Raw genomic sequence first — 114,983 nt, forward strand, 5'->3', positions numbered from 1 at the left:
CGGAAGATTCCGCTGATTTCAGGGCCTGCGGTAGCAACCGAACAGAAATCCGTCCTCTTCCAGCAGGGACACCAGTTCGAACCGGCGCGGCACGGCGACCGAGGGCCCCCCGGCGATGCGCTGCGCGTCCCCCGCGGTGAGCGTCGGCGAGAGGGTCAGACACAGCTCGTCGAGCACCTCGGCGGCGATCAGCTGGCCGAGCAGCCGGGGCCCGCCCTCGGTGAGCAGCCGGTGGTGGCCGAGCCCGGCGAGGGCTCGTACCGCGCGCTCGGGGTCGACGCCCATGCCCTCACCGGCGACGACCACCCGCGCACCGGCCTTCTCGGCGGCGGCGACCCTCTCGGGCGCGGCCGCGGCGCCGGTCAGGACGAGCGTGGGCACCACGGGCGAGGTGAACAGCGGGAGCGAGAAATCCAGCTCCAGGCTCGCCGTGACGACCGCGATCGCCGGTGCGGGGCCCTGCCCGGCCGCCTCGCGCGCCGCGGCGAACTCCGCCCGTGCGCGGGCCGGCCGGTACCCCTCCTGCCGTACCGTTTCCGCACCGACGACCACGACATCCGCCAGCGCCCGCAGCGTGCCGAACACGCGCATGTCGGTGGCGCTGGAGATGGGCTGGGAGTGGCCGTCGTGCTGGGCGGCGCCGTCGAGCGAGGACACCATGTTGGCGCGCAGCCAGGGCCGCTTCGCCGGGTACGCGTAGGCGGCGGCCAGCTCGGCGAGGCTCCACTCGCAGTCGGCGCCCGCGGCGCGCCTTTTGCCCCCACCGGTTTCACCCCCGCCGGAAGCCCGGGCTGGTGTTTCGTCGGTCACAGGGAACAGGCGTCGCATGTCGTGCAGTGTGACACGGCGCTTAGCATGGGTAATCGTGTCGTCCTCCACCACCGCCCCCGGACCCAGCGCGCCGACCGAAGCGGGCCCCCTCTCCCTGTGCGAGCGCGAGCCGCACGTCCCCGCGGACCGGCTGGTCGCCGAGATGGTGCCGCCGCCGCGCTTCGACGCGGTCCGCTTCTCGACGTACATACCGGACCCGAACCAGCCCAGCCAGACCGAGGCCGTCAGGGTCCTGGAGGGCTTCGCGGCCGGGCTGGGCGGGGCGCACGCCTCCGGCGCGGGGCGGCGCGGCTTCCTCGGCTTCGGCCGGGCCAGGGCGCCGAAGGCCCCGGCGGGTCCCCGCGGCGTCTACCTCGACGGCGGCTACGGCGTCGGCAAGACCCATCTGCTCGCCTCCCTGTGGCACGCCACCCCCGCCGAGCCCTCCCGCAAGGCGTTCGGCACCTTCGTGGAGCTGACGAACCTGGTCGGCGCCCTCGGCTTCCAGCAGACCGTGCAGACCCTGTCCGGGCACCGGCTGCTGTGCATCGACGAGTTCGAGCTGGACGATCCGGGCGACACGGTGCTCGTCTCGACACTGCTCGGCAAGCTGGTCGAGGCCGGTGTCGCGCTCGCCGCCACCTCCAACACGCTGCCCGGCAAGCTGGGCGAGGGCCGGTTCGCCGCCGCCGACTTCCTGCGCGAGATCCAGGGCCTGTCCGCCCACTTCCGCGCCCTGCGCATCGACGGCGAGGACTACCGCCACCGGGGCCTGCCCGAGGCACCGGCGCCGTTCACCGACGAGCAGGTGACCAAGGCGGCGTACGCCACCGAGGGCGCCTCCCTGGACGACTTCCCGCATCTGCTGGACCATCTGGCCAAGGTGCACCCGAGCCGGTACGGCGCGCTGACCGACGGCCTGAAGGCGGTCTGCCTCACCGGCGTGCGCCCGGTGCCGGACCAGTCGACGGCGCTGCGCCTGGTGGTGCTCGCGGACCGGCTCTACGACCGCGAGGTCCCGGTCCTGGCGTCCGGGCTGCCGTTCGACAAGCTGTTCAGCGAGGAGATGCTGAACGGCGGGTACCGCAAGAAGTACTTCCGGGCGATATCCCGCCTCACGGCGCTCGCCCGCGACGCCAAGGGGCTCGTCCCGATCGGGTGAAATGCGGTCCACGGGCGGCTTTGCCGCGCTAATGTCTTTCTTGACCTGTCGTTGACCAATGGTTGGCTCGCACGAGAGGCATGGACCCCTATGCAGCCCCTCATCGACAATGCCCGTCACTTCGGGCACCGCCCTGAGGAGTTCGCCCGGCTCGCCGAGGGCCAGTCTCCGCAGGTCCTGTTCATCACCTGCTCCGACTCCCGCGTCGTCCCGGCCCTGATCACCGGCGCCCGACCCGGCCAGCTGTTCGAGCTGCGTACGGCGGGCAACATCGTCCCGCCGTACGCCTCCTCCCACCCCACCGGCGAGGCGGCCACCATCGAGTACGCGGTGGAGGTGCTCGGCGTCCGCGACGTCGTGGTCTGCGGCCACTCGCACTGCGGCGCGGTGGGCGCGCTGGTGCGGGGCGACGACCTCACCGCCGTACCGGCCGTGCGCGACTGGCTGGCGCATGCCGCGCCGCGCCCGTCCGGCACCCCCGAGGACCCGGAGGTCGCCGAGGCCGTGCAGTGCCATGTGCTGACGCAGTTGCTGCGGCTGCGCTCGTACCCGTGCGTGGAGCGGGGACTCACCGAGGGCCGGCTGGGGCTGCACGGCTGGTACTACGAGGTGCATACCGGCGCGGTGCGGGCCCACCGGGCGGAGACCGACACCTTCGAATCTCTCTGATTCCCCGGCGATCCCCCTGGCGATCCCCCTGGTTCAAAAAAGGCATATCGTTACATCGACAGCCGAATCTGACCTCTGTGTGAGGAGGTCGTCATGGTCCAGGAGCTGGTGGGGGCGATCGTCGCACTGCTCTGCGTCGCGCTGGTGTACACGGGGATGTCGGCCCGTGTGATCAAGCAGTACGAGCGCGGGGTGCTGTTCCGGCTCGGCCGGGTGGGCGGGGAGGCGCGGCCGCCGGGGTTCACGCTGATCATTCCCTTCGTGGACCGGCTGGCGAAGGTCAACATGCAGATCGTCACGCTGCCGATCCCCGCCCAGGAGGGCATCACCCGCGACAACGTGACCGTGCGGGTGGACGCGGTCGTCTACTTCCGGGTGGTCGACGCGACCAGCGCGCTGATCAAGGTCGAGGACTACAAGTTCGCCGTCTCGCAGATGGCGCAGACCTCGCTGCGGTCCATCATCGGCAAGAGCGACCTGGACGATCTGCTCTCCAACCGCGAGAAGCTCAACCAGGGCCTGGAGCTGATGATCGACAGCCCGGCCGTGGGCTGGGGCATCCAGGTGGACCGGGTCGAGATCAAGGACGTCTCGCTGCCCGACACGATGAAGCGGTCCATGGCCCGCCAGGCCGAGGCGGACCGGGAGCGCCGGGCCCGGATCATCAACGCCGACGCCGAACTCCAGGCGTCCAAGAAGCTCGCCGAGGCCGCCCAGCAGATGTCCGGCACCCCGGCCGCGCTCCAACTGCGGCTGCTGCAGACGGTGATGGCGGTGTCCGCCGAGAAGAACTCCACGCTGGTCCTGCCGATCCCGGTGGAGCTGCTGCACTTCCTGGAGCGGGGCAACCGGGGGGACACACCGGCCGCCGAGGCGCGCGCCGCCGACGCACCGGCCGCCGTCGGGTCGTCGCATCCGGACCCGGATCAGGGTGCCAAGGAGGTCACCCCCGAGGAAACCGCCGCGCCTCGGATCGCACCCCAGGAGACCGGCGCGGCCGCGATCACCCCTCAGGAAACCGCCGCCCCTGAGACCACCCCTCCGGAAAGCGCCTCCCCTCGGGAGACCATCCCGAACGGCGACCGGGCGCAAGTGCCGGATCTCAACGGCGCCCCGGGACCCGATCCCGAGATCGCCCGCCGCAGTCTCGCGCCGAACCCCGGCGGAGGCCCTCGCCCCGACTAGCCTGCCGGTATGCGCAAGAGCCCGGCGATCACGGCGGTCGTCCTTGCCGCCGTCACGGCCGTCGCGGGCTGCGGAGCCGGTACCGCCTCCCCGAGGGACGCGACGGCCACGTCCCCCGCCCGCCCCCTCACCGTGACGAGCACGGCGTACCGCGACGGCGGTACCGTCCCCCGCCGCTTCACCTGCGACGGCGCGGACGTCTCGCCCCCGCTCGCCCTCTCCGGGGTGCCCGCGGGCACGGGCTCCCTCGCCGTGACGGTGCGGGACCTCGACGCGCCGGGCGGTACGCTCATCCACTGGCTGGTCTGGGACATCGCCGCGGGCACCCGCCGGCTGTCCGCCGGGGCGCACCCGCCCGGCGCCGTCGAGGGCCGCAACAGCTTCGGCGAGACCGGCTACAGCGGCCCGTGCCCGCCGCACGGCGACCACCCGCACCGCTACGTCCTCACGGTCTACGCCACCGACCGCCGCCCGCCCCTCTCCCCCGCGGCCTCCCCCGGCGACCTCCGGCGCGCCCTGTCCGGTCACACCCTCGCCACCGGCACCCTGACCGGCCGCTACGGCCGCTGAGCGGGCCGCGTGCTGGCGTGCCGGGCGCCGGCCGACGCACCATCGAAGGGCGCCGAGCCGAAGGACGCCGAGCGAAGGGACGCCCGTGGCGAAACGAGATCTGCGGCACCTGCTGCGCCTGCCACCGGGCGAGCCCGTCGACCTGGCCGCCCACGATCCGGCGGCCACCCCCGGCGCCCCCGGCGGCAAACACGCCTCGCTCGCCGACGCCGAGCGCATGGGCAAGGAGCTGGCGGAACTCCAGGAGCGGCTGTGGGCGGCGGGCACCGCGGGCGACCGGCGCCGGGTGCTGCTGGTGCTCCAGGGAATGGACACCAGCGGCAAGGGCGGCACGGTCAAGCATGTGATCGGCCACCTCAACCCCTCGGGCTGCCGGATCCACGCCTTCAAGGCACCCACCGCCGAGGAGCTGCGGCACGACTTCCTGTGGCGGGTGCGCAAAGAGCTGCCGCGGCCCGGCGAGATCGGCATCTTCGACCGCTCGCACTACGAGGACGTCCTGGTCCCCCGCGTACGGCACCTCGTCCCGCCCGCCGTGACCGGCAGCCGCTACGGCCAGATCAACGACTTCGAGCGCACCCTCGCCGAGGACGGCGTGACCTTGATCAAGTGCTTCCTCCACCTGTCCTACGAGGAGCAACGGCGCCGGCTGCTGCGCCGCCTCGACCGGCCGGACAAGCGCTGGAAGTTCGCCCCCTCCGACATCGGCGAACGCGCCCTGTGGCCCGCCTACCAGGAGGCGTACGAGCTGGCCCTCGCCCACTGCGCCACCCCGCCCTGGTACGTGATCCCCGCCGACCGCAAGTGGTACCGGAACTGGGCCGTCGGCCGGCTGCTCCTCGAACACCTGCGGGAGCTGGACCCGAAGTACCCGCAGCCCCGCCTCGATCCGGCCGAGTGGCGTAAGCGGCTGCTGACGGAGACGTGAGCCGCCCCCGGCCGGGGGTACCCGGCGGGCATGCGCACCGTCACCGAGTCGTACTGGCTGGGCACCGCCCCCGGCCCCGCCCACCCCGCCCTCGCCGGGGACACCGAGGCCGACGCGGCCGTGATCGGCGCCGGGATGGCCGGCCTGAGCACCGCGTACGAGCTGGCCAGGGCGGGTCTGCGGGTCGTCGTCCTGGAGGCCGGACGGGTGGCGGGCGGGGTCACCGGCCACACCACGGCCAAGCTGACCGCTCAGCACACCCTGATCTACGACCGGCTGCGGCACACCCGCGGGCCCGAGGGGGCCCGGCTGTACGCCCGTTCGCAGTCGGAGGCGATCGAGCACGCGGCCGGCCTGGTGGCCGAGTTGGGCATCGAGTGCGAGTGGGAGACGCGGGACGCGTACACCTTCGTCCGGGACCCGGAGCGGGTGGACGAGGTGCGGGCGGAGGCGCGGGCCGCGCGCGAGGCGGGCCTGGACGCGTCGTTCACCACGGAGACCGGGCTGCCGTTCCCGGTGGCGGGCGCGGTGCGGGTGACCGGGCAGGCGCAGTACCACCCGGTGAAATACCTGCGGGCGCTCACCGAGGACCTGATCGCGCGCGGCGGCCGGGTGTACGAGGGGACACGGGTCGTCGGCCTGGACGAGGGCGGCGCCTCGGGCCCCTGCAAGCTGACCACCGAGACGGGCCACACCGTCACCGCGCGGGACGTCGTCGTCGCCACGCACTACCCGATCTTCGACCGCGCGCTGCTGTTCGCCCGGCTGCACCCGCGCCGCGAACTGGTCGTCGCGGGGCCACTGGGCGACGGCCCCGACCCGGAGGGCATGTACATCACCCCCGAGGAGAACACCCGTTCGGTACGGACCGCGCCGTACGACGGCGGGCGGCTGCTCGTGGTCACCGGGGAGCACTTCACGCCCGGCACCGGCGATCCGGGCGCCGGTTTCGAAGGGCTCGCCGGGTGGGCGGAGCGGCACTTCCCCGGCGTGCGCCTCGACCACGCCTGGGCCACCCAGGACAACGACGCCACCGACACCGTGCCGCTGGTCGGCCCGCTGCACCCGGCCGCCCGGCACACGTACGTGGCCACCGGCTTCGGCGGCTGGGGTCTGAGCGGCGGCATCATGGCCGGGCTGCTGCTGAGCGCACTGATCACCGGCCGGGACTGCCCCTGGCGGGAGCTGTACGACCCCCGGCGCCTGAAGTCGGTGGTGCGCGAGGCGCCCGCGCTGCTCAAGACGCAGGCGGAGGTGGCCCGGCACTTCATCGGCGACCGGCTGAAGCCCGCCGTCGACCTCGACGACCTGGAGCCGGGCGACGGCGCGCTGGTGCGGGCCGGTGAGCAGCGGCTCGCCGTGCACCGCGACGACGCGGGCGCGCTGCACGCCGTCTCGGCCCGCTGCACCCACCTGGGCTGCCTGGTCGCCTTCAACCGCGCCGAACGCGCCTGGGAGTGCCCCTGCCACGGCTCCCGCTTCGACGTCGACGGGCGGGTGCTCCAGGGCCCTGCGGTACGGCCGCTGGAGCAGCGGGACCTCGAGGACGCCCCGAGCGGCACACCGGAGGACGCCGAGCGCGACGTCGAGTGAGCGGCGGCCGCCGGGCGGGGTCGCGCCACCAGGGGCACCTGCGAGGCGACCGCCGCGCGGGTGACCGTACCGCCGTGCCGCGGAACATATCGCCATACAAACGGTCAATCAGTCCTACGTTCGTACGGTGATCCCACTAGCACGCTGTCTTTCCGCCGCCACCGCCGCCTGCGCCCTGGGCGCCGCCCTCGCCGCCTGCGGTACCGCGGGCCCCGCGGCCGGCACCCGCCCGGCCGCGGTGAAGTCCCCCGTCTCCGCCTCCCCGTCCGCCACCCGCCCGCCCGTGCTCACTCCGGGCCCCGGCGGCCTCACCCCGGTGTTCGAACACGGCCCGCGCGACAAGGGCAAGATCGTGGCGTTCACCTTCGACGCCGACATGACCGCCGACGAGGGGCCGCGCGCCGCCGCCGGCGAGCACTTCGACAACCCCGGTCTGATCGGCGCCCTGCACACGCTGAAGGTGCCCGCGACCATCTTCATGACCGGCCGGTGGGCCGAGCAGTACCCGGACGAGGCCCGCAGCCTCGGCGGCGACCCGCAGTTCGAGGTCGCCAACCACTCCTACAGCCATTACGCGTTCACCCCCAGCTGCTACGGCCTGCCGACCATCGACGCGGACCACGCGCGCGCGGACGTCGAGCGGGCGTACACCGCCTTCCGCAAGGCGGGCCTGCGCAACGCGCTGCCGTACTTCCGTTTCCCGGGCGGCTGTTACGACCAGCCGTCGCTGCGCGCGCTCAGCGGGCTCGGGGTGACCGCGATCCAGTGGGACGTGGTGAGCGGGGACGCGTTCGCGACGGACGCCGACGCGGTGGCCAAGCAGGTGCTGGACGGGGTGCGGCCCGGCTCGGTGGTCATCATGCACTGCACCCGCAGCGCCGCCCCGACCACCGAGCGGGTCGTCCGCACCGTCGTACCGGAGCTGCGCAAGCGCGGCTACACCTTCGTGAAGGTCTCCCAGATGATCGCCGCGAGCCAGGGCCACCGCTGACGCTCAGGGCGTCCTGCGGGCGGTGCACGCGCAGGCCACGGCGAAGGCCGCGCCCGCCAGCAGGGCCGCCCCGGCCAGCGGCAGCAGCGGCACCGGCACCCGCCCGGACTGCGAACCGGTGACCAGGCCGCTGACCGCGGCCTGCGCCGGGGAGCCGGCGAGCACCGTCGCCAGCAGCGCGCCCAGCAGCATCGCGGGCACCGCGCGCCCGGCGGAGCGCAGCAGCGGCCAGTGGGTGAGCGCGCCGACGGCCGCGCCGAGCAGGGCGCAGGCGTACACGGCGGCCAGCCCGGCGGCACCGGCGCTCAGCCGGTCCACCCTGATCTGGGCGCCGTTGCTCGCCGGATTGCTGATCACGGTGACGACGAGCGTCGCCGCCGTACCGAGGACGGCCGCCGCGAGCAGCGCCGTCAGCAGGCAGGCGAGGTGCGCCCGCGCGGGTCCGTGCGGCGCGGCCACGACGGCGCGGGCGGCGGCCGGTTCGCCGGTGACGCAGATTCGCACCAGCCAGGCGGACACCGGCAGCAGCCCGGCGGCCGTGTACCCGAGCGAGTCCAGCACCGGCTGGCCGCTTTGCACCCCGACGCCGAGGAACGCGGCGTACAGGATCACCGGAGCCAGCCACCGCTGCGAGCGCAGCAGCAGTTCGACGTGGTAACGCAGGAGGGCGCTCATGCCCGGCTCCCGGAATCGTGGGACGGCTCGGCACCGGGCGGCGACCCGGCGTCGGGGGGTGGCGTGACGCTGACGACGTGCCAGGGCGGGCGGGTCGCGAGCAGGGTGCGCAGCAGGACGTCGGAGTGGGAGGCGGGGACGGTCAGCCGGTGCCGGCCGGGGCCGGTCTCCTCGGCGGTGGCGACGAACCGTGCCGCGTCGGACGGCAGTGGTCCGGCGCCTTGTACGACGATGACGGCGAGCGCCCCGAGGCCCGGACCGCCGCCGCCCGTCCGGGCCCGGACCCCGCCGCCGGCCACGGTGTACGTCGCGTCCGGCGCCCCCGCCAGCCGTCGCGGGTCGTGGTCCACGAAGACGACGGCGCCGCCCGCGGCGGTCCGTTCGGCCACCGCCCGCTCCAGCTCGTCGCGCGCGTCCGCGTCGAGCCCGGTCCACGCCTCGTCCAGGACCAGCAGTTCGGGGTCGGCGAGCAGCGCCTGCGCGACGGCGATCTTCTGGCTGCTCCCCTTGGACAGCCGCGCCATCGGCGTCCCGGCGTACGCGGCCGCGCCGAACCGCTCCAGCCAGGTCCCGGCGGCGCGGGCGGCGGACGCGCGGGACAGTCCCTGGACGGTGCCGAGCCGGGTCAGGTACCCGGCGGCCGTGAACGGCAGCGCGGACGGGAAGCGCTCCGGCACATAGGCCGTGCGGGGGCGGCCGGTGATCCGGCCCTCGGTGGGCGCGTCGAGCCGGGCGAGCAGGCGCAGCAGGGTCGACTTCCCGGTGCCGTTCGCCCCCTCTATCCGGGTCAGGGTGCCGGGGGCGATCGTGAGGTCGACGCCTCGTAACACCCAGGGGCCGCGGACGCCGTAGCGGCGGCCCACGGCGGTCAGTCGCAGGTCACGGTGCATGGGCTCATTCTTCCCTGGGGCGCCCGATCCGGGACGCGCGTTGATCGGCGCCCGCCCGGCTTCGTAGGGTGGCCCCTCGTGAGCGATGTTCCGGTCCCCGCCGAAAACCCCCGTGACGAGGCCCCGCAGTACGTGCTGCCCCTCGTCGTCCGCATCGAGCGCGACGCGCCGCCCGCCCGTACCGACGCCCTGGAGACGTCCGCGCGGGCGGTCCTGACGCTGCTCGGCGACGAACGGGCCCGCGGCGACGGCGAGTGGGCGCAGGCCGTACGGAACTGGGAGGACGCCCGGATCCGCAAGGTGGTCCGGCGGGCCCGCGGCGCCGAGTGGCGGCGCGCCGGAACGCTGCCCGGCATCACGGTGACCGGCAGGTCCGCGGAGGTACGGGTCTTCCCGCCGATCCCGCTGGACGGCTGGCCCAAGGACCTGGCCAAGCTCCAGGTGTCCGGCACCGAACTGGACGACCCCGATCCGCCCTCGGACGCCGATCGCACCGCCCCCGTCCTCTGGCTCAACCCCCACCTCGCGATGTCCGCCGGCAAGACCATGGCCCAGACCGGCCACGGCGCCCAGCTCGCCTGGTGGGCCCTGCCCGACAGCGCCCGCACCGCCTGGCGGGCCGCCGGCTACCCCCTCTCCGTCCGCACGGCCACCCCCGCCGACTGGACCCGCCTCACCCACAGCGACCTGCCACTGGTCCGGGACGCCGGTTTCACGGAGATCGCCCCCGGCCTAACTCTTGCAGTGGAGGGCGGCGAGCACTTCGCACCGCTGGGACATTTGCGACAGCCGTGACCATCCATGCACGGCTGCCGCAGTACCGATGTGGGCGAACGTGCCGAGCGTGCAATGAAGCAGCACAACCGGGAGGAGCTTCTAGAGATCGCAGAACTCGGGAGCCGTGCGGCGGGAGCCCGTCCCCGACAGGGTCTTCCGGATCCCAGCCAGGGACGGGCGCTTGTGGAGCCGATCCCGGCTCTGCTTTGTCCGCGCTACCACCGTGCAGGAGACCCGCACAGCCGGTCGATCACCTCGCAGGTAATCGATGTCGCGGGCCCGCTCCGCCTGGGCCTTCCGGGACATCAGGCGGAGCGGGCGTCCACTCGTCCGCAGCTACCTGATACACCATCAGGAAAAGCGCCACGGTTGGCGCTGAGTCTGAACATGATCAGTCCAATTTTGTCGAGTGCCCCGCGACGAACCGGAATGGATCATGACGCGACGTCGCGCGTTAGGTGAACGCATCGGCGACCTGCGAACTGCGGCCGGCCACAGCCAGGAGTCCTTCGCCGAGGCCACCGGCATCTCCCGGCGCACCCTTCAGCGCATCGAGGCGGGTGAGGGCGACCCTCGCTACAGCGATCTGCTTCGCATCGCCACAGCCCTCGACAAGGACATGGTGACGCTGATGCAGACCAGCACCTCGTAGTCGAGCCTCAGCTCCAGGCGGCGATCGCACGCCCGGCGAGCCAAGGGGCCATAGCGCCGTGGGCACGCTTCTCCCGACGGGGATCGGATTGCACGCTGCCCCTCGTTGCAAATATGGACGGGCCTCACGGTCGATGACCGTAAGGCCCGTACCAGGTACGCCCGTTGCCGCAAGGGGTACCGTTCTGAGTGTCGAGTTCAGAACGGAGTCCAGTATGCCCCCGCACTCTGAAGAACACACGGGCACACGCATCGCGCACGCGCGTAAAGCCCGTCGCCTGACCCAGCGCGAACTGGCTGAGCTTTCCCACGTGTCCTACAGCACGATCACCAAGGTCGAGCAGGGCGTCATGCCGCCCAGCCCCTCGGTGGTCGGCGCGCTGGCACGCGCCCTGTCCGTGCCGGTGTCCGACCTCAACGGGCAACCGTACGTTGACGAACTGCGGCAGGACCAGCTCGATGGCCTCATCAACCCGATCCGTGAGGCACTGAACATCTACGACCTCGGGCCCGATCCGGACGTCCATCCGCGCACGCTGGAAGCTCTGGAGGAGCACGCCGAACAGCTGTGCGCGCAGGTCCGCGCCACGAACATCAAGCAGGTCGCGACGGAACTGCCAGGGCTGATTCACGAGGCAACGACGGCAGCACACATCAGCAGCAGCACGCGCAGCTGGCAGTTGCTGGCCAGCGCCTACCGGACCGCGTACGACGTCACGACCAAGCTCGGCTTCCCCGACCTGTGCACGGTCGCCCTGGACCGCATGGACTGGGCGGCGCAGCGCGCTTCCGACCCCGTACTGGGCGGCATGCGTCAGTACCTGCGCGCCCTGGCTTACCTGCGAGCCAGCGACTACAAGACAGGCAAACGGCTGGTCCGCCTCGGCATGGCCACCTTGGAACAGGCCGAGCCTGGGCGCGTCTTGGATGTCGTCACCGGTCAGCTACACCTGGGCGCCGCCGTACTCGCCGGCCGGGACAAGGACACTGCCACCGCCGAGGGACACCTCGGCGAGGCGGCCCGCATCGCGAAGCGCACCGGGCCGGCGGAGAAGGTTCACTGGCTGTCCTTCGGGCCTACGAACGTAGGCGCACATCGAGTAAGCGTGCTTGCGGAGTTGGACCTGTACCCGGAGGCCGTACGCCAGGCAGAGGACATGGTGATTGCGGATGGTTGGCCGCCGTCCCGGCTCGCCCACCACCACGCGGAGGTCGCACGAGCCCAAATGTGGACGGGCCAGACTGACGCGGCCTTCAAGAGCCTGCTCAAGGCGCGCAAGCTGGCTCCGCAGCAGACCCGCTATCACCCGACGGTCCGCGAGACATACGCCGGGCTGGATGCGGCGAGGCGTCGAATGCCTGACTCATTCAGCAACTATGGCTCCTGGCTTGGCATGTGACGTTCCGTAAACTGTTGGCCCTAACTATCAGTGAGGTCTGATAGTTAGGGCCTTTTCGTGTCGGCATCCTGCTCTTAGGAAAACCCCCGCGACCGCGTCCACGGTCCGGGGGCATGGCCAACGCTCGAACCCGAGAGGGAGCGTCGACATGACAAACGCTACCGCCCAGACCTCCGTGAACGCACGGGGTGGCCGGATGACGATGCGCGTCTACACCGTGGACCGCTCCGGCACGATCACCCAGGACCGCGGCACCGTCACCGTGGCCGTCGATGGCAAGCAGCCGCCGCTGCCCCAGTCCGACTCCTACCCGGCGTGCCAGTGCCCGCTCTGCCGCCTCGGACGGCCGGTGACCCGGTGAGCGCCCCCGTGAAGCAGACCACCGGTACCGAGCCCGTGGACATCGCGACGATGCGGCAGACCGTGTCCGTGACGCTCGGGCCCGACGGGGAGACGGAGGGGGCGCCGCTGGTGCCCGAGGACGTCGACATCCTCATCGGCCGACTGCGCGGCCACCTGGAGATGCTCATCCCCGAGGTGGGGAAGAAGCTCGCCCAGCTGCCGAAGGAGAGCAGCCGCCGGTACTGCGCGAGCGCGTGTGTCGGCGAGGCCCGCGGCAAGCTCGCGGCACGGTCGGCGCCCCGCCCCGACGGCGAGGTGGAGTACGCCCGCCGCCTGGCACGCGTCCTGCGGGCCCTCCTCGACCACTACGAGGGCAACGCCGCGCCGTGAAGGTGACCGTCGGCCTGCTCGTCTACGTGGCCGCGGTGACTGCCCCTGCCCTCGCCCTGGTGCTCACGAGGGCCTCGCACTGACGCACCCCCATGGCGGCCGTCTCGGGTCAGGGCCGCACCCCACCAGCCCCGCCGCCGGAAGGCAGCGGCTCGCCTTCCACCACGAGCGCGGCGGGCCGCCGCCCCGCCCGGAGTCCCAGAAGACCCTGGGCGGGGTGCGCGCCACGAAGGAGAACGGAACGATGGAACCCGCACAGCCACAGCCGCCGGAGCCGGACCTCGACCCGGCCGAGGAGAAAGCCTGGATCAATCGGCTCATCCTGCTTCACGAGAGGCCGTTACCCGGTGAGATGAGCGAACAGCAGCATGCCGGGGAGCAGTGCATGTGGTGTTCGGCCGGCGACCCGACCGAATTGCGGCCTCTGAACGGCATGCTGCCCGTGTGGCAGCCGCGCGCCTGCCCGCCGTGCATCGAGGCGCGGGGCGTGAAGGTGAAGACGTTCGCTGTATGGGCCGAGCACGTCGCGGACTGCACCGCCTGCCAGCTCGGTGGTCACTGCCCCGCTGCGATGCCGCTCGCTGAGGCTCACGCCGCAGCGGTCGACACGGCGACCGGCAGCAAGCTCGTCAACCTCATCTGCTGCAAGGCGCAGGAAGACGTTTCCGCCCCCACTGTCGCCCCTGTGACCTGGATCGGCTCCGACTGGCGTACCACAGCTACGTGCACGTCCCGAAGTGCCGTGCCCGGCGCAGGTCGAAGGGCGTCTTGCGAGTCGTGCCGGCGTACGAGGTGCCCACCGACGGTGCGACGGCGGACGAGGAAGACCACCGCTGATGGCCGGCGAGGGCAACGAGTTACCGGTGCCGATGCCGTTCATGTTCACCTGTGACGGTTGCTGGCAGCTGCTGGTCCTCCTGGCCAGGAAGGTCGCGGCGGACGCCGGCTGCTTCGCCGAGCAGATCAACGTCGCGCGGCACATCGCCACGGAGCACCCGGACGAAGTACCCGAGCCGCACGGCGACGACTGCCCCCTCTGCCCCAAGTACGCCAAGCTGCCCGAGCCCGCGGACAGGTGGGCCGAGCACCGGGCCCGCGACCTGTTCCTCCCCGAAGGCGTCGCGCGGCTGTTGTAAGCGCACTGCGCGCCAGCAGCAGCGATCCGCCTGACGAACGGCCGGACACCACCTGGCCCGGACCACCGGGCAGACACGACTCCCGGCGCGGGGAGCCCACCTTCCCGTTCCCCCGCGGCAAGTACCTTCCCGCGCCGGGCCCCCGCACCAACGCCGCCCTGGGCGATGGTGCGGTAACCAGCACGATCGGGCTCGGCACCCGCCGCGCCATCAACGACAGGAGAAACACGTGACAACAGCGCTTGACCGCGAAGCGTTTCCGCTCACCCCGCCCGGAGGCAGGACCCCCTACAGCAAGGAGGCACCGTCTGGACCCGACACCCGGCCGTGGGCGCTGCGAGGTGCCCGTACCCCGGACTCCACCGCGGCCATCCCCGTCCCGGCGCACGAGTACGACCAGGGACGGCAGGTCAGCATCTCCTACGACGGCGGCCTGCTGACCTGCATGGCCAACACCCACAATCCGACGGTGCCGGACGGGTCGGTCAAGAACCCGCCGCCGCTGGACGAGGGGCCGAAGGACTGATGCCCGCGCCCGTTCTGATCGTCGCAGCTCGCGACGACTGGCCCACGGACCGGGTCGTCATCGAGCTGGAGAGCCGCAGCGTGGAGGTGTTCCGCATGGACACCTCCGACTTCCCGCAGCGACTCGCCCTGGCCGGCCGGATCGACCAGGGTCAGGCGTGGACGGGCGAACTCGCCACCGAGTACCGGACGGTGGAGCTGTCCCAGGTCGGCGCGGTGTACTACCGCGCCCCTGGGGCGTTCCAATTCCCCAGGGGAATGTCCGGCCCGGAAGAGAGATTCGCCGCCGCCCAGGCCCGTGCCGGCCTCGGCGGTGTCCTGTCCGCGCTGGACTGCCGGTGGGTGAACCATCCCACGGCGATGGCGCGCGCCGAATACAAGCCCGTGCAGCTCGCTGCCGCCCACGCGTGCGGGTTGCGGATTCCTGCCACGCTGATCACCAACCGGCCGGCCGACGTGCAGAAGTTCGCCGCCCAGATCGGCGGCCCGGTGGTGTGCAAGCCCGTGTCCTCGCCCGTGCTCATCGAGGAGGGCCGCCTCAAGTCCGTCTACACCCGGCGGCTGACCGAAGCCGACCTGATCGATCTGCGCGGTGTCAGCGTGACCGCGCACCTGTTCCAGGCGTGGGTGGATAAGGCGTATGAGGTGCGGCTGACCGTAGTCGGCAAGCAGCTGTTCGCCGCGGCCATCCACGCGGAAAGCGACGCCGCGCACGAGGACTGGCGCAGCGACTACGGCTCACTCACCTACACCACCAGCGCGGTTCCCGATGCGGTGGCGAAGGGGATGCTCGCCCTGATGGACCGGCTGCAACTGCGTTATGGTGCTGCCGACTTCGTCGTGGGTCCCGATGGGCGGTGGACGTTCCTGGAGGTCAACCCGTGCGGGCAGTGGGACTGGATCCAGGGTGCGACCGGCCTGCCGATCGCCGAGGCGATCGCCGACGAGTTGCAAGGAGTCAGCTGATGGACTGGAAGCCGTATGCGGCCGCTCTCGCGGCCCAGGTCACGTATCCGGGCTCGGACTGGTGGGGGCCGGTCAGCGCTACGCCCCGGCACCTTCTGGTGGAGCGGTGGTTCACGCCCGGCGGGGGCGGCTGGCAGGTGGCCGACGGTCCCGCCGACGAGGAGGCATGGGCCGGTGCTGCCTACTCGGACACCACGCTCGTCACGCAGATCGGGCCTGTGCACGCCGACCACGCCGTTCCCAGGCAGACGGTGATCGGGCTGCCGACCTCGTCATCGACACTGCCGAGCCTGGTCGTGTCGATGCTGGAGCACGGACGTCTTGCGCCGGGCCTGCGCCTGCTGGACGTGGCCACCGGTTCCGGGTACAGCGCCGCTCTGGCCTGCCACCGGCTCGGCGACGAGATGGTGACGACACTGGACGTCGATGCGTATCTGTCCGAGGCTGCGGCCGAACGGCTGGAGCGTATCGGCCACCGCCCGCACGTCGTCACCGCGGATGCCACCGCCGGCCTGCCCGGTGTCTTCGACCGGATCGTGTCCATGGTGTCCGTGCCCCGGATTCCCGCCTCGTGGCTGCGCAGCCTGGCTCCGCAGGGGCGCCTGGTGACGACGATCGCGGGCACCGGGCTGATCGTCACGGCCGACAAGACTCCCGACGGCGGCGCGATCGGACAGGTCGAGTGGGACCGGGCCTCGTTCATGGCCACCCGGACGGGCGCCGACTACCCGCCCCAGCTCGATGAGCTGTTCACCGCCAGCGCGGAAGAGGAAGGAGAGGTGACCCTCTCACCGTTCCCGGTGCTGGACGTGATGCAGGCGTGGGAAGTGTGGTCGATGCTGTCCCTGATGGCGCCGGGAATCGAGCACCGCACCGGCACCGATGACCACGGGGGCCGCCTGACGTGGATGCTCCACCCGGACGGGTCATGGGCCCGCGCCCGCACCGCGCCGGGCGAGAACACCGCAACCGTCCACCAGGGCGGCCCGCGCCGCCTCTACGACCTGCTGGACGAAATCCGCCAGCGGTGGCTGGAGCACGGCGAACTCCCCGTCTACGGGGCGCAGGTCACCATCAGCCCCGACGGCGAGACGACGCTGTCGCGGGGCGGCTGGGCGGCCACGCTGTGACCAGCGCGGGTAGCTGGGCGCGCGGCTGCACGGCACACTGAAGACGGCCGACGAGGGAGGGACTGATGGACGACGAACCCCTGGAGCAATGGGCAGAACGCCGAGAGCGGCGCCGCCCGGCGCGCGGGGAGCGGCGGGCCACTCCCCTCGGCGACCGGCCCGAGCAGGGCACGCATGTAGGCCCGGACACGCCGCGCGTCATCCAGGAGTGGAACGGATGGCAGTGGACACCCGCCGGTGTCACCGAGGGCCAGACCGCTGCGGCTGCCGAGACCGGGAAGGACGCGAACGCCCGCGCCGAGCGCGTTCCGCTGCCGGTCTTCAGCAAGCTGCCACCCATGCCCGAGCCCTGGCGACCCACACAGCCCTTCTACCGCCCTGGCACGCCAGAACAGTAGATCCGCAAGCCGGCCCTGCTCGCTTGTCACCCCGAGACGAACGAGCGGGGTCCTCCGCGTTGTTCATCCAGACACGCCGAGAAGCCCCCGCCGCGTTCCCGCGGCGGGGGGCTCGGTGCTCAGTACTGGCGGCGTTGAGGGCCGGGCCCGGCCTGGGGCGTGGTGCTGTCGCTGTCGGTCGGCTGGGGTTCCCTCCGGCAGACCAGCGCGTCCGGGTCGGAGGCGGAGGTCTGGAGGCTGTAGCCGTCGGGGCAAGTCTGCCCGTCCTGACCGTCCTTGCCGTCCTGACCAGAAGGTCCAGGCGGCCCGGATGGTCCCGGCGGACCCGATGGCCCGGCCGGACCGCTGGGGCTGGCCGCCCCCGGCGCCCCGGTTGCGGGCATGTACCACCTGCGCGAGCGAGCCGAAGCAGGAGGGGACGACTCGCTCGGCTACCGCGACTGGGGCCTCACGGCGACCTGGAGCACATGGCCGGCGTCGACCTGGACGACCCGGCGCTGTGGGAGTCCACCAACCCCGCCTGGGGGACCCGCGGCGGAAGGTCGGCAGCACGCCACGCACTTTGCATGGCTGCCTATTACACCTCATCGAACACGGACGGTTCCTCCGCCTCGGGCGTCCCGCCGACCGGGCCGGGCCAGGTCCGCTCCCCGAACGGTTCCTGAGGGTTCCAGTTCCTCTGGAAGTTGCGCTCCTGGAGTTCGCGGATCTCGTCGGCACGAGCGGCACGCAAGCCTGACTCGATGACGAAGTGCCGCGCCCAGTCGTAGTCGTCCGCAGTCAGCGCCTGTGCAGACGGAGTGTCGAGGAAGCGCTGTGTACCGTTGGCGTAGCCCGTCACCCGCGGGGCCAGGACCCTGAACCTGGCCAGGCTTGGGTAGTCGATGCCGAGAGCGATGGCCCGCATTGCACGCTGTGTGACGGCGGCGAACTCGCTAAGCTTTTTCAGCCTCTTGTTGGCGCTGGCGTGTCGACCGTCGATGCGCGGCTCGTCCATGATGTACGGCAACTCACCGAACTTGAACGGTGACTCCCCCGTAATGGGGCGGTCACTTCGTGAGTAGTGATCCAAGAGGGCGTCGAAGGCGAGCATGAGCCCGGCCATGGCCATGGGGTAGTCGCCTATGTCGGCGTGTGTCTGAGCCTCGCGGAGTAGTCGGGCCGTCTCGGGCTGGGTCAGAAGATCGACCATGTCGATGGAGTCGAAGTCGACCCCGAAGACCTTCGGCGTGACCGTGGTGAAGAAATCATCCAGGGTCTGGCGGGCCTGCTCGATCTGGTGCTCGGAGGGGAATGTGCCGTTGTGCTTGAGCGCCACGCGAGCGTCGTTGAGGCGCTTCATGGAGTCCCTCTTCGGCAACTCGAACTTCGGCTTGATCAGCGCCCAGTACGCGATGAACTCCGGCGCCTTGTTCACGTCGATGTTCAGGTGTTGGACGACGGTGCCGAGGTAGTTCTCGACGGCGTCGTGGAAGGACGTGATGGCTCGCGACCGCAGCGGAGGGGGCTGGCGGCTCTGCTCGATGCCCTCGCGGTAGAGGAAGCGGACATACGCAAGGCGCTGCACGACGTCCGCGCTCAGAGTGGATGCCATTGAAACTCCCGATGCCTGGGCTGGTGCTGTGATTCTCAGGGCTGGTCAGCAACCGGCGCATCCGGCTTCTGCCGAGCCAAGCCGCGCGCGTCGACCTACATCGCCGGTCCCTGGTTACCCCACCGCCACGGCAGTCGTCGCGGGGCCGGGTTGAGCACGGCTTGCACTGCGCGCCCGAAGTTCTCCGCCGCAGTCTCAACTTCGCGAGTACTGCCCGTCCCCTGGTATCGGAAGACGCTGGCCATGAGTCCGTCAGTGGCTTCCCGTATCCCTGCGTTGGAGTGACGCAGAAGTGGAGCGGCAGCATGGGCGACCGCTGCGAGTTTCGGGACGATGGAGGCCGTAGCGGTCTTCACCTGGGCGCGCTCCTGGGCGAGGATCCAGGCGGCTCCTCCCGCCCCGGCGGCCGCCTTGTGCCAATTCGGTTCCTTGGCGAACGCGGCCACGCCGAGGGCGGCCATAGTCGCCAACATGCCCGCGCGGGCTGTCTCCATGGGGTTGCTCCACAGGGAGCGGTTGGCGTCTACGGCGGCGCGTAGATCCGCTACCGCATGCACCATCGCGTCGAACTGCGCTCCGAGTGCGCCTTGCTCTGCCTTGGCGTCGGCGCGGGCGGTGGTACGGGCAGTCAGCCATGAGCCGAGCGCGACGGCGCCGAGCGTGGCAGCAAGGTTGACGAGACTGTTGACATCAAGGTTCACCGGCCCAGCTTGGCGATGACGCGCCCGAGTAGGCGCGGCTGTTGCCGAGCCGTGACGGCCCAGGCGCTGTGTGGAGACCTTGTGGGCGGGCTGGGGTCCTCCCCCTCCCGAGCGCACGGGTTCACGCAGCCGGTGTACGGCCGCCCGGTACGCCGACCCCGTTCGACCCGGCGCCAGCGGATGCCGGTCAGCGCGGCAGGACGCCGAGGGCCATCAGCAGCGCCATCACGAAGGTGCCGACGATGAGGACGAAGCCGATCTCAGAAGTGTTCATAGGACTCATTTGCCCAAATCGATCAGATTCTTGCACCCTATCCGAAAGCCAATGAACACGAATCGGAAATTCCAGTCCTCTTCGAATTCCGAGCCGCGAAGCGTCGCGTAGCGCCATAACGTCGGCGGCGGCGGGCCCCAACGGCATCGCCCTTCCCTGCAACCCCGGAAGGGAGGTGAGAGCTATGCCGAGGTGGAATGAACCGCCGGACTGGGGCTTCCTGTGCTTCACAGTGGGCCTGCTCCAGCTGTACGTACAGCTGGCCAGCGCAGGTCACGCCTAGTCCGACGGTAGTCGCTGTGGGGCTGCGGGCCGACCCGGTTCGCAGCCCCGTCTCACGTTGTGCCTACCCCACCCTAACGAACCCATAGATGCGCTCGATGTGACACGAGATTAGCGCCAAAGTAGTACGCGCGCACACTACTCGACTTAACTAATTCGTCGTCAATCGAGTGTACGACTGTTCACTTAAATGCCCTCGAATTCCTTCGCTTCGTCAAGCGATCGGCTGACACGGAGCGGTCCACCACTCTGCGGCAATCTGACTCCAGCCGTGATCGGTGCTCGCGTCCTCGTCAGCGGCGGCCTCGATGACGAAGCCGTGGCCTTCGAGGGCGCGCACCGCCGCTTCCCTGGGCAGCACCGGCACGTCACTGCTGATGGCAATCAGGTGGCGACCGGGGTCGTCGGGGTGCGTGGTGGTGAGGACATCGGGATCGCCCCGGATTCGTGCACGGTGGTGGCGGACCATCCGGCGCTGCGGTGACGTGGGGACCACGAACGAGCCGCCGAAGCCGGTCGGCACGCCGCTTTGGATCCCCGCCTTCCGGCGGTTCGTGGCGGCGAATCTCATCTCGGCGAGCGGGTCCGCGATGGCGCCGCTCGCGCTGGCCTACTCGGTCATCGAGGGCGGCGGAGGGGCGGGGTCGCTCGGGCTCGTGCTCGCCGTGAACACGGCGCCCACCATCCTGTTCCTGCTCATGGGCGGCCTGTTCGCCGACCGTCTGTCGCGCAGCCGGATCCTGTTCCTGGGCAATATCGTCGCGGCGGCCGCGCAGGGTGCGCTGGCCGTCACCGTGGCCACGGGACAGGCGACGACGGTGTCCATCGCGGTGTGCGGCTTCGTGTCGGGAACAGCGGCGTCGTTCATCGTCCCGGCGACGCAGGGTGCCGTGGCACAGATCGTGCCCGAGGAGCACGTGCAGCAGGCCAACGTGTTGCTCAGGCTCCCCGGCAACACGGTCAGGGTGCTCGCGCCGGTCGTCGGCGGCTTCATCGTCGCCCTCAGCGGCGCGGCATGGGCCCTGGCCTGGGACTCGTCGACCTTCGCCGCCGCGGCCGTGCTGCTGCTCGGACTGCGCCTGGCGGCCCCGCCCACCACCGCGCGCGGCGTCCTGGCCGACCTGCGGGCGGGGTGGACCGGCTTCTGGTCCCGTACCTGGCTGTGGACGTACACGGCCGCCGGTACGCTCCTCGTCGCCGCGTGGCTGGCGGGCTTCGAACTGCTCGGCCCCCTGGTCGCCGCCCGCCGGTACGCCGGGGCACGCGACTGGGGCCTGGTCCAGGCGGCCCTCTCCTGCGGCCTGCTGGCCGGGACCCTGGTCTGCCTGCGGTGGAAGCCGTATCGGCTGCTCGCGGTCGCGGTCGCCGCGGGCGGCGGGCTCGCGCTCCCGCCGGCGGCCATGGCCTGGAGCATGCCGCTGCCGCTCGTCGTGGGGGCAGCCTTCCTGGCGGGCGTCGCGCTCGATGTCGCGGTCGTCGCCTGGAACACCGCGTTCCAGCAGCATGTGCCGACGGCGGAGCAGGGCCGGATGAGCGCGTTCAACGGCGTCGGGGAACGGCTCGCCATCCCGCTCGGCTATCTCCTCACCGCGCTCGCGACCCGTGTGTGGAGCAGCCAGGGGGTGCTCCTGGCGTGCGCCGCGCTGATCGCCACCGCGACCCTGCTCAACCTCTGCGTCCCGGACCTGTACCGCGTCAACCGGATCGGCCGGGACGTGCGGTCGGCCTGAACCTCAAATGTTGCTCTGAAGGCGGCCCGCGCAGGGTTCGGGGCCGGGTGGCCGGGTCATGTACGACGCGTGCGCCGGGGGGCGGAGAGGGGGACGGTCGTGGGGAGACTGGGGACGGGGATCGGCTGGCGGCCGGAGATCGCGGAGGCCGTGGAGCGGATGACCGGGATCGACTGGGTGGAGGTCGTCGCGGAGAACGTCTGTCCGGGCCATCTCCCCGAGTCGCTGGTGCGGTTGCGGGAGCGCGGGGTGACCGTGGTGCCGCACGGGGTCTCCCTCGGGCTCGGCGGCGCGCAGCGGCCCGACGCCGGCCGGCTCGCGGCGCTCGCCGAGCGTGTGACGGCGCTCGGGTCGCCGCTGGTCACCGAGCACATCGCGTTCGTCCGGGCGGGCGGCGCGCTCACCGCCTCGCCGCATCTGGAGGCCGGCCATCTGCTGCCCGTGCCGCGGACCCGCGACGCGCTCGACGTGCTCTGCGCGAACGTGCGCATCGCCCAGGACGCGCTGCCGGTGCCGCTCGCCGTGGAGAACATCGCCGCGCTGTTCTCCTGGCCCGGAGAGGAGCTGACCGAGGGGCAGTTCCTGTACGAGCTGGTGGAGCGCACCGGCGTGCGGCTGCTCGTCGACGTGGCCAACCTGCACACCAACCACGTCAACCGCGGCGAGGACCCGGCCGAGGCGCTGGCCGGGCTGCCGCTGGAGGCGATCGCGTATGTCCATGTCGCGGGCGGCGTCGAGCGCGACGGCGTATGGCACGACAGCCACGCGCACCCGGTGCCGGACGCGGTGCTCGGCATCCTGGCCGACCTCGCCTCCCGTGCCGCCCCGCCCGGCGTGCTGCTGGAACGCGACGAGGACTTCCCCGAACCAGCCGAGCTGGAGCGGGAGTTGGCGGATATCCGGAAGGTGGTGGAGGGCGGGCGACAGGTTACCGAGGGGGTCGAGCGGTCCGTTCCGGCCGTGCGGACGGACCGCGCGGACGACGCGGACACCGGAGACGACGCGGATGCCCCGGGTGACACGGACGCCGAGGACGCCCGGCAGCGGCTCGGGGTCGCCCAGGCCGCCGTGCTGTCCTCGCTGGTGTCCGGGGCGCCCGTGCCCGAGGGGTTCGACCGGGTACGCCTCGGCGTGCAGGCGCGGGCGCTCGCGGCGAAGCGGGCGGACGTGGTGGCGAAGGTGGCGCCGGAACTGCCGGTGCTGCTGGGGGTGTCGTACCGGGAGGCCTTCCTGGAGTACGCGCGGGAGCGGCCGATGCGCGGGGGGTACCGGTGGGACGCGCTGGACTTCGCCGCGTTCCTGCTGGACGGGAAGCGGCCGGGGCTCCCCCGGCGGGAGCTGCGCCAGTGGTGGCTGGACCGGTCGGGCCCGGCACCGAGGGGACGGGTGGCACGCACGGCGCGGAGGCTGTTGCGGGGGCGGTCCTGAGGCGGCCGGAAGGGGCGCGGGACTGTCTCGGCGCGCGGCCGCGACCAGCCACGACGCTCCCCGGGCCGGGCGGCGGACGCCCAACCGGCGCGCTCTCCTCCGCATGTGAAAATCACCTCGCGCACGCCTCCGTCCCTCACATACAAAGCACCTCATGCTCTGGCTCCTTCTCCTGCTCCCCGCCTGGGCGCTCGCCGGTACGGCCTGTGCCCGCCTCTGCCTCGCGGCGGTGCGCGCCGCGGACTCGGACCCGGATCCCCAAGCGGTGGGCGCGGACCACGAACTGACCCTGTACGAGGCGGCGTTCCTGTCCGGCGGACCCCAGCGGGTCGCCGACGTCACCCTCCTCGCCATGGCCCGCCAGCGCCGCCTGCACCTCGCCCACACCGGCTGGGCCACCGTCGTCGACCCGCAGGGCCGGGACGACATCGAGCGGTCCGTCATAGGCGCGATCGGCCCCGACGGGCAGTCGCGCATCGCGCCGGTGCGCACCCGCACCGCCCGCGCCGACGCCGTACGACGCCTCGCCGACCGCCTCGTGCGCAGTGGTCTCGCCGTGCCCGACACCGGGGGCCTCACCATCGGCGCTGCGGTGCGCCAGGTGCGGGCCGCCGCGCTCGCCGTCGCGGTCCTCGGCGGCGCCGCGCTGCTGCTGCCCATCCAAGCCGGCACCTCGCGCCTGCTGGTCGGCCTGTGGTTCCTGTTGCCCCTCACACTGTCGCTGAGCTGCCTGGTCCTGGCCCGCTTCGAGGTGCACCCGTACTCGCCCTGGGCCTCCCCCGCCGGGCAGCGGCTGCTGGGCGCGCTGCTGCGGCGGCGCGGCGGCGCCGAGCGGCCGTTCCTCGTCCGGGTCGCGCTGCGCGGCATCCGCGCGATCGGCGAACCGGAGCTGCGCGCGGCCTTCACCCACCGCGACGCGCCACACCGGGACTAGCTAGCTAGAGCCTCTCGGGGGCGCACAGGCGCGTTGGCGGCCGACACCGCCCGTGCGGTGCTTGCCTTCCTCCGCGCGGGAACGAAACATCCGTGGTGTTCGCCGCCTCGCCGCGCCCGAAGGGATGCCGGATGAAAGCCTTCGCCCGCTGCTCGGCCGCCGCGTCCTTGCTGCTCACCACCCTGACCGCCGCCCCGGCGAGTGCCGCGCCGGGCCCGGTCGGCGCCGCCGCCGAGCTGCGCGGCACCATCGTCGCCGCCCTCCGCGCCCGCGCCACCGGAATCAACTACGGCGACTGCGACCCCGCCGAGGTGCCGGCCGTCCCGCATCCCCCGGCCGGCCTGCGCTGCGGCACCGTCTCCGTCCCCCTGGACTACGCCCGCCCGGACGGCGAGCAGATCGAACTGACCGTCAGCCGCACCCCGGCCACCGGCAAGGACGGCGGGCGCGCGGTCCCCCGGCAGGGCGCCCTCGTGTACAACCCCGGCGGCCCCGGCGCCTCCGGCATGTACTTCGCGCTGGCCGGCACGCTCCCCGTGTGGAAACGGATCGCGGCCGCGTACGACCTCGTCGGCTACGCCCCGCGCGGGGTGGGCCGCTCCGCGCCGCTGTCCTGCGAGGACCCGAGGCAGTACGGCAAGGCGCCCACCCTGGCGCCGACGCGGCCCTCTGTGTCGTACAAACGCCGGCGCGTGGCGGAGGCGAAGGCGTACGCCCGCGGCTGCGCCCGGCGCTCGGGCTCCGGGCTGCGCTTCTTCAACTCCCTGAACAACGCGCGCGACCTGGACGTCCTGCGGGCCGCGCTGGGCGAGGACCGGCTGACGTTCATGGGCGCGTCGTACGGCACCTACTACGGCTCCCTGTACGCGGCGATGTTCCCCTCCCATGTGCGCCGCATGGTGCTGGACGCCCCGGTGGACCCGGACCCGGCGAAGATCTGGTACCGCGGCAACCTCGACCAGTCGGCCGCGTTCGAGCGGCGCTGGGCGGACGTGCGGGACTGGATCGCCCGGCACGACGACGTCTACCGGCTCGGTGACACGCCGCGGAAGGTGCAGGCGAGCTACGACACCGCCGCCGCGCGGCTCGCCCGGAGACCGGCGGGCGGGAAGGTCGGGCCGGGCCAGTTGCAGAACGCGTTCCTGACGGCCGCGTACTACGACACCTACTGGCCGGGCCGGGCCGCCGCCCTCTCCGCCTATCTGCACGGCGACCCGAAGCCGCTGGTCACACTGGCCTCGCCGGATCCCAAGGCGGCCGCGGCAGCGGAGAACGGCGGCGCCGTGTACACGGCCGTCGAGTGCAACGACGCCCCCTGGCCCGCGAGTTGGGCGGTGTGGGACCGGGACAACACCCGGCTGGCCCGCCGCGCGCCCTTCGAGACCTGGGACAACGCGTGGATGAACCTGCCCTGCGCGTACTGGCCGGAGCCCCGGCAGCAGCCCCTGGACGTGCGCACCGGGCCCGGCGCGCTGCCCCCGGTGCTGCTCCTGGCGGCCGAACGGGACGCGGCCGCGCCGTACTCGGGGGCCCTGGACATGAACCGGCGGCTGGCCGGCTCCCGGCTGGTGACCGAGCGGGGCGCGGGCACCCACGGCATCGGCGGCGGCCCCAACACGTGCGTCGACGGCTATCTGGACGACTACCTGCTGAGGGGCCGCCTCCCGGCGCGGAACGCGTCCTGCGCGCCCCGCGCCGAACCCGTCCCCGGCCGAAAGCGGGCGGCGGGATGAGCGGGCCGGGCCTTACGCCAGCCCGGCCACCAGCTCGGCCACGTCCTTGCGGCGGCCCGTGAAGAACGGGATCTCCTCGCGGACGTGCATCCGCGCCTCGGAGGCGCGCAGGTGGCGCATGAGGTCGACGATGCGGAACAGCTCGTTCGCCTCGAAGGCGAGGATCCACTCGTAGTCGCCCAGCGAGAACGAGGCGACCGTGTTGGCGCGCACGTCCGGGAAGCCGCGGGCCATCTTGCCGTGGTCGGCGAGCATGCGGCGGCGGTCCTCGTCGGGCAGCAGGTACCAGTCGTACGAGCGCACGAAGGGGTAGACGCTCACGTAGTCGCGGGGCGTCTCGTCGGCGAGGAACGCCGGAATGTGCGAGCGGTTGAACTCGGCCGGGCGGTGCAGCGCCATGTTGGACCACACCGGCTCCAGCGCCCGCCCCAGCCTGGTGCGGCGGAAGAGGCTGTACGCCTCCTGGAGCTGGTCGCTGGTCTCCGCGTGCCACCAGATCATCAGGTCGGCGTCGGCCCGCATACCGGACAGGTCGTACGTGCCGCGGATCGTCACGTCCTTGGCGGCGAGCTGGTCGAACAGCTCCTGGACCTCGTCGGCGTAGCCCGCGCGGTCGGCCGGGAGCACGTCCTTCAGCTTGAAGACCGACCACAGGGTGTAGCGGATGACATCGTTCAGGTCCTTGGCCAGCTTGCCCTTGTTGGGGATCCTGCCGGACTCGGTGATGGGGGCGTCGTCACTCATGGCTCCTATTCTCCCGCTCCGCCGTGCAGGCTCTGCACCGGGTTGGCGGTCAGCTCCTCGACCCCGCGCAGATCACCGGACAGCTGGTCGACGGCCGCCTCGGCGCTCGCGACGCACGCGGGGATGCCCACGCCGTCGTACTGCGCGCCGCAGACCGCGAGGCCCGGAAGCTTGGCGATGTGCTCGCGGATCCGGGCCACCCGCGCGTGGTGCCCGACCGGGTACTGGGGCAGCCCGTCCCTCCAGCGGGTGACCCGCGTCTCGACGGGCGCGGCCTCGATGCCGGCGGCCTCGCGGAGGTCGTGCCGGGAGACCTCGACCAGGTCGGCGTCGTCCCGGCCGAGGACCGCCGTCTCGCCGTACCGCCCGACCGAGGTGCGCAGCACGACCGTGTCCGGGTCGTCCTCGGCGATCCAGCCCCACTTCTGGGAGGCGAAGGTGGCGGCCTTGATGGTGCGTCCGTCGACGGGCGGCACCAGGAAGCCGCTGCCCGCGGGCAGGGACAGGTCGGCGCGCCGGTAGGCGAGGGTGATCAGGGCCATCGAGGCGTACTCGACGGCGGCCAGCTCGGCGGCGGCGGCCGGGGACTCGGGGCGCAGCAGCCGGGCGGCGGCCGGGGCGGGTACGGCGAGCACCACGGTGTCGGCGTGCAGCCGCTCTCCGGCCGCGGTGATCCGCCAGCCGCCGGCGGGGTCCCGGCGCAGCTCGGTGACGGGCGCCCCGGTGCGGATCTCGCCGCCGCGCGCCCGGACGGACTCGGCGACGGCGAGCGGCAGGGTGCCCACGCCGCCCTCGATGCCCATGAACACGGGACCGCTCTGCTGGGCCGCGGCGGCCCTGGCCTGGATCTCGCGGACTCCCTCGGTCAGGGAGGCGTGCGCGCGGGCGGCCTGGAAGAGCTGGGGGACGGCGGAGCGCATGGAGATGCGGTACGCGTCGCCCGCGTACACCCCGCCGAGCAGGGGTTCGATCAGGCGGTCCACGACCTCGCGGCCGAGCCGGGCCGCCACGTACTCCCCCACCGCCACGTCGTCGCCGACTTCGGTGCGGGGCAGGACGGTGTCCTGTTCGATGCGGGCCAGGCCGTCCTCGGACAGGACACCGGCGAGCGCGGCGGCGGTGCCGGGCACGCCCATCACATGGCCCTTGGGCATGGGGCGCAGCGCGCCGCGGGTCCACAGGGCGGCGCTCGCCACGGCCGGGGGCTGGAGCCGGTCCCCGAGCCCTGCTTCGCGGGCGAGGGCGACGGCCTCGGGGCGGCGGGCGAGCATCGACTCGGCGCCGAGGTCGACCCGCACGCCCGCGATCTCGCCGGGCAGCAGCTTGCCGCCGACCCGCTCGGACGCCTCCAGGACCGTCACCCGCGCGCCGCGCGCCAGCAGCCGGTGGGCGGCGGCCAGACCGGCGATACCGGCTCCGATGACGACGGTGTGCCCCGAACTCGTACCCGTTGCGCTCATGGTGCCCACTCTCTCAGACCCCACTGACAGTGCGGACGGGGCCGTAGGTCCCGTGTCCCGTGGCGTCCCGGACCCTCTAGCGTGTTCCCATGAGCACGCATCAGGGGCGGGAGCGGCTGGTCGTCGTCGGCGGGGACGCGGCGGGCATGTCGGCGGCGTCGCAGGCGCGGCGCCTGAAGGGGCCGGAGGACCTGGAGATCGTGGCGTTCGAGCGCGGTCACTTCACCTCGTTCTCGGCGTGCGGCATCCCCTACTGGGTGGGCGGCGCCGTCTCCGGGCGGGACGAGCTGATCGCCCGCACCCCCGAGGAGCACCGCGGGCGGGGCATCGACCTGCGGCTGCGCACCGAGGTCACGGAGATCGACGTGGCGGGGCAGCGGGTGCGCGCGCGGGACGTGGATTCCGGCGCCGAGTCCTGGACGTCGTACGACAAGCTGGTGATCGCCACGGGGGCCCGTCCGGTCCGTCCGGAGCTGCCGGGCGCGGACGCCTCCGGGGTGCACGGCGTGCAGACCCTGGACGACGGGCAGGCGCTGATCGACACGCTGGCCGGCGCCGAAGGGCGGCGCGCGGTGGTCGTGGGCGCCGGGTACATCGGCGTGGAGATGGCCGAGGCGCTGATCGACCGGGGCTTCGAGGTGACGGTCGTCAACCGTGGCGAGGAGCCGATGTCGACCCTCGATCCGGACATGGGCCGCCTGGTGCACCGCGCCATGGAGGGGCTCGGCATCACCATGGTGAACGGCGCCGAGGTCACCAAGATCCTCACCGGCGAGGACGGCCGGGTCCGCGCGGTGGCCACCCAGCACGCCGAGTACCCGGCCGACGTGGTGGTCCTCGGCATCGGCGTACGCCCCGAGACCGCCCTCGCGCGCGCCGCCGGGCTGCCGCTCGGCGCGCACGGCGGGCTGCTCACCGACCTGGCCCTGCGGGTGCGCGGCCAGGAGAACATCTGGGCGGGCGGCGACTGCGTGGAGGTGCTGAACCTGGTCTCCGGTCAGGAGCAGTACGTCCCGCTGGGCACCCACGCCAACAAGCACGGGCAGGTCATCGGCACCAACGCGGGCGGCGGCTACGCGACCTTCCCCGGCGTGGTCGGCACGGCGGTCAGCAAGGTCTGCGACCTGGAGATCGCCCGCACCGGCCTGCGCGAGAAGGACGCGCGCCGGGTGGGCCTGGAGTTCGAGGCGGTCACCATCGAGTCGACCAGCCGGGCCGGCTACTACCCCGGCGCCTCCCCGATGACGGTCAAGATGCTCGCCGAGCGCCGCACCGGGCGGCTGCTCGGGGTGCAGATCGTGGGGCGCGAGGGCGCGGCCAAGCGGGTGGACATCGCGGCGGTGGCGCTGACCGCGCGGCTGACGATGGAGCAGATGACCGCCCTGGACCTCGGCTACGCGCCGCCGTTCTCACCGGTCTGGGACCCCGTCCTGGTGGCCGCGCGCAAGGCGGCACAGCGGGTGCGCGGAAGCTGACCGGCTCGGGCTCGTTCGGCGCGATCACTCGATTGGCGGCTGGCTCGCGGGGCACTACTCCTTCGTGGTCATCCCCGTCCATGACATCAACCCGGTGCGCCGCACCCCCTGGGTGACGTACGCCCTGATCCTCGCGAACGTCCTCGTGTTCCTGTCGACGCCCGGCATGCCCGGCTCGCTGACCGGTGCGGAGAATCTGGCGCAGCTGTGCCATCTGGAGGCCTTCATGGACCGCTTCGCGGCGGTCCCGAGGGAGCTGATCCACGGCCAGGTTCCCCAGCTCGTGCCGACGGGGCAGGTGGGCGTGGGCCCGCACGGCCCCGGCTGCGTGGTGGCCCCCCGCGGCTTCCAAAAGTCGCCGCCGCTGTCGGTGTTCACGGCGATGTTCGTGCACGGCAGCTGGCTGCACCTGCTGGGCAACATGCTGTTCCTGCTGATCTTCGGCAACAACGTCGAGGACCGGATGGGCCACATCCGCTTCTTCGTCTTCTACGTCGTCTGCGGCTACGCGGCCGGGTACGGCTTCGCGCTGCTCAACGCCGGTTCGGGCACCCCGCTGATCGGTGCGTCGGGCGCGATCGCCGGGGTGCTCGGCGCCTACCTCGTGCTGTGGCCCGGAGCGCGGGTGTGGGTGCTGGTGCCGTTCCTGGTGTTCCTGCCGCTGCGGCTGCCCGCCTGGCTGGTGCTGGGCTTCTGGTTCGTGCTCCAGGCCGTGTACTCGTCCGGGCAGGGGGTGTCCGGCGCGGGCACGGTGGCGTACGTGGCGCACGTGATCGGCTTCCTGGTGGGCCTGCTCATCGCCCTGCCGCTCAGGCCGGGCACCCCGCCCCCGCCGGAGCCGCCCGGCCTGCTGTTCGGCAGGCGCGCGCGGCCCTCCTACCCGACCTGGTGAATCAGCGGGCGCTCGCGGAGTGCACGTACTCCACGAGCCGCGTCAGCGCGTCGGGGTCGGTGCTGGGCATCACGCCGTGGCCGAGGTTGAAGACATGGCCCTCCAGGCCCGCGGCGGCGTCCAGCACCTCCTGCGCCTTGGTCTCGACGACCTCCTTGCCGGCGAACAGCACGGTCGGGTCCAGGTTGCCCTGGAGCGCCTTGCCGGGGCCGACGCGGCGGGCGGCCTCGTCCAGCGGGACGCGCCAGTCGACGCCGACGACGTCCGCGCCGGCCTCGCCCATCAGGCCCAGCAGCTCGCCGGTGCCCACGCCGAAGTGGAGGCGCGGGACGCCGTACCCGGCGACCGCCTCGAACACCTTCGCCGAGGCGGGCAGCACCGAGCGGCGGTAGTCGGCGGGGGCGAGCGCGCCGGCCCAGGAGTCGAACAGCTGCACGGCGGAGGCGCCGGCCTCGATCTGGACCTTGAGGAAGGCGGCCGTGATGTCCGCGAGGCGGTCGAGCAGGTCGGCCCACAGCTCGGGGTCGCCGTACATCATCGCCTTGGCGTTCTCGTACGTCCGCGACGGGCCGCCCTCGACCAGGTAGCTGGCCAGTGTGAAGGGGGCACCGGCGAAGCCGATCAGCGGGGTGGGGCCCAGCTCGCGGGTGAGCATCCCGACGGCCTCGGTGACGTACGAGACGTCCTCGGGGGTCAGGTCGCGCAGCCGGGCCAGGTCGGCGCGGGTGCGGATGGGCTGCTCGACGACCGGGCCGACGCCGGGCTTGATGTCCAGGTCGAGACCGATGGCCTTGAGCGGGACCACGATGTCGCTGTAGTAGATCGCCGCGTCCACGCCGTGCCGGCGCACCGGCTGGAGGGTGATCTCGGTGACCAGCTCGGGCCGCCTGCACGACTCCAGCATCGGAATGCCCTCGCGCACCTTGAGGTACTCGGGCAGGGAGCGGCCGGCCTGGCGCATGAACCACACGGGGGTGTGCGGCACGGGTTCACGCCTGCACGCCTTGAGGAAGGCGCTGTCGTACGTCGCGGTCGGCTGCTTGCCCCTCGGGGCCTCGTTGGCGGTCACGGGGAAAGTCTCGCATGCCGGTGTGGAGGGGCCGTGCACAGGCGGCGAGGACGTGCACGTCGCGGGGTGTCCTGCCTGCGCAGGGGCACGGTTCCCCTTACTCTTCCCCGCATGGCTGCGGCTCACGGACACAGGTCGGAAGGCGCTGACGGATTGGGCGACGTGAAGGACACCGAGGAGGCGGACCGGCACTCGGGTGCCGCGGGTCCGCCGGCGTTCCGGGCCGCGGTCGAAGCCCTGCGCGGCTGCCGGCTGCGCCCGCAGATCGAGGTGGAGCCGACCCCCGCGCCGCAGCGGCTCGCGCCGTACGCGTACGCGCTGGAGGCGGTGGTGGTCGACGGCGAGCAGGAGCTGGCCGACGGGCGCCTGGTGCTGCTGCACGACCCGGCCGGGCACGACGCCTGGCGGGGCACCTTCCGGCTGGTGACGCTGGTGCGGGCGGAGCTGGAGCCGGAGATGGCGGCCGATCCGCTGCTGCCGGAGGTGTGCTGGTCCTGGCTGACCGGTGCGCTGGGGGCGCGCGGCCTCGGCTACGGCGAGCCGAGCGGCACCGTCACGCGCGCGAGTTCGCACTACTTCGGCGGTCTCGCCGACCGGCCGGCCGCCTCGCAGATCGAGATCCGGGCGTCCTGGACGCCGCGCGAGGGCCTCGGCGGGGTGCCGGACACGGCCGCCCACCTGGTCTCCTGGTGCGATCTGCTGGCCCAGGTCGGGGGGCTGCCGCCAGCCGGTCCGGGCGACGCCTCGGTGGTGACGCTGCCGCAGCGCAGGGGTCCGCAGTCCCGGTGATGTGACGGCGGGTCACGACCGCCGTCCCCCTCCAGGGGGGCTTATTGACCATCTCTTTGTCGATACGGCCACATTGTGACCTCGAATCGCATCCACTCGAACCGATTCGATCTTCGGGTGATCGATCAGCTGTCCGAATTGCACGGATTGTTACTCACTAGATCGTGATCACTCTCTAAAGGCGGACACGTTTGCTGCCGAAGACGACTGTGACCTTGAAAGCACGGTTCGTCCCGGCTTCTTCCCCACAAGCCGGCCCCGTCCCCCCACCCAGGAGGCCTGGTGTCCGTTCTCCTTGAGCAACCCGCAAGCCTGGTCGCCTACCGCCCGAACAAGCCGACCGCCATGGTGGTCGTGGCCGACCCGCGTGTGCGCTCCACCGTCACCCGTCATCTGTGGGCGCTCGGTGTGCGCGACGTGATCGAGGCCTCGTCCATCGCGGAGGCTCGTCCCCGCATCGGCAACCCCCGCGACATCTGCGTCGCCGACGTCCACCTGCCCGACGGCTCCGGCCTGACCCTGCTCTCCGAGACCCGCGCCGCGGGCTGGCCCAACGGGCTCGCGCTCTCCGCCGCCGACGACATCGGCGCGGTCCGCAACGCCCTGGCGGGCGGGGTCAAGGGCTACGTCGTCACCGGCACCCGCACCAACATCGGGCTCCCCACCCGCCCCGGCGCCGCCCCTCTCGGCGCCGCCGCCCGTATGCACCGCCGCCCCCCGGGTGCCCCGAGCCACCCGGGCGGCTACCGCGAACTGTCCGGACGCGAGGTCGAGGTGCTGCGGCTGGTCGCGGAGGGCCAGTCGAACAAGGCGATCGGCGTGTCCATGGGCCTGTCCGCCCTCACCGTGAAAAGCCACCTCGCCCGCATCGCCCGCAAGCTGGGCACCGGCGACCGGGCCGGCATGGTCGCCGTGGCCCTGCGCACCGGGATCATCCACTGACCCTCCCCCCGCTCCCCGCCCTTTGATCTCCTCCTGCCCCGCCCCACTCCCCTGCCCACCGGCCACGTCCGCAAAACGGCCGTTTCACCCCCGTGAACCGGCGATTTCACCGGGCTGACTGGTTTACGACCCCTCGGTGCCCGTCGACGGAACGTTCCGGCGACGGGTGCTGTCCACGCATGGATACCCTTGACAGGTGACCGACGCCCAAGACACCGCAGCAGACAGCACCCGGCGCAGCCATGGAGACACCCCTCCCGACGACGCCGGATCTTCTGTGACGGAGGCGCCGACACCCCTTCTCGAGCCCCGCGAGGGCGTTCCGCCCGTCGTCGCCGACGAGGCCGCGCTCGCCCGGGTGGTCGCCGCCTTCGCCGCCGGCTCCGGGCCGGTCGCCGTGGACGCCGAGCGCGCCTCCGGGTACCGCTACGGCCAGCGCGCGTACCTGGTGCAGCTGCGCCGCGAGGGCGCCGGCACCGCGCTGATCGACCCCATCGCCTGCCCCGACCTGTCCGCGCTCGGCGAGGCGCTGTCCGGCGTGGAGTGGGTGCTGCACGCAGCCACCCAGGACCTGCCGTGCCTGCGCGAGATAGGCATGCTCCCCACCCGGCTGTTCGACACCGAGCTGGCCGGGCGGCTCGCCGGGTTCCCCCGCGTCGGCCTCGGCGCCATGGTGGAGAGCGTCCTCGGCTTCGTCCTGGAGAAGGGCCACTCCGCCGTCGACTGGTCCACCCGCCCGCTGCCCGAGCCGTGGCTGCGCTATGCCGCGCTGGACGTCGAACTCCTCGTGGACCTGCGCGACGCCCTGGAGAAGGAGCTCGACCGCCAGGGCAAGCTGGAGTGGGCCCTCCAGGAGTTCGACGCGATCGCGAGCGCCCCGCCGGCCGAGCCCCGCAAGGAACCGTGGCGCCGTACGTCCGGGATGCACAAGGTACGGCGGCGCCGGCAGCTGGCGGTCGTACGGGAGCTGTGGGAGACGCGGGACCGCATCGCGCAGCGGCGGGACGTCTCGCCGGGCAAGGTGCTGCCGGACGCGGCGATCGTGGAGGCGGCGCTGGCCCTGCCGGGCAATGTGCACGCGCTGGCCGCGCTGAGCGGGTTCGGGCACCGGACCGGGCGGCGGCAGCTGGAGCAGTGGCAGGCGGCGGTGGACCGGGCGAAGGTAATGCCCGAGTCCGAGCTGCCGCAGCCGGGGCAGCCGGTGACGGGTCCGCCCCCGCCGCGGGCGTGGGCCGACAAGGACCCCTCGGCGGCGGCGCGCCTGTCCGCGGCGCGGGCCGCGGTGACGGCGCTCGCCGAGCGGCTGTCCATGCCCCAGGAGAACCTGATCTCCCCGGACACCGTCCGCCGGCTGTGCTGGCAGCCGCCCGCCGTGGTCGACGCCGGGTCCGTCTCGGCGGCGCTCACGGGGTACGGGGCGCGGCCGTGGCAGGTGGAGCTGGTGACGCCGGTCCTGGCGGCCGCGCTGTCGGGGAAGGGTGCCTGAAGCGCGGGCGGGGTGCCTGAGCGCCGGGCGGCCGGCGGCGTACGGCGGCCGTGGGTCGTCGTGGGGTGCCCGCGCGGTTCCCGCGCCGCCGCGGGGGCGGGACCGGGGCGTCGTAATCGCGCCAAGATGGCGGCCACCAGTGTGACCTTCGCCGCTACCCGACGGTGGACTGGGCAGCTACATTACTCACAAGTAGCATGGGCTTAAGCAAGCGCTCAGCGTCCCGCACCATGGAGGAGAGCCATCGTGCCTCGTACCGTCAGGGACGTCGTCTTCGTCGACGGCGTCCGCACCCCGTTCGGCAAAGCGGGCCCGAAGGGCATCTACCACGAGACTCGTGCCGACGACCTCGTCGTCAAGGCGATCCGGGAGCTGCTGCGCCGCAACCCCGGACTGGACCCGAAGAAGATCGACGAGGTCGCCATCGCCGCGACCACGCAGATCGGGGACCAGGGCCTGACCCTCGGCCGCACCGCGGGCATCCTCGCGGGTCTGCCCCAGTCCGTGCCCGGTTACTCCATCGACCGCATGTGCGCCGGCGCGCTGACCGCCGTGACGACCACCGCCGGCTCGATCGCCTTCGGTGCCTATGACGCCGTCATCGCCGGCGGTGTCGAGCACATGGGCCGCCACCCGATGGGCGAGGGCGTGGACCCGAACCCGCGGTTCGTCAGCGAGAAGCTGGTGGACGAGTCGGCCCTGTTCATGGGCATGACCGCGGAGAACCTGCACGACCGCTACCCGAGCATCACCAAGCAGCGCGCCGACGAGTACGCCGTGCGCTCGCAGGAGAAGGCCGCCAAGGCGTACGCCGACGGCAAGATCCAGCAGGACCTGGTGCCGATCTCGGTGCGTCGCACCACCCCCGAGACCGGTGAGACCGGCTGGGGCCTGGTGACCGCCGACGAGCCGATGCGCCCGGGCACCACCCTGGAGAACCTCGCGGGCCTCAAGACGCCGTTCCGCGTGCACGGCCGGGTCACCGCGGGCAACGCGGCCGGTCTGAACGACGGTGCCACCGCGTCGATCATCGCGTCCGAGGACTTCGCCCGCGAGCACGGCCTCCCGGTCAAGATGCGTCTGGTCTCCTACGCCTTCGCCGGCGTGGAGCCCGAGGTCATGGGCTACGGCCCGATCCCGGCCACCGAGAAGGCGCTCGCCAAGGCGGGCCTGTCCATCTCCGACATCGGCCTGTTCGAGATCAACGAGGCCTTCGCCGTCCAGGTCCTGGCCTTCCTCGAGCACTACGGCATCGCGGACGACGACGCGCGCGTCAACCAGTACGGCGGCGCCATCGCCTTCGGCCACCCGCTGGCCTCCTCCGGCGTCCGCCTCATGACGCAGCTGGCCCGCCAGTTCGAGGAGCAGCCGCACGTCCGCTACGGCCTGACCACCATGTGCGTCGGCTTCGGCATGGGCGCGACGGTCATCTGGGAGAACCCGCACTTCGAGGGGGACAAGTGAGCACCACCGAGCTTCTCGAGCAGGCCGCGAGCCTGTTCCCCGACGAGGTCGTCACCAGTGCGCACGTCCGCCACTTCGACCTCCCCTCCGGCGCCGGCCGCTTCGCGCTGATCACGCTGGACAACGGCCTGGACCACACCAAGCCGACCACCTTCGGGCCCGCCTCGCTCGCCAACCTGAACGCGGCGATCGACCAGGTCGAGAAGGAGGCCGCCGAGGGCGCGATCGCCGGTATCGGCATCACCGGCAAGCCGTTCATCTTCGCGGTCGGCGCCGACCTCAAGGGCGTCGAGCTGCTGAAGGAGCACGAGCACGCGCTCGCCATCGGCAAGGGCGGTCACGAGGTCTTCAAGCGCCTCTCGGGCCTCGCCGTGCCGACCTTCGCCTACTACAACGGCGCGGCCATGGGCGGCGGCGTCGAGGTCGGTCTGCACTGCACCTACCGGACCGTCTCGCAGGCGATCCCGGCGTTCTCGCTGCCCGAGGTCTTCCTCGGCCTGGTCCCCGGCTGGGGCGGCTGCACCCTGCTGCCGAACCTGATCGGCGCCGACAAGGCCGTCTCGGTCATCATCGAGAACTCGCTGAACCAGAACAAGCAGCTCAAGGGCAAGCAGGTCTTCGAACTCGGCATCGCCGACGCCCTGTTCGAGGGTGCCGACTTCCTGGAGCAGTCGCTGCTGTGGACGGCGAAGGTTCTCAAGGGCGACATCACGGTCGAGCGCCCGGAGGTCGACCGCGGCGAGGCCTGGGACCAGGCCGTCGCCAAGGGCCGCTTCATCGCCGACTCCAAGGTGCACGGCGCCGCCCCGGCCGCCTACCGCGCCCTGGACATCATCGAGGCCGCCAGGAACGGTGACCTCCAGCAGGGTTACGACGCCGAGGACCAGGCGCTCGCCGACCTGATCATGGGCGGCGAACTGCGCGCCGGCATCTACTCGTTCAACCTGGTGCAGAAGCGCGGCAAGCGTCCCGCGGGCGCCCCGGACAAGAACCTGGCCCGCCCGGTCACCAAGGTCGGCGTGGTCGGCGCCGGTCTGATGGCCAGCCAGCTCGCGCTGCTGTTCCTGCGCCGCCTGGAGGTGCCGGTCGTGCTGACCGACATCGACCAGGAGCGCGTCGGCAAGGGTGTGGGCTACGTCCACGCCGAGATCGACAAGCTGCTCGGCAAGGGCCGTATCAACCAGGACAAGGCCAACCGCCTCAAGGCGCTGGTCACCGGTGTCCTGGACAAGGCCGAGGGCTTCGCGGACGCGGACTTCGTCATCGAGGCCGTGTTCGAGGAGATGAGCGTCAAGCAGAAGGTGTTCGCGGAGGTCGAGGCGGTCGCCCCGGCGCACGCGATCCTCGCGACGAACACCTCCTCGCTGTCGGTGTCGGAGATGGCCGCCAAGCTCCAGCACCCCGAGCGGGTCGTGGGCTTCCACTTCTTCAACCCGGTCGCGATCCTGCCGCTGCTGGAGATCGTCCGCGGCGAGCAGACCGACGACGCCTCCCTGGCCACCGCGTTCGCGGTCGCCAAGAAGCTGAAGAAGACCGCGGTGCTGGTCAAGGACGCCCCGGCGTTCGTCGTGAACCGCATCCTGACCCGCTTCATGGGCGAGATCCAGAACGTCATCGACGAGGGCACCCCGGTCGAGGTCGCCGAGAAGGCGGTCGAGCCGCTGGGCCTGCCGATGTCCCCGCTGGTCCTGCTCGAACTGGTCGGCCCGGCGATCGGCCTGCACGTCTCGGAGACCCTGAACCGGGCCTTCCCGGACCGCTTCACGGTGTCACCGAACCTCAAGGCCGTGGTCGAGGCCGGCAAGCGCGGCTTCTACGTCTACGACAGCGGCAAGCCCGAGCTGGACCCGGAGGTCGCCGCGCTCCTCAAGCAGGGCGATGTCGCCCTGACCGAGGAGCAGGTGCGCGAGCGCGTCCTGGACGCGGTGGCGCAGGAGATCGGGCTCATGCTGGACGAGGGCGTCGTGGCCGAGGCCCAGGACATCGACCTGTGCCTGATCACGGGCGCCGGCTGGCCCTTCCACCTGGGCGGCATCACGCCGTACCTGGACCGCGAAGGCGTCTCGCAGCGGGTGAACGGCAAGCCGTTCCTGGCTCCGGGCGTGGCGAGCGTCCCGGCGTAACACCGGCGGCACCGACGTGCAGGGCCCCCGCCCCGGCGGGGGCCCTTTCGCACGTCCACCCGGCGGGGCCCAGCCGCAGGCGCGCCCCGGCAGCCCTGGCCGGGTCGGCCCCCATGACGGCCAGGACCCGCCGGTCCGGGCAGGGGCTGAGGCGGTCCGCCTCGCCTCCAGCACGAAGCCCATCCACCCGGCCGGGCCCAGCCACAAAGGCGCCCCGCCAACCCTCAACAGATCCGCACCCAAGGCGGCCACGACCCACCGAGACGGCCGCGGACTCACACGACCCGCCACGCCCCCAACCCAAACCCCACCCACCCGGCCTGAGCAGACCGGCGCCCAGGGCGACCAGGGCGCGGGCTCAGGCGGTCCGCCATGCCTCCAGTGCGAGGCCCGGCTCGTCCTTGCGGCGGGTCAGCAGCAGCCGGCCGGTCGACGGGGAGAGCGTCGCGGCGACCACCCGGCCGTCCGCGTCCGTCGCGAGGGACACCCGCGCGTCCACCGTGAGCGGCGGGCCCGACTCGGTCCACCAGGCGCCCGCGGACTCCAGTTCGCTCGGGTAGGCGGCGAAGGCGACACGGCCGGTGGCCGAGCGCTGGGCCAGCAGGGTGCAGTCGTGGCCGTCGAGGTCGCAGCGGACGGCGCTGACCGGGCCGTGGCCCGCGGCGGGCAGCAGGGTGACCGGCTTGCCGCCGGGCCGCCAGGCGCACAGTCCGCCGTCGGTGCCGGTGTAGTAGAGCGTCGTACTGCCGGCGGACGTGGCGAGGGCGTACAGGCTCCCCGGACGCACCGGCGCCGTCAGGGACTCCTGGAGGACCGGCTGCGCGCCGGGGGCCTCCTGACGCCAGTACAGGACGCCCTCGGGGCCCGCCGCGTACAGCTCGACCCTGCCGGACTCCCCCGCCACCGCGGCGAGTCCGTCCTGGACGCCCTGGCCGCCGAGGTCCCGCCAGGGCTCCCAGCCGCCCTTCTCCTTCTGCGCGAGCATGCTGACGCCGCCGCCCTTGTTGCGCACGAAGACATGGGCGCGGCCCTCGGCGTCCACGGCGACGGCGGGCCGGCCGGCGCGGTCGCCCTTCTTGTCGGGGTGGCCGACCGGGCTCCAGTCCAGGGCGGCGAGGTGGGCGCGGAAGTGGGTGGAGTGCACGAGGCCCGACTCGCCGTTGCCGGTGGGCCGCCAGGACACCAGGTGGGCGTAGCCGTCCGCGCCCTGGCCGAGGGCCTGGACGGGATGCAGTTTCTGTTCGCCGCCGACCTTGCGCGGACCGGTCCAGGGGCCGCCGGGGGCGCTTTCCGCCCGGCACAGCAGGGCGTCGCCCGACGACTGGTAGACACTGAGCCGGCCGTCTCGGCCGCGAAGGAGCCAGTCTCCGTTCACCCGGTCACTTTAAGCCGGGGCCCTGAGCGCCCGGCGGACGGGGCACCATGGCGAGTATGACGAACACCCCGGACACCACCGCCGCCCCGGACCCGGCCCTGCCCCTGCTCATCGTGGACGGCGCCAATGTCGTCGGTTCCGTGCCCGACGGCTGGTGGCGGGACCGGCGCGGGGCCGCCGAACGGCTGCGCGACCGTCTGGTGGCGTACGCCGGTTCGGGTACGGCGGAGCTGCCCGGCCCGCTCGAACTGGTGCTCGTGGTCGAGGGTGCCGCGCGCGGGGTGGCGTCGGTACCGGGTGTGCGGGTGGTGGAGGCGTCCGGGAGCGGGGACGACCGGATCGTGGAGCTGGCGGCGGAGGCGGCGGGCCGGGTCTGCCTGCTGGTCACCGCGGATCGTGAACTGCGGCGCCGGGTGACGGAGCTGGGCGCGCGGGTGACCGGGCCGCGCGCGGTGCTCGGCTGACGCCCGGCGGGGTACGGCGACGGCGGCGCGGGTCACGACATCGGTGGCGCGGGCTCCGGCTCGGGCTGCTCGGGGTGGGCGAGGCGGCTGTGCGAGCGGCCGTAGAGGAAGTAGACGATGAAGCCGATCACCATCCAGATGGCGAACCGCAGCCAGGTCTCGGCGGGCAGATTGAGCATCAGCCAGAGCGTGGCGCACACGGACAGGATCGGGATGAACGGCACCCAGGGGGTGCGGAAGGCGCGGGGCAGGTCCGGTCGCGTCCTGCGCAGGATGATCACACTGATCGCGACGACCACGAAGGCGAACAACGTGCCGATGTTCACCAGTTCGGCGAGCTCGCTGAGGCTGGTGAAACCGGCGACGATCGCGATGATCACCCCGAGCAGGATGGTCGGCCGGTGCGGGGTCCGGAACCTGGGGTGGACCCGCGAGAAGAACCGCGGCAGCAGCCCGTCCCGGCTCATCGCGAAGAACACCCGCGTCTGGCCGAGCAGCAGGATCAGGCAGACGGTGGTCAGTCCGATCGCGGCGCCGAAGCTGATCACGCCCGCGTACCAGGGGTGCCCGATGGCCTTGAAGGCGTCGGCGAGCGGGGCGTCCACGGACAGCCGGGTGTAGTTCTGCATGCCGGTGACGACGACCGAGACGGCCACGTAGAGCACGGTGCAGATGATCAGCGAGCCGAGGATGCCGCGCGGCACGTCCCGCTGCGGGTTGCGGGTCTCCTCGGCGGCGGTGGCCACGATGTCGAAGCCGATGAAGGCGAAGAACACCACCGAAGCGGCGGTGAAGATGCCCATCACGCCGAAGTTGGCGGGCGCCCAGCCGAACATCAGCTGCACCAGCGGCGCCTTGAGGCTGGCGCCGGCCGGGACCGGCTGGGCCGGCGGGATGAAGGGGTGGTAGTTGCCGGTGCGGACGAAGAAGGCACCGGCGATGATCACGATGAGCACGACGGCCACTTTGATCGCGACGACCAGCGAGGTGATCCGGGCCGACAGTTTCATGCCGAGGACGAGGATCGCGGTCAGGACGAGCACGAGGAGCGCGGCGAGGATGTCGAAGCCGAAGCCGTGGGCGCCGTCCCGGCCCGAGAGGTAGCCCGGCAGGTGCCAGCCCGCGTTGTCCAGCAGTGAGCGTATGTAGCCGGACCAGCCGACCGCGACCACCGCGGTGCCGAGCGCGAACTCCAGCACCAGGTCCCAGCCGATGATCCAGGCGGGCAGCTCGCCCAGGGAGGCGTAGCTGAAGGTGTAGGCCGAGCCGGCCACCGGCACCGTGGAGGCGAACTCGGCGTAGCACAGGGCGGCGAGGGCGCAGACCACACCGGCGGCGACGAAGGCCAGGGCGACCGCGGGACCGGCGTTGTTCTTGGCGACCTGTCCGGTCAGCACGAAGATACCGGTACCGATGATCACACCAACGCCGAAAACGGTCAGATCGAGCGCGGAGAGCGACTTCTTGAGCGCATGCTCCGGTTCCTCGGTGTCCCGGATCGACTGCTCGACGTTCTTCGTCCGGAAGAGCGAGCTGCTCACGTTGCTGCCTCCCACGCTTGTCGTCCTCGACCTGGTCGACTTGATCGAGAGGACCGGGACGCGAGTGCCCCGTGACAGGCAGGCTTACGCAAGCGGGCCGGTTCCGCCACCGCAAGGAGGGGCGGAACCGGCCCGGTTGGGGGCGCTGGTCCTAGTCGCGCGCGGATTCCACGGAGTCCACCGGGTCCGCCGTACGGTCGAACCGGCCGTCCAGCTTGGCGACCAGCCCGGTGACCTGGCGGGCGATGTCGGGCGCGGTGAGCCCGATCTCGGCGAGCACCTCGGCGCGGGAGGCGTGGTCGAGGAAGCGCGGCGGGATGCCGAAGTCGCGCAGTGGCACGTCGACGCCCGCGTCGCGCAGCGCCTGCGCGACGGTGGAGCCGACGCCGCCGACCCGGCTGTTGTCCTCGACGGTGACGACGACCCGGTGCCGCTCGGCCAGCGGGGCCATCGCCTCGTCCACGGGCTTGACCCAGCGCGGGTCGACCACGGTGGTGGAGATGCCCTGCTTGTCGAGCAGGCCGGCGATCTCCAGGCACATCGGGGCGAGGGCGCCGACGGAGACGAGGAGCACATCGGGCCGTTCGGTGCCCGCCTCGCGCAGTACGTCCATGCCGCTGACCCGGCCGACGGCGGGGACGGCGGGGCCGACCGCGCCCTTGGAGAAGCGCACCACGGTCGGCGCGTCCTCGACGGCGACGGCCTCGCGCAGCTGGGCGCGCACCTGGTCGGCGTCGCGCGGCGCGGCCATCCTGAGGCCGGGGACGACCTGGAGGATCGACATGTCCCACATGCCGTTGTGGGAGGCACCGTCGGTGCCGGTGACGCCGGCCCGGTCGAGCACGAAGGTGACGCCGCACTTGTGCAGGGCCACGTCCATCAGGACCTGGTCGAAGGCGCGGTTGAGGAAGGTGGCGTAGACGGCGAAGACGGGGTGGACGCCGGCGTGGGCGAGGCCCGCGGCGGAGACGGCGCCGTGCTGCTCCGCGATCCCGACGTCGTACACGCGTTCGGGGAAACGTTTGGCGAACTTGTCGAGGCCCACCGGCTGGAGCATGGCCGCGGTGATGGCGACGAGGTCCTCGCGCTCCTCGCCGAGCTTGACCATCTCCTCTCCGAACACGGAGGTCCAGTCGGCGCCGGACGCGGCGATCGGCAGGCCGGTGTCCGGGTGGATCTTCCCGACGGCGTGGAAGCGGTCGGCCTCGTCCTGGAGGGCGGGCTGGTAGCCGCGGCCCTTCTCGGTGAGGCAGTGCACGATGACCGGGCCGCCGAACCGCTTGGCACGCGACAGCGCCGACTCCAGCGCCTCGATGTCATGGCCGTCGATCGGGCCGACGTACTTCAGACCCAGGTCCTCGAACATGCCCTGCGGGGCGATGAAGTCCTTCAGGCCCTTCTTGGCGCCGTGCAGGGTCTCGTAGAGCTGCCGGCCGACGACGGGGGTCTTCTCCAGCACCTCGCGGGTGCGGGCGAGGAAGCGCTCGTAGCCGTCGGTGGTGCGCAGGGTCGCCAGGTGGTTGGCGAGGCCGCCGATGGTGGGGGCGTACGACCGCTCGTTGTCGTTGACGACGATGACGAGGGGGCGGTCCTTGGCGGCGGCGATGTTGTTGAGCGCCTCCCAGGCCATGCCGCCGGTCAGCGCGCCGTCGCCGATGACGGCGGCGACATGACTGTCCCGCTTCATGAGCTGGTTGGCCTTGGCGATGCCGTCGGCCCAGCCGAGCACCGTGGAGGCGTGGCTGTTCTCGATGACGTCGTGCTCGGACTCGGCCCGCGCGGGGTAGCCGGAGAGGCCGCCCCTCATCTTCAGCCGGGAGAAGTCCTGCCGGCCGGTGAGGAGCTTGTGCACATAGGACTGGTGGCCGGTGTCGAACAGCACCTTGTCCTTGGGGGACTCGAACACCCGGTGCAGGGCGATCGTGAGCTCCACCACGCCGAGGTTGGGGCCGAGGTGTCCGCCGGTCTTGGAGACGGCCTCCACCAGGAAGGTCCGGATCTCCCCTGCCAGCTGGTCCAGCTCCTCCAGGCTGAGCCGGTCCAGATCGCGCGGTCCCGTGATGCGGGTCAGCAGCGGCACCCGTGCCTCCTTGCAATAGAGCTGATCGAGCTTGCCGGGCTCGCCAGAGTCTAACTTTCCGGCGGCGCCCGGCATGAACGTGCCCGGCACCTTTGCGGCGCCGGGCACGTGGAGTTCACCGAAGCGGGGTGTGTTATGCCCGTCCGGCCGTCTTCTGGGTCTTGCGGGTGACCGCGTCGATCACCACGGTCGCGAGCAGCACGCCACCGGTGATCATGTACTGCACGGGCGACGCGATGCCCTTGAGCGCGAGGCCGTACTGGATCGAGACGATCACCAGCACACCGAGCAGCGCGTTCCAGGTGCGGCCACGGCCGCCGAACAGCGAGGTGCCGCCGATGACCGCCGCCGCGATCGCGTTCATCAGCAGGTCACCGCCGCCCGCGCCCTGGTTGGCCGCGGCGATCTTGGAGGCCATCATCAGGCCGCCCATCGCGGCGAAGGTGCCGGAGATCGCGAAGACCGAGATGCGGATCAGGGCGACGTTGATGCCGGCGCGCCGGGCGGCCTCGACGCTGCCGCCGAGCGCGAACACCTTGCGGCCGTACGCCGTGCGGCGCAGCACGAAGTCCGTGATGACGAGCATCACGAGGAAGATCACGACGGCCAGCGGCAGGCCCTTGTACTGGTTGTAGACGGCCGCGGCGGCGAAGGAGACGACCGCGAGCAGCGCCGTACGGAGAATGGTCTCGCTCAGCGGCCGGGACGGCACCCCGGCGGCCTCGCGGCGCCGGTTGCCGAGGAAGGACGTGAGGAAGAACAGCACGGTGGCGACGAGCGCGAGCCCGTAGGCGGCGGCCACGTCGGAGAAGTAGTAGCTGGTCAGCTTGGCGACCAGGCCCTGGTCGTCCAGGTTGATGGTGCCGCTGTCGCCGAGGATCTGGAGCATGAAGCCGTTCCAGAACAGCAGGCCGGCCAGGGTGACGGCGAACGCCGGGACGCCGATCTTCGCGAAGAAGAAACCGTGCAGCGCGCCCGCGACGGTGCCCACCAGGATGGACAGCACCAGGGCGAGCCAGGCGGACATGCCGTGGGTGACGGTCAGCACCGCGTAGGAGGCGCCCGCGACGCCGGAGACCGAACCGACCGAGAGGTCGATCTCGCCGAGCAGCAGCACGAAGACGATGCCGACGGCGATCAGGCCCGTGCCGACCATGGCGACGGAGATGTCGGAGAGGTTGCCGGCGGTGAGGAAGTTGGAGTTCAGGCTCTGGAAGATGATCCAGATGACGGCGAGACCGATGATGACCGGAACCGAGCCGAGGTCACCGGCCTTCATCTTCCGCTTGAACTCGGTGACGTAGCCCGCGAAGCCCTGCTCGCGCACGAGCAGGCGGGGGTCCACGGCGGTGACGGTGCCGGCCGCCGCCTCGGGGTTCTCCACGACGGCGTCCTGGGGAGTGTGGTCCTCGGGAGGCGTGGAGGTCTTGTCCAGGCTCACTTCTGGACCTCCTTGGTGCTACGCGCCGCACGCCGGGTGACGGCGTTGTCAGTGGCGCCGGTGATGGCGGAGATGATCTCTTCCTGAGAGGTCGAGGCGACGTCGAACACGCCGTTGTTGCGGCCGAGCCGCAGCACCGCCACCTTGTCGGCGACGGCCTTGACGTCGGCCATGTTGTGGCTGATGAGGATGACGGCGTGGCCGCGCTCGCGCAGCCGCTCCACCAGGTCGAGCACCTGTGCGGTCTGCTCGACGCCGAGGGCCGCGGTGGGCTCGTCCAGGATGACCAGCTTGGGCTCGCCGAGCATGGAGCGGGCGATAGCCACCACCTGGCGCTGACCGCCGGAGAGAGAGGCGATCGGGATGCGCACGCTGGGGATGCGGATCGACAGCTGGTCGAGCAGGTCACGGGAGCGGCGCTCCATCTCGACCTCGTCCAGGATGCCGCGCTTGAGCAGCTCCCGGCCCAGGTAGAGGTTGCCGACCACGTCGATGTTGTCGCACAGCGCGAGGTCCTGGTAGACCGTCGCGATGCCCAGGGCCTGGGCGTCGTTGGGCCGGTTGACCTGGACGGGGCGGCCTTCCCATTCGATGGCGCCCTCGTCGATGGGATGCACGCCGGCGATCGTCTTGACCAGCGTGGACTTTCCGGCGCCGTTGTCGCCCACCAGGGCGACCACCTCACCGGCGTGGACCTCAAGCTCTACGTCGGTGAGCGCCTGGACGGCACCGAACCGCTTGGAGACCCCGCGCAACGCCAGCACGGGCGTAGCGGACACGTGAACCATCTCCTTCGCCGCCTGACCCGGCGGGAGGTTGTGCAGAAAGTTTGGGGGGGGTTCCGTCCGGCGCCCCGCGCCGAGCTTGCGGGGCTGTATGTGTCGCGGGACGCCGGAGGAGCAGGGGACGCCTTTTCGCCCGGGGAGGGCGTACTCGGGGAGTTACGGGGGTGAACTCCCTGGGATTCGAGGCGTGTTGCGGCGGCTTACTTCAGGCCGAGCTTGGCGCAGGCGGCCTTGTACTGCGCGGTGCAGATGTCGGCGACCGTGTAGACGCCGTCCTTGACGACGGTGTCCTTGATGTTGTCCTTGGTCAGCGCGGTGACCGGGAGGATGACGGTGGGGATCTGCTTGGTGGTCGGGCTGTCGACCTTGTCCTTGGCGATGGAGTCGAGCGACTTGCCCTGGGCGAGCGCGACGGCCATCTCGGCGGCCGCGTCGGCCTCCGGGGCGTACGGCTTGTAGACGCTCATGTACTGGTCGCCGGAGACGATGCGCTGCACACCCGCGAGCTCTGCGTCCTGGCCGGTGACCGGGACGGAGATGCCGGCCGCCTTGAGGGCGGTGACGATGCCGCCGGCCATGCCGTCGTTGGCGGAGTACACGCCGATGATGTTCTTCTTGCCGAGCGCCGAGATCGCGGCCTCCATGTTGGAGTTGGCGTTCTCCGGCTTCCAGTCCTTGGTGTCGTACTCCTTGCCGACGTTCACCTTGCCGTCGAGCACCTCGTGGGCGCCCTTCTTGAACTGCGCGGCGTTCGGGTCGGTGATGGAGCCGTTCATCATCACGATCTTGCCGGACTTGGCCTTGGAGCCCAGGGCCTTCAGCAGGGCCTCGCCCTGGGTCTTGCCGACGGTCTCGTTGTCGAACGAGGTGTAGGCGCTGATCGGGCCCTCGGCCAGCCGGTCGTACGCCACGACGGGGATGCCCTGGTCCTTGGCCTTCTGCACCGAGCCCTTGATCGCCGCGGTGTCCACGGCGTCCACGATGAGGACGTCCACCTTGTTGGTGATCATCGCGTCGACCTGCTGGTTCTGGGTGCTGGCGTCCTGCTTGGCATTGGCGTAGACGACCTGGCCCTTGCCGTTCGTCAGCTCCTTGATCTTCTTCTCGATCAAGGGTCGGTCGAACTTCTCGTAACGGGCCGTCTGGTTCTCCGGCAGGAGCAGACCGACCTTGATGGCATCGCCCTTCTTGGCGCTGCCGGAGGGCTTGCCTCCGTTGCCGGACTCCTTGGCGCTGCCACAGGCGGCGAGCGAGACGGCCATGGCACCAGCGGCAACGGCGAAGGCCGCACGACGCATACGCGTGTTCACTTCTCAAACCTCCCTGACGAGGCCGCGTCGTTGCGGCCGAGGTGGCTGGAAGTCAACTCGGCCACACGTGCGACGTCAAGAAGTAAATCCTTAACGAGATGGCAACGGTGCCATTCCTTCTCTAAGTGAAGGCAGGGGCGGACACGGCCGGAGCGGTGGTGGCGGAACCGTCCAGAAGGGCCGAATCGCCCATCTCGCTCAGCGCGAGGGCGAGCGCGCCGAGCACCTCGGCACGGCCGCCAAGTGCCCCTGGGAGCACGGTGAGTTGGCGGGCGGCGCTGGGGATCGCGTAGCGGCTGACGGACTCCCGGATGGGCCCGAGGACCAGCTCGCCGGCCTCCGCGAGATCGCCGCCGAGGACGACCCGGCTGGGGTTGAGGAGGTTGCACAGGTTGGCCACGCCGCTGCCGATGTGGCGGCCGACGTCGGCGACCACCCGGCGGCATCCGGGGTCACCCTCCCTGGCGAGCCGTACGACGCCCTCCATGGTGAGGTCGGGGCCGTGGCTGGGCTGGAGCAGCGGCAGGACGTAGCGGGCGGCCGCGAAGGTCTCCAGGCAGCCGCGGTTGCCGCAGCGGCAGACCGGGCCCGACTCGTCCAGGGTGATGTGGCCGATCTCGCCCGCGGTGCCGCCCGGACCGCGGTAGATGGTGCCGTCGATGACGAGGCCGGCGCCGACGCCGCTGGCGACCTTGATGTAGGCGAGGTCGCGTACGCCCTTGCCGCTGCCCCAGACCAGTTCGCCGAGGGCGCCGAGGTTGGCGTCGTTGTCCACGTGCACCGGCACGCCGAGGCGTTCGCGCAGTTCCTCGGCGGGCTTGGTGCCGCCCCAGCCGGGCAGGATGGCGCTGTGTCCGAGGGTGCCGGACTCCAGGTCGATGGGGCCGGGCACGCCGAGGCCGACGCCCGCGACCTTGGACCGGTCGACGCCGGTGGCCACGATCAGCCTGCTGACCAGTTCCTCGGCCCGGTCGAAGCCCTGGGCGGCGGAGGCGTCCACGTCCAGCGGTTCGGCCTCCTCGGCCAGCACCTGGTGGGCGAGGTTGCCGACCGCGACCCGCAGGTGCTGGTGCCCGAAGTCGACGCCGATCACGATGCCCGCGTCCCCGCTGAGGCTGACGCTGCGGGCCCGGCGCCCGCCCGCCGAGGTGGGCGTCACCTCGACCGTCCCGCCGTCCTTCAGTTCGCGCACGATGTTGGAGACCGTGGCGGCGGACAGGCCCGTCGTCCGCGCGATCTCGGCCTGCGTCAGCGAACCGGCCAGCCGGACGGCCCGTACCACCCGCTCCAGGTTGGCTCGGTGCAGTGACGACTGCGACCCTGGAGTCTCCACGACGACCTCCTGAGCGCGGGGCCGCTTCGGCGAGGCCCCGTGTATGTCCAACTAGTGAACTCTAAGCTGAGCCGTTCGGGGTGACTCACGTCAAGAGGTTGAGCCGGATAAGGGGTACGACACGGCGGCGCACGCCGTCCGGACGACCGGAACGGCGTGCGCGCGGACGATCACGGGGCGTCACCCCCAGCGGAGTGAACGGCCTACTTCAGCGCCCCCGCGGTGAGCCCCTGCACCACCTGCCGCTGGAAGACGATGTACGCCCCCAGCACCGGCAGCATGGCCATCACCAGGCCCGCGAAGAGGCCCGACCAGTCGCCCTTGTAGCCCTGGCTGACCGCGAGCTGGACCAGGCCCTGGGTGAGCACCTTCTTGTCGGGGTCGGTGTTGAGGACCGTGGGCAGCATGTACTGGTTCCACTGGCCGAGGAAGTTGAAGATGCCCACGCTGATCAGGCCGGGCTTGGCCATGGGCAGCATGATCTGGAAGAACGTACGCGTGTGCGAAGCGCCGTCCACGAACGCCGCCTCCGCCACCGAGGTCGGCAGGGTGCGGAAGAACGCCGTGAGGAAGAAGACGGTGAACGGCAGCGAGTACGCGATGTAGACCAGGATCAGCCCGTGGATGGTGTTCAGCAGGCCCATGTTGTTCACGACGTAGAACAGCGGGACCAGCGCCAGCATGATCGGGAAGCTCATGCCGCCGATGAACAGGTAGTAGATGAAGCGGTTGCCCGGGAAGTCGAACCGGGCCAGCACGTAGGCGGCCATCGAGCCGAGCACCAGGGTGCCGATGAGCGAACCGCCCACCACCAGAACGGTGTTGAGGAAGTAGTCGCTCATGTTGGCGTCGGTCCAGGCCCGCGCCCAGTTCTCGAAGTGCAGCCGGTCGGGCAGCGCCCAAGGCGAGCCGAAGATGGAGCTGTCGTTCTTGAAGGACGTCATCACCGCCCACAGCAGCGGCATGACCACCATGATCGCCCAGATGATCAGCACGCCGTGCGAGAAGACGTTGAGGACGCCGCCCTCCCGCGCGCGGCGGCCCGGCTTCGGCACCGGCGCGTCCACCTTGGAGACGCTCGCACCGGGCTCGGCCGGCAGCGGGGCGGGGGTCTCGGTCGTCTTCATCGGTTCAGAACTCCAGCCGCTCGCGACGGCCCAGCCGCATCACGATCGCCGCGAACGCGAGCGTGACGACCAGCAGGGCGACGCCGATGGTGGTGGCGTAGGCGGCCTGACCGTCCCGGAACGCCTTCTGGTACACGTACAGGACCAGCACGGTGGTCGAGTAGTCGGGGCCGCCCGGACCGGTCGTCATGATCTGTACGACCGCGAACGACTCGGCGCCGAGCGCGAGGATGCCCATGTAGACCCAGCCGGACTGCACGGTGTCCCACAGCAGGGGCAGGGTGATGCGGAAGAAGGTGGTGGCGCGGCTCGCGCCGTCGATCAGCGCGGCCTCGTACAGTTCGGCCGGGATCGAGGCCATGCCCGCGGAGAACAGGACCACGAAGAAGCCGGTCGTGGACCATACGAGGACGGCCATCACGCACCACAGGGCGAGGCTCGGATCACCCAGCCACAGCGGCTGCACATGACCGAGTCCGATCCCGCGCAGGAACGAATTGATCGCTCCGCTGTCCGGGTTGTAGGCGAACTGGAAGAGAAGCGCGACGATCGCGATGGACAAGACCTGCGGAAAGAAATAAACGATCTTGTAGAAGGAGGAGCCCCGCACGCCAGTGATCGCGGGGCCGCCCCTTCTGCGCCGTCCGCCCACATTGATCATGAAGGCGAAGAAAAGCGCCAGACTGATCGTGACGACCGGCAGCACCAGAGCGAAGATCAGGCTGTGCTGCAACGACTTCCAGAAGACGTCGTCGTGCAACATCCTCTTGTAATTGTCGAAGCCGACCATTTTGAATTCGGGGCTCAGGCCGGTCCAGTCCGTGAACGAGTAGTAGATGGACTGGATGAACGGCCACACCACGAACAGCGCGTACAGTCCCAGGGGTAGTACCAGGAACCCCACGATGAACCGGTACTTGCCGTGCTGCATCGTTACTCCGGTGCGCTCGGGGGTGCTGGTTACTGGTGCTTGTAGTGCTTGATGGTGGTGTCCTTGGCCGCCGCGTCGGCGAAGCCCTGGATCTTCTTTATCGCCTCGGCGGGGGTGAGCCTGCCCGCCATCATCTCGCCGAGTGCGCCCACGCCGATCTGCTCCTTCTGCAACTGGACGTACCAGTCCTGGAGGCGCGGGTTCACCACGTTCGAGCCGGCCAGCTTCAGCGCCGCCACGCCCGACTTCAGGCCCGGCGTCAGCTCGATGCCCTCGGTGCCGCCGTTGTACGCGGTCAGTGACTTGACCTTGGCGGTGAAGTTCTTCGAGGAGCCTTCGGAGAGCATGATGCGCAGCTGCTCCATGCCGCCTTCGGGGTTCGCCGCCTTGGAGGGCACGATGAACGGCTCGCCGCCGGAGGCCCAGATGGTGCCGAAGGGCATCTTGTCGTGGCTGTCGATGCCGGAGGGCGCCGAGACCGCGAGGTCGAAGTCCTTGGGGATGACGTTCGCCGACTCGTTCTCCACCCAGGAGCCGTTCGGGATGAACAGTGCCTCGCCCTTGGCCCACGCGGTCTGCGACTGGATGTGGTCCAGACCGGGCGTGCCCTTGAGGATGTAGCCCTTCTGGAACAGCTCGTAGTACGCCTCGAAACAGGCCTTGACGGCCGGGTGCTTCCAGGCGTTCGGCTCCAGGTTGTCGATGGCGTTCAGGACCTCGACACCGCCGACCTTGCCGATCATCGGGTAGAGCGAGAAGGGGATGTAGTACGGGTACTTGCCCGCGTACGTCCAGCCCGCCATGCCCTTCTTCTTGGCCTTCGCGCACACCTGGAGCATCTCGTCCCAGGTCTTCGGGTACTCGACGTCCAGCGAGTCGAGGGCCTTCTGCGAGTACCAGACGCCGTAGACCGTGTAGGCGTAGTACATGATCCACACCGGGTCGCCGTCGAACTGGCCCATCTCCACGATGCCGGGGCGCAGCGTGTCGCGGACCTTCTTGTTCGGGTCGTCGTACGACGGCGCGTCGAGCAGCGGGGTGAGGTCGGCCAGCTGGTTCTTGCCGACCAGGACGCCCATGTCCATCTGCTCGGCGCCGGAGTTGTCGATGAGGTCCGGCGGGTTGCCCTGGTTGAAGCGGGGCTGGAGCGTGGACTGGATCTTCTGGGTGGCGGAGAACTTCACATGGGCCTTGGGGAAGTCCTTCTGGTAGATCTTGACCGCGTCCTGCGCGTACTCCTTGCCGAAGCCGCCGTCGAAGATGACGAACTCCATCGTGGCGGTGTCGTTGACGCCGAGCGGGTTCTTGGCGGTCTTCTTCCCGGCTTTCGCCTTGCTCTGTCCGCCGCCGCCGCTGCTCGCGCAGGCGGACAGCAGGCCCATCCCCGGAACGGCGACCAGGCCGAGTGCGGCGGACCGCCTGATCAGTTCGCGGCGGCCGACACCCTCACGGTCGTGGTGCGCAGTGGATCCCATGCTCAAGTCCTCGCCTTCTCCAGGACTCAGGCGGTGAACCGGATCCTGCCCGGCACCGCGGTCGGGTCAAGCTGGGTGGTACAGGAAGTTCTTCATGCATGTCGTGCGTGTCGTGCGTGTCGCGCATCTGGTGCACGTACTGCGTGTAGTGCGCGTACTGCCGGGATTGCTCTTGTACCGGGCGCCGACAGGTATAGTCCACTTCCCGCCAGCGGAGCAAGATCGAATACAGGGTTCGCGACGGGTCTTTTCCGAGTTGAGACCTCCCGGACATGGGAGTCGGCTGTGCGCGGCCTCTGGAAACTCGACACGACATCAGCCCCGGCTACGAACCTTGCGTCAAGCCCTGCTTCGGCCGTGGCGCGAATCCGTCTCCGGCCCTGGCGTGAACCCCCGAATGACACGCTCAACACCCTTGACATCGCCTGTCACTTCACCACCTACTTGGTTCCTGTGTTCCGCTTCTGACAACGTTGTCCAAACGGCGCGGGGAGGGAATTCCGTACATGCAGCGGAGAACTCGGCACAGATGGGGTCCGGCGGCCGTCCTGACGGCCGCCTTCGTCATGGCCGCGGGCGCGCAGGGCGCCGCGGTCGCACTGCCCGCCAAGGCCCCGGCGGCCGACCGGGAGTTCGCATCCTCGTTCGAGACGGGGGATCCCGCCCCCGACTGGCTGAACACGGTCGACACCGGCCCGGACGGCTCCCCGCGCGCCTCGGGTGTGGACGGCGGCTACAGCACCGGCATACCGGGCAATGTGAACGACCATGTCACCGAGGTCCGGGCGAGCGGTGAGAACGCCGGCGCGGGCGAGGTGAAGGAGAACCTGACCGACGGCGAGTCCGGCACCAAATGGCTGACCTTCCAGCCCACCGGCTGGGCGGAGTTCGACCTGGACAAGCCGGTCACGGTGAAGACGTACGCGCTGACCTCGGCCAACGACTACGCCGAACGGGACCCGCGGGACTGGACGCTGCTCGGCTCCACCGACGGCAAGGACTGGAAGACCCTCGACACCCGCGCGGGCGAGACCTTCTCCGAGCGGTTCGAGACGAAATCGTACGACCTCGAGCAGCCGGCCGAGTACCAGCACTTCCGGCTGGAGGTGACGCGGAACAACGGCGCTCCGGACATACTCCAGCTCGCCGACGTGCAGTTCTCCACGGGTGGCGGCGGCGGCCCGGTGCCGCAGGACATGCTGACGCTGGTCGACAAGGGCCCGACCGCCTCGCCGACGGCGAAGGCGCGAGTCGGGTTCACCGGGACGCGGGCGTTGCGGTACGCCGGGCGGCACACGGCGAAGGGGCGCGCGTACTCGTACAACAAGGTGTTCGACGTGAACGTGAAGGTCGGGGGCGACACGCAGTTGTCGTACCGGATCTTCCCCTCGATGGCCGACGGCGACCGGGACTACGACGCCACGAACGTCTCCCTGGACCTCGCCTTCACCGACGGCACCTACCTCAGCGACCTCGGCGCGCTGGACCAGCACGGGTTCCCGCTGTCGCCGCGCGGGCAGGGCGACGCGAAGTCGTTGTACGTCAACCAGTGGAACAACGTCGTCGCGCGGATCGGCTCGGTGGCGGCGGGGAAGACGGTCGGCCGGATCCTGGTCGGGTACGACTCCCCCAGTGGGCCGGCGAAGTTCCGTGGCTGGATCGACGACGTGTCGCTGAAGCCGGTCGCGCCCGAGAAGCCGAAGGCGCATCTGTCGGACTACGCGCTGACCACGCGCGGCACCAACTCCAGCGGCAGCTTCTCGCGCGGCAACGACTTCCCGGCTACGGCGCTGCCGCACGGTTTCAACTTCTGGACGCCGGTGACCAACGCGTCGTCGCTGAGCTGGCTCTACGAGTACGCACACGCGAACAACGACGCCAATCTGCCGACGATCCAGGCGTTCAGCGCGAGCCATGAGCCGAGCCCGTGGATGGGTGACCGGCAGACCTTCCAGGTGATGCCGTCGGCCGCTGCCGGGACCCCGGACACCGGGCGTCAGGCGCGGGCGCTGGCGTTCCGGCACGAGAACGAGACGGCGCGGCCGTATTACTACGGCGTACGGTTCGAGAACGGGCTGAAGGCGGAGATGGCACCGACCGACCACGCGGCGGTGATGCGCTTCACCTATCCCGGCTCCGACGCGAGCGTGGTCTTCGACAACGTCACCGAGCAGGCGGGGCTGACGCTGGACGAGGAGCACGGGACCGTCACCGGCTACTCGGACGTGAAGTCGGGCCTGTCCACGGGGGCGACGCGGCTGTTCGTGTACGGCGTGTTCGACAAGCCGGTGACGGACGGGGCGGCGAGCGGGGTGAAGGGCTATCTGCGGTTCGCGGCGGGCGCCGGCCACACGGTCACCCTGCGCCTGGCGACCTCGCTGATCAGCGTCGATCAGGCGAAGGACAACCTGCGGCAGGAGATCCCGGACGGCACCTCCTTCGACGCGGTGAAGGCGCGGGCGCAGCGCACGTGGGACAAGCTGCTCGGCAAGGTGGAGGTGCGGGGCGCGACCCCGGACCAGCTGACCACGCTGTACTCCAGCATGTACCGGCTGTACCTGTATCCGAACTCGGGCTTCGAGCGGGTGGGCGGCAAGGACGAGTACGCCTCTCCGTTCTCGCCGATGCAGAGCCAGGACACGCCGACGCACACCGGCGCGAAGATCGTGGCGGGCACGGTGTACGTCAACAACGGTTTCTGGGACACGTACCGGACGACGTGGCCGGCGTACTCCTTTCTGACGCCTTCTCAGGCGGGCGCGATGATCGACGGGTTCGTGCAGCAGTACAAGGACGGCGGCTGGACCTCGCGCTGGTCCTCGCCCGGTTACGCGGACCTGATGACCGGCACCTCCTCGGACGTGGCGTTCGCCGACGCCTATGTGAAGGGCGTGAAGTTCGACGCGAAGGCGGCGTACGAGGCGGCGCTGAAGAACGCGACGGTCGTGCCGCCGTCGTCCGGGGTGGGCCGCAAGGGCATGAGCACCTCGCCGTTCCTCGGCTACACCAGCACCGACACCGCCGAGGGGCTGTCCTGGGCGATGGAGGGGTACGTCAACGACTACGGCATCGCGCGGATGGGAGCGGCGCTGTACAAGAAGACGGGCGAGAAGCACTACAAGGAGGAGTCGGAGTACTTCCTCAACCGCGCCCGCGACTATGTGAACCTCTTCGACCCGGAGGTCGGGTTCTTCCAGGGCAGGGATGCCAAGGGCAACTGGCGGCTGGACGCGACGAGTTACGACCCGAGGGTGTGGGGTTACGACTACACGGAGACCAACGGCTGGGGTTACGCCTTCACCGCGCCGCAGGACACGCGGGGTCTGGCCAACCTGTACGGCGGCAGGCAGCGACTCGCCGACAAGCTCGACCAGTTCTTCTCGACCCCGGAGACGGCGTCCCCCGAGTTAGTCGGCTCCTACGGCGGGGTCATCCACGAGATGACCGAGGCGCGGGACGTGCGGATGGGCATGCTCGGGCAGTCCAACCAGGTCGCGCACCATGTGTCGTACATGTACGACGGGGCAGGTCAGCCGTGGAAGACGCAGGCGGCGGTGCGGCAGATCCTGTCCCGGCTGTACCTCGGCAGCGAGATCGGACAGGGCTACCACGGCGACGAGGACAACGGCGAGCAGTCGGGGTGGTTCCTGTTCTCCGCGCTCGGCTTCTACCCGCTGGTCATGGGCAGCGGCGACTACTCCATCGGCTCCCCGCTGTTCAAGAAGGTCACGGTGCACCTGGAGAACGGCCGTGATCTGGTGGTGAACGCGCCGGGGAACAGCGCGAAGAACGTGTACGTGCAGAGCGTCACCTTCAACGGCCGCCCCTGGACGTCGACTTCACTGCCCCAGTCGCTGCTCGCCAAGGGCGGTGAGCTGACGTTCTCGATGGGTCCCAGGCCCTCGGCATGGGGCTCCGGGAAGGACGCCGGGCCGGTGTCGATCACGCGGGACGACAAGGTGCCCGCGCCCCGGACGGACATGCTGCGCGGCGACGGCGCCCTGTTCGACAACACCTCGGCGACGGAGGCGACGGTCGGCTCCGTCGACCTGCCGGTGAGCCGGGCCGGGAAGCCGGTGCAGTACACGCTCACCTCCCCGGCGGACCACACCAAGGCGCCGACGGGCTGGACGCTCCAGGGCTCCACCGACGGCACGACCTGGCGGACACTGGACCACCGCTCCGGACAGACCTTCCCGTGGAACCTCCAGACCCGTGTTTTCACGATCTCGACGCCGGGCGCGTACACCAAGTACCGGCTGGTGCTGGACGGTTCGGCGACGCTGGCGGAGGTGGAGCTGCTGGGCCCGGCGCAGGGGTAATCTCAGCGCACCTGTGCGGTCACCGCAGGGGTTCGTCGTCGCCGCCCCGGCCGAGACCTGCAACGACGCCTGACCGGTCGGCCACCTCTCGCAAGTGGGCTTCGCTTAGGCTCAGTTCGCGTTTGTGCGCGTGCCTCTGGGATGATCGATCACTCATCTTCCGAATCGATGTCCTGGGGGGCGGATGCGAACCGACCGATCACTACGCGTACCGAAGTGGTGGATGTGCACGGCAGTCGTCGCCATGAGCGTGTTGACGGGCTGCGGCGGAAACGAAGGAAACGGCGGAAACGGAGCGCACCCGAAAGAGGCGGTGCCCTCGGCAGCAGCCGGTTCCCCCCATGCGCCGCGGCCCGTTCACGACCCGGTGACGGCCTTCGCGGTCGGGCGGGGCAGCATGATGCCGGAGGCGGCCGTCAGCGGGCGGCTGTCTTCGGACGGCACGTTGAAGACTGATCTGCCGGTGGTCCTGTACCGGGGTACCGCCTTCGTCGCCTCCACCGACCGTTTGCAGGCCGTGGACACCGCGACCGGGCAGATCACCGCCACGGTCGAGCCGCAGGGCAAGTCGGTGCATCCCGCCGACGAAGAGACCAACCCCGCCCTCGCCGCTCCCCCGGTCCTGGCCACCGGCCACGGCCGCACGATCGTGATCACGCCGTTCGTCGTGCAGCAGACCGGCACCGGAACCCAGGCCGACCACACGGCCGTGGAGGTCACGGGCACCGACGCGGCCACGGCCAAGGTCGTCTGGCGGGTGACGGTCCGTCCCCCGCAGTGGGACGACGTCTACTCCGATCTGAGCGTGGCCGCCGTGGGCGCGGAACAGGGCGTCGCCGTGGTGCGGGTGTCCTCAGGGAGCGGTGACCATGCCGTGTCCTACGGGATCGGCCTCGACGGCGGCTCCCGCCCGCTGTGGACCGTCAACCAGTTCCAGGCGGAGGCGGTCGTCTCGGGCACCGTGGTCGGAACGGCCCTTGAGGACGAGGCCGGCATCGACCAGAGAGCCGCCGCGTACGCCCTCGCCACCGGCCGGTTCCGGTGGCGGGGTCAGGACAGCACCAACGTGGGTGCCGTCCCGGCCGGCCCCCGTCTGGTACGCGTCTTCGGCAAGGACTACGGCAGCGGGCACGACTACGACCGTCTCGTGGACCCCGCCTCCGACCGCACCGTGCGGACGCTGCCGGAAGACCTTTCCAGCAGTGGGTGCGAGTACGACGACCGCAGCACCCTGGTCTGCTCCGGAACGGGTACGGACGCGGCCGTCGCGTACGGCCTCGACGCCACGACCGGGAAGACGCTCTGGCAGCTTCCCGACGAAAAGGCCGACCGGGTCGCTCCCACGGTGACGGCGGTCTGGCACGGACGGGTCTACGGCACGACCGACCACGGCCCGCTGGCGCTGGACGCACGCACCGGCAAGGACCTCCCGAGTCCGGGCATCGCGCCGTTCCTCGTCAACGAGTCGGCCGGTCTCGCCCTGGACAAGGCGGGTTCGCAGCTCGTCGCCTACCCCACGAGCGGCTGACGCGTTGTGATGCCTGTGCCGACCGCTCCGCGGACCGGCACAGGCACATGCTTCTTCCGCTTGGAGGAGGAACTGCATTTCAGCGCTCGGCTCCCCGTTCCCGGTCGGCTCGCTGTGAGGTGCCCCGCGTGTCACGGTTCCGGTCGGCTGCCGGTGTCCTGTTCTGCGCCGCCTTCTGCTCCGTGCGGCCACTGGAGGTCCTCTGTGCCGGCACCGGACGCTCGGACTTGGCACGCAGGGCATCGATCTTGCTCTGCACGCCAGCGCTGCGGCCGCCCGGGGTCTGGCTGTTCTCCCGCCCCCCGTCCTGCTGGGGCACCGTCTGCGCCGCCGACTTCCTTGCGTTCTGCTCCTTGAGCCCGGATTCCATCTTCCGGACTTCCTCGACACGTTCGACCGGTACCTCGGGGTTGAGGACGGCACGGATCTTCTCCTGGCCAAGCGCCTCGTTCCCCGGCGGAACGACGACGTTCTGGTAGCGCTCGTTCTGGAGGAGGTCGGAAGCTTGGTAGTACTGTCTGGCTTGCTCGGTGTCCCCGGCGGATAACTGCTCGAAGTGACCCGAGCGCGCCAGCTCGTACAGCTCGTGATTGTCGGTCTTGGCCTGGAAACTGTCCGGCGTATGAAACTGGAGCTCGAACTTCTGACCGGTCTCCCGGTGTTGCCAGGTCGTGTTGAGCCCCTTGTAGACCGGGTCCTTCCAGGTGTTCTTCTCGGATCCGGGTATGGGCTCGTACCCCAGAGACTTGAGACGCTCGTAGGTCTCCTGGGTGGCTTGTGTGTAGTTCTCCGGTGCGAAGGTCAAGGTGTAGCGGTTGAGGTCGTTGACCTTGCCGAGGACCCTGTTGGCGTCCAAACCGCGACGCACATCCGCGGCCACCTTGCGGCGCAGGGAGTCCAGCCCCTTGAGTGAGTACCCTACTTCCTCAACGCCCTGCGCCTTCTTGTCGCCGACAAGGCCGCTGCTGTACTGCGCGCTTTGGTCCCGCAAGAGGCGCATGGTGTTGTCCAGGCCCTGGCGCGCTTGCGCGGCGCTGTTCCACAGAGCCCGCACAGCCTGATCCTGCTCGGCGGTAAGGGTCAAGTGGGCCTCTGGGCCCTCCCCTCGCCATCCGAGCGCTTCGTCGCTCACAGATCCGTTGCTCCCGTGACTCCGCGCGTCTCACGGAGCAGACGCTCTGCCTCGTCCGCAGTGATCTCCTCCAGATGGTGTTCGGTGCGAGAATGGGTGAATTCATAGACGATCGGATCCGGTGCCCACTTGTTCCCGGCACCGAATACCTCGTCCAGAACTCGATCAGGGCTGCTTCGGCGGCGGACCACTGTTTCCGGCGCGACGCCGTCACGGAAATCCGCCTCGTCCATGTACAACGCCCAGTACGTGACCCACCCCTGCCGGTCAGCCTCCAGTTCCGCCGCTCGCTCGGCCGAGATCCGCTCCAGGCTGCTCGCGGTGGGCGGGCCCTTCACCGTCTCGTCGTCGCCGGCCTTGTGCCATTCCCAGTCGAGGAGGGAAAGGTACTCCCACGCCTCGCCGTCGCGGCGGCGCCACAGTCCGTCCACGCGCGGCGGGTTGTAGCCGCGGTGCATCTCGGTGAAGTACTCGTACTCTGTCATCGGTAGTTCCTCCTGGTACTGAATGAAGTACCGCCCAGCCTGTCACGTGTCCTGCGGCAACCCCGTCCGGTCCGTCGGCGGCAGTTGCTTCAGGCGGGCGTGCCCGGTGTTGCGGCATACATTCGGGATCACTCGGTTCGTACGGGCGAGCGTGTCCCACAGATAGCGGTCGTGCCAGTAGAGGGCCTGGTCGCCGCCGTCTTCCGCCTGTTCGGCGGCGAGCATGGCGGCCTTCCATGAAGCATGCAGGCCGGCCAACTCCTCGGCAGCGCCAGGGTGCTGGGGCCAGCAGGGTGGGACTCGGTACTCGCCCTGGGGCTGGTATTGGGCGTGGAGCCAGTCGACCCAGTCCGCCAGTTCGGCCCACTCTGCCGGGGTGGCGCGTGCCGTCCAGGACCGAGGTGTGCACGGCCCGGCTGTGTCCTGCCCGGCCGTCGTGTCCGCGCCCGCCGGGACAGGGGTCCCGTCCAGCCGGTCCCGTACCTCGGCCAGGATTTGCTCCAGCTGGTCGATCCGCTGGTCCTGGCGGTCCGTCAGCGCGGTGATGATGCTCGCCAGTTCTTCGAGCTGCGCCTCCAGACCCTCCACGGTCACCTGGCTCATGGCGTCTCCTTGCCCAAGTCCACCGGGGCGCCGGGACCGGGCTGCGACACGATCGGTGTCCCGTACAGGCGCTTGGACTCCTCGATGATCGGCGCCAGTTCGGTCTCCCAGTACGGCTCGGCCTCCACGATCATGGGCCGGACGCCCTGCATCATGACGACCATGCGCCGGGGCGGCAGGGCCGCCAGGTCGGCCACCGACATGATCTGCTTGTCCCGCACGCTCTGCGAAGTCGACTGGTTGCCGACCAGCCCGCGCGCGTCGGAGTTGCGGGTGGTCGTCGGGGCTTCCCACTCTCCGATGAGGTTCGAGACGCGCCGCAGCAGCCCCTCCGTGTCCGAGACGCCTCCGCCGTACGTCTTGCACGCGGCGGCGTCCCAGAGGGTCTCCATGCCGTGCTCGCCGAATGCCTCCACCCCTTGACCCCACGTCTGCAACCAGGCCATCACCACGATGCCCTTGCTGCGGTAATACGTGTACAGGTCGGGGAGTTGCCTCCACCGGCAGGTGTTGGCTACCTCGTCGAGCGGCGCGACGAGCGGAACCGGAAGACGGCCGCCTGGCGCCCGGTCGGCCGCCCGGTCCGCCGCGGTCAGTACGGCGGCCGACAGTGCGGTGGTGAGCGGCGCCGCGGAGCTGACGCCCTTGCGGGACAGCAGATAGAGCGTGTCGGAGGAGGCGACGAATTCCTCCGGCTTGAACTCCGTACGCACCGACCTCTGTTCGGGGGGACAGGTGACCCAGCGGGTGATGTCCTCGTTCGTCAGCCAGCTGACGTAGATCTCGGCGGTGGCGAAGACCGAGTCCCGCGTCTTGTCCGGCAGGCGTCGCATGCCCGCGAGTCCGGCGGCGGCGACCGTGGCGCCGTGTGCGCGCAGGATGTCCTCGGGCTCGGTGTTCTGGCTGTCGGTCAGCCACAGATACACGCTCGTCAGCTGCTGTCCGTCCAGCGCGGCAGCGAGCAGGCACCAGCTGAGGACCTGCCTGCCCTTGGGGTCGAAGAATCCGTCGGAACGCGCCCTGTCCTCGGCCTCGGTACCCGCGTCGACCAGGACACTCATCAGCTCCTCGGCGTGGGACAGTTTGGTGACCTGCCCCAGCGGGTTCCACCACCACGTGGGCGGTTCCTGGGCGATCTCCTGTGGGTCGAACACCCAGGTGTGGCCTTTGTACGAGCGGCCGAGACGCGTGAGTCTGACGATGTCGTCCTTGTTGGACGACGTCATGCATGCGCCGGGGGCGGTGAGCACGGCGGGGATCACCTGGGCCACGGACTTGTGCCTGCCGGGGCCGGCGATGGTCAGGTGCAGAAACTCCCAGGGGGCGTAGACACGCTTGCCGGTGGTCACCGACCGGCCCATACGGATGCCCGGCTCGGCGGAGTCGATCCGCAGCCGCTGGGCGGTGTTCTCGGCCAGCGCCTGGAGGGCCACCTGGTCGCGGCGGCTGGTCATCCGGCGGGCCGCGTCGTTATTGGCCTGCTTCGACACCCCCGTGCGCCAGCTGCGGCGGACGACACGCCATACCGCCACCCCGACACCCGTCACGACGGCCAGCTCCACCAGTGCGAACACGGTGGCTGCAGTGGTCCACCGCCAGCTGCCCGTGGCGAGGCCGAACAGGGGCGTGAACGGGCCCACCACCTCCCACGAGCCGGTGGCCCACCACTGGGCGGCGAGCAGAGCCACGTAGACGAGCACGCTCACCAACACGACGAAACCGGCCGCGGCAGCCACGGCAAGCTGCGCGGGAGTCGCCCGGTCCGGGTGGCGCGTCATCAGGCACCCGCCTTCTCGAATCGCTCGGTGGCACTGGTGCCGTCGGTCTCCTCGACGATCACCCGGTTGGCCCACTTCTGGTTGGTGTCGTTGAGCTGGATCTCCGCCTGGGTGAGCGCGGTCTGGATCGGGATCCCCGGATTGGCGCCCGCCTTGACCAGGAACTTGCCGCGTCCCGGCGGCGGCATCTCCTTGCCGGTCTTGTTGTCGATGGACGGCGGGATCGACCACTCCACGATCAGTTCCCGTTCCCGGCTGGAGAGCGGGACGATCGAGTTGAGAGCGTCCATCTCCGCGCGGGGCAGGCCGCCGAGGAACACCATTCCGGAGCGCTCCACGAAGCCCTTCGCCTTCTCCCGGTCCTCCGGGTTGGGCAGCGAGAGCAGGTCGGCGGTGGAGTGCGTGGTCATGGACTGGCCGATACCGATCTGCCGGTTCAGACGCGTCAGTTCGTCCACGCGGTCGACCAGGCCGACGCCCGCGCGCAGGATGCGCCAGAGCTCGTCCAGGACCAGGAAGAAGTTACGGCGAGGCGCCAGGCCCGCGTTGGTCAGCCGGTCATGGGCCTCGATCGCCGCGAAAGCCTCGGCCCAGCAGGTCAGCAGTACCGCGCCTTCGAGGGTCTTCTCCGAGGCGGGGATGGAGGACAGGTCGATGGACACCGGCCGGTCCAGCGAGAGACGCTCACTGGTCTGGCGGTTGAACGTCGCCGCCAGCGTGCCTTCGACCAAGGACATCAGACTCTTCAGCAGCGGTTTGACGGCCGTGCGGTACTGGTCGTCGTTCTCCGCCAACGTCATGTTGCGCAGGGAGTCGGGGCCGTCCTTGATGAGCTGGACCAGATCGCCGAGGAGCGCCGGCCGCCCCAGGTCGACATCGTCCAGCAGTTCGATGGCCTTGCCCAGCAGTGACTCCTCGTCACCGGTGATGGCCGCTTTGCGGACAATGGAGATGAGCGCCGCCACCATCGTCGAGCGGCGGCCGGTGGCTTCTTCGAGCAGGCTGCGCCGGGCGCTGCCGACCAGGCGCTGCGCGGCCGTACCCATCTCACCGAGGTCGAGCGGGTTGAGGCTGCCCATGCCGCGGCCGAGCTGGATCACCTGGCCGTCGAGGGCGCGGGTGAGGTCCGTGTACTCGCCCTTGGTGTCGCCGGGCACCAAGGAGACGATGCCGCGGAAGTCCAGCCCCACCATCATCCGGCGGTTGACGGTGCTCTTGCCCAGACCGGGCTTGGCCAGCGTGAACATCGACGGGTTGGCGATCAGCGAGGCCCGCTCGAACCAGGCGATCGGGTCACAGCACAGGGTCGCCCCGGTGATGATGTTGCGCCCCAGCGGAACGCCCATCATGGGCGTGCCCGCGCCGACGACGAACGGCCACAGTCCACAGACCTGCTTGCTGGTGCCGCGGTACTCGGTGGGCATGTCCAGGTAGGACACACGGCCACCGTTCGCCCCCTGCATTCCGCGGCCGCCGATCCGGGGCGGCCGGCCCCAGTTCCGGCCCCTCGCGACCGGCCCCGTCACCTCGTCGTCACCGGTCCTTCTGCGCCACGCCATCGGTGCGGCCCCCTCTCACTTCAGCGTCTTGGGCAGCTTCAGCACGACGTGCTCGGGCAGTACCACCCCGATCGGCAGGGCGGCCAGGAACGCCGCGTCCTGGCTGCCCCAGGCATAGCGGAGCGCGATCCTGGCCGGAGCGGAGAGGTTGTCCACCGCGGTCTCGGCGGCGAGCACCCGGGCGTTGCCATCCTCCTCGTCCCGGTCCATGACCGTGGCGGTCACCACCAGCCCGAACAGCGTCAGGCCGGCACCGCGCGCCTCCTCCTGACGGGTCTTGGCCGCCGCGAGGTACTCCGCCTCGGCGTGTGCCTGTCCCGTGCGGGTGGTCTCGGTGCGGCTGCGGGCCGCGCGGAAGTCCCGGTCGGCGATGGCCGCCGCCTCGGCCGGGGAATGGGGCCGGTAGATGAGCGCGACACGCTTGCGGTCGATGTCGTTGTGAGCCGACAGCAGGTGCCTGAGCACGTCCGAGAAGACCTCACCGCGCGGCGCCTCGCCCATCATCCAGGTGACGCTGGTCGCCCCGTCGTGCCAGTAGCTCTTGCTCCTGGCATGGTGCGTGGTCGGCCCGGCCTGCGACCAGGAGAGGCCGGAGCCCCGGCCGGCCGCGCGGGCCTGGTCGATGAGCTGGGAGACTCCCGGCTCGTACGCGGTACGGACGATCTCCGCGAGTTCGGTCGCGGACAGCGGTGCGGCCGCCCCCGCGCCGGTGGTCGCCAGTCGCGAGGTCAGGGACGGCAGACGGCGGCCGATCTCGACCGCCATCTCGGCGGCGGTCCGCTTGCTGCGCCCGATCGCGCTCGCCGCGTCGTACACGAACGACACATAGGTATTGATCGTCGGGGAGCCCGACGGGTAGTCCCGGTCGATGTCGGCCATGACGCGCTGCGCCAGAGGAGAGGCGGCTGCCGCACGCTGGTGCCGGATCTCGTTGTGCAGCTTCTCCCCGGAGTCCGGTGCCACCTCCACCACTACCTGGAAGCCGACCAGGTTGGGCTCACCGGACATCGTCTGCATGAAGGCGCCCCAGTTGGCCACCCAAGTGTCGATGTCGCCCTGGTCGACCAGCGAACCGCCCTGCGCGCTGCAGGAGATGGTGACGGCGAAGTGCTCGACCTCGTGGTACCGGATCATCCCGAACGAACGGCCCAGTCCGTCCGTGGCCTCGTACATGTCCGAGGCCATGGCGAGGCCGGGCAGCAGGCACTTCCCGCCGGGGACCTTGGACAGGATTCCGGAGCGATACACGTTCTGACCTTTCATGACGCCCCGCCACCAGGCCAGGCGCGAGTAGAGCAGGGTTCCCATGTGCCGCCCGTACCGGTCGCGGAGCGCGAGCGGCACCAGCACCACGGCGCCGACGGCGAGGGTGGCCGCCGCGACCCACAGGTTGAGCGGAGCCGCGGTGCCCGCGATGGCCAGGAACAGGAACAGGACGGCGGTGGGCACCAGGCCCAGACCGCCCAGGCCGGCTGATTTCGGGCGGCGCCAGTTCCCGTAGGTACGCAACTGCTGGGCCTCAGGCGCCACTTGGGCCTCCCTCCACTTCCTGGTCGAATCCCTGGGCCGCGTCGTTGAGTCCGTCTTGGACCTGGTTCTTGGCGGCATTGGCGGCGTACGCGCCCGCGGCCACGGCGGCTCCGGCCGCCATACCGATCGGACCGCCCGCCGCGCCGGCGGCCGCGCCGCCGCCGACCGCCGCACCACCGGCTGCCGCACCGCCACCAGCTGCCGCACCGCCACCGGCTGCGGCACCCGCGCCGGCTCCAGCACCGGCACCTGCACCGCCACCCGCGGCGGCGCCGGAGGATCCTCCCGCCCCGCCGGATGACGCGGCGCTGCTGCCGAGCGAGCCGCCTCCGGAGAGACCGGAGCTGCCCGAACCACTGAGTCCGACGTTGGACGCGCCGCTGGGCGAGGAGTCCACGGTGGACGAGGCGCCGGATCCGGGCGAGGACGACGTGGATCCAGACGGGCCACTCGAAGAGGAACCGCTGCCGCCACCGCTGTCCGAACCGCCGCCTCCGCCACCGGCGCCGGCGAGAGCCACCCCGGCGGGCGAGAGCAGCCTCATGAGCGCGGGCAGCACGAGGATGGTGCCCGACAGCAGCACGAAGCCGGTGATGGTGCTGCCGATGTCGTCCGCCGAGCCGGACCCCATCAGCCGGTACGCCGCGGCATACACCGTCGCCGCGGCCGGCTTGAGCAGGACGAACGAAAGCGTCCACGACAGATAACGGCCGAGCCACCGGTTGCCCATGCCGGTGATCGCGGTCGCGGCCGGAATGGAGATCGTGCCGGTGAGCAGCACCAGGACCGCTGCCCGGAAGTACATGAGGATCAGTTGCAGCAGCGAGAAGATGACGGCGAAGAGGAGCATGATCAAGGGGATGCCGGGTCCGCCGAACAACCCTGCCGCGCCTCCGATGGCCGCCGCAGCCGCACCGAGTTTCGTGGAGGCGTCACCACCGAGGGACTCGTTGATAATCCAGTCGGTATAGGCGTCCCCGATCTGGGTGGCGGTCGCTACCGCCGGGATGAACGCGGTGTTGACTAGCAAGAGCTTGACCATGCCCTGCAGGACGTTGCGCATCTGCTCGCCGGTGCCCCGCAGTTCGTAGGCCATCTTGCCCCCGGCTATCACCAGACACATCACGGTGAGGGCGGACGACAGCCACAGCGTGTGGTTCTCCAGCCACAAGGCCACGTCGGTGGCGCCGTTGAGCGTCTTCGGCCCGTCCTTGGGCATTTTGGAACCGTCGATGGGCTTCACACCCGGAGTGGGGACCTTGAGCCACAGGGAGGTGACGGATGAGACGATCTTGCCGAGGCCGGCGGCGAAGGACTTGACGAGGTCGTCGATCCAGCCGCCGGCAGCGTCACTGATCGAGTCGCCGACTGTGTCACAGAAGGTGCTGAGCAGTCCGCAAGCCATCACATGCCCCCGAACTGTATGTACCCGACAAGGTCGGGGACGGGGGTGGCGGGGGTGCTGAGCTGGCCGTCGTCACGGGGAACCACCTTCCAGTCACCGTCGGCCCACCGCATCGTGACGTCGCTCGCCTTGAGGGAGTGAGCATCCGACGAGCCGTTGACCAGCGTGACCACCGCGGTGTCCGGCGTGTAGGACACCACCCGGAAGCCCGCCACCTGGGCTAGTTCCCCGGGCTGGATGTCCACCGTGTGCAACTGTGCCTCCAGCGCGTCACGCCCCGCGCCCGGCAGCACCAGCTTCTCCACCGGCGCCTTGTCCGGCGCGCCTACGGCCACCCGGTAGGTGGTGTTGACGGCGGCCAGCACCGCCCCGCGCGGCGTGTGCGCGTAACAGGTGGCGATCACCCCGTTGACCAGCATCGGCCCCGCGCTCTTGGAACGGGGCACCGCCGCGGACTTGACCAGGCTCCACGTGACGTCGTCCGGCGCCGTCGTCGGCACCTTCTGGTTCGTGTCCGTGGGCTTGCACCCATCGGCGGGGGGAGAACTCTGCGCGGTGCCGCCGCCGTTGTTCTGTCCCGCAGTGCTCGATGGCGCACCGGCGCCTGACGCGTGCGAAGCCGCGCTGTCCGGCTTGCCGTCGCCACCATCACCGGTGACCACGACGAAGACGCCGAGCAGAACGACCACGAAGACGATGACGGCGCTGACGATCAGGAGGCCGTTGCCCCGCGGCTCGTCGTCGCTGTCGGTCCGCCGTGCCATGCGGTTGTCCCCCTGTCGAAATCAGCTGATGAGTGAGTTGGCCAGCGTCGAAGCGGCGGAGATCAGGATGCTGCCGGCGCAGGCGCCGCCGAGCGCCTTCATCGCGCGCGAGGAACCATGGCCCGAGAAGTAGGCCCAGCACAGGATGGCTCCGGAGATGACGAAGGCGACACCGGCCGCCCAAGCGGCGAGCCAGGTGATCCAGGAGCCGATGGTGTTGATCTTTGGGCAGGCGCCGGGCGGACACGTGCCGATGGCCAGCACGAAGGCGTTGTTCAAAGGAGTCCCTTTCGAACAGAGCTAAGCGGCAGAGGGCGTACCAAGGTACAGAAGGCCCCAACCAGGCTTCACTGAAGGCGTGTTGTGGGGTCCGGGGGAGGCAGCTCCTCGCCCCCGGGCGGATAACCGTAGCCGGGCCGGGGCGCGGGAGCGTGTCCTTGCCGCGGTCGGCCGTAGCCCACCGGCGGCGGGCGAAAACCGCTCGCAGGCAGGTTACCGGTTTGCTGCGGATAGCCGTACCCCGGTGCCGGCTGCGGATGGTACTCCGTAACGGGTGCGAGCAGTGGGCCGGCAGAAGGCCCCGGGGGCAGGGCATAGGCGATCCGCGGCGGGGACAACTGCCGTAGCGTCGCCTCCAGTTCGTCCAGCGCCTTGACCCGCTTCTGCGGCTTGCCGCCCTCGCGCCACTCCTCGACCCAGGGCACTTCCCAACTCTGGGTGACCGCCCCGGTCAGCACCCTGATCCGGTCGCGGATGGGTCGCGGAGGCTTCGTGGGCGCGTCCGCCATGAGGACGAGCCCGACGATGTTGGTGCTGGTCGGCGCGAGCCCGCTGTGCCATTCCTGCAACGCCGCCTGCGCAGCCGTCAGGCCCCGGTGGTCCGCGCGTGCGACGAGGACGACATGCACGTCCGACGACGCGCCGTGCACATCGGGCCAGCGCCGCTGTGCGTCCGCGCCACCGCCGATCGTGCGCAGCAGTGTCGAGACGCCCGCCCCTCCGTGGACACCCAGCGCCCACCACAGCACCCCCGGCACCGCGGACGTCGCGAGCGTGCCGAGCAGTTGCCCCGGAACCTGGACCGACCCGGGCTGCCTCAGGACGACCTCCTGCGGCGCTGCCGCGACCGGTCGGGGACCCGCTTCCGGAGCGGGGCGCCCACCGGGTTGTTGTGGCACGTCGTCGGGTTGTGGCGTCACCCACAAGCCGACTCGTTCGTCCCCCATCCCCGTTTTCCCTCCTGACGACCAGAAATGATCATGATCGCCGGTGTCCACCGTACCTGATCCCACGTCACCACGCCCAGAAATTCGAACGAATTGGAACACAGGCTGATACGGTGCCACCCTCACGTCGTAGATCATTCAGGGGAGAGAGGGTGGGTGACACAACTGGGCGCCGCAGGGGCGAAGTTGGGGGCATACCCGGAGGTCATGACGGCTGGAGAGGTGGCCGAGGTGCTCCGCGTGGAGGTGGCCACGGTGGTCAAGTGGCTCAGCGCCGGGCACCTTCCGGGATTCCAGGTGGGCCCCAAGCGGACATGGCGGGTCTGGCGCGACGAGATCCACGCATACCTGGAAGCGAACCGCAATACCGGCCCCTGAGCCAGGATGGGTACCCACGCGAGGTCTGCCATGTTGGCGGTGGCGCGTGACTTTACGTCAACTCCGTGCCCTTGCAGGTACGTTGACGGCTTTTGCCACCCTGCTCCTCGCGGGATGTGACGTGGTGAGCCACGGAGGTATCGGCGGAGGCCTCAGCGGGGCCGTTCCCGACGCTTATCGCGCCTTCGTCTCACGGGCCGGGAACATCTGCCCGCAGATCCCGCCCGCGATCATCGCCGCGCAGATCGAAGCCGAGTCCAACTGGAACCCCAAGGCCCAGTCGAAGGACGCGAACGGCAATCCGATCGCGAGCGGCATATCACAGTTCATTCCCGGCACTTGGGCCACATACGGCACCGACGGCGACGGCGACGGTGTGGCCGACGTCTGGAATCCCGCCGACGCGATACTCACCCAGGGCATCTACGACTGCACCATCGCCAAGCAACTGCTCCCGGAGGTCGCCGGTGGCAATGTGAAGGGCGACATCGTCTCGGTGACCCTCGCGGCCTACAACGCCGGTGAGGGCGCGGTCCTGGAGTACCACGGCATTCCGCCGTACACGGAGACCCAGGGCTATGTCTCCAAGATCCTCGGCCTGGCGAAGAAGTACCAGGGCGCTGAGGTCGTGCCCGGCGGAGACGGTGGTCAGGGTGCGAAGATCGTGGACGTCGCCCGGCACCAGATCGGCACCCCCTACGTCTGGGGTGGCGGCGGGATATCCGGTCCGACCGGCGGTGGTTTCGACTGCTCGGGCCTCACCCAGTACTCCGTCTACGTGGCCACCGGCAAGGTCATCCCCCGCACCTCGCAGACCCAGCGGCACGCCGGCCGGAGTGTTCCCCGTGACGCCATGCAGCCGGGTGACGTCATCGTCTTCAACAACGACGGCGGCTGGGGGCATGTCGGCATCTACGCGGGCAACGGACAGATGATCGACGCTCCGCGGCCGGGTAAGACGGTGGAGGTAACCTCCCTCAGTCCTTACTGGACCCAGTTCGACTGGGATGTCAGGAGATTCACGTGAGCATGACCCGCGACGGGAGGGCATGGGCCGGTGCCGCGGCCCTCGGTGCCGCCCTCGTGCTGACCGGTTGCGGAAGCGGCCACCACGGCAAGCCCATGGAGAAGCACACGTCGCCGGCACCGACGGCACGGCCGAACGCGACCTACTCCGAACCGCCGCCCCTGCCGCGGGGGGTCAAGGGGACGCCGGAGGCCGGGCTGACCACCCATGTCGACGAGAACGACGCGACCTCCGTGGCCAAGGCGATCGCCGTGACCACCTGGACCTTCGATACGAGGATCGACACGACCCAGGTCGACGCCCAGCGCCGTACCGCCCGCTGGCTGACCCCCGGCTACGCCCGGTCCATCGAGAACGCTCAGCCCGTCGCCGCACCCGACGCGAGCTGGACCGCCATGGCCGAACACCACGGTTACACCACCGCGACGGCCCGCCAGGCCCACGACACGGCTCCGCAGGACACCCCCACGGAGGCATACCGCCAGTTCGAGGTGACCGTGACACCGCACGGCCGGGACGGGTGGAAAGGCCCGGCAGAGACCTGGGTCGAATGGATCCACCTGGTGCGTACCAGGACCGGCGAGCCCTGGAAGGCCGACAACATGCGGGTGGCCCAGTGACGACGAGCCCCGAGCCCCACGCGGTACCCGACTGGCCCAATCCCGTGGTCCGCCTGACCGGCGGGGACACCGTCGAGGTCGATGGCTTCACGATGGCTCTGCCGCGCGAACTGGACGATGCCGAAGCACGGCGGTGGGCCGTCCAGGCCGTGGCCCGGAAGTACGCGCGCCTCGGCCGAGCCATCCGGGTCACCGCGATCGAGGCGGACGGCACCACGATCGCGCTGATCGTGCACAGGGACGGCACCGTGGAACCGGCCCCCGTCGAAGTCGCCGAGAAAGGCCGCTTCCGACGGGCTCGGCCCCGGCCGAGATCCGCCACGGCCGAGCCGCGCGGCGCCAAGCCGGACACCGCGGCGCAGGGCAAGTCGCAGGCCAAGGGTCTGATCGCGGTTGGCGTCTTCCTGGGCGTGATCGCGCTCGCAGCCGTCGTGGTGCTCGGCGTGGGCGGGCACGGGGATCCCGGTCAGGCCCCGAATGCCCTCTCCAGCAGCCCCTCGGCGGCGGCCGCGTCCACTCCTCCGCCCGCGAACCTGCCGGTACCGGCGCCGGACGGCTGGACGCCCCGCGCCGCCTGGGCCGTGGCGATCAGCTCCCAGATGACGCCGGCCGTCGCGGACGACGGAACCATCGCCGTCGTCGACGACCGGGGCAAGCTGGCGGTGCTCGACCCGTCGACCGGGAGCACCACATGGACGGCGGACATCCCGGACGGCGCCGACGGAGCGCTGGCCCTCACCCGGATCGACGGCAAGCGTGTGGTCGCCCTGACTGCCGGACAGACCTTGCACTACTGGCAGTTGACCGGCAGCGCCCACCAGCACACCGCGGTCACCATCCCGGATTTTGGCACGGTCTCCTTTCTCGGCGGCTCACCGCTCATCTCCCTTCCGGACGCCACCGCGGCCGTCGTCGCCGACGGCAAGGTCCGCACCCTCGACCTGCCGGTAGGAGCCACCGCGCTGGCCGCCGAGGGGGAGTCGGTGCTCGCGGCCGACGCGTCCGGCCACTGGGAGCGGCTGCGCCCCGGCCACGGCGCCGACCGCGGCGAGAAGATGTCGCCCCCCGCCAAGAACGCCGAACTCGCCCATGTCATCGGCATCGATGCCACGCGCATCGCCGGGGTCTGGACGAATGGCGGCGACACCTTTGTGACCGTCTACGCCGTCGCCGGCGGCAAGCGCCTCGCCACCGGCCGCGTCAGCGGCGACCTGAGCGACATGACCGTACGGTCCACCGGTGATCTGGTCGCCGTGGGGCCCGTCGTCCTCGACACCAGGACCGGCAAGGCCAATACGGTCACGGGAGCCGTTCCGCACGGCGCGGCAGGCGGGAAGATCTACGCGCAGGACCAGTCGCAGCAGTGGCACGCCATCGACGCCGTCGACGACACCCCGCTGAGCGGTGACAACGTGGCGATCCCGCTCGGTGTCGCCGACCGCCGCGCGCTGGTCGTCGCGGACAAACTCGGCGAGAAACTGCTGTACGCCCTCTCGCCGGGCGCCAGTAACGGGTCGGGCTCCGGCGGCAGTGGCGAGGTCGTCGCCCCGGCGCCCTTCGGGCAGGACCAGTAAGGCTCGCTGGGAGTTTCCTTCACACGGGTGTCCCAAGGAGAGCAAAGTCCGGCGTTTATGATCATTTTGTCGGCTTCGCTTTCACCTCCCCGCAGGAAGTTCCCTCTTGATCGCAGTAGCAGCAGCCCTCATGCAGATCGCGCTGATCGTCGCCCAGCGCCGGCGCACGCCCTCCGACGTCACGGCGAGTGCGCCCTGGTCCCATGTGGCCGCCGCGCTGGGGGCGGGGGTGGTGGGGTGGCTGGTCATCGGCCGGCCCGAGGTCCTGTGGGCCGATCTGACGCTGGCGCTCGCTTTCGGCCTGGTCCTCGGTTCCGAAGCCGCGCAGGCCGCGCGGCGGCTCTCCGGGAAGGCGTGGGCGGGCTGGGCGACCGCGTGCGGCAGCGGAGCAGCCTCGGCCAACTGGCTGCTGGCCACCCCCCTGCCCTTCATGTGACGCCCCCTGGGGCGGGGCGAACTCGCGCCGCACCGCCTTGCCGGGGGTCCACTCCCCGAGGCCCCACTTGCCGGTCGGCACCGACGGCCGGTTCCACCCCCTAGAACACCTGTCCACGGTGTGGACGGGCCGTGGCCACACAGCGGACCCCGGTGCTACAAATGCGGCATGTCGGACACCGTCGCTCGCTTCAGACGCCTGTTGTGGCGTTCTGTGGCCGGCCGGAGGCAGTGGAGCGTCGCCAAGCAGGTCTTCCTGCTCCAGGCGGCCCTCGTCGTGCTGCTGGTGCTCAGCGGCGTGATCGCCCTCTACCTCCAGTCCGAGCGGGACACGCAGTCCGAGGCCAGGCGTCGTTCCATCGCCGTGGCGGAGACCTTCGCCCACTCCCCCGGCGTCCTCCAGGCACTGGCGGCGCCCCAGCCCTCCAAGGTGCTCCAGCCGCTCACCGAGGCGGGGCGCAAGGCGGCGGGGGTCGACTTCATCGTCGTCATGGACACCCATGGCATCCGTTACACGCACCCGATGCCGAGCAAGATCGGCAAGCGGTTCGTGGGCACCATAGGGCCCTCGCTCGCCGGGCGGACGTACACGGAGAGCGTGCACGGCCCGCTGGGGCGCGAGATGCAGGCCACCGTGCCGATCGAGGACACGCACGGCAAGGTGACCGCGCTCGTCTCCGCCGGGCTCAAGGTCAAGAACGTGACCAGTGAGGTGGACCGGCAGATCCCGATCATCCTGACCGCCGGGGCGGGCGCGCTGGCCGTGTCCACCGGCGGCACCGCGCTGGTCGGACGCCGGCTGCGGCGGCAGACGCACAGCCTCGCGCCCGACGAGATGACCCGGATGTACGAGCACCACGACACGGTGCTGCACTCGGTGCGCGAGGGCGTCCTCATCATCGGCGCGGACGGCCGGCTGCTGCTCGCCAACGACGAGGGCCGGCGACTGCTGCGGCTGCCGGCCGACGCCGAGGGCCGCCACCTGTTCGAGCTGCCCGGTCTCGACCCGGAGACGGTGGAGCTGCTGGCCTCCGGGCGGGAGGCCACCGACGAGGTGCTGTTCGCCGGGGAGCGGCTGCTCGCGGTCAACCAGCGGCCCACGGACCACGGCGGGGCCCCTGGCGGCACCGTGGTGACCCTGCGGGACACCACCGAACTCCAGGCACTGTCCGGGCGCGCCGAGGTCGCCAGGGAGCGGCTGAAGCTCCTCTACGACGCCGGGCTCTGCGTCGGCACCAGCCTGGACGTGCGGCGCACGGCGGAGGAGCTGGCGCGGATCGCCGTACCGCGCTTCGCCGACTACGTGACCGTGGACCTGGACGACGGCATCCTGCACGGCGAGGAGCCCGCCCCCACCGCGGCCACCCTGCGCCGTATCGCCGTGCACGGCATCCGGGGCGACCACCCGCTGTACGAGCGGGACCGGCTGATCGACTTCAAGCCGTTCACGCCGCAGGCCCGCGGCTACGGCTCCGGCCACGCCGAGCTGGTGCCCGATCTGGTCGCCGCGATGGACTGGCGGGCCCAGGACCCGCAGCGCACCGAGAACATCCTGGAGTACGGCATCCAGTCCCTGATCTCGGCCCCGATCCGGGCCCGCGGGGTGGTGCTGGGCATCGCCAACTTCTACCGGGCCAAGCGGGAGCCCTTCGACGAGGAGGACCTGTCACTCGCGGAGGAGCTGGTGGCGCGCGCCGCGGTCAGCGTCGACAACGCCCGCCGCTACGCCCGTGAGCACACCCTGGCGGTCACCCTCCAGCGCAGCCTGCTGCCGCGCGCGCTGCCCGAGCAGAGCGCCCTCGACGTCGCGTACCGCTATCTGCCCGCCCAGTCCGGGGTGAGCGGGGACTGGTTCGACGTGATCCCGCTGCCGGGCAGCCGGGTGGCGCTGGTCGTCGGCGACGTCGTCGGGCACGGACTGCACGCCGCGGCCACGATGGGCCGGCTGCGGACCGCCGTACACAACTTCTCGACCCTGGACCTGCCGCCGGACGAGCTGCTGAGCCATCTGGACGACCTGGTCGGGCGCATCGACCAGGACGAGGGGGGCGCGGAGGACGCCGGCGAGATCGTCGGCGCGACATGTCTGTACGCGATCTACGATCCCGTGACGCGGCGGTGCGCCATGGCTCGTGCCGGGCATCTGGCCCCCGCGCTGGTGTATCCGGACGGCAGCGTCGACTATCCGGAGCTGCCCGCCGGGCCGCCGCTCGGCCTCGGGGGCATGCCGTTCCAGACGGCGGAGCTGGAGCTGGCCGAGGGGACGCAGCTGGTGCTGTACACCGACGGGCTGATCGAGGACCGTACGCGCGATCTGGACGAGGGCATGGAGCTGCTGCGGCGGGCGCTGGCCGGGCATCCGGACCGGTCCCCGGACGCGAGCTGCGGGGCGGTGCTGGAGGAGTTGCTGCCCCAGGGGCCGACGGACGATGTCGCGCTGCTGGTGGCGCGCACGCGGGCGCTCACGTCCGAGCAGGTGGCGGACTGGGACGTGCCCGCGGATCCGGCAGCCGTCGGGGAGCTGCGGCGGGCCGTGACTAAGCGGCTGGGGGAATGGGGCCTTCAGGAGCAGGCGTTCGGCATGGAGCTGGTGCTCAGCGAGCTGGTGACGAACGCGATCCGGTACGGCTCCGAGCCGATCCGGCTGCGGCTGATCCGGGACCGGGCGCTGGTCTGCGAGGTGTCGGACGGGAGCAACACGTCGCCGCATCTGCGGTACGCGGCGACGACGGACGAGGGCGGGCGGGGGCTGTTCCTGGTCCAGCAGATGACGGAGCGGTGGGGGACGAGGTATTCGCCGCAGGGGAAGGTGATCTGGGCGGAGATGGCGCTGCGGGGGGCGCCGCCGGGGCTGCCGGAGTTGTCGCTGGACTCCTTTGATGAGTTGTGAGGTTGGTCGCCGCTGCGGGGGCGGGGGGGAGGTGGTGCGTCGCCGGGTGCGGGTGCGTCGTGGCTTGTCGCGCGGCTCCCCGCGCCGCCCCTTGGGAGCTGGGGCTGGACGTGTTCGAGGGCCGCACCCCCGCTGCCGGGGATGCGGCCCTCGACTACGGGGCCGTGCCGCTTACTTGCGGATCAGGCTGCGCAGCACGTACTGCATGATGCCGCCGTTGCGGTAGTAGTCGGCCTCGCCGGGGGTGTCGATGCGGACGACCGCGTCGAACTCGACGCCCGTGTCGGTGGTGACCTTGACCGTGCGCGGGGTGGTGCCGTTGTTCAGCTCGGTGACGCCGGTGAAGGAGAAGGTCTCCTCGCCGGTCAGGCCGAGGGACTGGGCCGAGGCACCCTCGGGGAACTGGAGCGGCAGGACGCCCATGCCGATGAGGTTCGAGCGGTGGATGCGCTCGTACGACTCGGCGATGACGGCCTTGACGCCGAGGAGCGCGGTGCCCTTGGCCGCCCAGTCACGGGACGAACCGGAGCCGTACTCCTTGCCGGCCAGGACGACCAGCGGGATGCCGGCGGCCTGGTAGTTCTGCGAGGCGTCGTAGATGAAGGAGACCGGGCCGCCGTCCTGCGTGAAGTCGCGGGTGTAGCCGCCCTCGGTGCCCGGCGCGATCTGGTTGCGCAGGCGGATGTTGGCGAACGTACCGCGGATCATGACCTCGTGGTTGCCGCGGCGCGAGCCGTAGCTGTTGAAGTCGCGGCGCTCCACACCGTGCTCGGTGAGGTACTTGCCGGCCGGGGTGTCGGCCTTGATCGCACCGGCCGGGGAGATGTGGTCGGTGGTGACCGAGTCGCCCAGCTTGGCCAGCACGCGGGCACCGGTGATGTCCTCGACCGGGGCCGGCTCCATGCCCATGCCCTCGAAGTAAGGGGGCTTGCGCACGTAGGTGGACTCGGCGTCCCACTCGAAGGTGTCACCGGTCGGGACCGGGAGCGACTGCCACTGGGCGTCGCCCGCGAACACGTCCTGGTAGGACTTGTTGAACATGTCCTCGCCGATGGCGCTGGCGACGACCTCGTTCACCTCGGCCTCGGAGGGCCAGATGTCCTTCAGGTAGACCGGGTTGCCGTCCTGGTCGGTGCCCAGGGCGTCACGGGTGACGTCCACCTTCATGGAGCCCGCGATGGAGTACGCGACGACCAGCGGCGGGGACGCCAGGTAGTTCATCTTGACGTCGGGGTTGATCCGGCCCTCGAAGTTGCGGTTGCCGGACAGGACCGAGACGACGGCGAGGTCGTGCTCGTTGACCGCCTTGGAGACCTCCTCCGGCAGCGGGCCGGAGTTGCCGATGCAGGTGGTGCAGCCGTAACCGACCAGGTTGAAGCCCAGCTTGTCCAGGTACGGGGTGAGGCCGGCCTTCTCGAAGTAGTCGGTGACGACCTTCGAGCCCGGAGCGAGGGTGGACTTGACCCACGGCTTGCGGGACAGGCCCTTCTCGACCGCCTTCTTGGCGACCAGGGCGGCGCCGATCATGACGTACGGGTTGGACGTGTTGGTGCAGGAGGTGATCGCGGCGACGGTGACCGCGCCGTGGTCGATCGTGTAGGTCGTGCCGTCGGGGGCGGTGACCTGGACCGGGTTGGACGGGCCGCCGTTCGGGTGGACGGCCGGGGAGTCGGAGGCCGGGAAGGACTCCTGGCCCGCCTCGTCCACGACGTCCACGTAGTTGAGGACGTCCTGCTTGAACTGCTCGGCGGCGTTGGCGAGGACGATGCGGTCCTGCGGGCGCTTCGGGCCGGCGATGGAGGGCACGACCGTGGAGAGGTCGAGCTCCAGCTTCTCGGAGAAGTCCGGCTCGGCCTTCGGGTCCAGCCACAGGCCCTGGGTCTTGGCGTACGCCTCGACCAGCGCGACCTGCTGCTCCGAACGGCCGGTCAGGCGCAGGTAGTTGAGGGTCTCGTCGTCGATCGGGAAGATCGCGGCGGTGGAGCCGAACTCCGGCGACATGTTGCCGATGGTGGCACGGTTGGCCAGGGAGGTGGCGGCCACGCCCTCGCCGTAGAACTCCACGAACTTGCCGACGACGCCGTGCTTGCGCAGCATCTCGGTGATCGTGAGCACGAGGTCGGTGGCGGTGGTGCCCGGCTGGAGCTCACCGGTGAGCTTGAAGCCGACGACGCGCGGGATCAGCATGGAGACCGGCTGGCCGAGCATGGCGGCCTCGGCCTCGATGCCGCCGACGCCCCAGCCGAGGACACCGAGGCCGTTGACCATGGTGGTGTGCGAGTCGGTGCCGACCAGGGTGTCCGGGTAGGCCTTGCCGTCGCGGACCATGACGACGCGGGCCAGGTGCTCGATGTTCACCTGGTGCACGATGCCGGTGCCCGGCGGGACGACCTTGAACTCGTCGAACGCGGTCTGGCCCCAGCGCAGGAACTGGTAGCGCTCCTTGTTGCGGCCGTACTCCAGCTCCACGTTCTGCTTGAACGCGTCGTTGGTGCCGAACTTGTCGGCGATGACGGAGTGGTCGATGACCAGCTCGGCCGGCGCCAGCGGGTTGATCTTCGCCGGGTCGCCGCCCAGCTCCTTGACGGCCTCGCGCATGGTGGCGAGGTCCACGACGCAGGGAACGCCGGTGAAGTCCTGCATGATCACGCGGGCCGGCGTGAACTGGATCTCCTGGCTGGGCTGGGCCTGCGAGTCCCAGCCGCCGAGGGCACGGATGTGGTCGGCGGTGATGTTCGCGCCGTCCTCCGTGCGGAGCAGGTTCTCCAGCAGGACCTTGAGGCTGTACGGCAGGCGGGCCGAGCCCTCCACCTTGTCCAGCCGGAAGATCTCGTACGACTCGTCGCCCACCTGCAGCTCGCTGCGGGCGTCGAAGCTGTTCGCCGACACGACAGTCTCCTTCATTGATGTGCGCGTACCACCGTCAATCCTGCCGCCACGCCGGTTCGACCGGTCCGGTAAGGTCAGGCTAAGTTAGGCTCGCCTTACCAAGTGAGCGGCTGCGGTGCGCCTCGGCAGATATCTCGATGTCGAGATAACTCTAGTACATGGGTGCCGGATGGTCATGCCGGGTCGGGTCGAGTTCCGCCCCGGCACGGGTCGCCGGGGGCCGTGGGGGCGGGTCCGGGGGTTTGCCGGTGGGCGGAAGTGTGGCTTCCGCCATGGTTCTGGGCGTGCGGGCCTGATGGGATGGGGTCATGCGCCACGCCATGTCGGTTCTTCCGGTCCTCGCCGTGTTCCTGTTGCTCACGGCGTGCGGTGCCGAGCGCGCGAGCGGGGGCAAGGCGGCTGGGTCCGCGGGCGGGGGCGGGGGTGGGGTCGCGGGTTTCGCTGCCGGGCCGGCTGTGGACGGTGTGCGGATCACCGCGGTGACGATTCCCTCCGTGCCGAGCCCCGCCTCCTCCGGCCACCTGGTGCACGCCGACCCGCTCGCCGGGGCCGACTCCGGGATATCGGCCGCCTACGAAGTCGCCAACAAGGGTGACCGGGCGCTGACGTACACGATCCTGTTCGACTTCACCACGGACAGCGGGGCGGTCATGGGCAACCGTTCCGAGACCGTGCGCTCGGTCGCCCCCGGCACGACGAGGCGCGGCACGGTACGGCTGGGGGTGCCGGCCCCCGGCTCGTCGCGGGTGACCCGGATCAAGGTGGCCCAGGTGACCAAGGTGCCCGCCGCCGAGGCGCCGCCCGCGCCCGGCGTGTGCCCGCCCTCCGGGCTCCGCCTCACCGCCGACGCCGGCGACGCCGCGATGGGGCTGCGCGTGGTCGGCCTGCGCCTGGAGAACTGCGGCAAGCGCGACTACGCGCTCGGCGGCTACCCGCGACTGGAGCTGCTCGACGACGATTTGGCACCCGTCCACGGCGTCCGGATCCTCCACGGCAGCGGCGGCATCAGCACCGGCGGCGGATTCGACGACCCGGCCCGCCCGCTGCTCCTGAAGCCCGGCGAGAGCGCCGTCTCGGGCCTCATGTGGCGCAACACCACCGGGTACGGCACCCCCATCAGCGTCCCGTACGTCAGGGTGCGGGCGAAGCAGGGCGCGGCTCCGGTGACGGTCACGCCCCAGCTCGACCTCGGCACGACCGGCAAGCTGGGCGTCCGGGCGTGGGCGCGCGAGGCGTCGTAGAGCCAGGCCACGTCCGTTCCGGCTTCCGGCTTCCGGCTTCCGGCTTCCGGCTTCCGGCATGGTGTCAGCAGCCGCAGACGGCCGCGACCGGGGTGGTGAGGGCGTCGGCGGCGCGGCGCGCGGGCCCCTGCGGGGTCTGGTAGGTGAAGCCTTCGCGCACCCAGTACTCGAATCCGCCGAGCATCTCCCTGACCTGGTACCCGAGTTCGGCGAGGGCGAGGGCGGCGCGGGTGGCGCCGTTGCAGCCGGGGCCCCAGCAGTAGGTGACGACGGGGGTGGACTTGTCGAGCAGGGCGGCGGCCCGTTCGGGGACGAGGGCGGTGGGGAGGTGGACGGCGCCGGGGATGTGGCCCTGGTCCCAGGACTCGGAGGAGCGGGCGTCGAGGAGGACGAAGTCGGGGCCGCCAGGGGTGCCGGGTTCGCGTGGGGTGGTGAGCGCGGCGGCCACGTCGGCGACGTCGGTGTGGAAGCGGAGGGAGGCGCGGAAGTGGGCGGCGGCTTCGGCGGGGGTGGCGGGGGCGGTCGTACGCATGGGGGGCCTTCCTGATGCGGGGGTGGGGCGCGAGGCGCGGGCGGCCCGGCTACTGCCGTCCGGGCTTCGGGCGTGAAATCTACGGACTGCAACCGGCGCCCTGAAGGCTCGATCCACGGCGATGCCACCCGATCGGCCGGGGAATCCGTGCTATTTCTCGACGATGACCGCGATATCCCTGGACGCCATCGACTGGCGCATTCTCGACGTTCTCCAGCGGGACGGCCGGACCAGCTTCACCGACCTCGCACGGGCCGTCTCCATGTCGGCCAGCGCGGTCACCGAGCGCGTGCGCAGGCTGGAGGAGGCGGGGGTCATCAGCGGCTACGCGGCGGTCGTCGACCCGGAGCGGGTCGGACTGGCGGTCATGGCGTTCGTACGGCTGCGGTATCCGAACGGCAATTACAAGCCATTCCACGACCTGGTCGAGGCGACGCCGGAGATCCTGGAGGCGCACCATGTGACGGGCGACGACTGCTTCGTCATCAAGGTAGCGGCACGCTCCATGCGCCATCTGGAGGAGATTTCGGGCCGGATCGGCGGTTTGGGGACCGTGACGACCAGCGTCGTCTACTCGTCCCCTCTCCCCCGGCGCGCCGTGCGCGAGGGACCGGCAAACGCCTGGCAGACGGCTCGCAAGCGCCCGGCAGGTGGCTCACAAGCGCCCCACAGGTGGCCCGTAAGCGAGTAAATCCGTAAGGGGTGGGCATCGGAATGAATCGCCCACCGACCGGACATCCCCCAGGAAACCGCAGGTCACTGACGCGCCATCACCCGAATGGACCCCCTGGCGAGCACCATCTCATACCTGAGATAACCTCAACCTCATGGCAGACGACTACCTCGTACGCATCGGCAAGCTCATCCGTGACGCCCGGCAACACCGGGGCTGGACGCAGACGCAGCTCGCGGAGGCGCTCGGCACCAGTCAGAGCGCGGTCAACCGCATCGAGCGCGGCAACCAGAACATCAGCCTTGAGATGATCGCCCGCATCGGTGAGGCGCTGGACAGCGAGATCGTGTCGCTGGGCTACGCGGGCCCGATGCACCTGCGGGTCGTCGGCGGCCGTCGGCTGTCCGGCGCCATCGACGTCAAGACGAGCAAGAACGCCTGCGTGGCCCTCCTGTGCGCGTCCCTGCTGAACAAGGGCCGTACCGTGCTGCGCCGGGTCGCGCGCATCGAGGAGGTGTACCGCCTGCTGGAGGTGCTCAACTCCATCGGCGTACGCACCCGCTGGATCAACGACGGGGTCGACCTGGAGCTGGTCCCGCCGGCCGAGCTGGAGATGACGGCGATCGACGCCGAGGCGGCCGTACGCACCCGGTCCATCATCATGTTCCTCGGCCCGCTGCTGCACCGCATGGACCAGTTCAAGCTGCCGTACGCAGGCGGCTGCGACCTCGGCACCCGGACCATCGAGCCGCACATGATCGCGCTGCGCCGGTTCGGGCTCCAGATCGCGGCGACCGAGAACCAGTACCACGCGCAGGTGGACCGCACGGTCAGCCCCGACCGCCCGATCGTGCTGACCGAGCGGGGCGACACGGTGACCGAGAACGCGCTGCTGGCGGCGGCGCGGCACGACGGCGTGACCGTCATCCGCAACGCGTCCTCCAACTACATGGTCCAGGACCTGTGCTTCTTCCTGGAGGCGCTGGGCGTGCAGGTGGAGGGCATCGGCACCACCACGCTGACCGTGCACGGCGTGCCCAACATCGACGTCGACGTGGACTACTCGCCCTCCGAGGACCCGGTCGAGGCGATGAGCCTGGTGGCCGCCGCGGTGGTCACCGAGTCCGAACTCACCGTGCGCCGGGTGCCGATCGAGTTCCTGGAGATCGAGCTGGCGGTCCTGGAGGAGATGGGCCTGGACCACGACCGTTCGCCGGAGTACTTCGCGGACAACGGCCGTACCCGGCTGGTCGACCTCACGGTCCGGCCCTCCAAGCTGGAGGCGCCGATCGACAAGATCCACCCCATGCCGTTCCCCGGTCTGAACATCGACAACGTGCCCTTCTTCGCCGCGATCGCGGCGGTCGCCTCGGGGCAGACCCTGATCCACGACTGGGTCTACGACAACCGCGCGATCTACCTCACCGACCTCAACCGCCTCGGTGGCCGGCTCCAGCTCCTCGACCCGCACCGCGTCCTCGTCGAGGGCCCCACCCGCTGGCGCGCCGCCGAGATGATGTGCCCCCCTGCCCTGCGCCCCGCGGTCGTCGTCCTGCTGGCGATGATGGCGGCGGAGGGGACGTCGGTGCTGCGCAACGTGTATGTCATCAACCGGGGTTACGAGGACCTCGCGGAACGGCTGAACTCGATCGGGGCGCAGATCGAGATCTTCCGGGACATCTGAGACCGGCGGACAGCCGGGTACCGGTCGGGGGTCGGCGGGTGATCGCGGGCCGGTCGGGGCCGGTTGTGGTGTGTTCCGGAAACGGCAACAAAAATTGCCCGTGCCGAGCCTCCGCCGCACTCTTGCGGCGGAGGTGATCGCCATGACCGGCGCATTCAACGACACGACCAACCGAACCTCGTACGACGTCATCGTGATAGGCGGCGGGGCGGGTGGGCTGAACGCCGCGCTCGTGCTCGCGCGGGCCCGTCGCTCCGTCGTCGTCGTCGACTCCGGGGAGCCCCGCAACGCTCCCTCGGCCCATATGCACAGCTTCCTCTCCCGTGACGGGGTCCCCCCGCTCAGCGTGCTGGAGACCGGCCGCGCCGAGATCGCGCGCTACGGCGCGGTCCTGCTGAAGGGCCAGGTGGACCAGGTGGAGGCCGGTGAGCCGGGCGGATATGTGGTCCGGCTGGCCGGCGGGGCGACGCTGGACGCCCGGCATGTCGTCCTGGCCTCGGGGCTGCGCGATGAACTGCCCGCCGTTCCGGGGCTGCGCGCGCTGTGGGGCAAGGACGTGATCTTCTGCCCTTACTGCCACGGCTACGAGGTGCGCGACCAGCCGCTGGTGGTGCTGGGCGTGCACCCGGCGTCCGCCGGGCAGGCGCTGCTGCTGCGCCAGTGGTCGCACGACGTCGTCTACGTCCCGCACAGCCAGCCGCTCACCGAGGAGGACCGGGAGCGGATGGACGCCCGCGGGGTGCGGGTCGCCGAGGGGCCGGTGTCCTGTGTGCTCACCGAGGGCGGGCGGCTGCGCGCGGTGGAGCTCGCCGACGGGCGGACCCTGGAGTGCGCCGCGGTGTTCGTCTTCCCGAAGATGACCCCCAATGACGCGGCCTTCGACGGTCTCGGCTGTGCGCGGGACGAGGCCGGCTGGCTGGTCACCGACCGGGCCGGGCGGACCAGCCGACCGGGCCTGTGGGCGGTCGGCAATGTGGTGGACAGCCGCGCCCAGGCCGTCACCGCGGCCGGCATGGGGGCCGCCGCCGCCTTCGCGCTCAACCACGACCTGGTGGACGAGGAGATCGAGCAGGCCGTCGCCGCGCATCGTGCCGCGACCACGGCCACGGCCACGGTCCGCTGATCGGCGAGCGCCCGGCGTCCCTTCAGCGCCGGGGGAACACGCACGTTCCCCCGGCGTCGCCCGGCCCGCGACCGAAAGGATGCGGCGCGGGGTCTCGGGCCGCGCGGTGTCTCAGGTTCCCGAGCCGTGGTTCGGGCGGGCCCGTACGTGCATCCGCTCGCCCTGGCGGCCGAAGAGGCTCAGCACCTCCACAGGGCCCTCGCCGGTGCTGCCGAACCAGTGCGGCAGCCGGGTCTCGAACTCGGCCACCTCGCCGGGGCCCAGCACCAGGTCGTGTTCGGCGAGGACGAGCCGCAGCCGGCCGGCGAGGACGTACAGCCACTCGTATCCCTCGTGGGTGCACAGCTCGGGTTCGCGCCGGGTCGTCGGCAGGATCATCTTGTAGCTCTGGATCGAGCCGGGCTGGCGGGTCAGCGGCAGCACCGTGTTGCCGTTCACCCGGTGCGGCTTGAGCCGTACCCGCGGATCGCCCACCTCCGGGGCGCCGACCAGTTCGTCGAGCGGCACCTGGTGCGCCTGCGCGATGGGCAGCAGTATTTCCAGGCTGGGGCGGCGCTGGCCCGCCTCCAGCCGTGACAGCGTGCTCTTGGAGATGCCGGTGGCCTCGGCCAGCGCGGCGAGCGTGACCCCGCGGAGGGTGCGCAGCCGCTTGAGCCGGGGGCCGACCTCGGCCAAGGCCTGGGCGATGGTCGGGGACTGGTCCACGGTGTCATTAGACCGAGCGCGTCCCCGAACTCGCAACGCGCGCTGCCGTTTTCGGACTCCGGTCACGCGTTCGGCCCAGTCCGGCTCACAGCCCGAGGGACCGGCCGATCAGCTCCTTCATCACCTCCGTGGTGCCGCCGTATATCGTCTGCACCCGCGCGTTGGCCCACTCCCTGGAGATCGGACTTTCCTTCAGATAACCGTATCCGCCGTGCAGTTGCAGACACCGGTTGGCGATGTCCATCTGTAGCTCGGTCGTCCACCACTTCGCCTTCGCGGCGTCCGTCACCGACAGCCGCCCCGCGTTGAGCTCGCCGATGCAGTGGTCCAAGTAGACCTGAGCCACGGTGAGTTCGGTGTCGATCGTGGCGAGCTGGAACCGGTTGTGCTGGAAAGTGCCGATGGCCTGGCCGAACGCCTCCCTGGTGCGCGCGTACTCCAGGGTGTCGGCGAGCATCCGCTCGGCCGCGCCCACCGCGACGGTCGCGATGCTCAGCCGCTCCCGCGGCAGCCCGGCCATCACATAGGCGAGCCCGGCGTTCTCCTTGCCGATCAGGTTCTCGGCCGGCACCCGGCAGTCGTCGAAGAACAGCTCGCAGGTGTCGCTGGCGTGCCAGCCGAGCTTCTCCATGCGCCGGCCACGGGTGAAGCCGGGGGCGCCGCGCTCCACGACCAGCAGGCTGATGCCCTGCGCGCCCCGCTCCGGCGCGGTCTTGGCGGCGACCAGGACGAGGTCGGAGTTCTCGCCGTTGGTGATGAAGGTCTTCTGGCCGTTCAGGACGTAGCCGCCCCCGTCGCGTACGGCGGTGGTGCGGATGTCGGCGACATTGGAGCCGGCGCCGGGTTCGCTCATCGCGATCGCCGCGATCAGCTCGCCGGAGCAGAGCCCGGGCAGCCAGCGGGCGCGCTGCTCCTCGGTGGTGCGGTCGGACAGGTACCCGGCGATGACGTCGTTGTGCGCGACGAACCCCGGTGCCGTGGCGCGGGCCCACATGATCTCCTGGGCGAAGACGGCCGGGTAGCGGAAGTCGCGCTCGCCGCCCCCGCCGTACTCGGGCGCCACGCCCATGCCGAGCAGACCGGCCTTCCCCGCCTTGAGCCACACCTCCCGGTCGACGATGCCGTCCCGTTCCCAGCGGGCGTGGTGGGGCACGACCTCCCGCGTCAGGAACTCCCGGCACGCGTCCCGGAACTGCTCGTGCTCCGTCTCGTACCGCCTGCGTGCCATGCGGTCACCTCTCCCCCGCGCCGGTGTGCTCGGCGATGGTCGTCAGGGTCTGCTTGGGGTTCTGTACGGCCGCGAAGTGGCCGCCGTCGATCTCCTCCCGGCGGACCGGGGCCGTGCTGTGCGCGGACCACGCCCAGACCTTCTCCGGCGGGGCGTACACGTCCTGTCGGGCGGCGATCAGGGTGAGCGGGAAGTCCACCCGCAGGCCGGCCGCCTCCCGCGCGAACTCGGCCCGTACGACGTCGTCCTCGCGCAGCATCCGCAGCAGGATGCGGCTCATCGTGGGGTCGGCCAGCACCGCGGGCGGGGTGCCTCCGTCGGCGGCGGTCCGGGCGAGCAGTTCCTCGTCACGGACCCCGGCGAGGAGTTCTCCGGGCCGCTGGAGCGGGGGCGGTACCGCTCCCGACAGTACGGCGCGTTCCGGTGCGGTGCCCACCTGGCGGGTCACGGCGGCGGCGACGGCCAGGCTGGTCGTGGCGCCGAAGCTGTGCCCGAAGGTCGCCCAGCGCATGCCGGGAGTGCGGGCCCGCTCGGCCAGCAGGTCGGCGACCACCTGCTCGGCCATGGCCCGGACCAGGGCGTTGAAGCCCTCGGCGCGGCGCTCGCGGCGGCGCGTGCCACGGCCCGGAGCGTCCACGCCCCGGACGCACAGGCGCGAGCCGGCGTGCTGCTGCCAGCCGCGGTAGACGAGCGAGGTCGCACCGGCGTGCGGAAAGCAGTAGAGCAGTAGCACGCTCACTCCTTCGTGCTCCGGGCCAGTTTCTCGGCCAGCATCAGGGTGGTCAGGTTGGTGGGCGCGCTGGGAATGGCCGGGAAGAGGGAGGCGTCGGCGATGCGCAGATGTTCGGTGCCGTGCACCCGGCCGTCCTGATCGGCGACGGCCCAGGGGTCGGTGGCGGGCCCCATCCGGCAGGAACCGGCCGCGTGCCAGCCGGGGTTCATGATGTGGCGCACGCCGCTGCGCACCACGCCGTCGGATGCGATCATCCGGTCGCTCCAGAACTGGGTCTGCACCAGCCGGCCGGACAGTCCGGGCGAGCGCAGGATGTCCCAGGCCCGGCGTACGCCGTGGCAGAGCCGGTCCACGTCCTCCGGGTCGCTGCCGAGGCCCAGTTCGATGACGGGCGCGGCCGCGGGGTCGGCGCTGTCGAGGAAGACCCGGCCGCGGGAGCGCGGGCGCAGCAGCATCACCGAGGTGCCCACGACCAGCGGCCAGCCGAGGCGGTCCACGAAGCCGGGGATGGTGTGGCTCTCCACGTTGTTGAGCAGCCCCACCTGGATGTCGGTGTCGTCGTCGAAGCCGCTGCTCATCCGGGCCGCGACCTGCCGCCAGGGCAGGCCGGGCGTGCACACCCCGTCGGCCGGCCGGGACCAGATGACGACCGAGGGGTGGTCCACGAGGCCGCGGCCCACGCCGGGCAGGTCGGCGACGGGGGTGATGCCGAGCGCGCGCAGCAGGGCCGCGGCGCCGACGCCGGAGCGCTGGAGGATGACGGGGGTGCCGATGGCGCCGGCGCTGAGCACGACGTGCCGGGCGCGGACGACGTCGCGCCGGCCGTCGCTCTCCGTCTCGACGCCGACGGCCCGGTTCTTCTCGAACAGCACCCGGATGACCCGGACGCCGGTGCGCAGGCGCAGGTCGGGCAGGTTGCGGGGGCCGGAGAGGAACGCGGTGGCGGCGTCCACGCGTTCGCCGTCGACGGTGTTGCCGGGGATCGCGCCGACCCCGGCCTCGGCGCCCGCGTTGAGGTCCGGCAGGGTGGCCACGCCCCGCCGGTTGCACTCCGCCCAGAACTCCGCGTCCAGTTCGTGCACCTGCTCGCGGGGGGTGCGGCGGACGGGCAGCGGGCCGCTGTCGCCGTGCAGCGGACCGGGGAAGTCGGCGTCGTCCTCGATGTCCTTGTAGAACGGCAGCACCTGCTCCCAGGACCAGTCGGGGTTGCCGTGCGCGGCCCAGGCGGCGAAGTCGCGGGGCAGACCGCGCAGGGCGATGGCGCCGTTGACGGCGGAGCCGCCGCCGACGACCTTGCCGAGCTGGTACGGGAAGCGTTCCCACAGGGCGCTGGCCCCGGCCCGGCCGGTGCCGGGGCCGGCGGCCGGGCCGGGCGCGCGGACCAGGTCCTCCAGGCGGCTGCTGGTGCGCAGGTTGGCCCGGTAGTCCCAGTTGTAGCCGGCGAGCACGAGCCGGCCGGCGTCGGCCAGCGGATGGGCGCGGTCGCGGGGGCGCGGTTGATCGGGGCCCGCCTCCAGCAGCAGCACGCTCCCGGAGCCGCGGGCGGCGAGCCGGGCGGCGGTGACGGCGCCGGCCGAGCCCGCGCCGACGATCACGTACTCCCACACGCGAGGCTCCGCGGCATGCGCACGGGTGCCGCTCACGCGGTCACCTCCTCGTCGGTGGCGATCAGTTCGGCGAACGAGGCGATGGAGGCGTTCATGAACAGGGCCTCGACCATCTCCTGCTCCGCCTCGGCGCCCATGCCGAACTCGGCGCGCAGCAGCGCGAGCAGACCGACGGCGTGCAGGGAGTCGCCGCCGATGTCGAAGAAGCCCTCTTCCACGCCGAAGTCGCCATGGCCGAGTTGCCGCGACCACAGGGCGAACAGCCGCTCCTCCCGCCGGCCGCGGGGTGCGGTGCGACCGGTCCCGGTCTCGGCGTCGTCGTTCCACGGCATGGGCAGCGCCTTGTGGTCGATCTTGCCGTTGGCGGTCAGGGGCAGGGTGTCCAGGGTGAGGAAGCGGCTGGGCACCATGTAGCCGGGCAGCAGGGCGGTCAGCGCCTCGCGCAGCGCGGCCGGGTCCGGGTCGGCGCCGGTCTCGGGCACCACGTACGCGGCGATCTGCCGCTGGCCGGTGCGGGCGTGGGCGGGCGCGGTGACCAGCGCGGTGCGCACGCCCGGCTGGCGCAGGAGGGCGGCCTCGATCTCGCCCAGCTCGACCCGGTAGCCGTTGATCTTCACCTGGAAGTCCTCGCGGCCCAGGATCTCGATGTCGCCGCCGGGCAGGTAGCGGCCGAGGTCGCCGGTGCGGTAGACGCGTTCCCCCGTGACGGGGTGGACGCCGAAGCGTTCGGCGGTGCGCTCGGGGTCGCCCAGGTACCCCTGGGCCACACCGGTGCCCCCGATGTAGATCTCGCCGGTGACGCCGACGGGCGACGGCTCCAGCCACTGGTTGAGGACATGCATGGTCTGGTTGGCGAGGGGCTTGCCGTAGGGGATGCTCGACCACTCGGCCCGTACGGTCTCGATGGGGTGGTGGATCGACCAGATCGACCCCTCGGTCGCGCCGCCCAGGCTGATCACGCGCATCGCGGGGATCTTCTCCCGGATGCGGTCGGGCAGGTCGACGGGTATCCAGTCGCCGCTGAGCAGGGCGAGGCGCAGGCGGCAGCCGCGCGGGGCGCCGCCGTCGCCGAGCGAGTCGATCCACATGCGCATCGGGGCGGGCACGCTGTTCCAGATGGTCACGCCGTAGCGGCCGAGCAACTGGGTCCAGTGCGCGATGTCGTTCGCGCGGGCCGGGTCGGGGACGACGACGGTGCCGCCGGCGCCGAGGACGCCGAAGAGGTCGTACACCGACAGGTCGAAACCGGTGGGGGCGAGGGCCAGTACCCGGTCGTCGGGGCCGACGCCGAAGCGGCGGTTGATGTCCTGCACGGTGTTGGCGGCGCCGCGGTGGCTGATCATCACGCCCTTGGGTTCGCCGGTGGAGCCCGAGGTGAAGATCACGTACGCCAGGTCGTCCGGGCTCCGGCGCCGCGCGGGCCGCTCCGTGGGGCACTCCAGGGTGGCCGCGTCCTGCGGGGTCAGCACCGTCACGTCCGCCGGCCAGCGCAGCGACTCGCGCAGGTCCGGCTCGGTGATCACGGCGCGCACCGAACATCGGGCCAGCAGCCGCAGCCGCCGTTCCTCGGGCAGCTCCGGGTCGATGGCCACGTAGGCGGCGCCGGCGTGCAGCACGCCGAGCAACGCGGAGTACTGGGCGGCGCCCGGTCGCATGGAGACGGCGACGATCTCGCCGGGTGCGGTGGCGGGGCCGGTGAGCAGCCGGTGGGCGAGGCGGTGGGCGTCGTCGGTGAGCCGGCGGTACGTGGTCTCGGTGCCGGGGGTGAGGACCGCGATGGCGTCGGGGCTGCGCCGGGCCGCGTCGGCGACCAGTTCGTGCAGCAGGGCCGGCGGGATGTCCGCGGCGGTGGCGTTGGCCAGCCTGCGCTCCTCGGCCTGTGCGGCCGGCAGCGGTACGAGTCCCCGCGTGGTGTTCCAGGCGGACGGGTCGTCCGTGAGCCGGTGCAGCAGCGTCAGGTACGCCTCGAACATGTCCTCCAGGGTGCCCTCGGGGAACAGGCCCTCGACGGCGTTGAAGTTGACGCTGAGGCGACCGTCGAGTTCGAGGATCTGGTTCTCCAGCCAGACCTGCGGGGTGCGGCTGTGGTCGTGGACCAGTTCCCCGAAGGACTCAAGAGCCCCGGCTCCGGGGGTCTTCCCGTCGCCGAGGGTGCTGGAGAAGACCACCGGCATGGAGGCGCGGCCGTCGTCCCGGCGCCGGGCCAGTTCGCGCAGCACGCGGATGCCGCCGTGCGTGGCGTGTGCGAGGTCGTCGAGGAGCCGCTCCTGGAGGTCGGCGGCCCGGCGCGCGAACGTCTCCTCGGGGCGTCCGCCGACGGCGAGCAGCCCCGGCGACAGGAAGTCGCCCAGGATCTCGTCGACCTGCGGGTGCACCGGCAGCCGGTGGAACTGGGTCACGGTCAGGGTGAATTCCTGCCGCCGCGACCAGGTCCGCAGCACCTCCGCGTACGCGGCGAGCAGCACACCCGAGGGGGTGAGCCCGTGCTCGCCGGCCGCCGCCCGCAGCGCCGCCCACCGCTCCGGGGCGAGCGTGGCGCGGTGTCGTACGAACCGGGGGGTGCCCAGTTGTTCGGGGGCGGTGGCCAGCGGCAGTTCGGGGGCCGGGGGGAGGGTGTCCAGGCGCTCGGTCCAGTACGCGGCGGCGGCCTGGCCGGTGCCGGACTCGCGCAGTTCCTCCTGGGCCAGCACGTAGTCACGGAACGAGAGTTCCAGCGGCCGCGGGCGCAGGCCGGGGTCGTCGTAGTGGCGGCGCCACTCCGCCAGCAGCCGGAAGAGGCTGGGCATGTCGAGGAACAGCAGGTCGACGGCGAGGTGCAGCCGCACCCGGCCGCCGTCCAGGAGCGTGGCCCGGACGTCGAGCTGCGGAGCCCGGTCGGCGGGGAGCACCTGGCCGGTCAACTCGGCGCGGACGTGCTCCAGTTCGTCGCGCTGTTCGCCCTCCGGGCGGCCGCGCAGGTCCGTGGTGCGCACGAGGTGCGGCGCCGGTTCGGGCGCGGGGAGGATCCGCTGGGTCCGGTCGGGGCCGGCGACGGTGCGCAGCGCGTCGTGCCGGGCGACGACCTTGTGCAGGGCCGCGGTCAGCCGGTCCACGTCGAGGCCGGGACAGTCGAACTCCAGGTAGTACTGGCTGGAGATGCCGCCGAGTTCCAGGCCGCCGAGCCGGCCGATCAGATAGGCCTGCTGGATGTCGGTGAGCGGGAAGGGTTCGTGGCGCTGTTCCGGCCGCGGCTTGAGTTCCGGCGTGTCCCGGTCCGGGCCGCGGTGGCCGGTCCGGGTACGCAGTTCCGCGAAGAGATCCTCCATCGGTGTCCGCCCCTTTTCGTCGGTTGCCTGATCGGCCTTCGAATGCGTGGCGAAGGGGACGTTAGGCAACGGCCGCATTCGGTCTCAATACGGTGCGACCGTAGGGACGGCCGAAGGATTTGGCCGGTGCTGGACCGCCGCTGGACCGCCGCCGGATTCTCCCCGGCATTTGCGTGCACGCCGTTGACCGGGGGCGGGACGGCGGCGACATCATCGGGGCATGGAAATCCAATACTCCCCGGCGGCAACCGGGAAACGCATACTCGTCGGGGCCACCGGCTCGATTGCGGTGACCGGGCTTCCCGCGTATATCCAGGCGATGCGCCGGCACATCGAGGGCAGTACGTTCACGGTACTGCTGACCCACACCGCGGCCTCCTTCGTGTCCCCCGAGAGTCTCGCCCTGTTCGCCGAGCGGGTGGTGAGCGGGGAGTCCCCGGCACACTGGCCGACGGACAAGCCGTCACGGCTCGCCGCGGAGCACGATGTGCTGGCCGTGCTGCCGGCCACCGCCCACACCCTGGCCTCGGCGGCGGTCGGCGCGGCGCCGAACCGGCTGTTGACCGTGGCGCTCTCGGTGGACTGTCCCGTCGTCTACTTCCCGGTGATGGGCGCGAAGATGTGGCGCAAGCCGGCGGTGCGGCGCAACATCGCGCAGCTGCGGGAGGACGGCGCGCTCGTCAACGAGCCGGAGTGGCACGACGGTTACGACCCGGCCACCGGAACTGCGAGCCACCACCCGGGGCTGCCGTCGCCGGAGTCGGTGGCGAAGGTGATCGGGGACCTCCTGGTGACCGGCCGGCCCTGCTGATACGCGTGGTGCCCCGCCTCCCGTTTCCGGGGCGCGGGGCACCAGGCGTTTCGTACGGCGGCCGGGCGGGACGGGCGGGTGGCCCCGGCGTCCCGCTCGGCGGCGGTCAGGAGACGATGGCCGTGGCCTCGATCTCGATGAGGAAGTCGGGTTCGGCGAGGGTGGCGACGCCGACGAGGGTGGTGGGCCGGACGACGTCGACGCCCAGCTTGGCGGCGGCCCGTTCGGCGCCCGCGCCGACCTGCTCCCACTTGGGCAGCGACCAGTCCACGACGTACATGGTCAGGCGGAGCACGTCGTCGAAGGTGGCGCCGGCCGCGGCCAGTCCGGTGGCGATGTTGAGGTAGACCTGCTCGGTCTGGGCCGCGAGGTCGCCCATGCCCACCGGCTTGCCGTCGGCGGTGCGCGGGGTCTGGCCGCTGAGGAACACCACCCGGCTGCCGGTGCCCACGGCCAGTTGCCGCCAGCCGTAGGGCTCGGGGAGGCCGGGCGGGTCGATCGCCTCGACTGCCATTGCGTTGTCCTTTCTCGACGGCCGTGCGGGCGGGTGAGGGAAACCGGTCCGCCCGCACGGCGGTGCAGGGTTCGGGGTGCGGGATCAGGCGCGCGGGGTCAAGGTGAGCAGGGGGCGGGGCCGCCCGTGGTGGGTCAGCTGTACTCGCGGCAGGTGGCGTAGTACTTGCGCAGGACGCTGACCAGCTCCGGGTCGAAGCGGGACGCGAAAAGCAGTTCGGCGGGCGGGGTGAACTCGGGGTCGAGTCCGTTCGCCCAGGCGAGGGTGCCGGGCCGCAGGTCCATCTCGATCCACTGGTGCCACTCGACGGGGATCGTCCAGTCCTGCTCGTAGCCGATGCCCATCTGGTGGTCGATGAGGACGTCCACGATCTCCTCACGGGTCCCGGTCCGCAGCGGCTGCCGTACGGGGGCGAACCGCGCCACATCGGGCCGCGTCTCCTCGCCGAGGACGCGCGCCGCGAAGTCCTGGGCCAGCAGCGGGGACAGGTGCAGGCCGTCCCGGTAGGTGCCGGTCATGACCGACAGGCCGCGCATGCCGCCGTCGCCGAGCAGGGGGAAACCGTCCATGGACACCGGGCGGTTGCCGACCTGCACCTTGGTGACATCGCTGTTCCAGAGGTTGCGGCGGACCTGGCGGTGGGCGCACTGGAGGAGGAAGACCAGGTCGCGCATCTCGGCGGTGTCACGGGGGTCGGCCGAGATGACGTTGGTGGCGCCGACGTAGACGTGCCCGTCGCCGCGCGGGACGACGTGCAGGCCGCAGGCGAAGGAGCGGTTCGGTGTGCGGACGACGCTGTCGGGGGTGCTGCCGTCCACGGTCCTGATCAGGGCGGACACCCCGTAGCCGCTGACCAGGCGGGGGATGCGGGGGCCGACGGGCAGGCTGTCCAGGAGTTCCTGGGTGCGGGCACCGGCGGCCAGCGTGACATGGCCGGCCGCGATCCGCCGGCCGTCGGCCAGTACGACCCCGGTGACATGGTCGCCCCGGTACTCGACGCGGGCGGCGAACTCGGGTACGAGGGTGCCGCCGGCCTGGACGACGGCCGCCTCCAGGCGCTCCAGGAGGGCGGCGGAGTCGACCGCGTGCTCGCCGGGTATGTGGAAGGCCTTCAGCGGGCGGGAGATCGGCTCGGCGTCCACCCAGTCGAGGTCGGCGGGCTCGACGTCCTCGAACGGCTCGGAGTAGCGGGTGAGTTCGGCGCGGATGGCGCGGTAGTTGGCGTCGTCGATCTCGGCGGTGCCGATGGTGTTGAGGACGACGGTGGTGCCCTGCGCGGTCTGGACGGGGGCGCCCTCGGTCCGCTCCTCCAGCTCCGCCAGCCACTGCGGCCACAGGGCGCGGGCCGCGATGCCGAGTTCCAGCTTGGCCCGGCCGTGCTCGCTGGCCAACAGGGAGGTGGTGACCTCGCCGAAACAGCCGAGCATGGCGCCGGCCGCGGTGGAGCCGGCCCAGGGGCGGCCCGGCCGACCGAGCACGGCGACCCGTTGTCCGCGGCGGGCGAGGACCCAGGCGAGCGACAGACCGAGGACTCCGTTGCCGGCGATGACCACGTCGAAACTGCCGCCGTCTGCCTTTCCGTTGGCGTTCATCACATTCCAATCTTCCAGGGCGCTGTCGTATCGCCCGGATCGAGACGAAGCGAATCGATTACGTCGGAACTGAACTGATGGTGCGGTCGGTTTCGCGCCGGGTTCTCCTCCCGGCCGGGCGGTGCGCGGTCAGCGGCGCAGGAATTCGTACATCGTGAAGTCCATGTCCACCATTCCGCGTTCGTCGGTGTGGGCCTTCACCGCCGGGGAATCAGGGAAATCAGCGGCCTGGAGTCCGACGGTTTCGCTGCGGTACCGATGGCCCTCGAATCCGGCGTCGGCGGCGGCCCGCAGCATCTTCCGCGGGTTGCCCATCGCCTCGCTGGTGCCGAGATAGACGCGCCCCCCGGCGGAGAGGTGGGGGACCACGTCCCGGAAGAACCGGCGCACCAGCTCGTAGCCGGGGTCGAAGACCGCCCGCTCGATCCGGCCGCCGTAGGCGCGGTCCTCGGGCGCCTCGATGAACGGGGTGTTCCAGAAGACGAGGTCCAGCACCTCGGCCGGGTCCAGGGCGTCGAACAGGTCGCTGTGCAGGGCCGTCACCCGGTCGGACACGCCGTGCCGCGCGGCGTTGCGGCGGGTGTTCTCCACCGCCGCCGGGTTGACGTCCAGCGCCAGTACCCGCTCGGCGCCCTGCTGTGCGGCGAGCACTGCGGCGACCCCGGCGCCGCAGCCCATCTCCAGGAAGCGGCCGCCCTTCTCGTACGGCACCCAGGAGGCGAACAGGCCGGGGCCCGGATCAGTGAACGGCGGGAACACCTCGGGCAGCAGTTCCCAGTCCCGGTCCAGCAGCGAGAACTCCGTCCGCGCCGGGCGGTCCGGGTCCTGGATCTGCGACACGACCCAGGTGCCGAGTTCGTATCCGAGTTCGTTGTCCATGCGAACCTCCTTGGGAAGAGCCGTGGCGCAGCGCGTCGCGGACGTGCTGCGCCACGGCTCTCGACGGTGGGATGTGCGGGACGGACGCGGGACCGCCGGGCTGCGGACGGCGACGGGTCGGCCGCCGGGTGGATCAGCCGTCGGCCGGCGGGGAGTCGCCGGTGCGGCCGCGCGCCATGGTCCGGTCGGCCAGGACGACCGGGACGGTGAGGACGGCGAGCCCGGCGCCGAGCCAGGGGATGGCCGTCAGTCCGGCGCCGGCGCCCAGTGCCACACCGGCGAGGAGCGGCACCAGGCTGATGCCGAGCTGGAACATGGAGACGGCGGTGGCGCCGGCGAGGGTGGGCGCCCCGGCCGCGACCGTGAATACCCGTCCGTAGATGGCCGGGTTGAGCACGAACCCCGCGACGCCGAGGATCAGCACCAGCGGGACGACGGCCACCGCGTGGTGGGCGAACAGCGCGAGCAGCACGGAGGCGACCAGGATGCCGGCCGCGCCGATCAGCAGCGCGTGATGGGGGCGCCCGTCGGAGATCCGGCCGCCGATGGACAGCCCGACGAAGGCACCGACACCGAACAGGACGAGGACCGCGGGCACCCACACCGAGTGGATCCCGGTGATGTCGGTGAGGAAGGCCGCGAGGTAGTTGTACGAGATCATGTACGCGGCGGTGCTCAGCAGGGTCGCGGCGTACACCACCCACAGCTGTGGCTGCTTCATGGTGCGCAGCTCCCGCGGCACGCTGGGCTCCTGCGCGGCGCGGGTGGCGGGCACCGCGGCGACCGTGGAGAGCGCGCCGGCCGCGGTGAGGGCGACGACCGCCCAGAAGCCGCCCTGCCAGGAGGTGAAGTGGCTCAGCAGCGCCCCGGCCGGGCCGCCGGCCACCATCGCCACGCTGAGCCCGCTGACCACCACGCCCGAGGCGCGGGCGGTGCGGTCGGGGGTGACGAGACTGATCGCGGTGACCGCGGCGACCGCCCAGAACCCCGCGTAGGCGAGACCGCACAGGAAGCGGGTGATCAGCAGCACCGTGAAGTTGTCGCTGACCAGGCCGATCGCCACCAGGACGGCGAAGAGGGCCTGCGAGACCACCAGGGTGGTGCGGCGCGGCCAGCGCAGGGTCAGGACGGCCAGCGGCGGTCCGCCGAGCACCACGCCGATGGCGAACGCCGAGATCAGCGCGCCCGCCTCGGACAGGGAGATGTCGAGGTCGTCGGCGATGTCCGGCAGCACACCGGCGAGCAGGAACTCGGCGCTGCCCATGGCGAACAGGCTGAACGCGAGAAGGTAGACCCCGAGCGGAAGCCGGGCGGTGGCCTTGCCGTCGGCCGCCCGGAGCTGTTCGGTCTGGGCGCTCATCGGCGGCCACCCCCGGTCTGCTCGGGACCGGTCGGCGCGGTGTCGCGGCGCGCCGGCCCAGTGGTCATACGCATGGGCGAACTCCTTGTTCGGGTTGTCCGGGCAGGCGGATCGGGGCGCATGGCGCGGTGCCACGGGCGAGGGGAGCCACGGCCGCGTGCTGAGCCGTGCCCCGGCGATCCGCGTGTTCGTGGTGATCACCACTGGTGCCCATGCTGGGACCGGGCGTGGCCGGCGGACAACATTTGTTGCCGATACCGGGACGCCGCCGGGCGGCCGGTCAGTCGTCGCCGGGTACGGCCTCGCCCCAGCCCCACGTCTTGATGGTGGTACGGCGGCCGGGTCCGGCACCCGGCTGGGAGTTGGCCATGGCGCGACGCGAGCCGAACTCGATGTAGCCGATGAACGCCGAGCGGAACTCCGCGTCCTGCGGCAGTCCCACCACGTCCATGGCCTGCCTCATCAGTTCCACCCAGCGCTCCCGCTGGGCGGGCTGGATGGCCCGGTTGCGGTGCCGGGACACCATGTGCCGGTAGCCGCCGTGGTGGCGGGTGTAGTCCGCCGGGCCGCCGAGCACCTCGCCGAGGAAGGTGGCGACGTGCTGGGGATGGTCGTCCGACATCCCGGCGAAGATCGGGGCGAGCAGGTCGTCCTTGCGGACGCGGGAGTAGAACTCCTCGGTGAGCCGGCTCAGCGCCTCGGCGCCGCCGATCCACTCGTAGAGGGTGGGGACCTGGTCGGTCACGATGTCGCCTTCCGCTGGTCGGGGTCTTCCGTGGGGGTGGGTGGCGCGCTGGTCAGGCCGCGTACAGGTCGAAGGTCGGCGTCGGCCTGCCGCCCTGGGCGAGGACGTCCAGCCGGGGATCGACCGCGAGGATCGCCTCGTGCAGCCGCTGGAGCTGCGGCGAGGGCTCCAGGCCCAGTTCGTCCACCAGCCGGCGGCGCAGGGCGCGGTAGAGCTCCAGTGCCGAGGACTGCCGTCCCGAGCGGTAGAACGCGACCATGGCCTGTGCGTGCAGCCGTTCATTCTTGGGGTGACGAATCGTCAGTTCCACCAGATCGGGGATGAGTTCGCTGTGCCGGCCGAGCCGGAGTCCGGCGTCGACGCAGCGTTCGGTCGCGAGCAGCCGGGCCTCTTCGAGGCGGGCCGCCTGGACGCGCAGCGCCTCACCGGCGGGCACGTCGACCAGAGCCGGGCCCCGCCAGAGCGCCAGCGCCTCGCGCAGCAGCCGTGCGGTCCGCTCCCCCTCGCCGTCCGCGAAGGCGGCGTGGCCCGCCCGCGCCGCCCGCTGGAACGCGAAGGCGTCGACGTCCTCCTCCGCGATCCGCAGCAGGTAGCTCCCGTGCCCGGTGGCCAGCAGTCGCCGGGCGCGATGCGGACCGTCCGGCCGGCCCGGTCCGCCGAGCGCGGCGGCCAGGGCGCGGCGCAGCCGCAGGATGTACGTCTGGACGGTGCTGTGCGCGGTGCGCGGCGGCCGGGAGCCCCACAGCTCCTCGATGAGGCCGCTCACCGGCACGGGCCGCCCCGGATGGAGGGCGAGGAGCGCCAGGATCTGCCGCTCCTTTCCCGCCGCCGGGGTGACCGCGGTTCCGTCGGCCACTGCGTGCAGGGGGCCCAGAACCTGAATCTTCACGAGTCCTCCGTAACATCACCGTGAAGTGCCCGGTTTCAGCAATTCCGTGTGGCGGTGGCCACGGAAGGAACCTAGGAGTGCGGGACCGGGGGCCTCAATACGGTGGCACCGTAGGGATGACCGAAGAATCTGGGCCGTACCGCACACGGGCATACCGATGTCCCATCGGGGGGCCGGGCGGTCCGCGGAGGTGTTTCCCGGAAAAGGGCGGGGGGCGCGCCGCGGAAGGTGCTACCGAATCCGGGCATGCCGAAGGGCGCGTTCTCCTTCCGCGCGCGAGAGGGAAAGAGAACGCGCTCCCCGCCGAATACGGCGCCTGGTGAATGGCGCCGGCTCATCCGGCGGCGGCCGCGGTCGGGGCGGCGGCCGGGGTCGGGGCGGCGGCCACGGTCAGGGCGGCGCCCGGTGGATCGTTCAGGTGCGGCGGCCCGTGCACAGGCGGGCGGTGTGCACGGTGACCGCCGTGAGGTAGAAGGCGTCGGGCCGCCACAGGATGCCGGTGCAGGCGTCGCCGTCCACGAGTTGTTCCACGGTCAGCCGGTCGGCGAGGTCCAGCCGGTCGCCGATCTCGGCGAGCAGCCGGGTCAGCCGGGCGCGCAGGTATCCGCGTGCGGCCGGCCCCAGCGGGGCGGGGAAGTCGATCAGGAAGGTGCGGGTACCGGCGGGCACGAGCCCGGCCGCGGCCAGCAGGCGCGGCCAGTCCTCGACCACGGACGTCGCGCCGGACAGCCGGGCCCGCCGCTCGGCGAAACGGTCCTCCAGCGCCGCGTCCAGCCGCGCCTGCACACCGGGCCGGCCGATGCCTATGTCACGGGGCAGGAAGCGGGGCGCGAGGCCGCGTTCGCAGATGGCGAGCAGCCCGCCGGGGCGCAGGGCGGACGCCAGGCTGGTCACCGCCGCCTGCTGGTCGCCCAGGTGGCGGCAGACGTTGCCGGTCCAGATCAGGTCGGCCGGACCCAGTGCGCCGAACTCCTCGGGCCGTTCGGCCCGCCGTGTGCTCAGCCGGCCGGTCAGCCCGAGTTCCGCGGCCCTGGCCCTGGCCCGGACCAGTTGCGACGGCGACCGGTCCACGGCGACGACCTGCGCCCGCGGGAAGACGCGGGCCAGTTCGCAGGAGGCCGCTCCCGGCCCGCTGCCCACGTCCAGCACCCGGCGGACCGCCGACACGCGGTCCGCGGGCACGAGCAGGTCCCGCAGCCAGCCGGCCGCCTCCGCCAGGAAGCCGGAGCACAGTTCCGCCTCCAGCTCCGCCTCCGTCTCCGGTTCCGGCCCGGCGGCGAGGGCATCGCCGCCGACATCCTCGGTGTGGTGTGTGGTCATACGGTCACCTCCGGCGGCCAGCATGAGCATGCCGGGCGGGCCGGGCAAATGTTGTTGCCGTTTCCGGAACGCGGCGAGCACCGGCCGGTCAGCGGAGTGCCGCGAGCCCGGCCCGCCGCACCGCCTCCGGCCGCAGCAGGTCACGGGGGAAGGTGTCCAGCAGTTTCCAGCCGGCCGTGAGCGGGAAGTAGTGCCCGCCGGGGAAGGTGTGCGTGCGCAGCGAACCGCGGGTGCACCGGTGCCACCCGGCCGGGCCGGCGGCGACGCTGCGGTCGTCCCGCCCGGTCATGACGGTGACGGGGCAGTGCACGACATGGCGCGGATCGCGCCGGTACGACTCCAGGACGGCACGGTCCGCGCGCAGCGCGGCGAGCACCCGGCCCGCCCGCCGGGGGTCGTGGGCGCCCGGCGGTATCCGGCCGCACTCGCCGAGCCGGCGCAGCATCTCCGCGTCCGGCAGCCCGCCGACCGGCCGCTCGGGCGCCGCGCGGTGCGGCAGCCCGGCGCCCGAGACGTAGAGCCGTTCGGCCACGGCGTCGTGCTCCCATTCCAGGCGGGCGGCGATCTCGTACGCGAGGAGCGCGCCGACCCCGTGCCCGTACAGCGCGAACGGCCGGTCGCGCATGCGGACCACGTACGGCAGGACCTCGGCCAGCAACTGCTCCATCCGGAAGCAGGGGCGGGTGCGCGGATGGCGCCCGCGGCCGGGCAGTTCCACGGGGGTGACGACCACCGAGGGGCCGAGCGCCTGGCGCCAGGGCAGGTAGACACCCGCCGACACGCCCTCGAAAGGCAGGCAGAACAGGCGCACCGAGCAGTCGCTCATCCGTCACTCACCGGCCCGCAGGGGCGCGGCGGCACTCCGCGTCCCGAGCCGCGGTACGGGCCACGGGGTGCCGCCGCGCAGCAGTACGCCGTACTCGTCGGCGGCCTCGGCCAGCAGGCGCAGCGCGGTCCCGCGGTCCAGCAGCCCGCGGGTGTACCGCCAGGCGAAGGTCCAGGAAGCGTCGGTGCGCCGGATGAGGGTGGCGCGCATCGACGGCCCTTCGTCACGGGCGAGTCCGGCGGCGGCCTCCTCGGACAACTGCTCGGCGAGCCGCGCCTCCTGCACGGCGGGGCGGGTGGCCCGCCAGTCCACGACGCGGAGCGGGAACCGGGAGCCGGGCAGGGCCCCGCGCAGCACCGGCGAGGCCGCCAGCACGGACTGCCAGGCCTGCTCGTAGACGTACGGCAGGATGCCGGTCAGGGAGAGGACGAACTGCTCGGTACGACCGCCGCCGAGGTGCTGACTGATCGCGGACACGTGGGCATCGCTCCTTCCACCGGGTTTCCGCCAATAGGACGGAGGAATGGGACGGGACGCGCGGTGGCCGCTTTCCGTCGGTGGATCACCGGTCACCGGCTCTGAGCCGTGCCGACCGTACTCGTGCGGTACCCGTGGACATCAATACGGTGAGACCGAAGCACTGGCCGAAGAAACACGCTCCGGAACCTACCGGGCAACTGGCTGTACAAATGTGACGGGTACTCGTGCTAGCGTCGGAGGCATCAGCGGTGTACGCCGTTTCACCGGTGTCCAGGGGGAGCCGTGGGGGGATTATCGGACGCACTTCCCGCGCCCTTTGGCGAAATCCTTCCTACGATGGCCGGGACCGCTCCGTCATGACCGGAAAAGGTGCCTGAAGGCGCTGATTCCGGCCTGTTTCACGAACTCCGGCTTTTGAGCCCCCATTCCGTTTCCTCGTCACCCAGGTCATGCACTGTTCAGGCAGGAGGTGTGGGCCCGGTGCCCCGGGAACTGTTCGGCAAGAGCGAAGAAGCGAAGATCATCGTCGAGTTGCTCGACTCCGCCAGGACCGGCACGGGAGCGGCCGCGCTGGTGGAAGGGATCATCGGAACCGGCAAGACCACGCTCCTGCGCTGGGCCGAGACGTACGCCCGTGAGCAGGGCATGGCCATGCTGTCCGCCACCGCGTCCCCGGCCGAGCAGCGCTTTCCCCTCGGCGTCGTGCACCAGCTCCTCGGGGCGCTGCCCGAGACCTCGGGCATGTGGGAGCGGGCCTTCGCGCGGTGCGGCGCGTCCGACAGCGCCGCGGACCCGGCCGGCCCCGGCTACCCGCTGCTCGCGGAGCTGTGCGCGTGTCTGGGCCGGGCCGCCCGGCGCACCCCGATCCTGCTGACGGTCGACTGCGTCCAGTACGCCGACCTCCAGTCCCTGCTGTGGCTGGGGTTCCTGACCCGCCGTCTGGAGAACCTGCCGGTGGCCCTGCTCGCCACGAAGCGCTGCGGTGAACCGGCGTGCGACCAGCATCTGCTGGTCGAGTTCATGGAGGGGGTCCGTCCCGACCGGCACATCCATCTGCACGACCTCAGCCCCAGCGCCGCCTTCGATCTCGCCGCCGCGCTCTGCGGCCACGGCCAGGAATCCGTGGGCGCCCTGATCGCGGAGAGCGGCGGCAACCCGTATCTGCTGACCGAGCAGATACGCACCGTTCCCGCGCTCTCCGCCGCCCCGCGCCGTGCCACCGCGGACCAGCATCCGCCCGGCCACCCGCCGGCGGACCCGCCGGAGCAGCGGACGCGGCTGGAGGCGGTGAAGGAGCGCATCCTGTGCCTGCTGCGGCGACTCGACCCGCACGGCGTGCAGGTCGCCCGCGCGGCCAGCATCCTGGGCGCGCCGATGGACGCGGCCCTGCTCGGCGCCCTGTGCGGCATACCCACGGAGCACGCCTGCCGATGTCTGGGCAGGCTGACCGAGTCGGGGCTGCTGCACCCGCACGACCTGAGGTTCCGCCACCCCCTGCTCGCCCAACTGCTCTACCAGGACATCCCGTGCGCCGAGCGCGGCGAGCTGCACCGGCTCGCCGCGCATTGTCTTAGACTGCGCGGCGCGCCCGGCGAGGACATCGCCACCCATCTGCTGCGCTCGCACCGCCTGGACGAGCCCTGGATGACCCGGCTCCTGCTGGACAGCGCCCGCGGCATGGCCGGCACCGACCCGGCGGGCGCCCGGCGGCTGATCGAGAAGGCCGTCCTGCACGGACTGCCGCCGGAACTGGCCGCGTGCGCCGAGGACTTGCGCGTCCAGGTGCTCACCCGGCTCGATCTGCCCGCGGCCGCGGGCGCGCTGGTGACACGCGCCACCGCCGCCGGGCCCGCCGAGCGCGGCCGGCAGGCGCTGGAACTCGCCCACATCCTGCTACGTCTCGACGAACTCCCGCGCGCCCGGCATGTGTTGGAGGACGCCCAACGGGAGATCGGCGGCGGCGATCCGGCGGCGACCGCGCGGCTGCGCCGGGGGCTCACCCATATCCGGCTGCTCGACGGGAGCTACCGGCCCGGTGAGGGGGGCGAGAGCCGGCTGGAGCGGGTGCTGCTGCTCCGTACCGCGCGCGGCGACTCGGCGCCCGCGGTACGGCGGATCGCCCAGCGCGTCCTGTCCGTGCCGCGCGCCCCGTACGGCTCCCCCACCTGGTACCACGCGCTGCTCGCCCTGCTGTGGGCGGGCGAGGTGGACGACGCCCGGCAGGGGGTGGACACCGAGGTGCGGCTCGCGCGCGCCGAGGGCGATGTGCCCCGCGGCGCCGAAGCGCTGGCCGTGCGCGGCCTGGTGCAGTTGCACCGCGGGCATCTGGCCGAGGCCGGGGACGACTCCCGCGAGGCACTGGAGCTGCTGTCCCGGATCGGCGCCGACGGGTACCACACCGGGGCGCTCGCCCGCAGTGTGCTCATCGAGGTGGCCCTGGAGAAGGACGACATCGCCGGTGCCCGCGCCCTCCTTGACGAGGCGCCGCCGCTGCCCGAGGACCGGCCGGTGACCTGGTGGCGGCTGCATCTGCTGCACAGCACCGGGCGGGCGCTGGGGCGGCTCGGCGAGGCCCGGCGCGGGCTCGACCTGATCGCCCGGTGCGCGGCGGAGCTCGAACGCCGGGGGGTGGTCAACCCGGCAGTCCTGCCCTGGCGTTCGTCCCGGTCCGCGCTCCTGCTGGCCCTCGGGGACGCGGCGGGGGCCCGCCGTACCGCCCGCGAGGAGGCGGAGCTGGCCGGTCGCTGGGGGGCGCCCTTCGCGCTGGGCCGGGCGCTGGTCGCCCAGGCCGCGGCGGGCTCGGGACGGGAGGCGCTCCAGCTCGCCGGCCGGGCCGTGGAACTCCTCGAACCCGCCCCGGCGCCGCTGCTGTTCGCGCACGCCCTGTCCGCGGCCGGCACCGCCCACCGGCGCGCCGGCAACACCGGACGCGCCCGCGAGCTGCTGCACCGCGCCAACGAGGTCGGCATCTCGCTGGGCGCCGAGGGCCTGGTCGCGGCGGTGCAACGGGAGTTGCGGGGCGCGGGCGGCCGGCCGGACCCGCGCAAGGACTCCACGGAGTCGCTGCTGACGCCCACCGAACGGCAGGTCGCCGAGCTGGCCTCACGCGGGCTGAGCAATCGCGGCATCGCACAGCTGCTGAAGGTGAGCCTGCGCAATGTCGAATCCCATCTCACCCACTCCTACCGCAAGTTGCGGATCAGCGGGCGGCACGAACTGACCAAGTTCTTTCCGCCGGACGAGGAGCCCGCCCCGGCCCCGGTACGTCTGCGCCCGCACCGGGCCACGCTCACCCCGCTGCCGCGCTTGCGGACGGGCTGACGCGGGGCGGGTGCCCGGTTCGGGTCACCCGTGGAACCGGCGTGCCGCGTCCCCTTGGTCAGGCCGCCAGCAGCTGGTACATGCAGCACCAGCTCGACCTGGTCGTCGCCGCCTGTCCGGGCGTCGAACCGGGCGCAGGGGTCTGTCGAACTCTTCAACGACGAGACGTCACGTCTTCATGACCCCGGGCCCGTGTCAGGCTGCACTCCGCGATCCGCCGGGCAGCGCCTAGAGCGGCTCGCGCCACCAGGGTCCGGTGGGGGTGCCGAGGAAGGCTCGGGTGAGGATCTTCTCGTCCAGCGACGCCACCAGGAAGCGTAGTTCGCGGGCGCTTTTGGCGGGCAGGGCGTGCAGGGCTTCTTCCAAGTGGTCGCGGTAGTAGGGCACATCGCAGCAGCCGAGGTTGCCGCAGCCCGGAGCGGTCAGGGTGGTGGTGAGCCGGCGGAGGGGGGCGTGGGCCAGGGACTGCCAGTGCCGGAAGGCCTCGGTCGTGGCTCCGGGCCAGTAGCGGGCGTGGTCGAGGCGGCGGAGGGCGGCCAGGCAGGAGCCGGACAGGTGGTCGATGGAGGGGTGGCGGCGCCGGGCGCGGACAGGGAGTGCGGCGCGCAGGGCCGAGGGGCGCCTACGCGGCACTTCCCTTTCGGTCGTCGTCGGTCATGGAGGGCAAGGTACTCACCTGTGGCTCCGGCGACCAGCGGATATTCCAGGGGATCCAGATCGCGGTCGCGGTGACCGCGAGCGCCGAGGCGGCGACCACCGCCATGCCCAGGGTGAGGCCGCCCGCCGTCGCCACGAAGCCGATCAGCGCGGGGCCGGCCAAGAGGCCCACGGTGCCCATGGCAGCGACCAACGACAGTGCGTCGGAACCCCGTTCGGCGGCGGCGACGTACACGCACGGGGTGATGGCGGCCGCGCCGAGGCCGACGCAGGCGAAGCCGAGGAGCGTCGCGGGCACCCCGCCGGTCAGCAGCGCGAGCCCCAGTCCGACGGCGGCCAGCGCGCTGCCCGCGCGCACCACCGGGCCGTCGCCCCAGCGGTCGCGCCAGCGGTCGGCGCACGCGCGGGCCAGCAGCATCGTCGCGGAGACCACCGCGATACCCAGCGGGGCGACGGTCGAGGACGCCTTGACGGTGTCCTTCAGGTAGAGGGTCGACCAGTCGTTCATCGCCCCCTCGGTGATGGTGCCGAAGGTCATGGCGCAGCCCATGAGGAGGGTCAGGCCGGAGGGGAGGGTCCAGTGCCGGGCGCGCCGCTTCTCCGGCGTCGCGTCCGGCGCGGGCGCGTCGGGGAGCAGACCGCGGCGGGCGCACACCAGCAACAGCAGCAACACCGCGCCCGCGACGGTGAAATGGGCCGGGACGGACTGGGTCAGGCTGGTGACCCCGGAGGTCAGCAGGGCCGCCGTGAGCAGGCCCGCGCTGAAGGTGGCGTGCAGCTGGGACATGGCCGTACGGTCGTACGTCGACTCCAGCGCGGCGCCCTGCGCGTTCATGGCCACGTTGAGGCAGCCGACGGCGACCCCGTCGGCGCAGACCGCGAGGAGCGCCAGGGGGTAGTTCGGTACGACCGACAGCGCGGCCAGTACGACGATCAGGGCCAGCGCCGAGGCGAGCGACAGGGTGCGTGCGCCCAGGCGCCGCATCAGCACCGCGACCAGCGGGAACGCGGCCGCCGCGCCCGCGCCGCAGGCCATCAGGAGGAGGCCCACTTCCCCGGCTCCCAGATCGAGGCGGGTCTTCAGCGCGGGGAGGCGGGAGACCCAGGTGCCGTACTGGAAGCCGAGGAAGCAGAACAGGGCCGCGATCGACCACTTGGCGCGGGTGAAGGAGGGGGTGGGCATCAGGGCGTCCTCAGCGCTTCGCGGAACAGGCGGGCCGACATGTAGAGGGCGTCGGCGCCGTAGGCCGACGGGACGGGGGTCTCGGGGTGGGGTGCGTAGCCTTGCGCCCGCCAGAAGGTCTCCTTGCCGGCCACGGCGACGAGGGAGACGGTCTCGAAGCCGCGGGCCCGTGCCGTCTCGGTCACATGGCGGACCAGGCGGGTGCCCAGTCCCCGGCGGCGCAGCGGGGCGCTGATCACCAGGTCGTGCAGGTGGAGGTTGGTGGTGTCGTGGCGGGTGTGCTCGGGGCGGCTCGGGTCGGGGCAGTGCGCGCGGGGGTAGGGCAACGTGAGGGCGTAGCCCGCGAGTTGGCCGTGCAGGGTGAGCGCGAAGCAGGTGGCGGGCGAGGCGGCGGCGCGGGAGCGCAGCAGGTGTTCGCCCTCGGCGAGGGAGAGGTGGGCGTACGCCTCGTGTTCCAGGGCGGCCAGGGCGGGCCAGTCGGGGGCCGCGATCTCCCGGATGTGCAGCGGGTCGTTCATGTCAGGGCCGTTCGTGTGCTGAGGAGTCGGGTGCGCGGACGCAGACGCAGGGCAGCGGGGCGAAGCCGTTGAAGCCGCCGGTGGTGTAACTCGTGGCGTAGGCTCCGGCGGAGAGGATCCACACCGGGTCGCCGGAGGTGACGGAGCGGGGGACGCGGACCGGGTGCAGGCCCGCCCCGTAGGCGTCGTCGCTGTCGCAGGTGGGCCCGGCGACGATCGCCGGCACCGTCTCCCCCGCGTCCGTCCGGCCGGGGAAGACCATGTGGTGGGTCAACTGGTCCATCTCGTAGAGGCCGTTGAACTTGCCGCAGCTGAGGTAGAGCCAGTGCGCGTCCTCGCCGTCCGGACCGCGGCGGCGGGTGAGGCGGGTGACATGGGCGCGGACGGCGCCGTGGTCGGCGACGAGGTGGCGGCCCGGTTCCATGACGAAGGTGACGGGGGCGAGGGCGCGGAGTCGGTCCATGCCCTCGCGGAGCACGGCGAAGATCTTGTCGAGGGGCGGCGCGAGGGGGTTGCCGTGGCGGTCCTGGTAGCCGAGCGCGGGCAGTCCGCCGCCGAGGTTGATGTGGTCCGGTACGATCCCCCGCCCGACCAGCGCCGTCAGCGTGTCGGCGAGCAGGTCGAGGGCCGCCTGCCAGCCCTCGGCGGTCATCTGCTGGGAGCCGACGTGGACGGACAGACCGGCGGGGGTGAGGCCGGCGGCGCGGGCCGTGTCCAGGACGCGTACGGCGTCCTCGGGGGCGCAGCCGAACTTGCGGTTCAGGCCCCACAGGGCGCCCTCCCCGCTGGTGGCGAGGCGGCAGAACACACGGGCGCCGGGGGCGTGCCGGGCGATGGCGGTGACGTCCTCGACGCTGTCGGTGGCGAAGGTGCGGATGCCCTGGCGGTGGGCGTCGGCGATGTCGTGGTCGGACTTGATGGTGTTGCCGTAGTGGACGCGGCTCGGGTGGACGCCGGTGCGCAGAGCCTGGGCGATCTCGGCGGGACTCGCGGCGTCGAAGCCGGCGCCGCGGGCGGCGAGACAGTGCAGGACGTCGTCGACCGGGCATGCCTTGAGGGCGAAGCGGACGTCGGTGCCGGGGAGTTCGGAGAGGAGGGAGTCGTATTGGGCGGCGATGCCGGTGAGGTCGTAGATGATGCGGTCGGTGTCGGCGCAGGAGAGGGCGGTGGCGAGTGCGTCTGTCGTGCCGGGAGCCGCCGTCGGGCGGGTGTGGGTCCGGTGGGGCTGGGCGTGCGGTTGCCCGCGCCTGTCGGGGGCGGCGTTCACGGGCGGGTCGCTTCGATCAGTGCGGGCCAGGCATCGATCAGGTCCGCGTAGGACGTCATGTCCGCGGCGGCCTCGGTCAGCAACTGGTCGCGTTCGTCGCGTATCCGGTCGGCGAATTCCGCGTACCTTCCGCCCAGTTTCCGGTACGACGTGTCCAGGCGGTCCAGGCGCCAGAGGTTCTCGGCGGGGTCCAGGGTGGTGCTCTCGCGGAGGAACGCGGCGATCAGGTCGGGGCGTATCCGGTCCTCCGCGTCCAGGAGGGCGGCACCGGTCGCGGTCATGCGGTCGTAGACAGGGTGGAAGTAGCGCATCGACAGCAGGAACTTCACGAAGCGGCGCTGGTAGGCGGGGAAGCCGGTGGGGGTGCGGCGTTCGGGGGTGTGGAAGTTCTCGATGTGCCGGTTGTGGAGGATGCCGGGCAGGGCGGCGTCGTGGACCAGGTGGAGGAGGAAGTAGTCGCTGCCGATGGTGTCGGTGGCGGGCGGCAGCGGGACGCGTTCGTAGACCGATCGGTCGAAGGCGACGTTGCACATGTCGACGCGCATGGGGTCGACCAGGGTGAGGATCGAGCGGTCGCCGGTGAACGGGGTGGTGCCCGCGCCGGTGAAGGACTCGGTGACCAGGTCCCGTTTGCGCTCCTCCGGCCAGTCGACGGGCGCCCAGAGGCCGACCACGTCGTGGTAGACGGCCGGGTCGAGACGGCGTATCTCGCCTATGTCCACGGAGAGTTCGCCGATGAAGGACGCGCCGGCCAGGGACACCGGACGGTGGGCATGGGCCGGGGCGAGGTCGGTGGGCAGGCCGGCGGCGGTGGCCTCGGCGGCGGGGCGGCCCAGCCAGGGCAGCTCGTGGTGGATGGGGAACACCGGTTGTCCGGCGTGGAGTTGGTAGGTGCTGTCGGAGTCCCTGCGGTGCACCGAACGGCAGCCGAGCGCGGCGGCGAACAGGAAGGCCCGGTTGGTACAGGCGCCGTAGGAGACGGCGGGCGGGAGGAGGAGGTCGAGGAGGCCGGAGGGCAGGTTCGCGACCTCGATCAACTCCCGCAACCGGGCCCGCTGTTGCTGCTCGTCCATGTGGTGGACGGTCACGCCGGGGACCTCGGGGAGGGTGGCGAGGACCCGGAGGTGGTCGGCGCGGGTGCGGTCGTCGGCGGAGTCCAGGATCAGGAGGTGGACGTCCGTGCCGAAGTGCCCGACGGCGTAGGCGGCCTCTTCGTGCAGGGCGGTGATCGTCGCGGGGCAGGCGCGGTTGGTGGGCAGGCAGAGGCAGATGGGGGTCACTCGGCGTCGCCTCCCCCGGTCCAGGAGTCCAGACCGAGCAACTTGCGGCCCAGGAAATCCAGTTCGGCCGTGCCGTAGCGCTCCGCCTCGGGGTGGCGGGCGTCGCCGAGGAGGGTGGCGTTCCAGTCGGGGGTGGCCAGGGTGCGCCAGGAGTGCACGCGGGAGTCGCGCAGGGTGGTGTGCTCCTCCAGGGCGGGCATCATCGACAGGTACTGGACGGCCCGGACCCCGCGCTCGGAGTGGTTGGGGGCGACGCCGTGGGCGAGCAGCCCGTTGAAGATGAGCAGGTCACCGGCCTGGAGGTCGGGGCGGACCACCGGGAACTCGGCGCGGTCGGCGTTCGGGCGGATCGGGTCGCGGCCGGGTGGCTGTGTGAGGCGCCATTCCTCGAAGCGGCGGAAGAGTTCGGGGGCGCACTGGAAACCGCCGAGTTCGGGGCGGGTGTCGTTCAGCGCGATGATGCCCTGCACGCGCTGGGGCAGCACGGCGAGGGTGGTGTCCACGTCCCAGTGCAGGTCGATGTCGAAGCCCTCGGTGGTGGGTTCGATCAGCGAGCGGGAACGGGTGCCGGTGTTGGGCGGGTTGAGGTTGAGGCGGTCGAGGGTGACCCACAGCTCCTCGCAGTCCCAGACGTCCACGAAGGCGTCGTAGACGCGCTGGTTCTGGCGGCTGTTCCACAGGAGCTGGTGGTGGTACGCCTCCACGAAGCCGTAGATGAACAGGTGCTGGTCGAGTTCGGAGCGGAACTCGGGCTGTGCGTACCAGGTTTCCGGGCGGTCGGGGTCCAGGCCCTGGAACTCCCAGGTGAAGTCGAGGAGTTGCTTGGCCTCGCCGGGGGTGATCGCCTCGCGGACGACGACATAGCCGTACGTCTGCCAGAAGGCGAAGTCCTCGGCCGAGAGCACCCTCAGCGGGCGGGACTTCTCGATGTCGCGCAGCGGGGTCGGGGCGAGGTAGGTCTCGCCGTCGGCACTGAAGTAAGGGCGGTCGGAAGCCGCGCGGTGGAGGTAGGGGGCGGGTGTCTGCATGCGAGCACTCCGGGGGTACGGATGTGGGTGGCGGTGAGACATTTGCCGGTGGCATACGCCAGGCGCGGAGATGTTCGGGCGGGCGGGGTGGCCGCCGCGCGGAGGGCGGGTGAGGTGGGAGGCGGGTGTGGCGGGGGCGCTGAGGGGGGCGGGTGCGGCCGGGTGGCGGGTGCGGGTGCGTGGGGCCTGGTCGCGCCCGCGCGTCGGAGCCGCATGTCGAGCACGGCCCCGCTCCCCTTCGGGGGCACGGATACGCGCAAAATCCCGGCGAACGGCGAAGGCCCACGCCCCCGCGGACCCGCCCAAGCCGGAGTACGACAGGCCCCCCGACCTGTCGTACTCCGCTGCTCAGCCCCTTACGACGGCTTCCGCCGCGGCGAGCCCGCACACCCGTGCGGCGCCGTACGTCGCGATGTGCAGGGCGCCCCGCGGGGGTGCCTGGGGCAGACCCATCTCCACGACAACCGTGTCGGGGCGGGCGGCGAGGAGGGTGTCGAGGGCGGAGCGCATCCAGTCGTGGCGGTGTTCGTCGCGGACGACGGCGACGATCCGGCGGTCACCGGCGGCGGCCAGGACGTGGGTGCCCGCGTCCGAGCCGGTGAAGGATCCGTCCGTGCTGCCCGGCACCAGCCGTCTCAGCTCGGCGGCGACACCCCAGGGCGTCTGGTCGCCCACGGCGATGTTGGGCTGGGGGTTGAACTGGGCCACGAACACGGGAGAGTTGACGGGTGCCGGGGCGCCGGAGCGGGTGACTCTCAGCGCCCGGCGGGCCGCCGTCAGGCCGACCTCCGGGGCCGGCTCGGTGCGGGCCGCGTCGTCGCGCCCGGCGGCGGTCCAGCGGGCCAGCTCCCGTACCCGCGCGGCCGCGTCGGCGAGGCGCTCCTCGGGGAGTTCGCCGGAGCGTACGGCGGCCACGAGCGCGTCCCGCAGGCCGAGCACCGTGTCCTCGTCGCACAGTCCGCCGCCCACGCAGATCGCGTCGGCGCCGGCCGCGATGGCGAGGACCACACCGTGTTCCAGACCGTAGGTGCCGGAGATGGCGCGCATCTCCATGCCGTCGGTGACGATCAGGCCCTGGTAGCCGAGCTCGCCGCGCAGCAGCTCGGTGAGGATGCGGCGGGAGAGGGTGCCGGGGCGGTCGGGGTCCAGGGCCGGGACGAGGATGTGCGCGCTCATGACGGCGCGGGTGCCGGCGGCGATCGCCGCGCGGAACGGCGGCAGCTCGCGGGCGAAGAGGGTCTCGGCGTCGACGTCGATGCGGGGTACCGCGTGGTGGGAGTCGATGTTGGTGTCGCCGTGGCCCGGAAAGTGCTTGGTGCAGGCGGCGACGCCGGTGGACTGGAGGCCCTCGACCCAGGCGGCGGTGTGCCGGGCGACGAGGTCGGTGGCGGCGCCGAAGGAGCGGACGCCGATGACCGGGTTGTCCGCGTTGGCGTTGACGTCGGCGGACGGCGCCCAGTCGAAGTTGACGCCGCAGGCGGCCAGCCGGCGGCCCAGTTCGCGGGAGACGGCGCGGGTGAGGTCCGGGTCGTCGACGGCGCCGAGGGCGTGGTTGCCGGGGAACGAGGAGCCGGTGCGCACGTCGAGGCGGGTGACGTCGCCGCTCTCCTCGTCGATGGCGATCAGGAGGTCGTCCCGCTCGGCCCGCAACTGGGCGGTGAGGGAGGTGACTTGCTTCTCGGTGACGACGTTGCGGCCGAACAGGGCGACGGAGGCGAGGCCCTCGCCGACGCGGCGGCGCACCCAGTCGGGGGCGGCGGTGCCGTCGAAGCCCGGCTGGAGCACGGCGAGGGCGTCACGGGTGAGGGCGTCACCCGAGGCGGAGCCGCTGTCAGACCCCGTGGTGGCGAGTGTGGTCATCGGGCGTCATCCCTTCACGGCGCCGTCGGTCAGACCGCTGACAGCCTTGCGTTGCAGGAAGATGAAGAGGATCAGGATGGGCAGCGCGAACAGGGACGAGGCGGCCATGGTGGCGCCCCAGTCGTCGCCGAAGGCGGTCTGGAACTGCGACAGCCACAGCGGCAGGGTCTGCTTCTCGATGTCCTTGTTGAGGATCAGGACCAGCGGGAACTCGTTCCAGGCGGTGATGAACCCGAACAGCGAGGTGGCCATGAGGCCCGGCGCGAGCAGCGGGAAGATCACCTTGCGGAACGCCTGGAGGCGGGTGCAGCCGTCGACCATCGCCGACTCCTCCAGCTCCTTCGGCACGGCGGCGATGTAGCCGCGCAGCGTCAGGACCGTGAGGGGCAGCACCATCATCGCGTAGAAGACGGTGAGCGGGACGAGGCTGTTGAGCATGTCGCCGTCGCGCACGATCATGTAGATGGCGATGATCATGACCTCCCAGGGGGCCATCTGCGCCAGCATGAAGGTGACGATGAACCCGCGCCGCCCCTTGAACCGCATCCGGGTGAGCGCGAAAGCGGCGAACAGGGCGATGACCAGCGACAGCAGGACCGAACAAACCGTGACCGTCACGGAGTTGGCGACCAGTGTCCAGAAGTGGTCGGCGTGCACGGCCTTGTCGAAGTGCCCGAAGGTGAAGTGCGTCGGGAACCAGACCGGGTTGTCGGTGATGATGTCGCCGGTCGGCTTGAAGGCCGTGGCGAACATCCAGTACACGGGGAACACGAAGCCGACGAAGAGGACGACGGCGGTCGCGTTGGGCCAGATACGGCCGAAGACCGAGCGCTTCACAGCTCGTCCTCCTCTTGCTTGAGCACCATGCGCAGGTAGTACGAGGTGATGACGAGCAGGACCAGGATGGTGAGGAAGGAGATCGCCGCGCCGACCCCGAAGTGCTGGTTTCCGACGCCCTCGACGTAGGCGTAGATCGGCAGGGTCTCGGTGAGCCGGTCGGGGCCGCCCTCGTTCATGGCGAAGACCTGCGGGAACGCCTTGAAGACCCAGATGACTTCGAGGAAGGTCGTGGAGTAGAGGAAGGGCCGCAGGAAGGGCAGGGTCACGGAGGTGAAGCTCTGCCAGGCGCCGGCGCCGTCCAGGGCGGCGGCCTCGTACAGCTCCTTGGGGATGGTGGTCGTCGCGGCGTACAGGTTGATCGCGACGAACGGGATCGACTGCCACACGATGAGCAGGACGATCACCGAGAAGGTGGAGAACTGGCTGCCCATCCAGTTGTAGTCGGCCATCGAGTGCCAGCCCAGCTTGTCCAGGACCCAGTTGACGACGCCGAAGCGCTGGGCGAACAGCCACTGGTAGACGGTGGTGGCGGCGATGACGGGCATGGCCCAGGCGAGGACGAGGCCCACCAGCAGGGTGAGGCGCATCTTCTTGCCGAGGCGGGCCAGCAGCAGCCCGATCAGGGTGCCGATCACCATGATCAGGACGACGTTGACGGCGGTGAACAGGACCGAGCGTTCGACGACCTTCCAGAAGTCCGAACCGGTCAGGACCTGCTGGTAGTTGTGGAAGCCGTTCCACTCGGTGAGGTGCTGGATGAGCTGCCGCGGGTTGAGGTTCTGGAACGACAGCATGCCGTTCTTGACCAGCGGCCAGCCCAGCAGGACCAGTGTGGCCGCCAGCGCGGGCAGCAGGAGGAGATAGGGGGCGGCGGCAAGGCGGCCCGCCGGGGGCCGGGAGGCCCCGACCGCGCCGCGGGGCGGGCTCGGCGGCCGGCCCTTGCGGACAGCGGGCCCCCCGGCCGTGTCCGTGCCTTCGGTCTGCACTGACATGAGTCGTCGTCTCTTCCGTGGCCGTACGAAATCCATGCGCCCCGCGGGCCCCGGAGGTCGCGGGCGGACGCGGGTGAGCCGGGGGCGTCGCTGGGACGCCCCCGGCGCGGGGTCAGTTCTGCTGGGCCAGACGCTGGTCGATCTGGCTCTCGACGTCCTTGGCGGCGGCGGCCGGCGCCTTGCCGTTCAGCACGGCGGTCATGTACGACTTGATCGGGTTCGGGGTGTTCTCCACCGCGGCCCACTCGGGGATCAGCGGGGTGGTACCGCCGACCTCGGCGGCCGGGGCCGCGGCCTCGGCGGCGGCGTTGCCCTTGAGGTTGGACTCCAGGGACTGCTTGTTCGGGATGACGCCGCCCAGCTTGGCCAGTTCGCCCTCGAACTGGTCGGACAGGGCGATCTTCAGGAACTCCTTGGCCAGCGACTGCTTCTTGCTGTTCTGGGCGACCGCGAGGTTGGAGCCGCCGAGGAAGACGCCCTCGGGCTTGCCGGCGGTGGCACCGGGGATGGTGAAGTAGCCGAGGTCCTTCTCGATGGACTTGTTGGCCTGGATCGCGGTGGCCCCCTCCCAGCCCATGCCGATGAAGGCGCCGGTCTTGCCCTTGGCGAAGACGGTGGCCTGCTGCGGGTTGGCCTCGTCCTTGTCCTTGGGGGCCTTGGAGTAGGCGGCGTACTTCTTGTAGATCTCCATGGCCGCGGCGACCTTGGGATCGGCGAGGTTGGAGACGTACTTGTCGCCCTGCTTCTTCACCAGGTCGCCGCCCTGGCCGACGATCAGGCCGTCCAGGAAGTACCAGTTCTGGCCGGGCAGGTAGATCGGCTCAGCGTCCGTCTTCTTGCCGATGGTGTCGAGGTCCTTAAGGAACTCGTCACGGGTCTTCGGCGTGGACTTGATGCCGGCCTGGGCCCAGATCTTCTTGTTGTAGATGACGACGCGGTTGGCGAAGTACCAGGGGGCCGCGTACTGCTTGCCGTCGTAGACGGACGACTTGGAGACCGAGGGGGTCCAGTCGGCGCCGATGGACTGCTTGAGGTCGCCGAGGTCGGCGAGGCCGCCGGTGGACGCGTAGGCCGGGGTCTGGGTGTTACCGACCTCCAGGACGTCCGGCGGGGTGTCCTCCGAGAGCGCGGTGGTGATCTTCTGCTGGATCCCGTCCCACTGCTGGATCTCGAACTTCACCTTGGCGCCGGTCTTCTTCTCGAAGGCGGCCTGGACGTCCTTGGTCCACTGCGCCGGCGCGGAGCCGGTCATGGTCCACACCGTCAGGGTCTGGCCCTTCCAGCTCGCCGGACCGGCGTCCTTGCTGTCGTTGCCGCTGTTTCCGCCACACGCCGCAACGGAGACCATCATGCCCGCGATCACGATCGCGGAAGCGAGCTTGCGCTTCACGCCACCCTCCTCAGGGATGCCACTCAACCCCCCACGCCCTCGGCGGTGACCTGCGTACGACGCTGTTGCACGTAGGGCTCGGGAC

General features: G+C 71.3%; 98 protein-coding genes. 43 read left to right on the plus strand and 55 right to left on the minus strand.

Annotated features, from left to right (window positions below; all coding sequences use genetic code 11):
- Positions 1-18 precede the first annotated feature (18 nt).
- Complete coding sequence (locus ACE4Q9_RS07335; RefSeq protein WP_397983411.1) at positions 19-828, minus strand: pyrimidine reductase family protein; 810 nt, start codon at positions 826-828, stop codon at positions 19-21.
- 37 nt (positions 829-865) lie between these two features.
- Here ACE4Q9_RS07335 and zapE point away from each other — a divergent pair, with 37 nt between their 5' ends.
- The 7 genes from zapE to ACE4Q9_RS07370 all read left to right on the plus strand — a co-directional run bounded on the left by zapE (position 866) and on the right by ACE4Q9_RS07370 (position 7,908).
- Positions 866-1,972, plus strand: a complete 1,107-nt coding sequence (gene zapE / locus ACE4Q9_RS07340) for a cell division protein ZapE (RefSeq protein ID WP_397983412.1) — start codon at positions 866-868, stop codon at positions 1,970-1,972.
- Positions 1,973-2,062: 90 nt separating this feature from the next.
- Positions 2,063-2,641 carry a carbonic anhydrase gene (locus ACE4Q9_RS07345; protein WP_397983413.1) on the plus strand — a complete coding sequence of 193 codons (579 nt, stop codon included), beginning with the start codon at positions 2,063-2,065 and terminating at the stop codon, positions 2,639-2,641.
- 93 nt (positions 2,642-2,734) lie between these two features.
- On the plus strand, positions 2,735-3,826 hold the full coding sequence (locus tag ACE4Q9_RS07350; protein ID WP_397983414.1) for an SPFH domain-containing protein: 1,092 nt from the start codon (positions 2,735-2,737) through the stop codon (positions 3,824-3,826).
- A 9-nt stretch (positions 3,827-3,835) separates the two neighbouring features.
- Complete coding sequence (locus tag ACE4Q9_RS07355; protein ID WP_397983415.1) at positions 3,836-4,396, plus strand: YbhB/YbcL family Raf kinase inhibitor-like protein; 561 nt, start codon at positions 3,836-3,838, stop codon at positions 4,394-4,396.
- 85 nt (positions 4,397-4,481) lie between these two features.
- Positions 4,482-5,324, plus strand: coding sequence for a PPK2 family polyphosphate kinase (locus tag ACE4Q9_RS07360; protein WP_397983416.1), 843 nt, complete (start codon positions 4,482-4,484; stop codon positions 5,322-5,324).
- 30 nt (positions 5,325-5,354) lie between these two features.
- Entirely contained in the window at positions 5,355-6,917 is a 1,563-nt protein-coding gene (locus ACE4Q9_RS07365; RefSeq protein ID WP_397983417.1) for an FAD-dependent oxidoreductase, read from the plus strand.
- A gap of 127 nt (positions 6,918-7,044) precedes the next feature.
- On the plus strand, positions 7,045-7,908 hold the full coding sequence (locus ACE4Q9_RS07370) for a polysaccharide deacetylase family protein (RefSeq protein WP_397983418.1): 864 nt from the start codon (positions 7,045-7,047) through the stop codon (positions 7,906-7,908).
- A 3-nt stretch (positions 7,909-7,911) separates the two neighbouring features.
- Here ACE4Q9_RS07370 and ACE4Q9_RS07375 read toward each other — a convergent pair whose 3' ends face one another.
- Together ACE4Q9_RS07375 and ACE4Q9_RS07380 are read right to left on the minus strand one after the other, a co-directional pair.
- A complete protein-coding gene (locus tag ACE4Q9_RS07375) occupies positions 7,912-8,583 on the minus strand; it encodes an ABC transporter (protein ID WP_397983419.1) in 672 nt (223 codons plus the stop codon).
- The gene (locus tag ACE4Q9_RS07380) at positions 8,580-9,473 is read right to left on the minus strand and encodes an ATP-binding cassette domain-containing protein (RefSeq protein WP_397983420.1); all 894 of its coding nucleotides are present in this window, start codon (positions 9,471-9,473) and stop codon (positions 8,580-8,582) included. Before ACE4Q9_RS07380 ends, ACE4Q9_RS07375 begins: the two co-directional genes overlap by 4 nt.
- Positions 9,474-9,551: 78 nt before the next feature.
- Here ACE4Q9_RS07380 and ACE4Q9_RS07385 point away from each other — a divergent pair, with 78 nt between their 5' ends.
- From ACE4Q9_RS07385 to ACE4Q9_RS07430, 10 genes are all read left to right on the plus strand, one after another.
- Positions 9,552-10,268: a peptidyl-tRNA hydrolase gene (locus ACE4Q9_RS07385; protein ID WP_397983421.1), complete on the plus strand. Its 717-nt coding sequence runs from the start codon at positions 9,552-9,554 to the stop codon at positions 10,266-10,268.
- Between the two features lie 391 nt (positions 10,269-10,659).
- The gene (locus ACE4Q9_RS07390; protein WP_397983422.1) at positions 10,660-10,902 is read left to right on the plus strand and encodes a helix-turn-helix domain-containing protein; all 243 of its coding nucleotides are present in this window, start codon (positions 10,660-10,662) and stop codon (positions 10,900-10,902) included.
- A 214-nt stretch (positions 10,903-11,116) separates the two neighbouring features.
- Positions 11,117-12,301: a helix-turn-helix domain-containing protein gene (locus tag ACE4Q9_RS07395; protein WP_397983423.1), complete on the plus strand. Its 1,185-nt coding sequence runs from the start codon at positions 11,117-11,119 to the stop codon at positions 12,299-12,301.
- Positions 12,302-12,449: 148 nt separating this feature from the next.
- Positions 12,450-12,662: a hypothetical protein gene (locus ACE4Q9_RS07400; RefSeq protein WP_397983424.1), complete on the plus strand. Its 213-nt coding sequence runs from the start codon at positions 12,450-12,452 to the stop codon at positions 12,660-12,662.
- Positions 12,663-12,670: 8 nt separating this feature from the next.
- Positions 12,671-13,033, plus strand: a complete 363-nt coding sequence (locus ACE4Q9_RS07405) for a DUF6415 family natural product biosynthesis protein (RefSeq protein WP_397983425.1) — start codon at positions 12,671-12,673, stop codon at positions 13,031-13,033.
- A gap of 836 nt (positions 13,034-13,869) precedes the next feature.
- Positions 13,870-14,169, plus strand: coding sequence for a hypothetical protein (locus ACE4Q9_RS07410; RefSeq protein WP_397983426.1), 300 nt, complete (start codon positions 13,870-13,872; stop codon positions 14,167-14,169).
- Positions 14,170-14,398: 229 nt separating this feature from the next.
- Positions 14,399-14,695 (plus strand): putative ATP-grasp-modified RiPP, encoded by a 297-nt coding sequence (gene tgmA, locus ACE4Q9_RS07415; protein WP_397983427.1) that lies wholly within the window; start codon positions 14,399-14,401, stop codon positions 14,693-14,695.
- Entirely contained in the window at positions 14,695-15,660 is a 966-nt protein-coding gene (tgmB, locus tag ACE4Q9_RS07420) for an ATP-grasp ribosomal peptide maturase (RefSeq protein WP_397983428.1), read from the plus strand. Before tgmA ends, tgmB begins: the two co-directional genes overlap by 1 nt.
- On the plus strand, positions 15,660-16,790 hold the full coding sequence (locus ACE4Q9_RS07425; protein WP_397983429.1) for a protein-L-isoaspartate(D-aspartate) O-methyltransferase: 1,131 nt from the start codon (positions 15,660-15,662) through the stop codon (positions 16,788-16,790). The genes tgmB and ACE4Q9_RS07425 overlap by 1 nt, the downstream gene beginning before the upstream one ends.
- A gap of 65 nt (positions 16,791-16,855) precedes the next feature.
- Positions 16,856-17,188: a DUF6087 family protein gene (locus tag ACE4Q9_RS07430; RefSeq protein ID WP_397983430.1), complete on the plus strand. Its 333-nt coding sequence runs from the start codon at positions 16,856-16,858 to the stop codon at positions 17,186-17,188.
- Positions 17,189-17,765: 577 nt separating this feature from the next.
- Here the strand turns inward: ACE4Q9_RS07430 and ACE4Q9_RS07435 are convergent.
- From ACE4Q9_RS07435 to ACE4Q9_RS07445, 3 genes are all read right to left on the minus strand, one after another.
- Positions 17,766-18,782: a hypothetical protein gene (locus ACE4Q9_RS07435; RefSeq protein ID WP_397983431.1), complete on the minus strand. Its 1,017-nt coding sequence runs from the start codon at positions 18,780-18,782 to the stop codon at positions 17,766-17,768.
- A 95-nt stretch (positions 18,783-18,877) separates the two neighbouring features.
- Positions 18,878-19,483, minus strand: a complete 606-nt coding sequence (locus tag ACE4Q9_RS07440) for a hypothetical protein (RefSeq protein WP_397983432.1) — start codon at positions 19,481-19,483, stop codon at positions 18,878-18,880.
- A gap of 770 nt (positions 19,484-20,253) precedes the next feature.
- Positions 20,254-20,610, minus strand: coding sequence for a hypothetical protein (locus tag ACE4Q9_RS07445; RefSeq protein ID WP_397983433.1), 357 nt, complete (start codon positions 20,608-20,610; stop codon positions 20,254-20,256).
- Here ACE4Q9_RS07445 and ACE4Q9_RS07450 point away from each other — a divergent pair.
- The 4 genes from ACE4Q9_RS07450 to ACE4Q9_RS07465 all read left to right on the plus strand — a co-directional run bounded on the left by ACE4Q9_RS07450 (position 20,594) and on the right by ACE4Q9_RS07465 (position 25,864).
- The gene (locus ACE4Q9_RS07450) at positions 20,594-21,769 is read left to right on the plus strand and encodes an MFS transporter (protein ID WP_397983434.1); all 1,176 of its coding nucleotides are present in this window, start codon (positions 20,594-20,596) and stop codon (positions 21,767-21,769) included. The two genes, ACE4Q9_RS07445 and ACE4Q9_RS07450, sit on opposite strands and share 17 nt — an antisense overlap.
- Before the next feature lie 99 nt (positions 21,770-21,868).
- Positions 21,869-23,197 carry a DUF692 domain-containing protein gene (locus tag ACE4Q9_RS07455; RefSeq protein WP_397983435.1) on the plus strand — a complete coding sequence of 443 codons (1,329 nt, stop codon included), beginning with the start codon at positions 21,869-21,871 and terminating at the stop codon, positions 23,195-23,197.
- 154 nt (positions 23,198-23,351) lie between these two features.
- Positions 23,352-24,131 carry a TIGR04222 domain-containing membrane protein gene (locus ACE4Q9_RS07460; protein ID WP_397983436.1) on the plus strand — a complete coding sequence of 260 codons (780 nt, stop codon included), beginning with the start codon at positions 23,352-23,354 and terminating at the stop codon, positions 24,129-24,131.
- Between the two features lie 131 nt (positions 24,132-24,262).
- Complete coding sequence (locus tag ACE4Q9_RS07465) at positions 24,263-25,864, plus strand: alpha/beta hydrolase (protein ID WP_397983437.1); 1,602 nt, start codon at positions 24,263-24,265, stop codon at positions 25,862-25,864.
- Positions 25,865-25,876: 12 nt separating this feature from the next.
- On the opposite strand, the gene hemQ is transcribed toward ACE4Q9_RS07465, so the two are convergent.
- Together hemQ and hemG are read right to left on the minus strand one after the other, a co-directional pair.
- Complete coding sequence (gene hemQ, locus ACE4Q9_RS07470) at positions 25,877-26,608, minus strand: hydrogen peroxide-dependent heme synthase (RefSeq protein ID WP_397983438.1); 732 nt, start codon at positions 26,606-26,608, stop codon at positions 25,877-25,879.
- A 5-nt stretch (positions 26,609-26,613) separates the two neighbouring features.
- A complete protein-coding gene (gene hemG / locus ACE4Q9_RS07475) occupies positions 26,614-28,068 on the minus strand; it encodes a protoporphyrinogen oxidase (RefSeq protein ID WP_397983439.1) in 1,455 nt (484 codons plus the stop codon).
- An 89-nt stretch (positions 28,069-28,157) separates the two neighbouring features.
- Here hemG and ACE4Q9_RS07480 point away from each other — a divergent pair, with 89 nt between their 5' ends.
- Together ACE4Q9_RS07480 and ACE4Q9_RS07485 are read left to right on the plus strand one after the other, a co-directional pair.
- A complete protein-coding gene (locus ACE4Q9_RS07480) occupies positions 28,158-29,543 on the plus strand; it encodes an FAD-dependent oxidoreductase (protein ID WP_397983440.1) in 1,386 nt (461 codons plus the stop codon).
- Positions 29,544-29,607: 64 nt separating this feature from the next.
- Entirely contained in the window at positions 29,608-30,435 is an 828-nt protein-coding gene (locus ACE4Q9_RS07485) for a rhomboid family intramembrane serine protease (protein ID WP_397983441.1), read from the plus strand.
- Position 30,436: 1 nt separating this feature from the next.
- On the opposite strand, the gene hemE is transcribed toward ACE4Q9_RS07485, so the two are convergent.
- Positions 30,437-31,504, minus strand: a complete 1,068-nt coding sequence (hemE, locus tag ACE4Q9_RS07490; protein WP_397983442.1) for a uroporphyrinogen decarboxylase — start codon at positions 31,502-31,504, stop codon at positions 30,437-30,439.
- 111 nt (positions 31,505-31,615) lie between these two features.
- On the opposite strand from hemE, the gene ACE4Q9_RS07495 reads away from it, so the two are divergent.
- From ACE4Q9_RS07495 to ACE4Q9_RS07515, 5 genes are all read left to right on the plus strand, one after another.
- Positions 31,616-32,293, plus strand: a complete 678-nt coding sequence (locus tag ACE4Q9_RS07495; protein WP_397983443.1) for a DUF3000 domain-containing protein — start codon at positions 31,616-31,618, stop codon at positions 32,291-32,293.
- Positions 32,294-32,575: 282 nt separating this feature from the next.
- A complete protein-coding gene (locus tag ACE4Q9_RS07500; protein ID WP_030777669.1) occupies positions 32,576-33,235 on the plus strand; it encodes a response regulator transcription factor in 660 nt (219 codons plus the stop codon).
- Positions 33,236-33,431: 196 nt separating this feature from the next.
- Positions 33,432-34,721, plus strand: a complete 1,290-nt coding sequence (locus ACE4Q9_RS07505) for a ribonuclease D (RefSeq protein WP_397983444.1) — start codon at positions 33,432-33,434, stop codon at positions 34,719-34,721.
- Between the two features lie 246 nt (positions 34,722-34,967).
- Positions 34,968-36,185: a thiolase family protein gene (locus ACE4Q9_RS07510; RefSeq protein WP_397983445.1), complete on the plus strand. Its 1,218-nt coding sequence runs from the start codon at positions 34,968-34,970 to the stop codon at positions 36,183-36,185.
- Positions 36,182-38,308: a 3-hydroxyacyl-CoA dehydrogenase NAD-binding domain-containing protein gene (locus ACE4Q9_RS07515; RefSeq protein WP_397983446.1), complete on the plus strand. Its 2,127-nt coding sequence runs from the start codon at positions 36,182-36,184 to the stop codon at positions 38,306-38,308. Before ACE4Q9_RS07510 ends, ACE4Q9_RS07515 begins: the two co-directional genes overlap by 4 nt.
- Positions 38,309-38,666: 358 nt before the next feature.
- On the opposite strand, the gene ACE4Q9_RS07520 is transcribed toward ACE4Q9_RS07515, so the two are convergent.
- Positions 38,667-39,683, minus strand: coding sequence for a hypothetical protein (locus ACE4Q9_RS07520; RefSeq protein WP_397983447.1), 1,017 nt, complete (start codon positions 39,681-39,683; stop codon positions 38,667-38,669).
- Positions 39,684-39,739: 56 nt separating this feature from the next.
- Between ACE4Q9_RS07520 and ACE4Q9_RS07525 the strand changes: the two genes are divergently transcribed.
- On the plus strand, positions 39,740-40,147 hold the full coding sequence (locus ACE4Q9_RS07525; protein WP_397983448.1) for an NTP pyrophosphohydrolase: 408 nt from the start codon (positions 39,740-39,742) through the stop codon (positions 40,145-40,147).
- Between the two features lie 32 nt (positions 40,148-40,179).
- Here ACE4Q9_RS07525 and ACE4Q9_RS07530 read toward each other — a convergent pair whose 3' ends face one another.
- The 9 genes from ACE4Q9_RS07530 to ngcE form a co-directional block, all read right to left on the minus strand.
- Complete coding sequence (locus ACE4Q9_RS07530; protein WP_397983449.1) at positions 40,180-41,688, minus strand: amino acid permease; 1,509 nt, start codon at positions 41,686-41,688, stop codon at positions 40,180-40,182.
- A gap of 151 nt (positions 41,689-41,839) precedes the next feature.
- A complete protein-coding gene (gene dxs / locus ACE4Q9_RS07535; protein ID WP_397987148.1) occupies positions 41,840-43,768 on the minus strand; it encodes a 1-deoxy-D-xylulose-5-phosphate synthase in 1,929 nt (642 codons plus the stop codon).
- A 133-nt stretch (positions 43,769-43,901) separates the two neighbouring features.
- On the minus strand, positions 43,902-45,209 hold the full coding sequence (locus tag ACE4Q9_RS07540; protein ID WP_397983450.1) for a sugar ABC transporter permease: 1,308 nt from the start codon (positions 45,207-45,209) through the stop codon (positions 43,902-43,904).
- On the minus strand, positions 45,206-45,997 hold the full coding sequence (locus ACE4Q9_RS07545) for an ATP-binding cassette domain-containing protein (protein ID WP_397983451.1): 792 nt from the start codon (positions 45,995-45,997) through the stop codon (positions 45,206-45,208). The genes ACE4Q9_RS07540 and ACE4Q9_RS07545 overlap by 4 nt, the downstream gene beginning before the upstream one ends.
- A gap of 197 nt (positions 45,998-46,194) precedes the next feature.
- Positions 46,195-47,292 carry a substrate-binding domain-containing protein gene (locus ACE4Q9_RS07550; RefSeq protein ID WP_397987149.1) on the minus strand — a complete coding sequence of 366 codons (1,098 nt, stop codon included), beginning with the start codon at positions 47,290-47,292 and terminating at the stop codon, positions 46,195-46,197.
- A gap of 133 nt (positions 47,293-47,425) precedes the next feature.
- Complete coding sequence (locus ACE4Q9_RS07555; RefSeq protein WP_397983452.1) at positions 47,426-48,637, minus strand: ROK family protein; 1,212 nt, start codon at positions 48,635-48,637, stop codon at positions 47,426-47,428.
- 203 nt (positions 48,638-48,840) lie between these two features.
- A complete protein-coding gene (locus ACE4Q9_RS07560) occupies positions 48,841-49,764 on the minus strand; it encodes a carbohydrate ABC transporter permease (RefSeq protein ID WP_397983453.1) in 924 nt (307 codons plus the stop codon).
- A gap of 4 nt (positions 49,765-49,768) precedes the next feature.
- Complete coding sequence (locus tag ACE4Q9_RS07565) at positions 49,769-50,695, minus strand: carbohydrate ABC transporter permease (protein WP_397983454.1); 927 nt, start codon at positions 50,693-50,695, stop codon at positions 49,769-49,771.
- A 29-nt stretch (positions 50,696-50,724) separates the two neighbouring features.
- Positions 50,725-52,170 carry an N-acetylglucosamine/diacetylchitobiose ABC transporter substrate-binding protein gene (gene ngcE / locus ACE4Q9_RS07570; RefSeq protein ID WP_397983455.1) on the minus strand — a complete coding sequence of 482 codons (1,446 nt, stop codon included), beginning with the start codon at positions 52,168-52,170 and terminating at the stop codon, positions 50,725-50,727.
- A 506-nt stretch (positions 52,171-52,676) separates the two neighbouring features.
- Here ngcE and ACE4Q9_RS07575 point away from each other — a divergent pair.
- A complete protein-coding gene (locus tag ACE4Q9_RS07575; protein WP_397983456.1) occupies positions 52,677-56,492 on the plus strand; it encodes a GH92 family glycosyl hydrolase in 3,816 nt (1,271 codons plus the stop codon).
- Between the two features lie 367 nt (positions 56,493-56,859).
- Positions 56,860-58,020 (plus strand): hypothetical protein, encoded by a 1,161-nt coding sequence (locus ACE4Q9_RS07580; RefSeq protein ID WP_397983457.1) that lies wholly within the window; start codon positions 56,860-56,862, stop codon positions 58,018-58,020.
- 79 nt (positions 58,021-58,099) lie between these two features.
- Here ACE4Q9_RS07580 and ACE4Q9_RS07585 read toward each other — a convergent pair whose 3' ends face one another.
- The 10 genes from ACE4Q9_RS07585 to ACE4Q9_RS07630 form a co-directional block, all read right to left on the minus strand.
- Positions 58,100-59,152, minus strand: coding sequence for a hypothetical protein (locus ACE4Q9_RS07585; RefSeq protein WP_397983458.1), 1,053 nt, complete (start codon positions 59,150-59,152; stop codon positions 58,100-58,102).
- Complete coding sequence (locus ACE4Q9_RS07590; RefSeq protein ID WP_397983459.1) at positions 59,149-59,637, minus strand: hypothetical protein; 489 nt, start codon at positions 59,635-59,637, stop codon at positions 59,149-59,151. Before ACE4Q9_RS07590 ends, ACE4Q9_RS07585 begins: the two co-directional genes overlap by 4 nt.
- A 42-nt stretch (positions 59,638-59,679) precedes the next feature.
- Positions 59,680-60,240 carry a hypothetical protein gene (locus tag ACE4Q9_RS07595; RefSeq protein ID WP_397983460.1) on the minus strand — a complete coding sequence of 187 codons (561 nt, stop codon included), beginning with the start codon at positions 60,238-60,240 and terminating at the stop codon, positions 59,680-59,682.
- The gene (locus ACE4Q9_RS07600; RefSeq protein WP_397983461.1) at positions 60,237-62,018 is read right to left on the minus strand and encodes a type IV secretory system conjugative DNA transfer family protein; all 1,782 of its coding nucleotides are present in this window, start codon (positions 62,016-62,018) and stop codon (positions 60,237-60,239) included. The genes ACE4Q9_RS07595 and ACE4Q9_RS07600 overlap by 4 nt, the downstream gene beginning before the upstream one ends.
- Positions 62,018-63,457 carry an ATP/GTP-binding protein gene (locus tag ACE4Q9_RS07605; RefSeq protein ID WP_397983462.1) on the minus strand — a complete coding sequence of 480 codons (1,440 nt, stop codon included), beginning with the start codon at positions 63,455-63,457 and terminating at the stop codon, positions 62,018-62,020. Before ACE4Q9_RS07605 ends, ACE4Q9_RS07600 begins: the two co-directional genes overlap by 1 nt.
- A 135-nt stretch (positions 63,458-63,592) precedes the next feature.
- The gene (locus ACE4Q9_RS07610) at positions 63,593-65,107 is read right to left on the minus strand and encodes an SCO6880 family protein (protein ID WP_397983463.1); all 1,515 of its coding nucleotides are present in this window, start codon (positions 65,105-65,107) and stop codon (positions 63,593-63,595) included.
- Positions 65,097-66,350, minus strand: coding sequence for a hypothetical protein (locus tag ACE4Q9_RS07615; protein WP_397983464.1), 1,254 nt, complete (start codon positions 66,348-66,350; stop codon positions 65,097-65,099). Before ACE4Q9_RS07615 ends, ACE4Q9_RS07610 begins: the two co-directional genes overlap by 11 nt.
- A gap of 161 nt (positions 66,351-66,511) precedes the next feature.
- The gene (locus ACE4Q9_RS07620; RefSeq protein WP_397983465.1) at positions 66,512-67,276 is read right to left on the minus strand and encodes a hypothetical protein; all 765 of its coding nucleotides are present in this window, start codon (positions 67,274-67,276) and stop codon (positions 66,512-66,514) included.
- A 21-nt stretch (positions 67,277-67,297) separates the two neighbouring features.
- Positions 67,298-67,555: a hypothetical protein gene (locus ACE4Q9_RS07625; protein WP_397983466.1), complete on the minus strand. Its 258-nt coding sequence runs from the start codon at positions 67,553-67,555 to the stop codon at positions 67,298-67,300.
- A gap of 68 nt (positions 67,556-67,623) precedes the next feature.
- Entirely contained in the window at positions 67,624-68,640 is a 1,017-nt protein-coding gene (locus tag ACE4Q9_RS07630) for a DUF6668 family protein (protein ID WP_397983467.1), read from the minus strand.
- 69 nt (positions 68,641-68,709) lie between these two features.
- Here ACE4Q9_RS07630 and ACE4Q9_RS07635 point away from each other — a divergent pair, with 69 nt between their 5' ends.
- From ACE4Q9_RS07635 to ACE4Q9_RS07660, 6 genes are all read left to right on the plus strand, one after another.
- Positions 68,710-68,880, plus strand: coding sequence for a helix-turn-helix domain-containing protein (locus ACE4Q9_RS07635; protein WP_397983468.1), 171 nt, complete (start codon positions 68,710-68,712; stop codon positions 68,878-68,880).
- Positions 68,881-69,004: 124 nt separating this feature from the next.
- Positions 69,005-69,907, plus strand: coding sequence for an NlpC/P60 family protein (locus tag ACE4Q9_RS07640; protein WP_397983469.1), 903 nt, complete (start codon positions 69,005-69,007; stop codon positions 69,905-69,907).
- The gene (locus tag ACE4Q9_RS07645) at positions 69,904-70,527 is read left to right on the plus strand and encodes a hypothetical protein (RefSeq protein WP_397983470.1); all 624 of its coding nucleotides are present in this window, start codon (positions 69,904-69,906) and stop codon (positions 70,525-70,527) included. The genes ACE4Q9_RS07640 and ACE4Q9_RS07645 overlap by 4 nt, the downstream gene beginning before the upstream one ends.
- Positions 70,524-72,101: a PQQ-binding-like beta-propeller repeat protein gene (locus ACE4Q9_RS07650; protein WP_397983471.1), complete on the plus strand. Its 1,578-nt coding sequence runs from the start codon at positions 70,524-70,526 to the stop codon at positions 72,099-72,101. Before ACE4Q9_RS07645 ends, ACE4Q9_RS07650 begins: the two co-directional genes overlap by 4 nt.
- 106 nt (positions 72,102-72,207) lie before the next feature.
- Entirely contained in the window at positions 72,208-72,537 is a 330-nt protein-coding gene (locus ACE4Q9_RS07655; protein WP_397983472.1) for a hypothetical protein, read from the plus strand.
- A 168-nt stretch (positions 72,538-72,705) separates the two neighbouring features.
- Entirely contained in the window at positions 72,706-75,426 is a 2,721-nt protein-coding gene (locus tag ACE4Q9_RS07660) for a SpoIIE family protein phosphatase (RefSeq protein ID WP_397983473.1), read from the plus strand.
- Between the two features lie 171 nt (positions 75,427-75,597).
- Here the strand turns inward: ACE4Q9_RS07660 and acnA are convergent, their stop codons facing one another.
- A complete protein-coding gene (acnA, locus tag ACE4Q9_RS07665; RefSeq protein WP_397983474.1) occupies positions 75,598-78,315 on the minus strand; it encodes an aconitate hydratase AcnA in 2,718 nt (905 codons plus the stop codon).
- Between the two features lie 479 nt (positions 78,316-78,794).
- On the opposite strand from acnA, the gene ACE4Q9_RS07670 reads away from it, so the two are divergent.
- Positions 78,795-79,556 carry a DUF4232 domain-containing protein gene (locus ACE4Q9_RS07670; protein ID WP_397983475.1) on the plus strand — a complete coding sequence of 254 codons (762 nt, stop codon included), beginning with the start codon at positions 78,795-78,797 and terminating at the stop codon, positions 79,554-79,556.
- Between the two features lie 64 nt (positions 79,557-79,620).
- On the opposite strand, the gene ACE4Q9_RS07675 is transcribed toward ACE4Q9_RS07670, so the two are convergent.
- On the minus strand, positions 79,621-80,088 hold the full coding sequence (locus ACE4Q9_RS07675) for a rhodanese-like domain-containing protein (protein ID WP_397983476.1): 468 nt from the start codon (positions 80,086-80,088) through the stop codon (positions 79,621-79,623).
- Between the two features lie 163 nt (positions 80,089-80,251).
- Here ACE4Q9_RS07675 and ACE4Q9_RS07680 point away from each other — a divergent pair, with 163 nt between their 5' ends.
- The 3 genes from ACE4Q9_RS07680 to ACE4Q9_RS07690 all read left to right on the plus strand — a co-directional run bounded on the left by ACE4Q9_RS07680 (position 80,252) and on the right by ACE4Q9_RS07690 (position 83,568).
- The gene (locus ACE4Q9_RS07680; RefSeq protein ID WP_397983477.1) at positions 80,252-80,779 is read left to right on the plus strand and encodes an Lrp/AsnC family transcriptional regulator; all 528 of its coding nucleotides are present in this window, start codon (positions 80,252-80,254) and stop codon (positions 80,777-80,779) included.
- A gap of 136 nt (positions 80,780-80,915) precedes the next feature.
- The gene (locus ACE4Q9_RS07685; RefSeq protein ID WP_397983478.1) at positions 80,916-82,445 is read left to right on the plus strand and encodes a helix-turn-helix domain-containing protein; all 1,530 of its coding nucleotides are present in this window, start codon (positions 80,916-80,918) and stop codon (positions 82,443-82,445) included.
- 142 nt (positions 82,446-82,587) lie between these two features.
- Positions 82,588-83,568 (plus strand): NAD(P)/FAD-dependent oxidoreductase, encoded by a 981-nt coding sequence (locus tag ACE4Q9_RS07690; protein WP_397983479.1) that lies wholly within the window; start codon positions 82,588-82,590, stop codon positions 83,566-83,568.
- A 111-nt stretch (positions 83,569-83,679) separates the two neighbouring features.
- Here the strand turns inward: ACE4Q9_RS07690 and ACE4Q9_RS07695 are convergent, their stop codons facing one another.
- The 5 genes from ACE4Q9_RS07695 to ACE4Q9_RS07715 form a co-directional block, all read right to left on the minus strand.
- Entirely contained in the window at positions 83,680-84,273 is a 594-nt protein-coding gene (locus ACE4Q9_RS07695; protein ID WP_397983480.1) for a helix-turn-helix domain-containing protein, read from the minus strand.
- 85 nt (positions 84,274-84,358) lie between these two features.
- Positions 84,359-85,501: an acyl-CoA dehydrogenase family protein gene (locus tag ACE4Q9_RS07700; protein ID WP_397983481.1), complete on the minus strand. Its 1,143-nt coding sequence runs from the start codon at positions 85,499-85,501 to the stop codon at positions 84,359-84,361.
- 4 nt (positions 85,502-85,505) lie between these two features.
- Positions 85,506-86,234 carry a thioesterase II family protein gene (locus ACE4Q9_RS07705; RefSeq protein ID WP_397983482.1) on the minus strand — a complete coding sequence of 243 codons (729 nt, stop codon included), beginning with the start codon at positions 86,232-86,234 and terminating at the stop codon, positions 85,506-85,508.
- A 2-nt stretch (positions 86,235-86,236) separates the two neighbouring features.
- Entirely contained in the window at positions 86,237-87,877 is a 1,641-nt protein-coding gene (locus tag ACE4Q9_RS07710; RefSeq protein ID WP_397983483.1) for a GMC family oxidoreductase, read from the minus strand.
- On the minus strand, positions 87,874-91,146 hold the full coding sequence (locus ACE4Q9_RS07715) for an amino acid adenylation domain-containing protein (RefSeq protein WP_397983484.1): 3,273 nt from the start codon (positions 91,144-91,146) through the stop codon (positions 87,874-87,876). Before ACE4Q9_RS07715 ends, ACE4Q9_RS07710 begins: the two co-directional genes overlap by 4 nt.
- 220 nt (positions 91,147-91,366) lie before the next feature.
- Between ACE4Q9_RS07715 and ACE4Q9_RS07720 the strand changes: the two genes are divergently transcribed.
- Positions 91,367-91,957, plus strand: a complete 591-nt coding sequence (locus ACE4Q9_RS07720) for a flavoprotein (RefSeq protein WP_397983485.1) — start codon at positions 91,367-91,369, stop codon at positions 91,955-91,957.
- A 106-nt stretch (positions 91,958-92,063) separates the two neighbouring features.
- On the opposite strand, the gene ACE4Q9_RS07725 is transcribed toward ACE4Q9_RS07720, so the two are convergent.
- The 9 genes from ACE4Q9_RS07725 to ACE4Q9_RS07765 all read right to left on the minus strand — a co-directional run bounded on the left by ACE4Q9_RS07725 (position 92,064) and on the right by ACE4Q9_RS07765 (position 100,559).
- Positions 92,064-92,471 carry a RidA family protein gene (locus ACE4Q9_RS07725; protein WP_397983486.1) on the minus strand — a complete coding sequence of 136 codons (408 nt, stop codon included), beginning with the start codon at positions 92,469-92,471 and terminating at the stop codon, positions 92,064-92,066.
- A 134-nt stretch (positions 92,472-92,605) separates the two neighbouring features.
- Positions 92,606-94,063, minus strand: coding sequence for an NAD(P)/FAD-dependent oxidoreductase (locus ACE4Q9_RS07730; protein ID WP_397983487.1), 1,458 nt, complete (start codon positions 94,061-94,063; stop codon positions 92,606-92,608).
- Positions 94,064-94,192: 129 nt separating this feature from the next.
- On the minus strand, positions 94,193-94,942 hold the full coding sequence (locus ACE4Q9_RS07735; protein WP_397983488.1) for a methyltransferase: 750 nt from the start codon (positions 94,940-94,942) through the stop codon (positions 94,193-94,195).
- Positions 94,943-95,075: 133 nt separating this feature from the next.
- Positions 95,076-96,302 carry a Cmx/CmrA family chloramphenicol efflux MFS transporter gene (locus tag ACE4Q9_RS07740; protein WP_397983489.1) on the minus strand — a complete coding sequence of 409 codons (1,227 nt, stop codon included), beginning with the start codon at positions 96,300-96,302 and terminating at the stop codon, positions 95,076-95,078.
- 280 nt (positions 96,303-96,582) lie between these two features.
- A complete protein-coding gene (locus tag ACE4Q9_RS07745) occupies positions 96,583-97,047 on the minus strand; it encodes a group II truncated hemoglobin (protein ID WP_397983490.1) in 465 nt (154 codons plus the stop codon).
- Between the two features lie 52 nt (positions 97,048-97,099).
- Positions 97,100-97,936 carry a BTAD domain-containing putative transcriptional regulator gene (locus tag ACE4Q9_RS07750; RefSeq protein WP_397983491.1) on the minus strand — a complete coding sequence of 279 codons (837 nt, stop codon included), beginning with the start codon at positions 97,934-97,936 and terminating at the stop codon, positions 97,100-97,102.
- Positions 97,937-98,350: 414 nt separating this feature from the next.
- The gene (locus tag ACE4Q9_RS07755) at positions 98,351-99,256 is read right to left on the minus strand and encodes a class I SAM-dependent methyltransferase (protein ID WP_397983492.1); all 906 of its coding nucleotides are present in this window, start codon (positions 99,254-99,256) and stop codon (positions 98,351-98,353) included.
- Between the two features lie 88 nt (positions 99,257-99,344).
- Positions 99,345-100,082, minus strand: a complete 738-nt coding sequence (locus ACE4Q9_RS07760; RefSeq protein WP_397983493.1) for a thioesterase II family protein — start codon at positions 100,080-100,082, stop codon at positions 99,345-99,347.
- Between the two features lie 3 nt (positions 100,083-100,085).
- The gene (locus tag ACE4Q9_RS07765; protein ID WP_397983494.1) at positions 100,086-100,559 is read right to left on the minus strand and encodes a hypothetical protein; all 474 of its coding nucleotides are present in this window, start codon (positions 100,557-100,559) and stop codon (positions 100,086-100,088) included.
- 483 nt (positions 100,560-101,042) lie between these two features.
- Between ACE4Q9_RS07765 and ACE4Q9_RS07770 the strand changes: the two genes are divergently transcribed.
- Complete coding sequence (locus ACE4Q9_RS07770; RefSeq protein ID WP_397983495.1) at positions 101,043-103,883, plus strand: BREX system ATP-binding domain-containing protein; 2,841 nt, start codon at positions 101,043-101,045, stop codon at positions 103,881-103,883.
- A 228-nt stretch (positions 103,884-104,111) separates the two neighbouring features.
- Here ACE4Q9_RS07770 and ACE4Q9_RS07775 read toward each other — a convergent pair whose 3' ends face one another.
- The 10 genes from ACE4Q9_RS07775 to ACE4Q9_RS07820 form a co-directional block, all read right to left on the minus strand.
- Positions 104,112-104,516: a hypothetical protein gene (locus ACE4Q9_RS07775; protein ID WP_397983496.1), complete on the minus strand. Its 405-nt coding sequence runs from the start codon at positions 104,514-104,516 to the stop codon at positions 104,112-104,114.
- Positions 104,506-105,837, minus strand: coding sequence for an MFS transporter (locus tag ACE4Q9_RS07780; protein WP_397987150.1), 1,332 nt, complete (start codon positions 105,835-105,837; stop codon positions 104,506-104,508). The genes ACE4Q9_RS07775 and ACE4Q9_RS07780 overlap by 11 nt, the downstream gene beginning before the upstream one ends.
- Positions 105,723-106,241: a GNAT family N-acetyltransferase gene (locus tag ACE4Q9_RS07785; protein ID WP_397983497.1), complete on the minus strand. Its 519-nt coding sequence runs from the start codon at positions 106,239-106,241 to the stop codon at positions 105,723-105,725. The genes ACE4Q9_RS07780 and ACE4Q9_RS07785 overlap by 115 nt, the downstream gene beginning before the upstream one ends.
- A gap of 1 nt (position 106,242) precedes the next feature.
- Entirely contained in the window at positions 106,243-107,379 is a 1,137-nt protein-coding gene (locus tag ACE4Q9_RS07790) for a type III PLP-dependent enzyme (protein WP_397987151.1), read from the minus strand.
- Between the two features lie 125 nt (positions 107,380-107,504).
- Positions 107,505-108,788: a DUF6271 family protein gene (locus ACE4Q9_RS07795; protein WP_397983498.1), complete on the minus strand. Its 1,284-nt coding sequence runs from the start codon at positions 108,786-108,788 to the stop codon at positions 107,505-107,507.
- Positions 108,785-109,816 carry a phytanoyl-CoA dioxygenase family protein gene (locus ACE4Q9_RS07800; protein ID WP_397983499.1) on the minus strand — a complete coding sequence of 344 codons (1,032 nt, stop codon included), beginning with the start codon at positions 109,814-109,816 and terminating at the stop codon, positions 108,785-108,787. Before ACE4Q9_RS07800 ends, ACE4Q9_RS07795 begins: the two co-directional genes overlap by 4 nt.
- A 348-nt stretch (positions 109,817-110,164) precedes the next feature.
- Entirely contained in the window at positions 110,165-111,676 is a 1,512-nt protein-coding gene (locus ACE4Q9_RS07805) for a glycoside hydrolase family 3 protein (protein ID WP_397983500.1), read from the minus strand.
- Between the two features lie 6 nt (positions 111,677-111,682).
- Positions 111,683-112,513 carry a carbohydrate ABC transporter permease gene (locus ACE4Q9_RS07810; RefSeq protein WP_397983501.1) on the minus strand — a complete coding sequence of 277 codons (831 nt, stop codon included), beginning with the start codon at positions 112,511-112,513 and terminating at the stop codon, positions 111,683-111,685.
- Positions 112,510-113,508, minus strand: a complete 999-nt coding sequence (locus ACE4Q9_RS07815) for a carbohydrate ABC transporter permease (RefSeq protein ID WP_397983502.1) — start codon at positions 113,506-113,508, stop codon at positions 112,510-112,512. The genes ACE4Q9_RS07810 and ACE4Q9_RS07815 overlap by 4 nt, the downstream gene beginning before the upstream one ends.
- 112 nt (positions 113,509-113,620) lie before the next feature.
- Complete coding sequence (locus ACE4Q9_RS07820; RefSeq protein WP_397983503.1) at positions 113,621-114,898, minus strand: extracellular solute-binding protein; 1,278 nt, start codon at positions 114,896-114,898, stop codon at positions 113,621-113,623.
- Positions 114,899-114,983 lie beyond the last annotated feature (85 nt).

Origin of the sequence: Streptomyces sp. AM6-12, from assembly GCF_044327085.1 — a bacterium.
GTDB lineage: Bacteria > Actinomycetota > Actinomycetes > Streptomycetales > Streptomycetaceae > Streptomyces.

What these genes read in the sequence shown, in the direction of transcription:
- ACE4Q9_RS07335 (WP_397983411.1), bottom strand. Translation starts at nt 828, where the DNA reads ATGCGACGCCTGTTCCCTGTGACCGACGAAACACCAGCCCGGGCTTCC.
- ACE4Q9_RS07345 (WP_397983413.1), top strand. Translation starts at nt 2,063, where the DNA reads ATGCAGCCCCTCATCGACAATGCCCGTCACTTCGGGCACCGCCCTGAG.
- ACE4Q9_RS07350 (WP_397983414.1), top strand. Translation starts at nt 2,735, where the DNA reads ATGGTCCAGGAGCTGGTGGGGGCGATCGTCGCACTGCTCTGCGTCGCG.
- ACE4Q9_RS07355 (WP_397983415.1), top strand. Translation starts at nt 3,836, where the DNA reads ATGCGCAAGAGCCCGGCGATCACGGCGGTCGTCCTTGCCGCCGTCACG.
- ACE4Q9_RS07365 (WP_397983417.1), top strand. Translation starts at nt 5,355, where the DNA reads ATGCGCACCGTCACCGAGTCGTACTGGCTGGGCACCGCCCCCGGCCCC.
- ACE4Q9_RS07375 (WP_397983419.1), bottom strand. Translation starts at nt 8,583, where the DNA reads ATGAGCGCCCTCCTGCGTTACCACGTCGAACTGCTGCTGCGCTCGCAG.
- ACE4Q9_RS07380 (WP_397983420.1), bottom strand. Translation starts at nt 9,473, where the DNA reads ATGCACCGTGACCTGCGACTGACCGCCGTGGGCCGCCGCTACGGCGTC.
- ACE4Q9_RS07395 (WP_397983423.1), top strand. Translation starts at nt 11,117, where the DNA reads ATGCCCCCGCACTCTGAAGAACACACGGGCACACGCATCGCGCACGCG.
- ACE4Q9_RS07400 (WP_397983424.1), top strand. Translation starts at nt 12,450, where the DNA reads ATGACAAACGCTACCGCCCAGACCTCCGTGAACGCACGGGGTGGCCGG.
- ACE4Q9_RS07410 (WP_397983426.1), top strand. Translation starts at nt 13,870, where the DNA reads ATGGCCGGCGAGGGCAACGAGTTACCGGTGCCGATGCCGTTCATGTTC.
- tgmB (WP_397983428.1), top strand. Translation starts at nt 14,695, where the DNA reads ATGCCCGCGCCCGTTCTGATCGTCGCAGCTCGCGACGACTGGCCCACG.
- ACE4Q9_RS07425 (WP_397983429.1), top strand. Translation starts at nt 15,660, where the DNA reads ATGGACTGGAAGCCGTATGCGGCCGCTCTCGCGGCCCAGGTCACGTAT.
- ACE4Q9_RS07430 (WP_397983430.1), top strand. Translation starts at nt 16,856, where the DNA reads ATGGACGACGAACCCCTGGAGCAATGGGCAGAACGCCGAGAGCGGCGC.
- ACE4Q9_RS07435 (WP_397983431.1), bottom strand. Translation starts at nt 18,782, where the DNA reads ATGGCATCCACTCTGAGCGCGGACGTCGTGCAGCGCCTTGCGTATGTC.
- ACE4Q9_RS07445 (WP_397983433.1), bottom strand. Translation starts at nt 20,610, where the DNA reads ATGAGATTCGCCGCCACGAACCGCCGGAAGGCGGGGATCCAAAGCGGC.
- ACE4Q9_RS07460 (WP_397983436.1), top strand. Translation starts at nt 23,352, where the DNA reads ATGCTCTGGCTCCTTCTCCTGCTCCCCGCCTGGGCGCTCGCCGGTACG.
- ACE4Q9_RS07465 (WP_397983437.1), top strand. Translation starts at nt 24,263, where the DNA reads ATGAAAGCCTTCGCCCGCTGCTCGGCCGCCGCGTCCTTGCTGCTCACC.
- hemQ (WP_397983438.1), bottom strand. Translation starts at nt 26,608, where the DNA reads ATGAGTGACGACGCCCCCATCACCGAGTCCGGCAGGATCCCCAACAAG.
- hemG (WP_397983439.1), bottom strand. Translation starts at nt 28,068, where the DNA reads ATGAGCGCAACGGGTACGAGTTCGGGGCACACCGTCGTCATCGGAGCC.
- ACE4Q9_RS07480 (WP_397983440.1), top strand. Translation starts at nt 28,158, where the DNA reads ATGAGCACGCATCAGGGGCGGGAGCGGCTGGTCGTCGTCGGCGGGGAC.
- ACE4Q9_RS07495 (WP_397983443.1), top strand. Translation starts at nt 31,616, where the DNA reads ATGGCTGCGGCTCACGGACACAGGTCGGAAGGCGCTGACGGATTGGGC.
- ACE4Q9_RS07525 (WP_397983448.1), top strand. Translation starts at nt 39,740, where the DNA reads ATGACGAACACCCCGGACACCACCGCCGCCCCGGACCCGGCCCTGCCC.
- ACE4Q9_RS07545 (WP_397983451.1), bottom strand. Translation starts at nt 45,997, where the DNA reads ATGGTTCACGTGTCCGCTACGCCCGTGCTGGCGTTGCGCGGGGTCTCC.
- ACE4Q9_RS07550 (WP_397987149.1), bottom strand. Translation starts at nt 47,292, where the DNA reads ATGCGTCGTGCGGCCTTCGCCGTTGCCGCTGGTGCCATGGCCGTCTCG.
- ACE4Q9_RS07560 (WP_397983453.1), bottom strand. Translation starts at nt 49,764, where the DNA reads ATGAAGACGACCGAGACCCCCGCCCCGCTGCCGGCCGAGCCCGGTGCG.
- ACE4Q9_RS07565 (WP_397983454.1), bottom strand. Translation starts at nt 50,695, where the DNA reads ATGCAGCACGGCAAGTACCGGTTCATCGTGGGGTTCCTGGTACTACCC.
- ngcE (WP_397983455.1), bottom strand. Translation starts at nt 52,170, where the DNA reads ATGGGATCCACTGCGCACCACGACCGTGAGGGTGTCGGCCGCCGCGAA.
- ACE4Q9_RS07575 (WP_397983456.1), top strand. Translation starts at nt 52,677, where the DNA reads ATGCAGCGGAGAACTCGGCACAGATGGGGTCCGGCGGCCGTCCTGACG.
- ACE4Q9_RS07590 (WP_397983459.1), bottom strand. Translation starts at nt 59,637, where the DNA reads ATGACAGAGTACGAGTACTTCACCGAGATGCACCGCGGCTACAACCCG.
- ACE4Q9_RS07595 (WP_397983460.1), bottom strand. Translation starts at nt 60,240, where the DNA reads ATGAGCCAGGTGACCGTGGAGGGTCTGGAGGCGCAGCTCGAAGAACTG.
- ACE4Q9_RS07600 (WP_397983461.1), bottom strand. Translation starts at nt 62,018, where the DNA reads ATGACGCGCCACCCGGACCGGGCGACTCCCGCGCAGCTTGCCGTGGCT.
- ACE4Q9_RS07620 (WP_397983465.1), bottom strand. Translation starts at nt 67,276, where the DNA reads ATGGCACGGCGGACCGACAGCGACGACGAGCCGCGGGGCAACGGCCTC.
- ACE4Q9_RS07630 (WP_397983467.1), bottom strand. Translation starts at nt 68,640, where the DNA reads ATGATCTACGACGTGAGGGTGGCACCGTATCAGCCTGTGTTCCAATTC.
- ACE4Q9_RS07635 (WP_397983468.1), top strand. Translation starts at nt 68,710, where the DNA reads ATGACGGCTGGAGAGGTGGCCGAGGTGCTCCGCGTGGAGGTGGCCACG.
- ACE4Q9_RS07660 (WP_397983473.1), top strand. Translation starts at nt 72,706, where the DNA reads ATGTCGGACACCGTCGCTCGCTTCAGACGCCTGTTGTGGCGTTCTGTG.
- ACE4Q9_RS07675 (WP_397983476.1), bottom strand. Translation starts at nt 80,088, where the DNA reads ATGCGTACGACCGCCCCCGCCACCCCCGCCGAAGCCGCCGCCCACTTC.
- ACE4Q9_RS07680 (WP_397983477.1), top strand. Translation starts at nt 80,252, where the DNA reads ATGACCGCGATATCCCTGGACGCCATCGACTGGCGCATTCTCGACGTT.
- ACE4Q9_RS07685 (WP_397983478.1), top strand. Translation starts at nt 80,916, where the DNA reads ATGGCAGACGACTACCTCGTACGCATCGGCAAGCTCATCCGTGACGCC.
- ACE4Q9_RS07690 (WP_397983479.1), top strand. Translation starts at nt 82,588, where the DNA reads ATGACCGGCGCATTCAACGACACGACCAACCGAACCTCGTACGACGTC.
- ACE4Q9_RS07700 (WP_397983481.1), bottom strand. Translation starts at nt 85,501, where the DNA reads ATGGCACGCAGGCGGTACGAGACGGAGCACGAGCAGTTCCGGGACGCG.
- ACE4Q9_RS07715 (WP_397983484.1), bottom strand. Translation starts at nt 91,146, where the DNA reads ATGGAGGATCTCTTCGCGGAACTGCGTACCCGGACCGGCCACCGCGGC.
- ACE4Q9_RS07720 (WP_397983485.1), top strand. Translation starts at nt 91,367, where the DNA reads ATGGAAATCCAATACTCCCCGGCGGCAACCGGGAAACGCATACTCGTC.
- ACE4Q9_RS07725 (WP_397983486.1), bottom strand. Translation starts at nt 92,471, where the DNA reads ATGGCAGTCGAGGCGATCGACCCGCCCGGCCTCCCCGAGCCCTACGGC.
- ACE4Q9_RS07730 (WP_397983487.1), bottom strand. Translation starts at nt 94,063, where the DNA reads ATGAACGCCAACGGAAAGGCAGACGGCGGCAGTTTCGACGTGGTCATC.
- ACE4Q9_RS07735 (WP_397983488.1), bottom strand. Translation starts at nt 94,942, where the DNA reads ATGGACAACGAACTCGGATACGAACTCGGCACCTGGGTCGTGTCGCAG.
- ACE4Q9_RS07740 (WP_397983489.1), bottom strand. Translation starts at nt 96,302, where the DNA reads ATGAGCGCCCAGACCGAACAGCTCCGGGCGGCCGACGGCAAGGCCACC.
- ACE4Q9_RS07755 (WP_397983492.1), bottom strand. Translation starts at nt 99,256, where the DNA reads ATGACCACACACCACACCGAGGATGTCGGCGGCGATGCCCTCGCCGCC.
- ACE4Q9_RS07760 (WP_397983493.1), bottom strand. Translation starts at nt 100,082, where the DNA reads ATGAGCGACTGCTCGGTGCGCCTGTTCTGCCTGCCTTTCGAGGGCGTG.
- ACE4Q9_RS07785 (WP_397983497.1), bottom strand. Translation starts at nt 106,241, where the DNA reads ATGAACGACCCGCTGCACATCCGGGAGATCGCGGCCCCCGACTGGCCC.
- ACE4Q9_RS07800 (WP_397983499.1), bottom strand. Translation starts at nt 109,816, where the DNA reads ATGCAGACACCCGCCCCCTACCTCCACCGCGCGGCTTCCGACCGCCCT.
- ACE4Q9_RS07805 (WP_397983500.1), bottom strand. Translation starts at nt 111,676, where the DNA reads ATGACCACACTCGCCACCACGGGGTCTGACAGCGGCTCCGCCTCGGGT.
- ACE4Q9_RS07815 (WP_397983502.1), bottom strand. Translation starts at nt 113,508, where the DNA reads ATGTCAGTGCAGACCGAAGGCACGGACACGGCCGGGGGGCCCGCTGTC.